103 protein-coding genes and 1 tRNA gene (2 of these 104 only partly in view) are annotated in these 115,343 nt (G+C 55.0%); 36 read left to right on the forward strand and 68 right to left on the reverse strand.

What is annotated here, in order from left to right; all coding sequences use genetic code 11:
• A protein-coding gene (locus tag ACN0YD_RS11790) for a GFA family protein (RefSeq protein ID WP_417319998.1) crosses the window boundary here: on the forward strand, positions 1–250 show its 3' portion. It extends 128 nt beyond the left edge of the window; 250 of the gene's 378 nt are visible here — the last part of the coding sequence; the start codon falls outside the window, past its left edge; the stop codon is at positions 248–250.
• 176 nt (positions 251–426) lie between these two features.
• Here the strand turns inward: ACN0YD_RS11790 and ACN0YD_RS11795 are convergent, their stop codons facing one another.
• On the reverse strand, positions 427–1,584 hold the full coding sequence (locus tag ACN0YD_RS11795) for a DNA recombination protein RmuC (protein WP_417320000.1): 1,158 nt from the start codon (positions 1,582–1,584) through the stop codon (positions 427–429).
• A gap of 99 nt (positions 1,585–1,683) precedes the next feature.
• Here ACN0YD_RS11795 and def point away from each other — a divergent pair, with 99 nt between their 5' ends.
• From def to truA, 3 genes are read left to right on the forward strand one after another with little or no spacing between them, the layout of a single operon-like run.
• A complete protein-coding gene (gene def / locus ACN0YD_RS11800; RefSeq protein ID WP_417320002.1) occupies positions 1,684–2,199 on the forward strand; it encodes a peptide deformylase in 516 nt (171 codons plus the stop codon).
• Positions 2,200–2,222: 23 nt separating this feature from the next.
• A complete protein-coding gene (gene fmt, locus ACN0YD_RS11805; protein ID WP_417320004.1) occupies positions 2,223–3,149 on the forward strand; it encodes a methionyl-tRNA formyltransferase in 927 nt (308 codons plus the stop codon).
• Positions 3,146–3,910: a tRNA pseudouridine(38-40) synthase TruA gene (truA, locus tag ACN0YD_RS11810; RefSeq protein WP_417320006.1), complete on the forward strand. Its 765-nt coding sequence runs from the start codon at positions 3,146–3,148 to the stop codon at positions 3,908–3,910. The genes fmt and truA overlap by 4 nt, the downstream gene beginning before the upstream one ends.
• 1 nt (position 3,911) lies before the next feature.
• On the opposite strand, the gene ACN0YD_RS11815 is transcribed toward truA, so the two are convergent.
• From ACN0YD_RS11815 to ACN0YD_RS11830, 4 genes are all read right to left on the reverse strand, one after another.
• Entirely contained in the window at positions 3,912–4,535 is a 624-nt protein-coding gene (locus tag ACN0YD_RS11815) for a hypothetical protein (protein ID WP_417320008.1), read from the reverse strand.
• On the reverse strand, positions 4,535–5,680 hold the full coding sequence (gene dapE / locus ACN0YD_RS11820) for a succinyl-diaminopimelate desuccinylase (RefSeq protein WP_417320213.1): 1,146 nt from the start codon (positions 5,678–5,680) through the stop codon (positions 4,535–4,537). The genes ACN0YD_RS11815 and dapE overlap by 1 nt, the downstream gene beginning before the upstream one ends.
• A 10-nt stretch (positions 5,681–5,690) precedes the next feature.
• On the reverse strand, positions 5,691–6,533 hold the full coding sequence (gene dapD, locus ACN0YD_RS11825; protein WP_417320009.1) for a 2,3,4,5-tetrahydropyridine-2,6-dicarboxylate N-succinyltransferase: 843 nt from the start codon (positions 6,531–6,533) through the stop codon (positions 5,691–5,693).
• Positions 6,534–6,626: 93 nt separating this feature from the next.
• Positions 6,627–7,307, reverse strand: a complete 681-nt coding sequence (locus ACN0YD_RS11830; protein ID WP_417320011.1) for a pyrimidine 5'-nucleotidase — start codon at positions 7,305–7,307, stop codon at positions 6,627–6,629.
• 111 nt (positions 7,308–7,418) lie between these two features.
• Here ACN0YD_RS11830 and ACN0YD_RS11835 point away from each other — a divergent pair, with 111 nt between their 5' ends.
• Positions 7,419–9,212 (forward strand): diguanylate cyclase, encoded by a 1,794-nt coding sequence (locus ACN0YD_RS11835; protein ID WP_417320013.1) that lies wholly within the window; start codon positions 7,419–7,421, stop codon positions 9,210–9,212.
• Positions 9,196–10,446 carry a DUF2336 domain-containing protein gene (locus ACN0YD_RS11840; protein ID WP_417320015.1) on the forward strand — a complete coding sequence of 417 codons (1,251 nt, stop codon included), beginning with the start codon at positions 9,196–9,198 and terminating at the stop codon, positions 10,444–10,446. Before ACN0YD_RS11835 ends, ACN0YD_RS11840 begins: the two co-directional genes overlap by 17 nt.
• Before the next feature lie 18 nt (positions 10,447–10,464).
• Here the strand turns inward: ACN0YD_RS11840 and argB are convergent, their stop codons facing one another.
• From argB to rpmH, 6 genes are all read right to left on the reverse strand, one after another.
• Positions 10,465–11,385 (reverse strand): acetylglutamate kinase, encoded by a 921-nt coding sequence (gene argB / locus ACN0YD_RS11845; RefSeq protein WP_417320017.1) that lies wholly within the window; start codon positions 11,383–11,385, stop codon positions 10,465–10,467.
• Between the two features lie 25 nt (positions 11,386–11,410).
• On the reverse strand, positions 11,411–12,073 hold the full coding sequence (yihA, locus tag ACN0YD_RS11850) for a ribosome biogenesis GTP-binding protein YihA/YsxC (protein ID WP_417320019.1): 663 nt from the start codon (positions 12,071–12,073) through the stop codon (positions 11,411–11,413).
• 8 nt (positions 12,074–12,081) lie between these two features.
• On the reverse strand, positions 12,082–13,818 hold the full coding sequence (gene yidC, locus ACN0YD_RS11855) for a membrane protein insertase YidC (protein ID WP_417320021.1): 1,737 nt from the start codon (positions 13,816–13,818) through the stop codon (positions 12,082–12,084).
• Positions 13,819–13,836: 18 nt separating this feature from the next.
• Positions 13,837–14,145: a membrane protein insertion efficiency factor YidD gene (yidD, locus tag ACN0YD_RS11860; RefSeq protein WP_417320023.1), complete on the reverse strand. Its 309-nt coding sequence runs from the start codon at positions 14,143–14,145 to the stop codon at positions 13,837–13,839.
• Complete coding sequence (gene rnpA / locus ACN0YD_RS11865) at positions 14,142–14,588, reverse strand: ribonuclease P protein component (RefSeq protein ID WP_417320025.1); 447 nt, start codon at positions 14,586–14,588, stop codon at positions 14,142–14,144. The genes yidD and rnpA overlap by 4 nt, the downstream gene beginning before the upstream one ends.
• A 90-nt stretch (positions 14,589–14,678) precedes the next feature.
• Positions 14,679–14,813: a 50S ribosomal protein L34 gene (gene rpmH / locus ACN0YD_RS11870; RefSeq protein WP_139942160.1), complete on the reverse strand. Its 135-nt coding sequence runs from the start codon at positions 14,811–14,813 to the stop codon at positions 14,679–14,681.
• Between the two features lie 343 nt (positions 14,814–15,156).
• Here rpmH and ACN0YD_RS11875 point away from each other — a divergent pair, with 343 nt between their 5' ends.
• Complete coding sequence (locus ACN0YD_RS11875) at positions 15,157–16,569, forward strand: ATP-binding protein (RefSeq protein ID WP_417320028.1); 1,413 nt, start codon at positions 15,157–15,159, stop codon at positions 16,567–16,569.
• On the opposite strand, the gene ACN0YD_RS11880 is transcribed toward ACN0YD_RS11875, so the two are convergent.
• Entirely contained in the window at positions 16,566–17,177 is a 612-nt protein-coding gene (locus ACN0YD_RS11880; protein WP_417320030.1) for a hypothetical protein, read from the reverse strand. The genes ACN0YD_RS11875 and ACN0YD_RS11880 overlap by 4 nt on opposite strands.
• Before the next feature lie 196 nt (positions 17,178–17,373).
• Between ACN0YD_RS11880 and ACN0YD_RS11885 the strand changes: the two genes are divergently transcribed.
• The 3 genes from ACN0YD_RS11885 to ACN0YD_RS11895 all read left to right on the forward strand — a co-directional run bounded on the left by ACN0YD_RS11885 (position 17,374) and on the right by ACN0YD_RS11895 (position 19,491).
• A tRNA-Arg gene (locus tag ACN0YD_RS11885) sits at positions 17,374–17,450 on the forward strand.
• 167 nt (positions 17,451–17,617) lie between these two features.
• A complete protein-coding gene (locus tag ACN0YD_RS11890) occupies positions 17,618–18,139 on the forward strand; it encodes a MarR family winged helix-turn-helix transcriptional regulator (RefSeq protein ID WP_417320031.1) in 522 nt (173 codons plus the stop codon).
• 92 nt (positions 18,140–18,231) lie between these two features.
• Positions 18,232–19,491, forward strand: a complete 1,260-nt coding sequence (locus tag ACN0YD_RS11895) for a valine--pyruvate transaminase (protein ID WP_417320032.1) — start codon at positions 18,232–18,234, stop codon at positions 19,489–19,491.
• Positions 19,492–19,556: 65 nt separating this feature from the next.
• On the opposite strand, the gene ACN0YD_RS11900 is transcribed toward ACN0YD_RS11895, so the two are convergent.
• Positions 19,557–20,378: a methylenetetrahydrofolate reductase gene (locus tag ACN0YD_RS11900; RefSeq protein ID WP_417320034.1), complete on the reverse strand. Its 822-nt coding sequence runs from the start codon at positions 20,376–20,378 to the stop codon at positions 19,557–19,559.
• A 141-nt stretch (positions 20,379–20,519) separates the two neighbouring features.
• The gene (gene ligM, locus ACN0YD_RS11905; protein WP_417320036.1) at positions 20,520–21,914 is read right to left on the reverse strand and encodes a vanillate/3-O-methylgallate O-demethylase; all 1,395 of its coding nucleotides are present in this window, start codon (positions 21,912–21,914) and stop codon (positions 20,520–20,522) included.
• Between the two features lie 260 nt (positions 21,915–22,174).
• On the opposite strand from ligM, the gene purU reads away from it, so the two are divergent.
• Both purU and folD read left to right on the forward strand, forming a co-directional pair.
• The gene (gene purU / locus ACN0YD_RS11910) at positions 22,175–23,035 is read left to right on the forward strand and encodes a formyltetrahydrofolate deformylase (RefSeq protein ID WP_417320038.1); all 861 of its coding nucleotides are present in this window, start codon (positions 22,175–22,177) and stop codon (positions 23,033–23,035) included.
• Positions 23,036–23,085: 50 nt separating this feature from the next.
• A complete protein-coding gene (gene folD, locus ACN0YD_RS11915) occupies positions 23,086–23,937 on the forward strand; it encodes a bifunctional methylenetetrahydrofolate dehydrogenase/methenyltetrahydrofolate cyclohydrolase FolD (RefSeq protein WP_417320040.1) in 852 nt (283 codons plus the stop codon).
• On the opposite strand, the gene ACN0YD_RS11920 is transcribed toward folD, so the two are convergent.
• Positions 23,938–24,702: a GntR family transcriptional regulator gene (locus tag ACN0YD_RS11920; RefSeq protein WP_417320042.1), complete on the reverse strand. Its 765-nt coding sequence runs from the start codon at positions 24,700–24,702 to the stop codon at positions 23,938–23,940.
• Between the two features lie 265 nt (positions 24,703–24,967).
• Here ACN0YD_RS11920 and ACN0YD_RS11925 point away from each other — a divergent pair, with 265 nt between their 5' ends.
• The 4 genes from ACN0YD_RS11925 to ACN0YD_RS11940 all read left to right on the forward strand — a co-directional run bounded on the left by ACN0YD_RS11925 (position 24,968) and on the right by ACN0YD_RS11940 (position 29,114).
• A complete protein-coding gene (locus tag ACN0YD_RS11925) occupies positions 24,968–25,423 on the forward strand; it encodes a hypothetical protein (protein WP_417320044.1) in 456 nt (151 codons plus the stop codon).
• Positions 25,424–25,572: 149 nt separating this feature from the next.
• Positions 25,573–26,373: an enoyl-CoA hydratase/isomerase family protein gene (locus ACN0YD_RS11930; protein ID WP_417320045.1), complete on the forward strand. Its 801-nt coding sequence runs from the start codon at positions 25,573–25,575 to the stop codon at positions 26,371–26,373.
• Positions 26,374–26,425: 52 nt separating this feature from the next.
• The gene (locus ACN0YD_RS11935; protein ID WP_417320215.1) at positions 26,426–27,649 is read left to right on the forward strand and encodes a CaiB/BaiF CoA transferase family protein; all 1,224 of its coding nucleotides are present in this window, start codon (positions 26,426–26,428) and stop codon (positions 27,647–27,649) included.
• A 91-nt stretch (positions 27,650–27,740) separates the two neighbouring features.
• Complete coding sequence (locus tag ACN0YD_RS11940) at positions 27,741–29,114, forward strand: erythromycin esterase family protein (protein WP_417320047.1); 1,374 nt, start codon at positions 27,741–27,743, stop codon at positions 29,112–29,114.
• Positions 29,115–29,203: 89 nt separating this feature from the next.
• Here ACN0YD_RS11940 and ACN0YD_RS11945 read toward each other — a convergent pair whose 3' ends face one another.
• From ACN0YD_RS11945 to ACN0YD_RS11965, 5 genes are all read right to left on the reverse strand, one after another.
• The gene (locus tag ACN0YD_RS11945; protein WP_417320049.1) at positions 29,204–29,383 is read right to left on the reverse strand and encodes a DUF1328 domain-containing protein; all 180 of its coding nucleotides are present in this window, start codon (positions 29,381–29,383) and stop codon (positions 29,204–29,206) included.
• An 82-nt stretch (positions 29,384–29,465) separates the two neighbouring features.
• Positions 29,466–29,597 (reverse strand): entericidin A/B family lipoprotein, encoded by a 132-nt coding sequence (locus ACN0YD_RS11950; RefSeq protein ID WP_417320051.1) that lies wholly within the window; start codon positions 29,595–29,597, stop codon positions 29,466–29,468.
• Between the two features lie 116 nt (positions 29,598–29,713).
• Positions 29,714–30,736 (reverse strand): AI-2E family transporter, encoded by a 1,023-nt coding sequence (locus tag ACN0YD_RS11955; RefSeq protein ID WP_417320053.1) that lies wholly within the window; start codon positions 30,734–30,736, stop codon positions 29,714–29,716.
• A 48-nt stretch (positions 30,737–30,784) separates the two neighbouring features.
• Positions 30,785–31,339, reverse strand: coding sequence for a hypothetical protein (locus ACN0YD_RS11960; protein WP_417320055.1), 555 nt, complete (start codon positions 31,337–31,339; stop codon positions 30,785–30,787).
• On the reverse strand, positions 31,339–31,647 hold the full coding sequence (locus tag ACN0YD_RS11965; protein ID WP_417320057.1) for a DUF883 family protein: 309 nt from the start codon (positions 31,645–31,647) through the stop codon (positions 31,339–31,341). The genes ACN0YD_RS11960 and ACN0YD_RS11965 overlap by 1 nt, the downstream gene beginning before the upstream one ends.
• Positions 31,648–32,009: 362 nt before the next feature.
• On the opposite strand from ACN0YD_RS11965, the gene ACN0YD_RS11970 reads away from it, so the two are divergent.
• From ACN0YD_RS11970 to ACN0YD_RS11985, 4 genes are all read left to right on the forward strand, one after another.
• A complete protein-coding gene (locus tag ACN0YD_RS11970; RefSeq protein WP_417320059.1) occupies positions 32,010–32,513 on the forward strand; it encodes a Dps family protein in 504 nt (167 codons plus the stop codon).
• 62 nt (positions 32,514–32,575) lie between these two features.
• Positions 32,576–32,770 (forward strand): hypothetical protein, encoded by a 195-nt coding sequence (locus ACN0YD_RS11975; RefSeq protein WP_417320061.1) that lies wholly within the window; start codon positions 32,576–32,578, stop codon positions 32,768–32,770.
• 17 nt (positions 32,771–32,787) lie between these two features.
• Positions 32,788–34,986, forward strand: coding sequence for an ATP-binding protein (locus tag ACN0YD_RS11980; RefSeq protein WP_417320063.1), 2,199 nt, complete (start codon positions 32,788–32,790; stop codon positions 34,984–34,986).
• On the forward strand, positions 34,983–35,366 hold the full coding sequence (locus ACN0YD_RS11985) for a response regulator transcription factor (protein ID WP_417320065.1): 384 nt from the start codon (positions 34,983–34,985) through the stop codon (positions 35,364–35,366). The genes ACN0YD_RS11980 and ACN0YD_RS11985 overlap by 4 nt, the downstream gene beginning before the upstream one ends.
• A gap of 93 nt (positions 35,367–35,459) precedes the next feature.
• Here the strand turns inward: ACN0YD_RS11985 and ACN0YD_RS11990 are convergent, their stop codons facing one another.
• The 5 genes from ACN0YD_RS11990 to ACN0YD_RS12010 form a co-directional block, all read right to left on the reverse strand.
• Complete coding sequence (locus ACN0YD_RS11990) at positions 35,460–36,158, reverse strand: response regulator (RefSeq protein ID WP_417320067.1); 699 nt, start codon at positions 36,156–36,158, stop codon at positions 35,460–35,462.
• A gap of 76 nt (positions 36,159–36,234) precedes the next feature.
• Positions 36,235–36,645, reverse strand: coding sequence for a hypothetical protein (locus ACN0YD_RS11995; protein ID WP_417320069.1), 411 nt, complete (start codon positions 36,643–36,645; stop codon positions 36,235–36,237).
• Entirely contained in the window at positions 36,642–37,073 is a 432-nt protein-coding gene (locus tag ACN0YD_RS12000) for a c-type cytochrome (protein WP_417320071.1), read from the reverse strand. Before ACN0YD_RS12000 ends, ACN0YD_RS11995 begins: the two co-directional genes overlap by 4 nt.
• Entirely contained in the window at positions 37,070–38,650 is a 1,581-nt protein-coding gene (locus ACN0YD_RS12005; RefSeq protein ID WP_417320073.1) for an FAD-binding protein, read from the reverse strand. Before ACN0YD_RS12005 ends, ACN0YD_RS12000 begins: the two co-directional genes overlap by 4 nt.
• Before the next feature lie 144 nt (positions 38,651–38,794).
• Positions 38,795–41,068 (reverse strand): TonB-dependent receptor, encoded by a 2,274-nt coding sequence (locus ACN0YD_RS12010; RefSeq protein ID WP_417320075.1) that lies wholly within the window; start codon positions 41,066–41,068, stop codon positions 38,795–38,797.
• A 474-nt stretch (positions 41,069–41,542) separates the two neighbouring features.
• On the opposite strand from ACN0YD_RS12010, the gene ACN0YD_RS12015 reads away from it, so the two are divergent.
• On the forward strand, positions 41,543–43,009 hold the full coding sequence (locus tag ACN0YD_RS12015) for a carotenoid oxygenase family protein (protein WP_417320079.1): 1,467 nt from the start codon (positions 41,543–41,545) through the stop codon (positions 43,007–43,009).
• Positions 43,006–43,482, forward strand: a complete 477-nt coding sequence (locus ACN0YD_RS12020; protein WP_417320081.1) for a DUF3237 domain-containing protein — start codon at positions 43,006–43,008, stop codon at positions 43,480–43,482. The genes ACN0YD_RS12015 and ACN0YD_RS12020 overlap by 4 nt, the downstream gene beginning before the upstream one ends.
• 130 nt (positions 43,483–43,612) lie before the next feature.
• Here ACN0YD_RS12020 and ACN0YD_RS12025 read toward each other — a convergent pair whose 3' ends face one another.
• The 5 genes from ACN0YD_RS12025 to ACN0YD_RS12045 all read right to left on the reverse strand — a co-directional run bounded on the left by ACN0YD_RS12025 (position 43,613) and on the right by ACN0YD_RS12045 (position 50,091).
• Positions 43,613–45,118, reverse strand: coding sequence for a tannase/feruloyl esterase family alpha/beta hydrolase (locus ACN0YD_RS12025; RefSeq protein WP_417320083.1), 1,506 nt, complete (start codon positions 45,116–45,118; stop codon positions 43,613–43,615).
• A 42-nt stretch (positions 45,119–45,160) separates the two neighbouring features.
• A complete protein-coding gene (locus ACN0YD_RS12030; protein ID WP_417320084.1) occupies positions 45,161–46,783 on the reverse strand; it encodes an MFS transporter in 1,623 nt (540 codons plus the stop codon).
• 88 nt (positions 46,784–46,871) lie between these two features.
• Positions 46,872–47,927 (reverse strand): amidohydrolase family protein, encoded by a 1,056-nt coding sequence (locus ACN0YD_RS12035; RefSeq protein ID WP_417320086.1) that lies wholly within the window; start codon positions 47,925–47,927, stop codon positions 46,872–46,874.
• 5 nt (positions 47,928–47,932) lie between these two features.
• Positions 47,933–49,366: an NAD-dependent succinate-semialdehyde dehydrogenase gene (locus ACN0YD_RS12040; protein ID WP_417320088.1), complete on the reverse strand. Its 1,434-nt coding sequence runs from the start codon at positions 49,364–49,366 to the stop codon at positions 47,933–47,935.
• The gene (locus tag ACN0YD_RS12045; protein WP_417320090.1) at positions 49,363–50,091 is read right to left on the reverse strand and encodes a nuclear transport factor 2 family protein; all 729 of its coding nucleotides are present in this window, start codon (positions 50,089–50,091) and stop codon (positions 49,363–49,365) included. Before ACN0YD_RS12045 ends, ACN0YD_RS12040 begins: the two co-directional genes overlap by 4 nt.
• Before the next feature lie 213 nt (positions 50,092–50,304).
• Here ACN0YD_RS12045 and ACN0YD_RS12050 point away from each other — a divergent pair, with 213 nt between their 5' ends.
• Genes ACN0YD_RS12050 through ACN0YD_RS12060 form a run of 3 tightly spaced genes read left to right on the forward strand, consistent with a single transcriptional unit; the run spans position 50,305 to position 53,514 of the window.
• Entirely contained in the window at positions 50,305–51,660 is a 1,356-nt protein-coding gene (locus ACN0YD_RS12050; protein ID WP_417320092.1) for a spinster family MFS transporter, read from the forward strand.
• A 28-nt stretch (positions 51,661–51,688) separates the two neighbouring features.
• Positions 51,689–52,597: an SDR family oxidoreductase gene (locus tag ACN0YD_RS12055; protein ID WP_417320094.1), complete on the forward strand. Its 909-nt coding sequence runs from the start codon at positions 51,689–51,691 to the stop codon at positions 52,595–52,597.
• 23 nt (positions 52,598–52,620) lie between these two features.
• Entirely contained in the window at positions 52,621–53,514 is an 894-nt protein-coding gene (locus tag ACN0YD_RS12060) for an SDR family NAD(P)-dependent oxidoreductase (RefSeq protein ID WP_417320095.1), read from the forward strand.
• Between the two features lie 78 nt (positions 53,515–53,592).
• Here the strand turns inward: ACN0YD_RS12060 and ACN0YD_RS12065 are convergent, their stop codons facing one another.
• The 8 genes from ACN0YD_RS12065 to ACN0YD_RS12100 form a co-directional block, all read right to left on the reverse strand.
• The gene (locus ACN0YD_RS12065; RefSeq protein ID WP_417320097.1) at positions 53,593–54,354 is read right to left on the reverse strand and encodes a glutathione S-transferase family protein; all 762 of its coding nucleotides are present in this window, start codon (positions 54,352–54,354) and stop codon (positions 53,593–53,595) included.
• 3 nt (positions 54,355–54,357) lie between these two features.
• Positions 54,358–55,152 (reverse strand): SDR family NAD(P)-dependent oxidoreductase, encoded by a 795-nt coding sequence (locus tag ACN0YD_RS12070; protein WP_417320099.1) that lies wholly within the window; start codon positions 55,150–55,152, stop codon positions 54,358–54,360.
• Positions 55,153–55,168: 16 nt separating this feature from the next.
• Positions 55,169–56,038, reverse strand: coding sequence for an amidohydrolase family protein (locus tag ACN0YD_RS12075; RefSeq protein ID WP_417320100.1), 870 nt, complete (start codon positions 56,036–56,038; stop codon positions 55,169–55,171).
• Positions 56,039–56,101: 63 nt separating this feature from the next.
• Positions 56,102–57,610: an aldehyde dehydrogenase family protein gene (locus ACN0YD_RS12080; RefSeq protein WP_417320103.1), complete on the reverse strand. Its 1,509-nt coding sequence runs from the start codon at positions 57,608–57,610 to the stop codon at positions 56,102–56,104.
• 32 nt (positions 57,611–57,642) lie between these two features.
• Complete coding sequence (locus tag ACN0YD_RS12085) at positions 57,643–58,302, reverse strand: glutathione S-transferase family protein (RefSeq protein WP_417320105.1); 660 nt, start codon at positions 58,300–58,302, stop codon at positions 57,643–57,645.
• Positions 58,299–60,401: a PQQ-dependent dehydrogenase, methanol/ethanol family gene (locus ACN0YD_RS12090; RefSeq protein ID WP_417320107.1), complete on the reverse strand. Its 2,103-nt coding sequence runs from the start codon at positions 60,399–60,401 to the stop codon at positions 58,299–58,301. Before ACN0YD_RS12090 ends, ACN0YD_RS12085 begins: the two co-directional genes overlap by 4 nt.
• 158 nt (positions 60,402–60,559) lie before the next feature.
• Complete coding sequence (locus ACN0YD_RS12095) at positions 60,560–61,339, reverse strand: glutathione S-transferase family protein (protein ID WP_417320109.1); 780 nt, start codon at positions 61,337–61,339, stop codon at positions 60,560–60,562.
• Positions 61,339–62,106: a glutathione S-transferase family protein gene (locus ACN0YD_RS12100; RefSeq protein ID WP_417320111.1), complete on the reverse strand. Its 768-nt coding sequence runs from the start codon at positions 62,104–62,106 to the stop codon at positions 61,339–61,341. The genes ACN0YD_RS12095 and ACN0YD_RS12100 overlap by 1 nt, the downstream gene beginning before the upstream one ends.
• Before the next feature lie 398 nt (positions 62,107–62,504).
• On the opposite strand from ACN0YD_RS12100, the gene ACN0YD_RS12105 reads away from it, so the two are divergent.
• Positions 62,505–63,692 (forward strand): cytochrome P450, encoded by a 1,188-nt coding sequence (locus tag ACN0YD_RS12105; protein WP_417320113.1) that lies wholly within the window; start codon positions 62,505–62,507, stop codon positions 63,690–63,692.
• A gap of 81 nt (positions 63,693–63,773) precedes the next feature.
• On the opposite strand, the gene ACN0YD_RS12110 is transcribed toward ACN0YD_RS12105, so the two are convergent.
• The 3 genes from ACN0YD_RS12110 to ACN0YD_RS12120 are packed head-to-tail and all read right to left on the reverse strand — an operon-like array spanning position 63,774 to position 66,078.
• The gene (locus tag ACN0YD_RS12110; RefSeq protein ID WP_417320114.1) at positions 63,774–64,901 is read right to left on the reverse strand and encodes an amidohydrolase family protein; all 1,128 of its coding nucleotides are present in this window, start codon (positions 64,899–64,901) and stop codon (positions 63,774–63,776) included.
• Positions 64,902–64,927: 26 nt separating this feature from the next.
• The gene (locus tag ACN0YD_RS12115; RefSeq protein ID WP_417320116.1) at positions 64,928–65,386 is read right to left on the reverse strand and encodes a nuclear transport factor 2 family protein; all 459 of its coding nucleotides are present in this window, start codon (positions 65,384–65,386) and stop codon (positions 64,928–64,930) included.
• Positions 65,383–66,078, reverse strand: a complete 696-nt coding sequence (locus tag ACN0YD_RS12120) for a nuclear transport factor 2 family protein (protein WP_417320118.1) — start codon at positions 66,076–66,078, stop codon at positions 65,383–65,385. Before ACN0YD_RS12120 ends, ACN0YD_RS12115 begins: the two co-directional genes overlap by 4 nt.
• A 102-nt stretch (positions 66,079–66,180) precedes the next feature.
• On the opposite strand from ACN0YD_RS12120, the gene ACN0YD_RS12125 reads away from it, so the two are divergent.
• Complete coding sequence (locus ACN0YD_RS12125; RefSeq protein WP_417320120.1) at positions 66,181–67,095, forward strand: SDR family NAD(P)-dependent oxidoreductase; 915 nt, start codon at positions 66,181–66,183, stop codon at positions 67,093–67,095.
• A gap of 4 nt (positions 67,096–67,099) precedes the next feature.
• Here the strand turns inward: ACN0YD_RS12125 and ACN0YD_RS12130 are convergent, their stop codons facing one another.
• The 6 genes from ACN0YD_RS12130 to ACN0YD_RS12155 all read right to left on the reverse strand — a co-directional run bounded on the left by ACN0YD_RS12130 (position 67,100) and on the right by ACN0YD_RS12155 (position 73,176).
• The gene (locus tag ACN0YD_RS12130) at positions 67,100–68,023 is read right to left on the reverse strand and encodes an SDR family oxidoreductase (RefSeq protein WP_417320122.1); all 924 of its coding nucleotides are present in this window, start codon (positions 68,021–68,023) and stop codon (positions 67,100–67,102) included.
• Between the two features lies 1 nt (position 68,024).
• Positions 68,025–69,500, reverse strand: coding sequence for a carotenoid oxygenase family protein (locus tag ACN0YD_RS12135; protein WP_417320124.1), 1,476 nt, complete (start codon positions 69,498–69,500; stop codon positions 68,025–68,027).
• A 39-nt stretch (positions 69,501–69,539) separates the two neighbouring features.
• Positions 69,540–70,358 (reverse strand): CmcJ/NvfI family oxidoreductase, encoded by an 819-nt coding sequence (locus tag ACN0YD_RS12140; RefSeq protein ID WP_417320126.1) that lies wholly within the window; start codon positions 70,356–70,358, stop codon positions 69,540–69,542.
• A 23-nt stretch (positions 70,359–70,381) separates the two neighbouring features.
• Positions 70,382–71,191 (reverse strand): CmcJ/NvfI family oxidoreductase, encoded by an 810-nt coding sequence (locus ACN0YD_RS12145; protein WP_417320128.1) that lies wholly within the window; start codon positions 71,189–71,191, stop codon positions 70,382–70,384.
• Between the two features lie 320 nt (positions 71,192–71,511).
• Positions 71,512–71,988 (reverse strand): MarR family winged helix-turn-helix transcriptional regulator, encoded by a 477-nt coding sequence (locus ACN0YD_RS12150; RefSeq protein ID WP_417320130.1) that lies wholly within the window; start codon positions 71,986–71,988, stop codon positions 71,512–71,514.
• A gap of 204 nt (positions 71,989–72,192) precedes the next feature.
• Positions 72,193–73,176: a helix-turn-helix domain-containing protein gene (locus tag ACN0YD_RS12155; protein WP_417320132.1), complete on the reverse strand. Its 984-nt coding sequence runs from the start codon at positions 73,174–73,176 to the stop codon at positions 72,193–72,195.
• Between the two features lie 323 nt (positions 73,177–73,499).
• Here ACN0YD_RS12155 and ACN0YD_RS12160 point away from each other — a divergent pair, with 323 nt between their 5' ends.
• The gene (locus ACN0YD_RS12160) at positions 73,500–75,068 is read left to right on the forward strand and encodes an AMP-binding protein (protein ID WP_417320134.1); all 1,569 of its coding nucleotides are present in this window, start codon (positions 73,500–73,502) and stop codon (positions 75,066–75,068) included.
• Between the two features lie 66 nt (positions 75,069–75,134).
• Here the strand turns inward: ACN0YD_RS12160 and ACN0YD_RS12165 are convergent, their stop codons facing one another.
• Positions 75,135–76,151 carry a zinc-dependent alcohol dehydrogenase family protein gene (locus tag ACN0YD_RS12165; RefSeq protein ID WP_417320136.1) on the reverse strand — a complete coding sequence of 339 codons (1,017 nt, stop codon included), beginning with the start codon at positions 76,149–76,151 and terminating at the stop codon, positions 75,135–75,137.
• 145 nt (positions 76,152–76,296) lie between these two features.
• On the opposite strand from ACN0YD_RS12165, the gene bluB reads away from it, so the two are divergent.
• Complete coding sequence (gene bluB / locus ACN0YD_RS12170; protein WP_417320137.1) at positions 76,297–76,935, forward strand: 5,6-dimethylbenzimidazole synthase; 639 nt, start codon at positions 76,297–76,299, stop codon at positions 76,933–76,935.
• 3 nt (positions 76,936–76,938) lie between these two features.
• Here bluB and ACN0YD_RS12175 read toward each other — a convergent pair whose 3' ends face one another.
• Positions 76,939–77,724: an ABC transporter ATP-binding protein gene (locus tag ACN0YD_RS12175; RefSeq protein WP_417320139.1), complete on the reverse strand. Its 786-nt coding sequence runs from the start codon at positions 77,722–77,724 to the stop codon at positions 76,939–76,941.
• The gene (locus ACN0YD_RS12180; RefSeq protein ID WP_417320141.1) at positions 77,721–78,719 is read right to left on the reverse strand and encodes a FecCD family ABC transporter permease; all 999 of its coding nucleotides are present in this window, start codon (positions 78,717–78,719) and stop codon (positions 77,721–77,723) included. The genes ACN0YD_RS12175 and ACN0YD_RS12180 overlap by 4 nt, the downstream gene beginning before the upstream one ends.
• A 290-nt stretch (positions 78,720–79,009) precedes the next feature.
• Here ACN0YD_RS12180 and ACN0YD_RS12185 point away from each other — a divergent pair, with 290 nt between their 5' ends.
• Genes ACN0YD_RS12185 through ACN0YD_RS12195 form a run of 3 tightly spaced genes read left to right on the forward strand, consistent with a single transcriptional unit; the run spans position 79,010 to position 83,331 of the window.
• Positions 79,010–81,148, forward strand: coding sequence for a TonB-dependent siderophore receptor (locus tag ACN0YD_RS12185; RefSeq protein ID WP_417320143.1), 2,139 nt, complete (start codon positions 79,010–79,012; stop codon positions 81,146–81,148).
• A gap of 25 nt (positions 81,149–81,173) precedes the next feature.
• Positions 81,174–81,773, forward strand: coding sequence for a hypothetical protein (locus ACN0YD_RS12190; protein ID WP_417320144.1), 600 nt, complete (start codon positions 81,174–81,176; stop codon positions 81,771–81,773).
• A 40-nt stretch (positions 81,774–81,813) separates the two neighbouring features.
• The gene (locus tag ACN0YD_RS12195) at positions 81,814–83,331 is read left to right on the forward strand and encodes a PepSY-associated TM helix domain-containing protein (RefSeq protein ID WP_417320146.1); all 1,518 of its coding nucleotides are present in this window, start codon (positions 81,814–81,816) and stop codon (positions 83,329–83,331) included.
• On the opposite strand, the gene ACN0YD_RS12200 is transcribed toward ACN0YD_RS12195, so the two are convergent.
• From ACN0YD_RS12200 to ACN0YD_RS12250, 11 genes are all read right to left on the reverse strand, one after another.
• Complete coding sequence (locus ACN0YD_RS12200; protein ID WP_417320148.1) at positions 83,328–83,462, reverse strand: hypothetical protein; 135 nt, start codon at positions 83,460–83,462, stop codon at positions 83,328–83,330. The genes ACN0YD_RS12195 and ACN0YD_RS12200 overlap by 4 nt on opposite strands.
• A gap of 157 nt (positions 83,463–83,619) precedes the next feature.
• Positions 83,620–84,765 carry an L-lactate dehydrogenase gene (locus ACN0YD_RS12205; protein WP_417320150.1) on the reverse strand — a complete coding sequence of 382 codons (1,146 nt, stop codon included), beginning with the start codon at positions 84,763–84,765 and terminating at the stop codon, positions 83,620–83,622.
• Between the two features lie 22 nt (positions 84,766–84,787).
• Positions 84,788–86,368, reverse strand: coding sequence for a benzoylformate decarboxylase (gene mdlC / locus ACN0YD_RS12210; RefSeq protein WP_417320152.1), 1,581 nt, complete (start codon positions 86,366–86,368; stop codon positions 84,788–84,790).
• 118 nt (positions 86,369–86,486) lie between these two features.
• On the reverse strand, positions 86,487–87,185 hold the full coding sequence (locus tag ACN0YD_RS12215) for a fumarylacetoacetate hydrolase family protein (RefSeq protein WP_417320154.1): 699 nt from the start codon (positions 87,183–87,185) through the stop codon (positions 86,487–86,489).
• 185 nt (positions 87,186–87,370) lie between these two features.
• Positions 87,371–88,291 (reverse strand): SDR family NAD(P)-dependent oxidoreductase, encoded by a 921-nt coding sequence (locus tag ACN0YD_RS12220; protein WP_417320156.1) that lies wholly within the window; start codon positions 88,289–88,291, stop codon positions 87,371–87,373.
• Between the two features lie 67 nt (positions 88,292–88,358).
• Complete coding sequence (locus tag ACN0YD_RS12225) at positions 88,359–88,829, reverse strand: MaoC family dehydratase (RefSeq protein WP_417320158.1); 471 nt, start codon at positions 88,827–88,829, stop codon at positions 88,359–88,361.
• A gap of 74 nt (positions 88,830–88,903) precedes the next feature.
• Complete coding sequence (locus tag ACN0YD_RS12230; protein WP_417320216.1) at positions 88,904–89,542, reverse strand: TetR/AcrR family transcriptional regulator; 639 nt, start codon at positions 89,540–89,542, stop codon at positions 88,904–88,906.
• 117 nt (positions 89,543–89,659) lie between these two features.
• Positions 89,660–91,252, reverse strand: coding sequence for a long-chain-fatty-acid--CoA ligase (locus ACN0YD_RS12235; protein ID WP_417320160.1), 1,593 nt, complete (start codon positions 91,250–91,252; stop codon positions 89,660–89,662).
• Positions 91,249–92,913 (reverse strand): carboxylesterase/lipase family protein, encoded by a 1,665-nt coding sequence (locus tag ACN0YD_RS12240; protein WP_417320162.1) that lies wholly within the window; start codon positions 92,911–92,913, stop codon positions 91,249–91,251. Before ACN0YD_RS12240 ends, ACN0YD_RS12235 begins: the two co-directional genes overlap by 4 nt.
• Positions 92,914–93,103: 190 nt before the next feature.
• Positions 93,104–95,377 carry a TonB-dependent receptor gene (locus ACN0YD_RS12245; protein WP_417320163.1) on the reverse strand — a complete coding sequence of 758 codons (2,274 nt, stop codon included), beginning with the start codon at positions 95,375–95,377 and terminating at the stop codon, positions 93,104–93,106.
• 224 nt (positions 95,378–95,601) lie between these two features.
• Positions 95,602–97,260: a carboxylesterase/lipase family protein gene (locus ACN0YD_RS12250; protein ID WP_417320165.1), complete on the reverse strand. Its 1,659-nt coding sequence runs from the start codon at positions 97,258–97,260 to the stop codon at positions 95,602–95,604.
• Between the two features lie 152 nt (positions 97,261–97,412).
• Between ACN0YD_RS12250 and ACN0YD_RS12255 the strand changes: the two genes are divergently transcribed.
• Positions 97,413–98,729 (forward strand): hypothetical protein, encoded by a 1,317-nt coding sequence (locus ACN0YD_RS12255; RefSeq protein ID WP_417320167.1) that lies wholly within the window; start codon positions 97,413–97,415, stop codon positions 98,727–98,729.
• A gap of 54 nt (positions 98,730–98,783) precedes the next feature.
• Here the strand turns inward: ACN0YD_RS12255 and ACN0YD_RS12260 are convergent, their stop codons facing one another.
• The 6 genes from ACN0YD_RS12260 to ACN0YD_RS12285 form a co-directional block, all read right to left on the reverse strand.
• Positions 98,784–100,481 (reverse strand): MFS transporter, encoded by a 1,698-nt coding sequence (locus tag ACN0YD_RS12260; protein WP_417320168.1) that lies wholly within the window; start codon positions 100,479–100,481, stop codon positions 98,784–98,786.
• A 294-nt stretch (positions 100,482–100,775) separates the two neighbouring features.
• Positions 100,776–101,765, reverse strand: coding sequence for a cyclase family protein (locus ACN0YD_RS12265; protein WP_417320170.1), 990 nt, complete (start codon positions 101,763–101,765; stop codon positions 100,776–100,778).
• Positions 101,766–102,045: 280 nt separating this feature from the next.
• Positions 102,046–102,951 (reverse strand): SDR family NAD(P)-dependent oxidoreductase, encoded by a 906-nt coding sequence (locus tag ACN0YD_RS12270; RefSeq protein WP_417320172.1) that lies wholly within the window; start codon positions 102,949–102,951, stop codon positions 102,046–102,048.
• Positions 102,948–104,495, reverse strand: coding sequence for a serine hydrolase domain-containing protein (locus ACN0YD_RS12275; protein WP_417320173.1), 1,548 nt, complete (start codon positions 104,493–104,495; stop codon positions 102,948–102,950). Before ACN0YD_RS12275 ends, ACN0YD_RS12270 begins: the two co-directional genes overlap by 4 nt.
• A gap of 23 nt (positions 104,496–104,518) precedes the next feature.
• Positions 104,519–105,859, reverse strand: coding sequence for an MFS transporter (locus ACN0YD_RS12280; RefSeq protein ID WP_417320175.1), 1,341 nt, complete (start codon positions 105,857–105,859; stop codon positions 104,519–104,521).
• A 204-nt stretch (positions 105,860–106,063) separates the two neighbouring features.
• Positions 106,064–108,406 (reverse strand): TonB-dependent receptor, encoded by a 2,343-nt coding sequence (locus ACN0YD_RS12285; RefSeq protein ID WP_417320177.1) that lies wholly within the window; start codon positions 108,404–108,406, stop codon positions 106,064–106,066.
• 276 nt (positions 108,407–108,682) lie between these two features.
• On the opposite strand from ACN0YD_RS12285, the gene ACN0YD_RS12290 reads away from it, so the two are divergent.
• The 3 genes from ACN0YD_RS12290 to ACN0YD_RS12300 all read left to right on the forward strand — a co-directional run bounded on the left by ACN0YD_RS12290 (position 108,683) and on the right by ACN0YD_RS12300 (position 114,954).
• On the forward strand, positions 108,683–109,888 hold the full coding sequence (locus ACN0YD_RS12290) for a TetR family transcriptional regulator (protein WP_417320179.1): 1,206 nt from the start codon (positions 108,683–108,685) through the stop codon (positions 109,886–109,888).
• Between the two features lie 286 nt (positions 109,889–110,174).
• The gene (locus tag ACN0YD_RS12295; protein ID WP_417320181.1) at positions 110,175–114,527 is read left to right on the forward strand and encodes an autotransporter domain-containing protein; all 4,353 of its coding nucleotides are present in this window, start codon (positions 110,175–110,177) and stop codon (positions 114,525–114,527) included.
• Between the two features lie 133 nt (positions 114,528–114,660).
• Positions 114,661–114,954, forward strand: coding sequence for a hypothetical protein (locus tag ACN0YD_RS12300; protein WP_417320182.1), 294 nt, complete (start codon positions 114,661–114,663; stop codon positions 114,952–114,954).
• Positions 114,955–115,180: 226 nt separating this feature from the next.
• On the opposite strand, the gene ACN0YD_RS12305 is transcribed toward ACN0YD_RS12300, so the two are convergent.
• Positions 115,181–115,343 carry the end of a hypothetical protein gene (locus tag ACN0YD_RS12305; RefSeq protein WP_417320184.1) on the reverse strand. The gene runs 194 nt beyond the window's last position, so 163 of the gene's 357 nt are visible here — the last part of the coding sequence; its start codon lies off the right edge, out of view — the gene reads right to left on this strand; the stop codon is at positions 115,181–115,183.

Here is a 115,343-nt window from a genome sequence, read left to right on the forward strand (position 1 = left end):
CGGGAAAAATTTCACCCTCCAAAGCGGCGCTGATAGAATCACCACCTACAGCTTCAATACCCATACCGCAAAACATACCTTCTGCAGCGTCTGCGGGGTGAAAAGCTTTTATACCCCGCGTTCCCACCCGGACGGCTACAGTGTCAATGTGAACTGCCTGGACATGAGCACCGTCGAGGGCATCAATTACAGTGACTTTGACGGCGCCAACTGGGAAGCCAATATCGACAGCCTGAAAGCCAAAGATTAACGTCCCGGCTAAAAAAAGAGGCCTCTCCCAGGGGACGGGGAGAAGCCTCAGACAGGGTGATTGTCACGTAACACGGGGGGCTGGTTCACCAGTGACAATCAGGTTGCGGATAAACGGGAACCAGACGCAAAACCCGTTATATAATCCAAAGGTTAATAAAGTGTATTCGAATATACTTATTCTTTATCCAGTTGAGAATTTGCCGTTTCCAGCACTGCCTCGGCGCTCTCACCTTCTTCCAATTGCAGGGATTCGATCTTTTCAGCGCGGGAGGTGATCTTGCGGGTCGAGGTGGAAATATCGGCGATATCCTTTTCCGCCTGCTGAAAATGACGCTGCAGATTGTCGACGCGTTTATCGAGACGATCCACATCGGTCAGCAGGGTGGTGACCTCTTTCTGGATCACCCCGGCCTGTTCCCGCATGCGGGCGTCTTTTAGTACCGCGCGCACCGTATTCAGCGTCGCCATCAAGGTGGTCGGGCTGACAATCCAGACCTTGGCCCGGTAGCTTTCTTCGACAAGTTCCGGGAAAGTGGCGTGCAGTTCCGCATAGATGGCTTCGCTGGGCAGGAACATGAGCGCTGATTCCGCCGTCTCGCCGTTGAGGATATATTTTTCCGAGATGTCCTTCACATGCTTGCGGATCGCGGTGCGGAAGGCGGCCACCGCCTGTTTGACCTGGGCTTCCCCGTCCGCATTGCGCAGCAGGTGATAGCTTTCCAGGGGAAATTTGGCATCGACCACGATGGACCCCGGCGGGTTGGGCAGTTTAATCAGGCAGTCAGCCCGCTTGCCGTTACTCAGCGTTTCCTGGAAACCATAGGCATTGGGCGGCAGAATGCCGGTCACCAGGTCATTAAGCTGCACCTCGCCGAAGGCGCCCCGGGCCTGCTTGTTGGAAAGAATATCCTGCAGACCGACCATCTGGCCGGAAAGCTCGGTGATATTCTTCTGGGCCTCGTCGATGACGGCGAGCCGGGTTTTAAGATCACTCAGGCTGTCGGTAGTATTCTTGCTGGTTTTCTCCAGGCTTTCGCCCATGCGCTGGCTGACCTTGTCGAGCCGTTCCTCCAGCGTCCGGGTCAGTTCCGCCTGTCCCTTGGCGCCGGCTTCGGAGATCTGTGCAAGCCGTCCTTCCAGCGCCGACTGGGACTGCATCATGCGCATAAGAGATTCCTGGGCGCGAGCCTCGGCCTCCTGCTGCCTCTGTCGTTCCTGCGCAAGCTGCGCCTGCAGGGCCGCCGTGCGACGACCGGCAAGCCAGAAGCCAATCAGCACCGCTAACAGGCAGAAAAGCCCTGCGCCTCCTGCAATAAGATGTGTTTCGGTCAAGACCACCCCTGAACTTCCTTCGCTTTTGCTTATCACTTGACGTTGCGTCTTTCACATATTACCTACCAGATAGAACATTTAAAGATAAGAATAGTGAAGATGGCCATATTACCAATTGTAACAGTTCCCGATCCCATGCTGAAATTCACCTCTGAGCCGGTGGAGAAAGTGGATGACGAACTGCGCTCTTTCATGGATGACATGCTGGACACCATGTATGACGCGCCCGGCATCGGTCTTGCCGCCATTCAGGTGGGCCGCCCGATCCGGGTTCTGGTGATTGATCTGGCCCGGGACGACGAAGATCCCAACCCGCAGTATTTCATCAACCCGGACATCTATTGGACCTCGGAAGAAATGGGCGTCTATAACGAGGGCTGCCTGTCCGTGCCCGAACAATATGCGGAAGTGGAACGCCCCGCCGAATGCAAGGTCCGGTTCCTGGATTATAATGGCACCGAACAGGATATTCATTGCACCGGCCTTCTGGCCACCTGTATCCAGCACGAAATGGATCACCTGAACGGCATTCTCTTTGTCGACCACCTGTCCAGGCTGAAACGGGATATGATCGTCAAAAGGGTCAAAAAAATGGTGCGCGATCACGCACTTTGATTTTTCAGAAAGGGGAAATCCCCATGGCGACGCCGCTCCGACTTGCCTTTATGGGCACCCCCGATTTTTCCGTTCCCACCCTGCGCGCCCTGATCGAGGCCGGACATGAGGTGGTGGCCTCCTACAGCCAGCCGCCAAGCCGTTCGGGCCGCGGCAAGAAGGAACGCCCCTCCCCGGTTCACAAATTTGCCGAGGAACTGGGCATTCCCGTCTTTACCCCCACAAGCCTGAAATCGGAAGAAGAACAGCAGAAATTTGCAGCCCTTGACCTGGATGTCGCCGTGGTGGTGGCTTACGGTCTGTTGCTGCCCAAGGCCATCCTTGAGGTCCCGCGGCTTGGATGCGTAAATGTGCATGCCAGTCTGCTGCCCCGCTGGCGCGGTGCCGCCCCCATACACCGGGCCGTCATGGCCGGGGATACAGAAACCGGTGTCGATATCATGATGATGGAGGAAGGGCTGGACACAGGTCCGGTGCTGCTGGAGAAACGCCTTCCCATCCAGCCGGAGGATACCACCGGCAGCCTGCACGACCAGCTTGCCGCCCTTGGTGCCGAGGCAATTGTTCCCGCTCTTGAGGGGCTCGCGGATGGAAGCCTCAGTCCCCGCCCGCAGGGCGAGGACGGCGTCACCTACGCCAAAAAGATTGACAAGGCCGAGGCCCGCATCGACTGGACCCGCCCGGCAGAAGAACTCCGTAATCATATCCACGGGCTCAGCCCTTTTCCCGGCGCCTGGTGCGAGGTAGATGGCGAAAGACTTAAGCTTCTGGAAGCGGAAGTCACCGACGGCAGCGGCACCCCCGGCGAAGTCATTTCCGATCACCTATCCGTCGCTTGCGGCACCGGCGCCTTGAAAATCCTGAAGGCCCAGCGGGCCGGAAAGGGGCCGATGACAACGAATGACCTACTGCGCGGTTTCCCGATCCCCAAAGGAACGGTTCTCACATGACCGTCCTCACCCGCTATAAACTGGTCATTGAATTTGACGGCACCGGCCTTGTCGGCTGGCAATATCAGGACAATGGTCCCTCGGTGCAGGGCCTTCTGGAAGAAGCGACACAGAAATTCTGCCGCGACTATGATCCGGAAGAAAACCGCTTTTATGCCGCCGGGCGCACCGATGCGGGTGTGCATGCCCTGGGCATGGTGGTCCATGTGGACCTGCCCCGCGATGATGATCCCTACAAGGTGATGAGCGGCATAAACTTTCACCTGAACAGGGGCCCGGTCGCCGTCCTGTCGGCAGAGAAAGCCCCGGAAGATTTCCATGCCCGCTTTTCGGCACTCAAGCGCTACTATCGTTATCATATCATTTGCCGGGAAGCGCCGCTGACCCTGCAGAAACACCGGGCCTGGCGGGTGCGGGAGAAGCTGGATATTGATACCATGCGGGAAGCGGCCAGCCACCTGATCGGCAAACATGACTTCACCACCTTTCGCAGCGTCCAGTGTCAGTCGGAAAGCCCGGTCAAGACGCTGGATACGCTGGAAGTTATCGAAGCCGGGGAACATGTCTATATCGACTGTTCCGCTCGTTCCTTCCTGCATCATCAGGTGAGGAGCATGGTCGGATGCCTCTATTATGTGGGCAAGGGCAAATGGACGCCCGATGACATGAAAGATGCGCTTGAAGCGGCAGACCGCAGCGCCCTGGGCTTTAACGCCCCGCCGGACGGACTTTACTTCGTGAAAGTGGATTATCCGGACTGATTTACCCGGATAGCGCCGCTGTCTGAGTCAGTTTTTCAAAATATTCCGGAGTGATCAGCCGCAGCAGGAGCATATCCACCAGCAGCATCGCCAGTTGCTGGAACAACAGAACGCCGACTGCCAACCAACCGCTGATCCTCAAGGACTCCCTGAAGACGAACCAGCGATAGAGATAGATATAACCGGCGATCAGCAGGGAAACCAGCACCCCGACATCCTGTCCAATGGTGCCCCCGACAATGATCAGGGAAAGCGGCAGGGAAATCGCGTAAATAATAACTGTGGACCAGTTATAGGCGATAATCATCGGCGCATAATTGGCGTCCAGCTTCATATAGCGAAGGAAATAGATCATGATAAAGGCGGTAAGAGGCAGATGGATCAGGTAACTGATCACCGACGGCCAGAACGTACTGGGAATACCCGCCTGTTCAGCCATGCCTTGCCCAATAAGGACCGGCAGAAAGGCCAGCGGCGCCGCCACCGCCATGGCCCAGAAGCTTTTCCAGAATCCCTCCGCCGAAAGATCAAGCATCTGCATGCCGCGACCGTCAAACCGGGCAAGTGTCCAGACCGCTTTCAGGGAGGACAAAATAGCGTTTTCTGATTGATTTTCCTCAGACATCAGTCCCCCATCCGGAAAAACCGTGTCAGGATTTCCGTATAAATATCCGCCAGTTGCTCGATATCCTCGACCCGGACCCGTTCATCAACCTTGTGCATGGTCTGGCTCACCAGACCGAATTCGGACACCGGGCAATAATCCTTGATAAAGCGGGCATCGGACGTGCCGCCAGTGGTGCTGAGTTCCGGTCTGATGCCGGTCACTTTCTCCACCGCCCCGGTTATCAAATCACTGAGCACGCCGGGCGGTGTCAGAAAGGCATCGCCGGACGCCACCATGTCCAGGTCAACTTCGCCGCCCACATCGTCACAGACAGAACGGATCCAGTCCTTAAGCCCGTCAATACTCTGCTCGTTATTAAAACGGATATTGAAGCGGGCCTCGGCCTCGGCCGGGATCACATTGCTGGCCTCATTGCCCACATCAATGGTCACCACCTCCAGGTTACTGGGCTGGAAATGCGGGTTACCGTCATCCAGTTTCCGGCTGGTCAGCCGGTGCAAAATTTCGATGAGCCGCGGGATCGGGTTGTCGGCCAGATGGGGATAGGCCACATGACCCTGGATGCCTTTAACCACGAGCCTGGTATTCAGGCTGCCGCGCCGGCCGATTTTGGCCATTTCGCCGAGCTTTGTCGGATTGGTCGGCTCACCCACCAGACAGTAATCCAGCTTTTCGCCTTTTTCTTCAAGCCATTGCAGCATCTTGATGGTGCCGTTAATGGCGGGTCCTTCCTCATCACCGGTGATCAGGAAGCTGATGGACCCCTTCAGTGGGCCACTCTCCAGCAGGCGGGAAACTGCTGCCACAAAGGCTGCGATCGCGCCTTTCATATCCGCCGCACCGCGCCCGGTCAGCCAGCCATCCTTTACCTCGCCGGCAAAGGGGTCAACGGACCAGTCCGCTTCGGCGCCCACCGGCACCACATCGGTGTGACCGGCGAAACAGAAATTGGGCGCCTCGGAACCATAACGGGCATAGAGATTGTCCACATCCGGTGTGCCCGGCTCGCTGAACGGCAGCCGGGTGCAGATAAAGCCAAGCGCCGTCAGTTTCTGTTCCAGCACATCCAGCGCCCCCGCATCGGCAGGGGTGATACTGGGACAGCGGATCAGGTCCCGGGTAAATTCTACCGGATTGACAATCTCAACCAAATCAGTCCCTCAGAAGCTCATTGATGGAGGTTTTGGAGCGGGTGCGCTCATCCACACGCTTGACGATGATAGCGGCGGCCAGGTTCGGACCCGGTGTGCCGTCAGCCAGCGGCTTGCCCGGCAGGGTTCCGGGCACTACCACACTGTATGCCGGCACCCGGCCGTACATGACTTCGCCGGTTTCCCGGTCAACGATCTTGGTGCTGGCACCAATGAAAACGCCCATGCTGAGTACTGCGCCTTCCTCAACGATCACGCCTTCAGCCACTTCGGAACGAGCACCGATAAAGCAGTTGTCCTCGATAATCACCGGACCGGCCTGAAGCGGCTCCAGAACACCGCCGATGCCCACACCGCCGGAAATATGCACATTTTTTCCGATCTGCGCACATGAGCCGACCGTAGCCCAGGTATCCACCATGGTGCCTTCGTCCACATAGGCGCCAAGATTGACAAAGGACGGCATCAACACCGTACCCGGTGCAATATAGGCGGAGCGGCGCACAACTGCCGAGGGCACAGCCCGGAAACCGGCGGCTTCGAATTCACCCTGACCCCAGCCGTCAAACTTGCTGGGCACCTTGTCATACCAGGAGGCATTGCCGGGGCCGCCCGAAATCACAGTCATGTCGTTGAGACGGAAAGACAGCAGAACCGCCTTTTTCAGCCACTGGTGCACCACCCACTCGCCATTTTCCTTTGAAGCAACGCGGGCCTTGCCGCTGTCCAGAAGGTTCAGGGCTTCTTCCACCGCATCACGCATCTCGCCGGTGGTGGAGGCGTTCAATTCCGCACGATTTTCCCAGGCCTGCTCAATGACCTGTTCCAGAGACTTGTCCGTCATACTCAAAAATTCCCTAGGTTGTGGCACTTGTGGTTTGTTTACGGGCCAGACAATAACGATCCCGCCCCGGCTGTCAATGGTTCCCGGCCTTTGTCAGGCTTTTTGTTCAAGGCTCGCCGCAAGCTCCGAGAGCCAGCCCGTCAGGTCCCCGACCGTATAGTCAATATGCCCGTCGTCCATCCCCTCACGCGACCACATCTGATGGGTCGGCACCCAGACGGTCGTCATGCCCGCTTCCCGGGCCGGGGCCAGATTGCGGGCGATATCCTCTACCATGACCGACCTTTCGGCATTAACTCCCGTGTGCTCGATCATTTTCCGGAAACTTTCCCGGTCCGGCTTCGGTGTGAATCCGGCCTGACGGATGTCAAAAATATCCTCGAAATGATCCCGGATACCAATCCGGTCCAGCACCTTCTCCGCATAGGGGGTGTCCGCATTGGTGTAAATCACCTTCCGGCCCGGCAAACTCTCCAGCGCACCGGCCAGTTTCCTGTTTTCCTCCAGCCCGCTGAAATCCACATTATGGACAAAATCCAGAAACTCGTCCGGGGCAACGTCATGCTCACTCATCAGCCCCCTCAGCGTGGTACCATGGGTTTTGAAAAAATGCTTCTGCAGGACGCGCGCTTCCTCTGGGCCCAGATTGAATTTCCCGGCAATGAACTCCCCCATGCGCCGGTCCACCTGATCAAAGAGATTGTTGGCCGCCGGATAGAGGGTGTTATCCAGATCAAAGACCCAATGTTCAAGCTCTGAAAGATCGAGAGTCATTTTGTAATTTAGTCCTGTTTTTTCCCAATAAGTAAACCAGTTGTTAACGGCTTGGCCAGTATCATACATCCCTAATTTACAAGCGAATTCAGTAGGGTTTTCAAAGTAGTCATGAGCATGGACGCCAATATCGCACGGATCATACAGAAATCAAATCTCTCCCGGGAGAAAAATCCGCTGCCTGACCTTTCCGCCTACACATTCCAGACCGAAATGATTATCGAATTATTTCCCGGTCCGGCGCTTATGGTCGATGGCGATTTGAAAATCCTGCATCACAACATTCATGCCCTGGGAATTGTCGAAGCCCTGCACAACGGGGATCACATCCTGACCGGCCTGATTTCCCGCAGCCTGACGAACAACTGTCCGGATATGCAGAAAATCATCCTCAATGACAGCAAGGGCATTCGTCATTACAATCTTTACACCACACCGGCTGGCGCGACAGGCGCCGAACAGGGCAAAGCCATCCTGATCACCGGACGGGAAACCACGGTAGAGCATAACCTGACCAATGCGCTGGTGGAATCCCGTCAGATGTTTAAGGACCTGGTCAGCTGCTCAAGTGATTTTTCCTGGGAAACGGACAATCAGGGCCGTTTCAAATATGTCTCCCCCAAAGGCATTCTGGGTTACACCGCCTATGAACTGAACGGCAAACCGGCCGTGGATCTAATTGTCGGCAATGAGGGGAAAAACCCCTTTGATACCCTGGATGCAATCCATGACATGGAGCTCTGGGTCCAACGCAATGACGGCACCAAAGCCTGCATCCTGGTATCCGCCGTCCCGATCATCGATAACAAATCGAGCTGGCAGGGCGCCCGCGGCGTTTGCCGCGATATTACGGTTATCCGGGAACGGGAAGCCGCCCTGCGCCGCATCGGCAAACGGGAACATATCCTGAACCGGATCGTGACCACAATTCGCGACATTTCCAAACCGGAAGAGATTTTTACCAGTCTCATCCATGCCACTCTTGAGGGCATCCGGGCGAAACACGCCTGTATTGTCGAGTTTTCCACATCCCGCAAGGGCGCATCCGAAGCCAAGGTCCGCTCGGTTTCGGGAAATTTTGAGGATACCGCCCTTCAGGACAAGCTGTGCTACAAGGCACTGGAGATTGCCCGGGAAGGGATTGGTGGCGATAACCGCGTGACCACGACAACAACTGTGGACGGCTGGTCTGTCCTCTGCAGCATCACACAGCATCACAGCGAGGCCAACGGCGCCTTTTTCCTGATCCGCGACGAGCAGAGCGAAGAATGGTCCGAAGACGACACCATACTATTTAACGGCATCTCCAGTCATCTGGGCATCGCCATGGAACAAATCCACAGGCAGGAAGAACTGGAATATCTGTCCCGAACCGACGACCTGACCGGCCTTCTCAACAGGCGGGCTTTTTCTGAAGAAGTCAAAAAACGGATCGTGCACCAGAAACGCAGCCGGGAAAGCTGCGCCCTGCTGTTCATTGACCTGGACAATTTCAAGACCGTCAATGACAAACTGGGCCACGCCACCGGCGACGAAGTCCTGCGAAAAATCGCCAGCTTGCTCAGCAAGAATACCCGTGTCGGCGACTATGTCTCTCGCCTTGGCGGGGACGAGTTCGCCCTTTGGCTTGAGAATGTGGAAACGGAAACCGCCCTGGAAAAGGCCAGCGAACTTGTTGCCGGACGCCACTTGCTGCAAAAGATCACTGGCACTCTGTCACCGGCGCCCGGACTATCCATTGGTGTCGCCATCAGCTCACCCCGGGAGAATGCAACCCTGGAGCAGTTACTGGAGCGGGCAGATACCGCACTCTATAATGTGAAAAAAGCAGGCAAGAACGCTGTCGCCCTGGCAGAAGCAGGCAAACTTGTCGACGAGGGGAAAAAGCATGAAAAATCTGCTTAACAGGCTTTTTGACAAGAACGACAAAAAAAGCCTCTCCTATGAGGAAGCCAAGACAGCGCTGGAGCTACAAAAATCCAAAGACAAGAGACTTCTCGCCCAGTTGCCGGAGACCCAGCCCGAGGTTCTCTATTATCTGGCTTCTGACGAGGATGCGGATATTCGCCGGGATGTGGCGCGCAATGAAAGCACACCGATCCAGGCCGACGAGATTCTCGCCAATGACAATGATGACGAGGTGCGCGCGGAACTGGCCCGCAAGATTGCCCGCATTTTTCCCGACTTGTCGCAACACGACCAGGTTCAGATTCGGGAGACCGCCATTGATATCCTCGAAAAACTGGCCAGTGACCAGTTTCCAAAAGTGCGCCAGATCGTTTCCGAAGAACTGAAATCCTCAGATCTGGTCCCGCACCGGATCGTCAAAACCCTGGCCCGGGACGAGGAACTGGCCGTTTGTGCCCCCATTCTGGAATATTCGCCGCTGCTCAGCGATGTGGATCTGAAGGAAATCATTGCCGTCACCACCGTCAGCGGCGCCCTCAGCGCCATCGCCCGCAGGGGTCAGGTGAGCGAGGATATTTCCGAAGCCCTGACCAATTCCCTGGATGTTCCGGCCGTTTCCGCTCTGATTGCCAACCAGAATGCACAAATCCGGGAAGACACCCTGGATGCTATCATCGACCAGGCCAGAAGTATTGAACCCATGCATTCGCCGCTGGCGGAACGCCCCAACCTGTCACTCAGGGCCATCAAGAGAATTGCCGGCTTTGTGGCCTCCTCGCTGGTCAGCCGCATGCTGGAGAAAAACCATCTCGAAAAAGATGTGGCCGAAGAAATTCTGACAAATGTGCGAAAAAGAATTCAGGAACAGCAGGTAGATGAAGACGACGTCCAGACCCTGGCGGAACAGGCCCGCGACCTGGTGGAAAAAGGCGTGGTCGATGATGACTTTATCCAGAATGCCCTGGCCAATAAGCAGCGTGAACTGGCCATTCAGTGCCTTGCCCTTCTCTCCGACATCCCTGTGGACAGTGTTCGCAAGCTGATCAAAAGCAATAAAAGCCGCCGGATTGTCGCGCTTTGCTGGCGTAGCGAGCTGAGCATGCGCACGGCTCTTGAATTGCAGCACAAGCTGGCCCATATCCCGCCCGAGGAATTTATCAACGCCAAAGACGGTGTCGACTTTCCCCTGTCCAATGAAGAAATGGAATATGAGCTGGAGCTCTATGCCTGAGATCGGAGCGGTCTGGTCTTAGTGACCGATGAAACTGCCGGCGCCGTGCTCGGTAAACAGTTCCAGAAGCAGGGCATGCTTGACACGGCCATCGATAATCACAGCCGCTTCCACCCCGTGATCCACGGCATGGATACAGGTATCGATTTTGGGGATCATGCCGCCGGAAATGGTTCCCTCGGCAATCATGGTCCGGGCCTTTTCCTCCGTCATTTCCGAAATCAGTTCACCATCCTTGTCCAGCACCCCTTCCACATCGGTGAGTAACAGGAGACGGGTGGCGCCCAACGCCTCGGCAATGGCGCCGGCCATGGTATCCGCATTGATATTGTAGGTCTCACCGTTTTCCCCAAGGCCGATGGGAGCAATCACCGGAATCACGGATGACGCCTCGAACATGCGCAGAAATTCCGCATTGACCTTTTTCGGATATCCCACAAACCCAAGATCAAGCACCTGCTCGATGTTGCTGTCCGGGTCCTTCCGGGTCCGGCGCAGGGGCTCGGCAATGACCAGATTGCTGTCCTTGCCCGACAGGCCCACGGCCTGGCCGCCCACATTATTGATGGAGGCGACGATACCCTTGTTGATACTGCCGCTGAGCACCATTTCGGCAATGCCGATGGTATCCTTGTCAGTGACCCGGAGACCATCAATGAAAGAGCTTTTGATCTGCAACGCCTCGAGCATGCGGCCGATCTGCGGGCCGCCGCCATGGACCACCACCGGGTTCATGCCGACCTGCTTCATCAGCACGATGTCATGGGCAAAACTGTGGGCAAGGTCGTCGTCTCCCATGGCATGACCGCCATATTTGATGACAATGGTCTGGCCCGCATAGCGGCGCATATAGGGCAGAGCCTCGGAAAGGGTTTTCGCCTTCCTCAGATATCTTTTTTTCTGCTCCTGCTTGTCCTGCTTGTCCTGCTCAGTCATCATGCACCTTTAACCTGATCTTGTATTCCTAGGAGGCCGCCAGGGCCGCAATGCTTGCGCGCAGCTCGTCCAGGCCGTCACCCTTGACCGAACTGGTCAGGATCACTTCCGGATGGGCCGCCACATTTTTTTTGATGGCCTGTTCGGTTTTCTCCCTGACCTTTTCCTGCTCTCCTTTTTTGAGCTTGTCAACTTTTGTCAGAATTATCTGGTAGGAAACCGCGCTTTCATCCATCAGGCTCATGATCTCCCGATCGCCTTCCTTGAGCCCGTGCCGGCTATCCACAAGCACATAGACCCGGCGCAGGTTGGGGCGTCCCCTGAGATAGTTCTTCATCAGCTTGGTCCACTGATTGACCAGGGAACGGGACACCTTGGCATAGCCATATCCCGGCAGGTCCACCAGATAAAGCGCCAGCTCTTCAAGTTTGCCCAGCAGGAAGAAATTGAGCATCTGGGTCCGCCCGGGTGTATTGGACGTGCGCGCCAACGTCTTGCGTCCCGTCAGCGCATTGATCAGGCTGGATTTCCCCACATTGGAACGGCCGGCGAAAGCGATCTCGCTGAGGTCCGTCGGCGGCAGATTCTCGAGCACGGGAGAGCCCATGACGAAATCGCAGTTCTGGGTAAAAAGAAGACGGCCCCGCTCAAGCCAGGCCGCCTTCTCTTCTTTTGTCATCTCGTCGGTCATCTTGCCCTTTAACCGTCCTTTGCGGGGACTTCGGCATCAACCCGCCGCATGATTATCCACTGCTGGATGATGCTGAGAATATTGTTCCATGTCCAGTAGATCACAAGACCCACGGCAAAGTTGGCCAGGATGAACGTGAAGATAATGGGCATGAACATGAATATTTTCTGCTGTACCGGGTCTGTAGCAGCCGGGTTCAGCTTTTGCTGCAGCCACATGGTGAAACCCATCAGCACGGGCAGGATACCGACAGCCAGGAAGGTGGGCGGGTCCCACGGGATCAGGCCGAACAGATTGGTCACCAGAAGCGGGTCCGGCGCGGACAGGTCCTTGATATAACCGAAGAAGGGCTCGTGCCGCATGTCGATGGTCACATAAAGCGTCTTGTAAAGCGCAAAGAAGATCGGGATCTGGATGAAGATCGGCAGGCAGCTTGCCAGCGGATTGACCTTTTCCTTTTTGTAGAGCTCCATGGTTTCCTGCTGCAAACGCATACGGTCATCGCCGTATTTTTCCTTAAGCGCCTGCATTTTCGGGGTGAGCTTTTTCATCTTGCTCATGGAGACGAACTGTTTGTTGGCCACCGGGAACAGGATCAGCCGGATCCCGACGGTCAGCAGCAGGATAGCTACGCCGAAGTTGCCCGCGAAATCAAACAAAAAGTCCAGGACGTAGAAAATAGGTTTGGTGAGAAAATCAAACCAGCCCCAGTCAATGGCATAGCTGAACAGGCGGATATTCTGGTTTTCCTCGTAACGGTCCAGAAGCTGCACTTCCTTGGCCCCGGCAAACAGTTTGTCCGTTACTTCTACTGTCTGGCCCGGCGCCACAGTGCGGCTTGCCAGGATATAATCGGCCTGGAACTTTTCACCGGTACCACCGGTATGCCGCAGGATCCGCCCGTCGAATTCTTCCCTTTCGTCGGGAATCAGGGCCACTAGCCAGTATTTGTCGGTAATACCCAGCCAGCCACCGGGTTTGCCATGGGCTTTGCGGGTTTCATCAGCAATATCGTCGTAATCAAATTCGTCCTTGCCGTCTTCCATCACCCAGAGAGGCCCTTCATGCAGGATGAAAAGCTTCTGTCCCTCGGGCCTGTTTTTACGGGATACGAGACCATAAGGCGCCAGGGTCACAGGTGCTTCCGAAGTATTGCTCACCGACTGGCTGACAGTAAACATATAGTTCTCATCCAGTGCGACGACCCGCTTGAACACAAGGCCCTTTCCGTTGGCCCAGCTGAGCGTCACCTTGTCGCCGGCCCTGAGCTCGCCCTTGTCGGCGGACCAGATGGTTTTACTGTCGGGACCGTCCTGGACACCTGCCCAGCCGAATTCCGCATAATAACCCTTGCTACTCCCTGCGGGACTCAGCAGGACCACTTCTTCCTTGCCGTCCACTTCCACATGATAGTCCCTGAGCGTCAGGTCATCCAGGCGACCGCCGCGAAGCGCGATGGAGCCATGGACACGGGGAGAGACAATGGGGATGCGTGGCGTGGTCGCCAAATGCTCTTTGCGGTTTTGCGGTGTTTCCTTCACCACCGGGGCGTCAATGCCGGGAATGGTTCCGGTTGCTCCCATTTCGGGAACATTGCTGTTCCCGGCTGCCTTCTGAGCGGCAAGCTGTTCCTGTCGTGCTTTGTCGGCGGCTTGCTGTTGCGGTTTGGCGATAAAATACTCATACCCCAGCAGTATTGCCATCGTCAGAACGATGGCCAATATGAAATTCTTGTTATCCTGCATAAACCCTTCTCAGTACCTTCAAACTTCGCCGCCGTGATGCCCGGCTTGGCAATTACATTGTGTCCTGTCTGCCTCTCGTCCCTTTTCCCCTTCTATCGGGGGCACCGGATCGAACCCGTGCCCGCCCCAGGGATTACAGCGCAAAATACGCCGGACGGCTAAATATGCCCCCCTGAACGGACCGAATCTGTCAATGGCGATATAGGCATATTCCGAACATGTCGGCAGATATCGGCATTTGGGTCCCAGCAAGGGCGAAATCAAATACTTATAGAGTGTGATCAGGCCTTTCAAGAAATAAGACAGAATATCGAGGAGAAATCTCATTTTTGCCCTCCCGATCGCGATACGGCCTCATTGCTGCGCCTGTTCCGCCCTCCTGACGGTTTTTTATTGTTCTGATCGGCGAGTCTTTTCAGCGACCATTTCAAATCCCGAATCAGATCGTCAAAGCTGCGATCCTGAATTCCGGCCCGGGCGATCAGCACATAATCCTGCCCGGCCCGGCCTTTTTCCGCCAGCACCTTGCGCACCACTTCGCGCAGGCGGCGGCGGGCCCGGTTGCGCACCACCGCATTGCCGACCTTCTTGCTGGTGGTATAGCCGACCCGGATGCCATCGCCTGCCTTCACCCCTTCGGGTTGCGGACAGGTCTGGACGATCATACCCGGCGCGACCCATTTTTTGTTGGCCCGGGCAATGCGCAGAAAATCGCTGCGCTTTTTCAGCACAGTGACTTTTTTCTCTTTATCTTCAGAATGTTGCGCCATCCGAATGGGGTCCGTCAAAAAACAAAACCGGCCGCTGAACTTCAGGGGCCGGTTTGTCCGTATTGCCTGTTCAGGCGAATTCCGCTGCCTTTACGCTGAAAGGCGCTTCCGTCCCTTTGCCCGGCGAGCTGCAAGAACCCGGCGACCACCAACAGAAGCGGAACGTGCACGAAAACCGTGACGACGTTTACGAACCAAAACACTTGGCTGGAATGTACGTTTCACTGGATGTCTCCATTTGCCGCTGCGGGTCGTTGACCCATCCTACCGGACCACCATGATCCGGCCTGTTTCCCTGCGCCCCTGCGGTCTTTGCAGGAGGCAGACTTGATTGATGGGGGTGTATAATGCCTTTCCGGACCCAAGTCAACGCCCAAGTCCAAAGATTAAGGCAAAAATATTGGACTCTTTTTTTGGCCCCGGCAGGCAGCGAATTTGCCCCTGATTTACCCCCTGGGTATCGGGCTTCACAAATACGTGAAAGAACTTTATTGTATCCCCATGGCCTGTGCTTTTACTCTCTCACCAAACAATCAATTCACATAATGGATACCGGGGGCAGGATCGGTTGGTCGAAACACTGAAATATTTATCCCTGCGCAACAGGTTGTCGAACCGGCTTCTGCTGCTGACCATCGGCTTTGTCATGCTGGCCGAGGTGTTGATTTATGTCCCTTCCATTGCGAACTTCCGCCATACCTGGCTCAAGGAACGGCTTGGTGCGGCCCAGATCGCTATTCTCGCCATTGAAGCCGCCCCTGACTATATGGTCGGCGAAAAGCTGTCCTGGCAGCTTCTTGATTCTGCCGGGGTGCTGGCCATTGTGCGCAAAAAGGACGACAACCGGGAACTGGTGCTCGGCACCGACAAGCCGCTTGATGTGGAAGCCCGCTATGACATCCGCAGCACGGACTGGTGGGATCTGGTGGTGGATGCCTTCGGGACCATGATACACCAGCATCCCAATAGCCGGCTTATCGAGGTGACCGGCTATACCAGCGACGTGAGCATGGATTTCCTGCAGATTATTTTCGAGGAGGAGCATCTCTGCCATGCCATGTTCAACTATTCCCGAAATGTGTTGCTGGTGTCGATCATCATCTCGCTCATGACGGCGGTATTGGTCTATGTGACCCTGTCCCGTCTCTTGGTGCGGCCCGTGCAGAAAATCACCGACAGCATGATCGCCTTCCGCGAGGCGCCCGAAGACACCCGCCGACAGATCGTGCCCGAGGACCGGCAGGATGAAATCGGCGTGGTCATGCAGGAACTGTCGGTTATGCAGGACGAGGTCCGCCGGGCGCTCAATCAGAAAACCCACCTCGCCAACCTTGGTGTGGCGGTCAGCAAGATCAACCACGACCTGCGCAACATCCTTGCCAGCGCCCAATTGGTCTCGGACCATCTGACCACTCTCAAGGACCCGACGGTGCAGAAACTCACCCCCCGTTTTGTGAGCGCCATCGACCGGGCCATCCGGCTTTGTGAAAATACCCTGCAATACGGCCGGGCGGAGGTGGAAAAGCCCCGGCTGGAAACGGTGCCCCTCAAACCGCTTATCGACGATATGGCCATTTCACTGGGCTGTCCGGAGGACGGACCGGTCAGGATCGTCAACAACCTGCCCGCAAACCTTACCGCCGCCGCCGATCCGGATCAGCTGTTCAGGGTGTTCCTCAACCTCGGCCGCAATGCGGTCCAGGCCATGGAGCATGTGCGCCTGAACAAGGGCGAGCTGACCATCACCGGCCGGCCAGAGGATGCCAGCGGCACCATCATTGAATTCTGCGACAACGGCCCCGGCATCCCGGCCCGTATCCAGGAAAGCCTGTTTCATCCCTTCCACGGCAGCAGTAACGGCGGTGCGGGACTGGGATTAGCGATTGCGCGGGAGATCATCGAGGCCCACGGCGGGCATATCACCCTGACGGACAGCGGCCCAGAGGGCACCTGCTTCCGGATTGAGCTTCCGGCCGCTTAAGACCCCGACACCGCCAATTCCTGCTCCGCCGTCCGCATCAGCTCCCGGGTACGGGCGGAAAGGCTCTGGCTTTTGCCAAGCAGGACACCCAAAAGGTCACTGACCTCACTGCCGGCCATAAGGCGCCGGCCGAGGCTCAGGCAATCCTCCAGCAGCATGTCCAGCCGGGCCTGCCGGTCGGCAAGGCGCGAGAGCGCCAGCTGGGCCCCGCGCCAATATTCCTGGCGGCGCATCTCGTCGGTGCTTGCCTCGATCTTTTGCAGGGATTGCCCGAGCTCCCGGGTGAACCCTGAGATTTCCGGTTCAATATCTGTATATCGTTGTTCCAGCTGAGCCAGTTGTACCCCGGCCTGATCAGCGGAAAGAATTTCTTGCTGACTGACCGGAGGAAGAGCCGCCGCCGGGCCTTCTACATCACCGGTCACCTCTTCTGATATGTCCTCTTCAGGCGCAAGCGGTTTGTCCCTGACCTCCTGCATATATTGCCAGGTTTCATCCGCCTTCATTTCCGGCTGGTCGGCATCGCCTGCACAGGCCTGCAGGAAAAGAGCCGTCAGAATCGCGGCGCTACACATGAATTGACTGGTTCTGGACAATTTGACGGACACGGACTTCCCCGGCTTCATTGTGGGTTTTGCTTTATCGGCGCGAGTGTAAGCCAGCCAGCGTCATTGAACAAGCCGGAGTTCCCGAAGCCCGGGAAAAAAAATGACATAAAACTGCAAAGGGGGCTTGCAATTGGGCCCGGTTATGAGTAGTTTCCGCGCCACAGGATAGATTCCTGTATCTTTATAGGAATACTGCGCGCTCGTAGCTCAGCTGGATAGAGCACTAGACTACGAATCTAGGGGTCGGGAGTTCGAATCTTCCCGAGCGCGCCATTTCCCCTCTCCTGATCTTCTTATATTCTCCGACCTTCAGCCGTTCACACGGGTTCTCGCAATGGCATTGCCCTACAGAAAGCATTGCACTCATGCCGGGAATGGGGTAAAAATTACAATAATTATAAAAAAGTCCGTACAGGGGGATTATTAGGGGAGAAAGCTGCATGACAGCGAAAAAATACAGTACGGAACCCAGTACAGAACATAGGGCGGAAAACACCAACATAGAAAATGCCGTTCCTGAAAATGCCGAAATGTTTCTGGAAACATTCGTGCCATATGTGATGTATCGCATCACCAATCGCCTGAACAAGGAACTCCAGAAAGATCTCAGACCGCTCAACATCAACGTCTCGCGCTGGCGGGTTTTGGCGGCCCTCAACCTGCGCGACGGCCGGACCATGGGCGATCTCTGCACCTTTACCATGATTGAACAGTCTTCCCTGAGCCGCGTCGTGGACAATATGGTGGATGAAGGCCTTGTGTCCCGGCGCCTGCAAAAGGATGACAATCGCTTCGTCCATGTCTTCCTCACCGACAAGGGTCTTGCCCGGTACCGGGAAGTCTACCCCCAGGCCTTTTCCCGGCAGGATATCATCCTCGATGATTTTTCCGAGGAAGAACAGGATCAGTTGCTTCAGTTCCTGCATCGCATCGAGACAAATATCAGAAAACACAGAAACTGATTTCCGACAGGTTTCATCAGACGGCTATCATTTTCCGTCGTTCCAAGTTATATATTCGGCAAGATTGTACGGAGTAACCAGGGGGCAGGAACGTGAAGCTTTCTCTTTTCGGTCAGAAATTCGCCGGCGAGTCCGGTATCGTTGAACTGATGGACGATCTGGGCACAGCGCTCAGTGAAAACCCGGATCTGATTTTCATGGGCGGCGGTAATCCTGCGCGCATTCCGGCCCTGGAGGATATCTTCCGCGACCGGCTCAAGGCGGTTCTTGAGGATAAGGAAAAATGTCACGCACTGTTGGGTATCTATCAGGCCCACCAGGGAGAGAAAGCCTTTCTCGAGGAAGTGGCCGCCTTCCTGAACCGCCGGTTCGGCTGGGATCTCACCTGGCGCAATATCACCCTCTCCAACGGCAGCCAGCCCGCTTTCTTTGTCCTTTTCAATATGTTCGCAGGAAAGATGGCAGACGGCGGTCAAAGAACAATCCACCTGCCTCTGATCCCGGAATATCTTGGCTATTCGGATGCCGGCATGACCGAGAAATTTTTCAGCGCTACCCGGCCGGATATCGAGCATCTGGACGACCGGCTGTTCAAATATCGCGTGGACTTTTCCGGTCTCGAACTGAATGACAGTATGGGGGCGCTGTGCGTTTCCCGCCCGACAAACCCCACAGGCAACGTCCTGACCGACGGCGAAGTGGAACATCTGGATGACCTCGCCCGGAAGGCGGATATCCCGCTGATCATTGACGGCGCTTACGGCCTGCCCTTCCCCGGCATCATCTTTACCGACGCCAAACCTGTCTGGAATGACAATATTGTCCTGATGCTGAGCCTGTCCAAACTGGGCCTGCCCGGGGTGCGCACCGGCATCATTGTCGCCCGCGAGGATATTGTCCAGGCCTTCGCCAATGCCACCACCATCGTCAACTTAAGCCTCGGCAACCTGGGTCCGGCACTGGTCCGGGATATGATTGCCAGTGACGAGATTCTTGACCTCAGCCAAAACCATATCACGCCCTTTTACCGGGAACGAGCCACCATCGCCGTGAACTGGTGCCGCGAGGAAATGGCCGGGCTGCCGGTTCATATTCACAAGCCGGAAGGGGCCATTTTCCTGTGGCTCTGGTTTGAAGGCCTGCCCGTCACCAGTCAGGAACTGTATGAACGCCTGAAGCAACGGGGCGTCCTGGTCATACCGGGACACAATTTTTTCGTCGGACTTGAAGGTGACTGGCCGCACAAGCACGAGTGCCTTCGCGTTTCCTACGCCCAGGATGAAAAAACCATCCGCGAGGGCATCCGGATCATCGCCGAAGAAGTACGCCGCCTCTATGAGGAGCGGGCGTAATCATAAAAAAACAGGCCGTACCTCTGGAATGAGGCGGCCTGTATCAAGTCGGTATTGTAAGGTGTTCAGACGGCCAGATGCTTGCCGGCAAAATCGGCAGACTTGGCCAGGGAACCAAAGGTGAAGAAATGCACCCCGCTCAAACCAAGCGAGGGATCTGCCTCATTGGCTTTGGAGAGCTCTTCCAGAAGTTCTTCAGGCGTTTCTCCGGAAAGAATATTCATCGCCATATTTTCCCGCTCCTTGAGCGCCCTGAGGGACGGTCCCACACCGCAGGCCATGGCATATTTGATCAGGGTCAGGGTCTTGGCCGGACCGGCAACTCCGGCGCGGATCGGCGTATTGATACCCAGTTCCCGGAATCGTTTCGCCATATCGATAAAAGGTCGCGCATCAAAACAGAACTGGGTCACCAGTTCCACTTCAAGACCGGCTTTTGCCGCAGCCTCAAGTTTGTCTTTGATGGCCTGCTCCAGGATTCCGCCGGGGATACGGGCATGTCCTTCAGGATAACTGCCGATGTAGATTTTTTTGATGCCGTGTTTTTCAAACAGGCCGGTTTCAATCAGTTCAAGGCTTGAACTATAGTCGCCGACCGGCTCGTCCCGGTCACCGCCCAGCACCAGGGCCCGGTCAACACCGGCTTCCCGGACCAGACGGTCCAGCAGATTGTCCAGCGTGTTGTAATTTTCAATATTGCGGGCAACAATGTGAGGCACCGCATTCAGACCGGCTTCGCTAAGCTTGACAATGGCCGCCACCAGGTCATTCAGGGTATTCTTCGGCAGGGAAGCAACAAAAACCTCCGAACCGGGGGCCATTTTCTCTCCCGCTGCCTTGATGGACTTGCTATCGCCCGAGGTCACTTCCGCGGTATAGCCGCTCAAAAATCTGCCTAGTGCTGTTTGTTGGGTATTCATTATCTTCACCGCCATTTAAAAGTTACTGAGGGCCGGGGATGAGGGTGACAATGCCGCGCCTTTCGGCGCGGTTGCCATTTGGAATGAATTCAGGCACCAGTTACTGGCTTAACCTTTGGTCCGCCAGCTGTCAGCATATGCTTCACGGGCAACTGCTGAGTAAGGTGTCGGACTCACAATCGCGCGGATTTCCATCTGCTTGTGCTTCTCAACAGTTGTTTTGTTGGTACCACCGTTGGGCTCACCCCAGACAACGGTCACTTCGTTACCGATCTCGATATCCGCATCGACAGTCGCCAGGGACAGGGCTGTCCGTTCGTTGGCGCTGTAACCTGTGAACATGGAGAAGCCAACATGATGGCCGTTGGCCATGATGGCGTCATAGTTGGAGGAGGCATAGTTGGCCAGCGGCAGGTCGAAGAACTTGCCGTTTTCCTCGCCAGTGAAGTAAGAGGCAAACAGGTTCGCCATATCCTCGCCGTTCCAGGCCAGGGTCACTTTCTTGCGCTGGGCGCCTTTGTCCATGGCTTCCAGAGCCTCGCGACCGATAAAGTCATGGTCGAACTTGATGAACGGACCGTAACCCAGGGCATAAGGAGTGACATAATAGTCTTCGATATTGTCAGAGACAAAAGACCCACCGATAGAGCCCATGGCTTCATAGCTGTCGGCCGGAAGCCACTCACGATAGGCTTTCTCGCGCTCGTCCGAATAAACGGCCGGCAGCGGAGACGGGATCCAGCCGGATTCCAGAGTGTTGGTGGCATATGTCCGGGACCCCACGGCCACGATGCCGAATTCGGCGCCGGCTTCCAGGATGGTGTTGCGGATCAGTTCGTAATCTTCGTAGGGACCCCAGATTTCCAGACCCGGTGCACCGGCCATACCGTGACGCAGGGCGTGCACTTTCTTGCCGGCAATGGTGATGTAATCAAAGTTGAAGAATTTGATTTCCGGAACCGGGCCGCCATTCAGTTTTTCAATAACATGTTTAGCGTTCGGGCCCTGAATCTGGAAGCGGTAGTGCTTGCGAACCACCGGTTTACCCATCGGCTGGGACGGTGAGCGGTTGTCATAAATGATTTCCACATCATATCCGCCGGTTTCAGCATGGAACTGGATCCAGTTGGCAGTAGGGTTACGGCCCACGAAAACAAATTCATCTTCAGACATGCGGAAAAGAATACCGTCACCGATCACGTGACCGCTGTGAGAACAGGGTACCATCTGCTTGGCGGTGCCGACCTTGAAGTTGGCAAAGCTGTTGATGGTCAGGTTGGACAGAAGCTTGAAGGCGTCCTTGCCGTTTACAAACAGGTCCACCATATGGTGGGACTGATCAAACAAAACAGCCGTTTCACGCCATGCCTTCTGTTCGTCACGCCAGTTGGAAAATTCAGTCGGCACAACCGGATACACATAAGCACCGATCTTAGAGTTACGCAGCATTTCGACCGTGTTACCGGCGGCATTCAGTACGTCTTCAAGGTTCTTTGCAGCCATGACAGCTTGTCTCCTATATTGATTTATAGATGCGAGAGAGGAAACCCTCGCCAGTTCATGATTAAAATAATTCATACACGCAATTCATATTGCATGCAAGATTTATTTTTGCTAGAGGTATTTCAGCTTATTTTACGGTTTATGGGCATTTTTTTTATTTTTTTGTATGCAAAAATACATTTTCTGGCATATAAGACCGGATATAAGTACAAAGAAACCAACACGCCCAACAGGGATCGCTCGTACAGGAGAACAAAGCCATGGATAACGCCTATATTCTGACCGTTTCATGTGATGACCAGCCGGGACTGGTAGCCAAGGTAAGCGGCCTTCTTTTTGAGCACGGCGCAAACGTACTGGATGCCCAGCATTTTCGGGACGGCGATACCAACCGCTTCTTTATGCGAATCGTTTATGACATTGCAGAAAACAGTGGCAAGGCAGACGCCCTGAAAAACGATTTCGGCCCGCTGGCGGAAAAATTCGGCATGACATGGCATATCCACAACAGGGCGGAAAAAAGAAAAGTCCTGCTTCTGGTTTCCAAGTTCGATCATTGTCTGGGCGATCTTCTTTATCGTAACCGGATCGGTGAACTGAATATGGATGTGGTGGGCATTGTCTCCAACCATCCCAAGGAAGTGCTGAACCTTACCCTGCTGGGCAATATCCCCTATTTTCATTTCCCCATTACCAAGGACACCAAACCGCAGCAGGAAGGACAGATCAAGAAAGTGATCGAGGATACAGGCGCCGAACTGGTGGTGCTGGCCCGCTATATGCAGATCCTGTCCGATGACTTCTCAGCCTACCTTTCCGGCCGGTGTATCAATATCCACCATTCCTTCCTGCCCGGCTTCAAGGGCGCCAAACCCTATCACCAGGCTTACGATCGCGGCGTGAAAATGATTGGTGCCACAGCCCACTATGTGACCGCCGACCTGGATGAAGGCCCGATCATCGTCCAGGATGTGGAGCCCATCAGCCACCGCGATACCCCGGACGATCTGGTCCGCAAGGGCCGCGATATCGAACGCCGGGTTCTGGCCCGGGCCGTTCAATATCACCTGGAAGACCGGGTCCTGACAAATGGCAGCAAGACGGTGGTTTTCCGCGACTGATCCAACAGCATAAATCAGGGGCAGCCCTTCGCGCCTCCGGGAGTTAGAAATTGGCTAAAATTATTGACGGTAAAAAAGTCGCCGCGACCATTCGCGACGACTGCACGACACGTGTTGACAAGTTGCAACAAGCCGGGGTCACCCCTGGCCTTGCGGTTATTCTGGTAGGAAATGACCCCGCCTCGGCAGTCTATGTCAGAAACAAGATCAAGGCTTGCGAAGCTGTTGGCATCAAATCGTTCAGCTATCATCATGATGTGGACATCACCACCGACGAGCTTGTCGCCCTGATCGAAAAGCTGAACCAGGATCCGGAAGTACACGGCATTCTGGTGCAGCTTCCGCTGCCCAAACATATTGATATGGAGCGAGTGCTGGAAACCATCTCTGTTGAGAAAGATGTGGATGGTTTCCATCTCTATAATGTGGGCGGCCTTGTGGTTGGCAAGATGATTTTTTCCCCCTGCACCCCATATGGTGTGATGAAAATGCTGGAAAGCGAGAACATCCCGGTAGAAGGCCAGAATGTGGTCATTGTCGGGGCCAGCAACATCGTCGGCAAACCCATGGCCCTGATGCTGATGGCCAATGACGCCACTGTTGCCGTCTGCCATGCCAAGACCCGGGACCTGGCCCAGTTCACCATACTGGCGGATATCCTGATTGTCGCTGCGGGTGTGCCCAATCTCATCCTGCCGCAGATGGTGAAAACCGGCGCCGTGGTTATTGACGTGGGCATCAACCGCCTTCCTGACGGCTCTCTCCGCGGTGATGTGGACTTTGAAGGGGTTTCGAAAAAAGCTTCCTACATCACGCCGGTTCCCGGCGGTGTAGGACCGATGACCGTCACCATGCTTCTGGTCAACACCATTGAATCAGCAGAAAGACGCCTCAGGAAATAATCAGTCGCCCTGACCCTTGCTGCTGGTCTGGTCCCCCAAATCCAGCAGCGACGCGCCGGGAATACGTTCCAGCAGATTTATGCGGCTCAATGCGCGGGAGAATATCTTCAGTGCAAGCTGGGCATGTTCACGCCCCAGCGCCTCGGCCCGCAGTCCCTGGCCCTTCTCAATAGCGTCCAGAATATCGGCATGCTGGAACTGACCAAACCTGAGCAGTTCGATATGTTCCTTTGAATCCCCGCCCGTAAACGCAAAGGCATTGGGGCCGGCAAAGGGGAGCGAGGAGACATGACCGAAAGACCTGCGCAACATGGCGCTGTCTGAAAGGCCCAGGAGCAGCCGGTGAAACTCCGCATTAAGTTCCATATAGCGTTCCACCAGAACAGTCCGGTCTTCCAGTTCAATAATCCCGTCCAGCTTCCTTGTCACCTCCCGCAGGGGCTCCAGCTCTTCATCGGACGGCCGGCGTTCGGCGGCCCGGCGCGCCGCCATACCTTCAAGAAATCCCCTGATTTCTATGGCGTCATGGACATCCTGAATGGTGAACTGACGCACCGTAAAGCCGCCCCGCGGCAGGGTACGCAAAAATCCTTCATGCTCGAGAATGGTCAGGGCCAGGCGCACCGGTGTGCGGGAAATATCCAGCTTGTCCACCACGGCCAGTTCGGAAACGCGCTGACCCACGGCAAATTCGCCTGCAAGAATTAGCTCACGCAGTTTCTGCAAAGCCTGGACCTGTTGGGGAGAACGCGGCGTGACCTTCATTTCGATCCCGAACGGTGCGGATTATAATTGTAACTCGAACTCATGGTGATGTCCTGACCTCTGTGTAATTGATTAAATCTTTTATGTTTTTCCGGCACAGTGCCGACATGAACGGCAATCAGAAACCATGTATGCATTATGCTTTGAGCGAGCCTGATCAGTCAACGGGAAATATCCCCACCCGCAGAAATATCAGGATGTTAGAACATGGTTTCCCGCCACCACCCGTATAATTTTTATTCCGTCATTCAGGAGAACAGAAAACATGATTATTTTTCAGTCTCGCACCGGCCCAAGGACTTTTCCCCATCACCTTTCCCTTCTGCTTTCTGTCCTGATATGGCTTGCTCCTGCCATGTCCCCCGCAAACGCTGAACAGCGTCAATGGACAGAGGAACAGGCGCAGGCATTCATGGAGCGCATGGAAGCCACCAGGGCGCGTCTCGATCTCAGCCCGGCCCAGGAGGAGGAGCTCGGACATATATTGCGGACAAGTTATCAGGAACGCCTTCAGGTCCTGCAAAAATACGGCTTTTCCCGTGGCGTACGGCCAGACCTGAAAATGCGGGAAAAAATCAGTTTGGGCCGGGACATGAAAAAAATTCGCGAGAAAACCGAGGGACTGGTCGGGGAAATCCTGTCCGAAGGACAAATGCGGGAATTCAGAAAAATACAGGATGAAAACCGCGACCGCTTCCGCGAACAAATGAAAAACAGATAGGCTCGCCAGTCCTCCCGCCCACATAATTTAAGACGGATATGACAAATATTTTGTCCTTGGCCTCTTCCAGTGCTATCACCTGCAGGTAGAAAAGATAGAATTCTGCCGCCGGACAGCACGCGATCCGGCCAGTAAACGGAGGCCCGAAAATGACCGACAACAACAGCCCTGAAAATGATGTTGTGCTGACGGAGGAAAAGGACGGCGATATCCTGCTGATCACCCTGAACCGGCCGAAAGCGCGAAATGCCCTGAACCTGGCTGTGTGGGAACAGCTGGATGCAGCGCTTCGTCTGGCCGAACGCCCAACCCCTCCGCGGGCCGTTATCCTGACTGGTGCAGAAAATTTCTTCAGCGCCGGGGGCGACCTGAAAAGCACGCCGGCCATGGGCGAAGGCGCCCTTGCCCCGGCAGCACGGCTTGAAATCGGCCAGAAAATCATCCGTCGCCTGCACGACCTGCCCATTCCGGTAATTGCCGCAGTTGAAGGCGGAGCATATGGCATCGGCTGGAGCCTGGCGCTCGCCTGCGACTTGATTATATCCGCCGAAAATGCCCGATATTGCGCCCCGTTCCTCAGCCTCGGGCTGGTGCCGGACGGCGGCTGCGTCTGGTTCCTTCGCCGCAAGCTGGGGGCCTACCAGGCCTCGGAAATCATCCTGTCCGAACGGGTTGTTGAAGCAGCTGAGGCCATGGAGTTGGGTTTGACAAGCAAACTGGTGCCAGCGGGAGAAACTGTACAGATAGCCCTCGATATGGCGAACGGTTTTGCCAAAGGCAATCGCCATTCGGTGGAGCTGACCAAACGGCTGATGCGGGATGCGGACACCAGCGACCTCGCTGGAAGCCACGCTCTTGAACTGGCCTTATGCAATATCTGCCAGACCGGACCGGAAGTGGCCCGCATGCGGGCGGAACGTGCTGCAAAGAAAAAAGATAAAGGAAAATAATCCCTTTCTCGGAGATCTGATCAAACGCACATAACAACAGAGGTAATCAAGTATCATGCGTGCTCTGGATGACATCATCGTTCTGGATCTGAGCCGGGTTCTGGCCGGTCCGTGGGCAACACAGACCCTGGCCGATCTCGGCGCCCGGGTCATCAAGGTGGAAAAACCCGGCGAAGGGGACGATACCCGCGGCTGGGGTCCACCCTTTGTCACCGATCCGGAAACCGGGGCGCCGGGCGATGCGGCCTATTATCTCTGCGCCAATCGCGGCAAGGATTCCGTGACCGTCAATATTTCCACACCGGAAGGACAGGATATCATCCGCGAACTTGCCAAAAAGGCGGATGTACTGGTGGAGAACTACAAACTCGGCGGCCTGAAGAAATACGGACTGGACTATGAAAGCCTGAAAGAAGTCAATCCGCAGCTGGTCTATTGCTCCATCACCGGCTTCGGCCAGACCGGCCCCTATGCGCCGCGGGCCGGATATGACTTCATGATCCAGGCCATGGGCGGCATGATGAGCGTGACCGGCGAAAGGGATGACCTGCCGGGCGGCGGCCCCCAGAAAGCCGGGGTCGCCATGGCCGATATCGGCACGGGACTTTATGCCGCCATCGCCGTCCTCGGCGCCCTGCATCAGCGCCAGCGCACCGGTCGCGGCCAGCATATCGACATGGCCCTGCTGGACAGCCAGGTCTTCAATATGGCCAACCAGGCCCTGAGCTATCTGGTCAGCGGCACCTCCCCCGTCCGTCTCGGCAATGGTCATTCGGCAATCGTGCCCTATCAGGCCTTCCCCACAAAGACCGGCCATATGGTCATCGCTGTGGGCAACGACAATCAGTTCCGCAAACTGGTCACAGTGCTGGGCAATCCGGCGCTGGCCGATGACCCCCGCTTCAAAACCAATGCCGACCGGGTCGGCAACCGCGAAACACTTGTGTCGCTGATCGAGGAAATGACACGCAAGGTGTCAAGCGGGGAACTCTATGACCTGCTGGAAGGTGTGTCAGTACCCTGCGGCCCGATCAACACACTGGAAGACGTCTTCCAGGATCCCCAGGTTATCGCCCGGGGACTGCGCAAGGATCTGCCGCACGCAACTTACGGCACTGTGCCCGGGGTCGCCAGCCCGCTGCGCCTGTCCGATTCACCGGTCAGTTATGACAAGGCGCCACCCCGGCTGGGGGAAAATACTGACGAGATACTGCAAGATATACTGGGCCTTGACGGGAAGACCCTTCGCACCCTTCGGGACAAAGGCGCGATCTGACCGGCAGGCTCCTGCAGTATTGACACACGTCATATCCTGAAGCCGGAAAAAAGGTTATACTGTCCCCTCATTTCCTGAAATGAGGTGCAATATGTCCATTCCGACGCCCGACCAGGCCCTCATAGGGGCTCTGGAAAAATACGCCCGCCCTCTTGGCGGTGGATTGCAGGATTATGACGAGATCATTGATGCGGCCCGCAACCACCATTACGTCCTGATTGGCGAAGCCTCGCACGGTACCAAGGAATTCTATCGCGCCCGGGCGGAAATCACGGAACGGCTGATTTCCGAGAGGTCTTTTGACGCCGTGGCCGTGGAGGCCGACTGGCCCGACGCTTTCCGCATCAATCGCTATGTGTCCCAGATGGGGAACGACCAATCCGCCGACCAGGCGCTGGCCGATTTCGAACGCTTTCCCACCTGGATGTGGCGTAACCGGGAGTTGGAGCATTTTGTCCACTGGCTGCACGACTATAACCAGAGGTATATTTCCGCCAACCCGGACCAGGCCCGGCGGACAAGACCTGTGGGTTTCTACGGCCTTGATCTCTATAGCATGAATACTTCCATTCATGCGGTCATCGACTATCTGGACCAGGTTGACCCCGAACAGGCCAGGCATGCGCGAGAGCGTTACGGATGCCTTTATCACTTTATGGATAATCCACAGTCCTACGGCTATGCCATACGCAAGGGGATGGCGGACTCCTGCGAAGACGACATCGTCCGGCAACTGCTGGACCTGCGCGATAAATCCATCACCTATCTGGAACGGGACGGCTTTGCCGCCAGGGAAGAATATTACAGCAGTCTGCGCAATGCTGAACTGGTCAAAAGCGCCGAGGAATATTACCGGGCCCTCTATCGCGGGCACCCCAACACCTGGAATTTGCGGGATCAGCATATGTTCGATACTCTCGACAGTCTGTCCCGCCATTTATCCGACCAGTTGGGCCGACAGGCAAAAATCGTGGTCTGGGCCCATAATTCCCATGTGGGCAATGCCGGGGCCACGGAAATGGGCCGGCGGGGCGAATTCAACATTGGTCAGCTTGCCCGGGAACATTATGGCCAGGAAGCACTTCTGGTTGGCCTTTCCACCTGTCGCGGCACCGTCACGGCGGCTTCCGACTGGGATGAACCTGCAGAAACAAAAACCGTTCTGCCCCCCATCGCCGGAAGCTATGAGGAACTGTTCCATCATGTGAACCACAAGAAATTCCTGCTCAACCTGCGGGAAGACGGCCCAGTAGCTGACGGTTTGATGCAACCCCGGCTACAGCGCGCCATTGGTGTGATCTACCGTCCGCAGACCGAGCGCCAGAGCCACTATTTCGAGAGCACATTACCGGAACAGTTCGACTTCATGATTCATTATGACGAAACGGAAGCGGTGGAGCCCCTGCCAACCACCATGCATGCCCACAAGGGGGAACTGGACGAGACTTATCCCACCGGCATATAGCCCTGTTTTCTTCTGCCGAAGGAATATCAAAACCCCCGCTGACAAACTCAGCGGGGGTTTTCCGGATATGGCCTGTTGATTGTCAGTGCTTATAATCGCGGGCCGGCGCGGGCATCAAGGGCGCCAAAGATCAGGGCCAGAACCAGCAGGGCCACAAAGACAAAGAAAATGAACTGAGCGATTTCAGCGGAAGCGGCAGCGATACCCCCAAAACCAAACAGGGCGGCGACAATCGCTACAATAAAAAACATAAGGGCCAAACGTAACATATCTATTCTCCTATTCCAGATTGAGAAAATTCAGGGAGCCGGCGGTCAGTAGAACGCCCAGCCCCGGTCCGGACCATTCCGGTTAGTTGGCGACGTCCTGGGTTCCCTCACCAACAGATTCGATGTCCTTGCCAAGCCCTTCCACGGTGCTGCAGGCGGCAGTGCCGAACAAAAAGGCCGCAATGACGGCAGTAAATTTCAGTTTCGAAAACATCCAGTTCTCCTCTCGTGAGTTTCGAGGCGTTCATCGCCTGTATTCAAAGCCTATTCATTCTGTCCTCAGGGATCGATACCCGCTCACGGGCAAAGATATAAAGGCGGCATAAAGGGCTACGCCAGACTGGTTCCCTCCCCCTCGGACAGCAGGCAGGCAATGGCCCGCGTGGAAGGAAACTGGTAGCAGGTGATCATGAAAATATGGGTCAGCGGGACAGCCAGGAAGGCACCGGGCACACCCCAGAGAAAGCCCCAGAAGGCAATGCTGAGCAGAATGACCACCGGTGACATGGACAGGAATTTTCCCTGAAAATGGGGATCAATAACATTGCCCATGATAAACTGGATTATGGCCATGCCGGAAAACACCAGCAGCACCTGGTCCGGGTCGGTAAACTGCAGAAAAGCCATCAGGGTCGGCGGCAACAGCATGAACATGGATCCCAAGACCGGAATAAAATTCATCACAAAAGCCATCAGTCCCCACAACAGGGCAAAATCCAGGCCCACCGCCCAACAGAAAAGGGTTGTCATCGCCGCCGCAAAAAATCCGATCAGGGTCATGACGATCATATATTTCTGGAAAGATGTGGCTGCTTCTTCTGCGGCATCAAGCCACTTGTTGCCGTTCCTTTCGCCAAGGCAGTTCTTGAGCTTGTCTTCCCAATAGACCATCTCGGGAAGGCCGAGCAGCACGAGGCCCGTGATCAGGACCCAATGACCGAGCGAGGAGTAGAAAACATCCATTACCGGCGCGAAAATGCCCTGCAACTGGTCTGCCTGGACTTCATCCGGTACCGGCAGCCCCGCATCATCCATGAACTCCCTGCCCTGTTTGATAAGGGCGAGTATTTGTTCCTGATATCCGGAAATCTGGCCTGTAAACTGGGAGATGGCCAGATAGACCACACCGCCAAAGGCCGCAAGAATGGCGCCCAGCGCGGCATAGGATAACACATGACTGACATGCTTGGGAAAAACCGACTTCAGAAGATTGTTGATGGGCCAGGCAACTGTAATCATGAACAGCGCAACCACCAGAGGCATGAGCACGGGCTTGAGCCAGTGCACCACCAGAAAAGCGACAACAATGCAGATCAGTCCAAGATAGGTATTTCTTTGTTCGGCGTAATTCATTCTCTGTCTCCCGCCTTTTATCACCATCCTAATTGACGGTTTTCGACATCAGCGCCTGGAATCAGGTTGATGAAAACTTGTAAATGTGGCTCGTTCCGTCACATCGGGCGGCAATTCGCCATTGTTTTCAAGTTCACTTGTTTTTTCACGGTGGCTGTCCTGAAGAAAACCTTCCAGAAAGGCCGCCAGTAGTTCCTGTGGCTCCAGATCCGCACCGGCAAGCAATGAGTTCCCACCCTTGTCCCGGTCAGACTCTTTTGTCCGGTTTGGTTTCGGGAAAAAACCGATCCGGCGACGGGTTTCCTCCACACGCCTAAACGCCCGGTCCGCAATGAGGGTGGCAATAACCGCCATCAGGATCAAAAGACCGAGACTAATGGACAGAGCCACTGCCATGGTCAGCCCCTGTGTGACCAGAAAACGGTAAAAACCGAAACAGGCCAGCAGGAGACCGGCGGAAATGAGAACTCCCGTCACAATGGTGAACAGAAACCCCTTCCGGGTGTGACGGAAAATGTCGTCCAGGGCGGACGCTTCGGGAAGCGCCTGCCCCAGGACGGCAAGTGCCAGCCTTTTGAGTAATTCTGACACTTCAGCGGACATTACTTCCTCCGCAGCAGCGTGGCGATCAGAAGCCCGCCGGTAAAAGCTGCAGCGGTCGTCGCAAAAGGATGCGCCTTGACAGTGGTTTCACATTTGTCACGCACGTCCTCGTACCGCTCTTTCTTGTCGGTGATGAAATCCCGGACATTCTCGCCGGCGCGGCTGGCCATGGCCTGCAGTTCGTCACGGGTCACATGGAACCGGCCGTGACCGTTGGAGGCCTTATCCTTGGCCTGCTCTGCCAGAATTTCCTTCAGTTCGGCGAAATCCTTCTTCAGTGTCTTCAGTTCTTTTTCAACAGCAGTCATTGCTATCTCCTTTACATTTAATGATTGGCTTTCAGCCTGTCCCGGCCAGATCTGGATCCTGAAGCGACCCGTCTTCGTGCCCGGCGACTGGGTTAAATTTGTCAGAAACGTCATCAGATCGCGATTGGCAGCAGGATCCTTTCTCATCAATTTCCCATAAAAATTATTATATTTCAGATAGTTAATTAAATATTCCAGAGCAAATTTATCCTCTCTTTATTTTTGTCCCCCCTTCTCCCTACAGCGATCTGAGATGGAAAAAGGATAGGGTTATTTCATCAGATGCCGCGGGACTTCCCTGCGGAACCGGTCGGATAACCCGGCCCGATTAAAATTGAACCACGTTGGAAAGGAGACAAAGAATGACCAACACAACCCTGAAAATGGTTGACGACAAGGATGTGAATATCGGTGTTCAGAAGAAAAACCGCCTCAAGGTTGCCGAAGCACTTTCCGGCTGTCTTGCTTCAACCTACTCCCTTTATATGAAAACCCTGTTCTATCACTGGAACGTGACAGGTCCCCAGTTCCGCGATCTTCACAAGATGTTCGAGGAGCAGTACCAGGAGCTCCATTCCGCCGGCGACGAGATTGCCGAGAGAATTCGGGCACTGGGTCATTTTGCCCCCGGTACATACAGTGAATACAGCAAACTTTCCGATGTGGAGGAAGACAAGGAACTCCCGTCCTCTTCAGGAGAAATGCTGAGCAATCTTCTCAAAGCCCACGAAACCTGTTCCGCCCGGGCCCGCAAGGTCCTGAAAGTGGCAGAAGATGCAGAAGACGAGGTAACCGCAGACATGATGGTGGAACGCATGTCCATCCATGATGAAGCCGCCTGGATGCTGCGCGCCACACTTGAATAATCCGGCAGCCAATTGCTGCCCTGTACCTGATTAAATAATATTTTGAAACAAGGAGACTAAAAATGACTGCTTTGACCAATGTACTGAAACGTAAAAAAATTCTGATGAGCGCCCTGTTTGCCGGACTGGTTATGCCGCTGGCGGCCTGTGACCGCGACGACGATCTTGGCGACAAGCTTGAAGAAGCCGGCGACGAGGTTACAGATAGCGTCGAAGACGCCGGTGACGAAATCGAAGACGCTGTCGACGACAAATAAGTGCATTCCGGACCATAATGTCCGGTCGATATCGCCTCAGAAAACGGCTGGATGACTTTTCCAGCCGTTTTTTGTTCTTCCTTATGGAAAATTTATACGCCCCTGTTTACCATTGTTCGGAAGAGGACCCGACAGTGCCGCATAGCAAGAAAAAGACCATATTGGTGTGCATAGACGATCACCCCAAGACCTTCACCCTCCTGAAAGAGGCCGCCAACCAGGCCCGGGAAGCGGGATGCAGGTGGTCAGTGCTGCATGTGACAACCCCTGATGACAGCCTTAGCCCCCGGGACAGAAAAGAAACTCTTATGAGCTTCATTACAGCGGCCCAGCATATGGGAGCGGACATTTTTGAAGTGGAGAACGCCAGCGTGCGGCTGGGTATTACCGGGTTTATCCTGGATGCCCTGCGGGAAGGCCGGGAGATTAACAGGGTTATTGTTGGCTATAGCGCGAAGGAGGGGCTGTTCACCGGCTTCAGGACACCGCTTGCGGAACATCTTGCCCGGGATCTCCGGGATCGCTGTGTTGTACAGATTGTCCCTCTTTCCGGGACGAACTATGAAACAACCTGGCGGGAACGCCTCCGGCTGCCCCAGATCAGCCTGAAAAACATCTTGTATGCCGTTATCGCCACCTTTCTAGCCTATCTTGGCGCAGAAGCCATATTGTCTTTCGTACCGACCATCGAGCGGCAGTTGAACACCTATAATGTGGCGCTTCTTTTTCTGATGGCCAGCAGCATTACCGCCCTCAGACAAGGGCTGATTGCCGGACTCCTGTCAGCCATCATCGGCTTTATGATCATCAACTATGAATATATCCGTCCCTTCCACTCCTTTTCCATAAACAGCTCGGCCGATGGTATCGGCATGATCCTCTTCCTGACCTCCGCCATCATTATGTCCATATTGGGTGGCGTCAGCCGGGCCCAGAGTACCGCCGGCCTGCAAAGGGAGAAACGCAGTGAGGCGCTCTTTAGAATTCACCGGTTGAGCAGCGATGCGGAAAACAGGGAACAAGCGCTCAAAATAATCATGAACGAGCTGGACGATTTGCTACATATGGAAGTCGCCTTCTTCTTCCCGCCCCCCCTGTCTGATGAAATATCGGAGGAAAGCTTCCCGGTTCCAATCCATCTTGATGATAAGGACAGGGAGTCTCTGGAAAGCTGTTGGGAACATCTGCAAAGCACCGGGTTCGGCACCTTCTACAAGTTTGACACCGCCTGGCGATTTGAACCCCTGGTTACCCCCAAGGGACCACTGGGTGTGATGGGCGTGAAAATTCCTCTCAAACTGCGTTTCGATACTTCTTTCGGTCGGTTGCTCACGGCCCTGGCAGACCAGGTTGCCGCCATTCTCGAACGCATTGAACTGACGAAAATGATGAGCGACAGCCGCATCCGGGAGGAACGGGAGAAGCTGCGCGCCCTTTTGTTGTCCAGCGTTTCCCACGACCTCAAAACACCGCTTGCCTCTGTCATCGGCGCCCTAAGTGTTTACCAGCGGATCAGGGATGCGGGTCGTCTGAAGCCGGAGCAGGCCGACGAATTGATTGAAACCGCGCTTGACGAGGCGCAGAGGCTGGACAGTTTTATTTCCAATATTCTGGACATGACCCGGATCGAAAGCGGTGAAATCACCTTTGACAGAGACTGGCACAATCCGGCTGACATTCTGAATTCAGTCACAAAAAGGCTGCGCCAAAGGTTGAGAAGACATAAATTGTCCGTCCAGACCCCCGAAAATTCCATGATGGTGCATGTGGATTTATTGATGACCGAGCAGGTCCTGCAGAATATTATCGACAATGCGGTCAAATATTCCCCTGAAGGCGGGGACATTATTGTGGAATACGGCGCCGAGGAGAAAAACTTCTTTTTCCGGATCAGGGACTTTGGCCCCGGTATCCCGGAAGACAAACAGGAAGCCATATTCGACAAATACGAGCGCCTGCGCATGTCGGACAGCCAGGTTGCCGGCACGGGGCTCGGGCTCGCCATTTGCAAGGCCATCATGGAAAAACAGGATGGATGGATCAGTGTCGGAAACCATGAACAGGGTGGCGCGGAATTTACCCTCTGGTTCCCGGATATGAAACCCGACGCAGAAAACAGCATATTTGAATACACCGAATACCCGGACAAAAATGACACAAAAGGTGCCGGAGCTGACGGAAATAGGGGAGTACAGGAAAGGAGTAATGAGTTATGAGTTTAACAGGCCTGAATGTTGTCGCCATTGACGACACCTCCTCTATTCGCACTTTTTTGCGGATTTCGCTGAAAACCCTTGGCGCAGACTTCCATGAGGCCTCGACAGCCGAGGAAGGGCTGGAGCTTTGCAAAAGCGTCTCTCCGGATCTTGTGGTCCTTGATCTGGGGCTTCCTGACCGGGACGGTCTGGATATCCTGCCTGAAATCAAGGCAACGGGGGAGAAGAGCCCCACCGTTGTTGTCCTGACTGTCCGCAAGGAGCATGAGGCCCGCGCGGAGGCCTACCGCAAGGGGGCAGACGCCTATCTGACAAAACCCTTTATGATGGATGACCTTCTGGAGGTCATAGAGGAAAAATTCAATAGGCCGATCAAATAATGATACCGGAAATCAAACGCACGTCCGTCGTATCAGAAGCTTCCTTCCCATAGCCAGGGGATCATCAGGCTTTGTCATGATGGACCAGTAGCGCTAGTCGTCCATCACGATCATACGGTAGCCGATACCGGGCTCGGTCACGATATAGGTGGGATCTTTGGGATCAGGTTCGACTTTTTCACGGATCTGGCTCACATAAACCCTGAGATACTGCATGTCGTCGCCATGAGCGGGCCCCCAGACATCCAGCAATATCTGGCGATGAGTGAGCATCTTGTCCCGGTTGACCATGAAATAGCGCAGCAGGTCATATTCCTTCGGGGTAAAGAAGGTTTCCTCCCCGTCAAGCAGCACCTGATGCCGGACCAGGTCCATGCGAACCCGCCCATTGACCAGATCCGGCTCACCCGCTTCCTGGGTTGCAGATTTGCGCAGGCTGGCCTCGATACGGGCAATCAGCACATCGGGGTTGAATGGCTTGGTGACATAATCGTCGGCGCCGCGCCCCAGGGCATCAATGACTTCCTTGTCCAGGTCGCGCACGGAACAGACCAGGATCGGCACCTGGGACCACTCCCGGATCATATCGATGACTTCCTTGCCGTCCATATCCGGCAAGCCCAGGTCGAGAAGGATCAGCTCGGGCTTGACCGATGCCGCCATGCGGATCGCCTGTTGCCCATTGTCCGTCTCTTCGGTTTTATAGCCTTCGGATTCAAGAGTGATACGCAGAAGCTTCCGGATCTGCGGTTCATCATCAACAATCAGGATGGTGTTTTTCTTTTGCTTCATGGAGTACGGGTTCCGTCAACTATGGTGTCAAACTGCAGTGTGACACAATAATCATCTGGGGAAAATAAATTCTCCATTATGTTTTGGCAGAACCTTCCATGCGCCAGAGAAACCCTGTTGATCCGGCCCGGCGTCTATGAGGCAGAGCCTCTTCAGCACTCATCCGGCGCCCGCCTTCCTCGAGGAAACCGCGCACCAGAACAAGATCAGACCAGCGGGTCAGGCCGATCACATCGCCTGGGGTCCTTGCCATCCTGCGGATAGTTCTCCACAACACCGCATCCTCACCGGCAATATCCAGTATCTTCAGACCCTGGCCGGCCATTTCCCGGGCAAACACCCGGGACTGGGGCAGCCGGCTGTCATAGATCGCAAGGGAAGCCTTCCGGCCTGCCGTTGTGGCCAGGCTGCCTGCAGAAGGGCCAAGGGCCATGGCCGCACCGGCCAGACCGGCACCCGCGATCATCTTTCGCCTGGTTATTCTCATTCCGCTTCTCCTTCCAGAAACGCCGCGATCCTCTCCAGTTCCGCATCGGTCACATCAACCCGGGTCTGCGGCGGCATGGCCACCTTGCCGTGACGCACCACATCCTTGACATAGTCAGCTGTCAGGTCGTCCCGGTTGGCTAGCAATCCGCTTTCCGGAGGATACCCTGCCTCCACACGCTGCTTGGTCAGCAGGTTGGTGCCCATACCACCGGGCAGATGACAGGCCCCGCAACGATTGGAGAACAGGACTTCCCCGTCCACCTCAGAGGCCAGACGGTCGCCTTCGGGAAGCTCCGCGCGCATTTGATAAAGAGGCATCTGCATCGCAGGCCCCGGGGCGCTGGCAGCTGTCTGTTCAGACTTTTCCGCGTCATTGCATCCGTTAAGGGCAAGACCTGCGATCATAACAAAAGCGATCCGTTTCATGATCTTACCCCCTTGTCAGCCTGACCTCTGAAAGCAGAGGGCCAAACCCCCTGTTTACCCGGAGCAATAATCCCGTTGGGGTCCAGGGCGTCCTTAACCTTTTCATTCAACCTGCGCAGGGCATGGTTGTTGAAATCAAAGGTATCGGCCACCGGGTCCATCCAGCCCAGGTGGGTGCGATATTCACCATAACCAGACTTTCGGGCATCCTCGATCAGGGCATTGAACATTTTGCGGATGTTCAGGACCTGGGCCTCATCATCCCGGTCATACATCAGCATGTTGATGTTGTTGGCAAAGCGGCCACCGATGGTAAAGCTGGCGTAAAAATCCACATCATGGGCCGCGATGATGGCCCGGCTGCGTTTCAGCTGATGCATCACATGCTTGGAATTGGCCGGCACCACCGGAGAAAATCCCATATGGGCACCGCGTCCCCCGACCCAGTCGCCCATCTGCAGGGCCACGGCGGACGGCACGCCCATGGTGGTATCCATGGCATTGACCGGATCCCCGGTCTGCCACCATTCCTCAAGGAAGTCCGCCTGAATATGTTTCCTGAAGGCTTTCTTGATCACATCCGCCTTGGCCCGGACCACATCCCGCTCTCCATAAAGGCGGAGACTCACCTGCCAGTAGCCAAGCTTGTGTTCCTTCAGAAGTTCCTGTACGCGCCATTCCGGGATAGCCCCCGGCTTGTCCCAGAAATCCCCCCGCTGCCCAAGAAGCACGATCTTGCCGAGCCAACTGGGCACAAAGATCGACTGATCGATCAGGCCGCTGATCTTCAGCGGCGCCAGAGTGTCAATCACCCAGCCGATATCGTCCTCGTTGGGAATATCCAGGGTCATTTGCAGGGAAGTTTCCGGCGCCGGCATCAGCCACATGCCCATGCTTGTGACAATGCCCATGTTGGACTGGGTGAACATCTGATCCCAGCTAGGCCCGTAGCTGAAGGGGAACAGGTGACTTGCCTGGTTATTGCTCATGGCGCCCATCCCGGTGCGAACCAGGTCCCCATCAGGCAGCACCACTTCCATGCCGCAGATATTCCGCGCATGCTGTCCGTACGGGGTATACCCGATACCGTGGTCCAGGGCATTGCCCATGACGGATCCCCAAGCATTGCCTGGAACCGACATCCACAGCGGATAATTGTTGCGTTGAATATGTTCGTAAAGATCAAAGAAGCTGACACCCGGCTCGATCACACAATAGCCGAGATCCGGGTCGACCTTGTGAATTTTCGTCATCCGGCCCAGATCAAGAACAATTGATCCCGGCATGCGCGGTGCCGCCGCGCCATAACCCAGGTTTTTTCCCCGGGAGACCGGCCACAACGGTGTTTTAAATTCATTGGCAATGCGCACGATCGCCTGGATTTCCTCCACTGATGAAGGGGCCACGGCCGCTGAGGCGGGCCATTCCTCCTCCGATCCCGGAGCGTAAATATCAGAATAAACGTCCCTGTCCTGGTCCGTCGCCAGTACCCACTCCTTGCCGACGACCGCTTCAAACTTTTTAAGCGCCGCATCGAAATCAGCCAGGCTAACTCGTGGTGGAAGTGTAAGTTTCATGATCTCTGTCCTGAATAATCAGCGGCCTTCACCCGGAATAAACCCAGTAAGTTGCAGATATGCCAAAGAAGACCAAATGTTGCTGGAAATAAAGAAAGGGTGCACATGGCACCCTTTCACAATATTTTCTAAATCAACAGAACCTTAGAAGTCCTGTTTGACGGTTAGCATCCACTCACGCGGCTTACCCAAAGTATCATAGGAAGTTCCTGTGAACGCATAAAGCGTAGAGAACTGAGCTGTTTTATAATATTCGTCAAACAGATTGGTCACTGCCAGGGAGATGGCCAGGTCCTCATCCGCATTGCGCCATGTCAGACGGGCATTACCCATGACGTAGCTAGGCAGATAGGAGGCAAAACCCAGGGCACGGCCTGCGAAACGCTCATCAACATAGGAGACATCAACCCGTGGTGTCAGGCTGCCGCTTTCTCCAAGGTCCACAACATACTGAGCCCCAAATGTTGCCTGCCATGCGGGCGATGAACTGACCGGGTCATTAAGATCGATGCTGGTCGCCCGTGGGTCAACAGACTTCCACTCGCTCTTGATATAACTGACGGCAGCATTAATGCTCAGGGCTTCTGTTGGCTGGTACTCAAACTCAGCTTCTACACCCCAGAATTTGGCGTCACCACCATTCAGTCGTACACCACAGGGACCGCCGCCATAGGCCGTACAGTCACTGATCGGAATCTGCACATCCGTATAGTCATTGTAGAAGAAAGACAAATTCAGGCGTGCGTTTTCGAAAGGATCAGCCTTGATACCTATTTCGTAAGCAGTCAGTTTTTCCAGATCGAAATCACCTTCTGTAGCCTGAGTAGCCGTAAACGGTCGGGCAGAGACCCCGCCACCTTTAAAGCCGGTTGAAATTGTCGCATAGGCCATGAGGTTATCAGAAAAACGGTAATCTGCAGACAGGCGGTAATCAATATTGTCGCCACTATACTCGGCCGTAAGACCGTCAAGCCCCCCTACAATGGGGTTAAATGAGCCGTCAAAGTTCTTACGAACGAAGGTATAATCCTTGCTTTCTTCTGTATAGCGCACACCAGCTGTAATGGTCAGCTCGTCTGTGACACTTGCAATAACCGTACCGAAGACGGCAAAGCTGTCGGCATTGATCGGATCATTGCCATAGAACTGAAGCGGTCCAAAATAGCGAATATCCTGCTGGGTGAAATATGTTGTCAGCTGGTCTGAATAGAACGCACCGACCGTGAAATCAATCCCATCTGAAATCTGGCCGTTCAGGCGGATTTCCTGACTGAAGAAATCATGTGACATGTCGTTCCAGCCACCGGCGCCAAAAGCCGGATCGGCTGTTTGATCGTCATCCGTGCCCCATTTGGCATTAAATTCACGATATGCTGTAATGGACTGAATCTGCAACTCGTCTGTCAGAGCATAGTCAATATTTGCGGACACACCCCAGCCTTTAAAGCGGCTGCGGGAATCGAGAACGTTTGCTGGTGATGTACCTGTTGCCGGCAGAAAATAAGAGGCATAGCTACAGGTATCGCCACAAATCATATTCGGATTATTTTCACTTACAGAAAGAACCTCACCGGCGGCCGTCCTGTCAACATTTGTGACATCAGCAGTAATCAAAATATTCAGTTTGTCGTCCGGCGCGTAATTCACCATGCCGCGCAGAGCTGAATAGCCCTCGCCACCCAGGGAGTCAAAAGTACAGTTTCCGGCAGCCGACGGCAAAATTGCGGCAATGCCTTCCGGGTTCCCCGGATTGGCGCAACCATAATCGACCCGGTCAACCCAGCCTTTCTGCTCTTTATGCACACCCGACACACGGGCATAGAGACCGTCCGCCAGGGTAAAATCGCCGCTGGCGCGGATATCAATCAGATCACGGCTACCATAAGAAGCGCTCACATAACCTTCATTTTCACCGCTTGGGCGTTTTGAAACCAGCTTGATGGCACCACCGATAGAGTTACGACCGGTCAGGGTACCTTGTGGACCGCGAAGAATTTCAACACGCTCCAGATCCAGAAGATCCATAACGGAACCGGTCAGGATCGGATAATAGACATCATCCACATAAATACCAACACCAGGCTCGTAAGCGGGGTTAAAGTCAAACTGACCCACACCACGGATTTCACCGCCAAGGGACGGACCATAAGCCGCACCAGCTTGAGTCAAGGTTACGTTCGGCGCCTGAAGGGCAACGTCAACGATGTTTGTCTGGCTGCGCGCTTCCAGCATATCGCCGGAAACGGCTGTAATAGCAATCGGCGTATCCTGGAGATTCTGTTCACGGAACTGAGCCGTAACCACAATTTCCTCCAGCGTCATCAGGCCTTCTTCTTCCTGCGCCACTGCAGGAGAAAATGTTCCCGCTGTCATCAGCGCGGCAAGCGAAACCATGCCGATGCGATTACTTTTACTCATTTTAGGTGATGTTGGTGTCATAGAAATACCTCCCATACATGACTAAGACATCTTGTCATAAGATTGTCTCCCTAAGATTGCTTCCCAAATTTTTTACTACCGATGCCTTTTATGGCACCTAACGTTTGTATAACATACTAACAAATTTCTGCAAGGATGCTATACATAGTTTGTATTCATTTTCTGTTTTTCAGAGATTTTTTCCGAGTGGTGTGGCATCAATGCATCATTAATTGTATACATTTTATACATTCCACCCTTTTTCTGACAATTTCCTTTCCCGTCAGAAACTTACCTCAAAAAAACAGAAATACCTAACGCAAGGTCGGAAATATGCTCCAATATTACCCTTGAATTTTCCGGCCGAATTAAGTATCAATCTGAATATAGTTTGTTACACATACAATTATCAACACAAAAGATTGTAATAAACGATTTCAGGGAGTTTTCATCAGGCAACGGGAGGCGCCAAAAATGACCCATTTTCCAGACACGATGAGCTTCACAGGCTTTAACACCCCTTCACGCATAGAGGCCGATATTGTCGATCTTGATATAGACGGCGAAGTCCCGGCAGAAATGAACGGCGCCTTTTACCGGGTGCAGCCGGACCCGCAATTCCCGCCGAAACTGGGCGACGATATTTCTTTTAACGGCGACGGTATGATCACCCAGTTCCGCATCAAGGACGGCAAGGTAAACTTTCGCCAGCGCTGGGCCAAAACAGACAAATGGAAACTGGAAAAAGAAGCCGGCAAGGCCCTGTTCGGTGCCTATCGTAATCCGCTGACCGACGACGAAAGTGTTGAGGGCAAAATCCGCGGCACGGCCAATACCAACGCCTTTGTCCATGGCGGCAGGCTGTATGGGATGAAGGAGGATTCCCCGGCCCTTGTGATGGATCCGGTGACCCTGGAAACCGTCGGCTATACGGATTTCGACGGCAAAATGACCGGTGAGACCTTCACGGCGCATCCCAAAATCGACCCAAAAACCGGCAACATGTGCGCCTTCGGTTATGCCTCCAAAGGGGTACTTACGCTGGACATGACCTATTACGAGATCTCTCCGGACAACAAACTTCTCTATGAGATCTGGTTCGAAAACCCCTATTACGCCATGATGCATGATTTTGCAGTGACCGAGGATTATGCCATTTTCCACGTGGTCCCCAGCACAAGCAACTGGGAACGGCTTGAAAAGGGACTGCCTCACTTCGGTTTCGATACGACCATGCCGGTATATCTGGGCGTCCTGCCCCGCAGGCCCGATGCCACAGCAGAAGATATCCGCTGGTTCAAGGCACCCAATCTGTTTGCCAGTCATGTGATGAATGCTTTTCAGGAAGGCTCAAAAATTCATTTCGACACCCCTGAAGCAAAGAACAATATGTTCCCCTTCTTCCCGGACATTCACGGCGCCCCCTTCAATCCGCAGGAAGCGGCCAGTTTCCTGACCCGCTGGACGGTGGATCTGGCCTCCAACTCCGAGGAATTTGAAAGCCGTACACGCCTCACAGACATGATGGGCGAATTCCCGCGCATTGATGACCGGATGACGGGGTTGAAATACCGCTACGGCTGGCTGCTGGTCATCGACCCGTCCCAGCCGGTCGAACTGAAAGGCGGCAGCGCCGGCGGTTATGTGATGAATACCCTGGGCCTGGTCGACCATGAAACCGGCAAGGAACAGAAATGGTGGTGCGGCCCCACCTCAAGCCTGCAGGAGCCCTGCTTCGTTCCCCGCTCCAAGGATGCCCCGGAAGGGGACGGCTGGATCGTCCAGATCTGCAACCGGCTTGAAGAGCACCGCAGCGACCTGCTGATCTTCGATGCCCTGGACATTGAAAAAGGCCCCGTCGCCACGGCCAAAATACCGGTGCGCCTGCGTTTCGGCCTGCACGGCAACTGGGCCGATGCAGACGTTATTGGGGACGAATGATGATCCCGGAGGGCGCCAATAAGCCAGGCCTGGAATTCGTTTACGAAGCAGTCGCCAATCTTGGCCAGCCCATCGAGATTGGCAAGACCGACGATGGGACCCGCCGTATTATTCCGATATTTTCCGGCCCTGCTATGGGGCCGAAAATCCGGGGCGAGCTCCTGGGAAATGCCGCTGACTGGCAACTTACCCGCAATGATGGGGTGACAGTGGTGGACGCCCTGTATGCCCTGAAAACCGATGATGGCGTCGTGATCCAGATCCGTAATCGCGGGCTACGTCACGGCCCGGCCGAGGTAATGCAGCGACTTGCCGCAGGCGAGGACGTGGATCCGGCGGAATATTACTTCCGCACCACACCCGAATTTATCGCGCCCAGCGGTAAATATGACTGGCTCAACAAGTCGGTTTTTGTCTGCTCCGGCGCCCGCTATGCCAGTACCATCAAACTGTGGGTCTGGCGAGTCACTTAATGTAATCCGGAGGCGGGATAGTAACGTACAAAGACCGATAAACAATCCCAAACAAACCTCCCCCAAAAAATCAAGCCCGCTTTCCATACGGATAGCGGGCTTTTTCTACGATTGATCCGTGCTACTTCGGTCACCGGCACTCAAAGTTTTTTGCCATGTCTGGATCACCGCCGCCGTTATAATGAGCAACCTCCGGATAGACACACAGCGGACGGGTTCTGATAGCTCTGTCCTTCCCGGCACCTGTTGCAATCATCGTTTCAGGGGCAGCCCCCTTTTCGACCCAGTCGACAATCGCCTTTACCGTATCAAGACGGTTCGGGCCCGGTCCTCCTGCACAATGATCCATTCCCGGCACCATGAAAAGACGATAGAAATTGCCCACATCCCCCATTTTCTTCTGCACATCCTGCAGGTAGGCAATGCTGTTGTAGGGTGACAGCAGGGGATCGGTCCAGCCGTGATAAACAATCAGCTTGCCGCCCCGGGCCCGGAAGGCGGACAAATCGGTTTCCCAGGCCGAAAGGCTTGAGCCCAGCTTCTTCTCCAACTCCGGAATATCCCGGTCAGGATCAAAGGTTTCCGGTGTCCAGTCCCGCTCGTCTGCCGTCACAATTTCCGTCAGGGCAAGCTGGGCCTCGGCCGTGGGAATGACCAGGAACGGCGAGGCGCCATAAGCATTGCCGGGGTAAAGAGGCATGCCCTTCTTCGTGGACTCCGGACCATACAACACCTGTGCATGAACTGCCTGCATTCTGGTGAGACACCCTTCCTTCTGGCCATCCTTGCAGACCAGTTCCATCGGATCGAAGCTACAGCTTCTGGGATGGCTTATAATACCATCGCGCACCCCGTCCAGCGGGTCACATTTGGCGTAAGCGCCGCTGACCAGTAACTTGACGGCCGCTTCATCAAGAAGGCGATCGGGATTTTCCCGTTCCAGCGCATCAACCCAGAAGCCCCGGGTTTGAAGACGAATAAAATTATTCGCCGGCGCCCCGGCGACAATTCCATCATAGTCTTCCGGATATTTCTGGGCCTCGGTCAGTCCCTGCCAGCCGCCGGAAGAACATCCCGTGAAATAGGACTTTTTCGGTCCCCTGCCATAATATGCGGCAATGATTTTCTTGGCCGTCACCGCCAGAAGATGATGTCCGCGATGTCCGAAGTTCTCCACCCGGTCCGGATGGCCGGCAATCCAGCTGGCATCAAAAAAATCCTCAGGAGTCACATGTCCAGTATCTGTGGAAGCGGTGGCAAAACCACCCAGAACGGCGCCATTCATAGCGGGATAATTTATCGCACCAGTCAATCCGCCATTACCAACAGCCTGAAAACGCTCGTTCCAGTTTGCCGGCAGCCAGACCTCAAACCCGATTTCTTTCTCTATGAAGCCGGCGACCCGGCAAAAGGCCGCCTCGGTACCCGGGTTGGGACCCGCCATGACGTTGAAAACAGAAGGCGGGTATGCCCATTCCCCTCCGCCAGACACCTGTTCTGTGGCAGTAATCCGTACGTCCTTCAGCGAAAGAGCGGACAGTGACGAACAGCCTTGTTCAGATGCCAGAACCGGATAGGAAAGCAGGACGTAAAGTCCTGCCAACACTACGATAAGAAACCCGACTTGTTTTCGCATATCACCCTCCCCTTTTAATGCGACGTTGCAGTGCTACGGTCTCTAGACCTTTTCTCCCACGGCACGTGCCCGGTCCAGAAGCGTGCTTTCATCCTTCGGCAGCCGTCTGATCAGAAATGCCGTCAGAGCAATCAGGAAAGGCGAAATCCAGTACAGGTTCAGAATCGCCGCAGCCAGGTCGCCGCCGTTTATGTCACTCATCAGACCGATCACATAAGGACCGAGGCCAAGCCCGAAGATGGTCATGGTCAGGATATAATAGCTCATCACTGTCCCGCGCATGCGCGGGAGCACCAGGTCCATCAGCGTGGCATAAAACGGTGGCAGCCACATGGTCAGGATCAGGCCATAGCAGGCAAAACTCAGATAAAACATCCCGACAGATGTGGTGTTAAAGGTGATAATCGCCAGAGGCAGGGAAACCGCCAGGCTGGCAAAGGTCACATAAAGACGCCCGCTTTTAAACCGGTTATTGGCCCAGTCCGAAACTGGCCCTGCGATCAAGGGTCCGATCATACCGATAGCGGCGATCATGGGACCGAACATAATCCCGACCTCGGCGGGTTTCTGTCCAAACGCCTGGATCAGATGAGTGGCCGTCCAGGCCATCACGCCGTAATTGATGATGGTCTGCAGGGCAACAATGATGATTACCATGATCATGGACGGGGTTTTTACAATCAGCTCGAATGACGGTTTGTCCCGAAGTTTCAGGGACTGCATCCAGCACAGGATGACGTAGGATCCGAACCCGATCACCATCCATTGCAATTCATTGCCGCCGAACTCAAAACCACCAACGGCCAGAGCCACCGGATTTGTCTCCCTCATGCCGTTGGTCCAGTGAACCATGCCCAGGGAGATCAAAACGATAACCGCCAGTCCGCCGATATTGACAAGCCAGTCCCGGCCACGCGCCCTGAGGCGGGCCATGGTGGCCCAGACAAGGCCCGGCAGGATGGAAGCCAGTGTCAGCCAGCTTTCCCGGAACGGATGCGGGTCATCATGGTGATCAATCCCGTCCGCCAGTCCCCGGCGCGGTTCCTGCATGCGCAGCATCAGGTAACCGAGGATAAACCCGGGCAGGGAAGCAACCAGAAAGGCCACCTGCCAGCCCTTGAAGCCGAGCGGCTCACTGCCCGGCGGGAAAGCGCCGTCCCAGGCATCGGCCACCGCCCCGCCGACGGCAAGGGCCGCACCAAGGCCGAAGGCAATTGAAGCAGCAATGATCGCCGTGATTGTGCCCCGTTGTTTTTTCGGGAACATATCCGTAGCAATGGACATGCCGGCAGGCTGCACACTCGCCTCACCAACCCCGACACCAAGCCGGGAAATGGCCAGCAGCCCAAAGCCGTTGGCAAGTCCGCCAAGCGCGGTCATGACCGACCAGCCGATGATGGAAAACCCGAGCAACTTTGTCCTGATCCAGCCATCGGCAAGACGCCCAAGGGGAAGTGAAAAGACCGCATAGAACAGGGCAAAGACCGTGCCGTAAAGCAACCCCATCTCGGCATCGCCGATATTCAGGTCCGCCTTGATTCGCGGCATCAGAATGGCGAGTATCTGCCTGTCCACCATGGACATGGCCTGGCAAAGACCGATCAGTGTCAGGGCATACCATGCCGCCTTGCCGCCAAGCTTGTGTGTAGAGACATCCTCTTTCATAATCTTCCTCTCAGACATACACCGCGAGAGCGAGAACAATGCCCCGCATTTACAGTGGGAGGCAAGTAAACTTAACGCGAAAGGTATTTTATTTCAGACCAAACACATGCTCCGCATTGGTCTGCATCAGCTTCTTTTTGACCTCGTCGGATATATCCAGAAGATCATGGGTCCGCACTTCGTCCGCCACATATTCATAAGGATAATCCATGGCATACATGACCCGGTCTTCACCAAGAACGCCCTGGGCAAACTTGATAGCCGGTTCCCAGGCCATGCCGCTGGTGGTGACATAGACGTTGGACTGCATATATTCGGCGATGCTCTTCTTCAACGGCTTCATGCGTTCATAGCGCTTGGCGCGCACGCCGGCCTGATGCATGTAATCCAGCCGGTAAAGCCAGTAGGGCAACGCCTCTCCCATATGACCGACAATGATGTTGAGTTCAGGATAGCGGTCAAAAATACCGATGGTGATCAGACGCAGAAGATGCATGCCTGTCTCCACTCCGAAACCGAAAATCGCCCCATCAAGGCCCGCTTCCAGCATCGGACCGATCATGCTGTCCGGCGGCGTCTGCGGATGGATATAGAGCGGCTGGCCGGTCTCCGCCAGGGCCCGGAAGATGGGATCATATTTGGGATCGTCCAGATATTCGCCCTGGGTATGGCTGTTGACCATAACTCCCCTGAACCCAAGCTCTGCTCCACGACGAATTTCCGCCGCGCTCCACTCCGGGTCCTGCGGGGCAATGCTGGTCATGCCGACAAAGCGGGTCGGATGGGCCTCGCAACGTTCGGCCAGGTAATCATTGGCCCGGGCGACCATGCCCTTGGCCTCTTGCGCATCCAGCAACGGCTGCACCCCCGGCGAGGTCAGGGACAGGATCGCCACATCAATGCCGGTGGCATCCATATCGGCCAGACGCTGTTTGTCCAGATCCAGCAACCGTTCAATGATCAGCATGGCCCGTTCGGATGGTGACTGGGCGTAAAACCCCCAGAGCGACACCATGCCCTTGTCGGCGGTACCATCCCGCACCATCCTGAGATAGGCGTCAATCTGTTCGCGGGTGGCAAAGGCTTCTTCGGTGGCAATGCGCAGATAGCCGCGATCGCCGCCGGTTTTCAGTTCATGTGTCATGACTGTTATCCTTCGTGAACTGTTTTTGTAACAAGGCAGGCGTCGAGTCCTTCAGGACCGTCTTCATGGCCGTGTCCTGACCATTTGACACCACCGAAGGGCGTATCCGCCCCGGCGATCATCACCGAATTGAGACCCAGCATACCTGTCTCCACTTCTTCCGCGAGTCGTCTCTGACGCGCGCCGTCCCGGGTCCAGGCATAGGCCGCCAGGCCATAGGGCAGACGATTGGCTTCTGCAATCGCGTCCTCTTCGGTCTTGAAGGGATTGATCAGGGCAACAGGTCCGAAAGGCTCCTCGTTCATGATTCTTGTGGTGAGCGGAATATCGGACAGGACGGTCGGGGCATAAAAATAGCCCTGGTTTCCGATTCGCTTGCCGCCGGTCTGGAGTTTCGCGCCTGCGTCCACCGCATCGCCGACCAACTGCTCCATCGCCTCGGGACGGCGGGGATTGGCCATCGGACCCATCTGGATTCCTTCCTCCAGGCCGTTGCCCACCTTGACGGCCTCTGCCCTTTCGGTAAACCCTTTGACAAAACGGTCATAGATATCTTCCTGCACGATAAAGCGGGTGGAGGAAACACAGACCTGCCCGGCATTACGAAACTTGTGCGCCGCCATGACGTCAAGAGCATGATCCACATCCGCATCCTTGAACACCAGGACCGGACCGTGGCCGCCAAGCTCCATGGTCGTCCGCTTCATGTCTTCCGCCGCCAGTTTGGCCAGTTGCTTGCCAACCACTGTCGAGCCGGTGAAGGACAATTTGCGAATGATGGGTGAGGCCAGCAGATGGCGGGAGACCTCGTCAGGCACCCCGAAGACCGCCTGGGCCACCTCTTTCGGCAGCCCCGCATCCAGCAGAGATTGCAGAATACCAAGCGCGGACGCCGGTGTTTCCTCTGCCGCCTTCATAATCACCGAACAGCCGGCGGCAATAGGTGCGCCAAGCTTGCGGGCCGGATTGCCGAGCGGGAAGTTCCAGGGCGCGAAGGCCGCCACCGGGCCCACCGGCACCTTGGTGACCATGGACCGTTGTCCGCCTTCAGGCCGGGTCAGGATACGGCCGTAGATGCGCTGACATTCCCCGGCGTAAAAATCAAACAAGCCGGCCGCAATCATCACCTCAATACGGGCCTCACCAAAGGGTTTCCCCTCTTCCATGGTGGCCGCGCGTCCCAGATCGTCAGCTCGTTCCCTGAGCAACCGCGCCGCGCCCTGCAGTACCGCAGCCCGTTCCTGGGGGGAGGATTTTTTCCACAACCTGAACCCCTTGTCCGCCGCAGTGAGGGCCCGGTCCAGGTCCTTTTCATCCGCCAGCGGCAGTTCGCCCAGAACCTCTTCCGTTGCCGGGTTGACCACCTTGTGCGTGCGCCGTCCGCCGCCGGAGACGCGTTCACCGTCGATGATCATATGCAGTGAGGGGTAGCTGCTCATTTCCCGGCCTTTTCGCGATCAATATCACCCTGCCAGCGTTCCGGCACGATGGGCTCGCCGGTAACCGGATGCAGGTTATGGAACGGTACCACCTTGTGAGTCGGCCAGAGGAAAATTTCATCCCGGGGAATCAGTTCATCCGGTCCGGCCGGATCAGCGGGATAGGTTTCGCTCAGGAATGGCACATAAACCGGTTTGGTATTCGCCCAGCCGGTTTCGAAGTCGGCATGCCACAGCGGATTGTAGTTGAGGACATGGATTCGCCAGACTCCATCCACCTTTTTGTATACATTTTCGTAGATTCCGCCTTCCCACCACTGACGGGGGTCACCGTAATCCTTGTGCTGTCCGGCCTGCATCATGGAGCGGAATCGTCCCAGTGCCGTAACGCCGTCCTCCTGGATATCGACGATATCCTGGATCTGCGGATGATCAAGCAGGAATCCGTCTACCGGACCGTTGTTGCCATGGGTAAACCTGGTCTGGAACCGGTCGACATAGAGACGCCGGGCACCAGCCTTGCCCTTGAAAATACCGCCATGGAATCGCACCTGGCAATCCTCGGTAAATAGGTCTACAGTCTCATTATACAGACATTTATCAATGAGATAGCCATAGAGATGCTGCAACTTGCGAACGGCCTGTTCGTCCTCCCGGATGGTCAGGCGTTGTGCTAATTCGGCTACTTGCTCTTCAAGATCCTTAATTCGATCAGATTCAGACATGATGCGCTCCTTTATATTATTTATATACCTGCTCCCTAGTCCACAGGCCTTCAGTCCTTAAAAGACTTATAGCAAAAAAAATTAGTATGCAATACTAACTGATATGTTATAAGAGATATTGTATGCAATACTAACTGATGTAAAATAATACGCATACATAAAATAGAGATATAGGGACTGAATTTTAGGAACAATGGGAGGTCAAAGAAACCAATGGATACTCGAACCCTGCATCCGGTGAACGTAGAGCCGGACTGGCCAAGTGCGCGTCGTGGCTGGTATGCCGTATTTATTCTCACGCTTTCGCTTCTGGTTAATTTCCTTGACCGGGGCATTATTGCCCTGCTGGTTCCCTATATCAAAGCGGACCTCGACCTTAGCGACACCCAGCTCAGCCTGATCATGGGATTCGCCTTTGTCATGTTCTATATGTTCGCCGGTCTGCCCATTGCCCGCTTTGCGGATCACGGCAACCGGAAGAAACTGATTGCGGTCGGCATGGCCCTGTGGGGCGGGGCGACGGCGCTCTGCGGATTCGCAAAAAGTTTCGGCACCTTGTTCGCCTTCCGTGTTGGAGTAGGTGTGGGTGAGGCCTGCACGGGTCCGGCCAGTTTTTCCCTGCTCGGCGACTATTTCCCGCCACATAAACTGCCCAGGGCTCTGGCTTTCCTGAATTTCGGTTTCATGCTCGGCACCGGCCTCGCCATTCTGATCGGCGGTACCCTGGTCGGGATTCTGGCAGACCTTCCGCCTGTTGTACTGCCCGTTTTCGGTGAACTGGCCGTGTGGCAACTGGCCTTTATCCTGGTCGGCATCCCCGGGCTTATCGTCTCCCTGCTGATGCTCACTGTGAAGGAACCGGTGCGCCGCATCCAGGGCACCCCCCCTGCCATCAGCGAAGTCGTGGCCTTTGTCGTTGAAAAACGCTGGCTTTATGTTCCCCTTGTTGTCGGCATTGCCCTCAACACCATCGTTGCCGTCGGACACGGCATGTGGGGCCCGGCCTTTTTCATGCGTACCTATAACTGGTCAGTGGAAACCGTCGGCCTGGTATCAGGCCTTACCTTTCTGATTATCATGCCCATCGGCGCCACAATCGGCAGCATGCTGGCCGAACGCTGGACAAGACAAGGTCACGCCGATGCCAATATGCGGGTGGTAATGATCGCCCTGGTTACCAGTCTGCCGTTCATGATTGCGGCGCCGCTGATGCCCTATGGCTGGATGTCCGCCACATTGAATGGCATTGGCATGTTTTTTACCGCACTGCTGTTCGGCCCCCAGAATGCGGCCATCCAGCTGACCATTCCGAATCGCATGCGCGGCCAGATCTCGGCTTTGGTGCTGTTCGGGCTTAATGTGATTGGATACGGCCTTGGGCCGACCGTTCTGGCCGTCATTACCAACTATGTATTCCAGGACGAAATGCAGATCGGTTATGCCATGGCCACAAGCTATGCTGTCATCAGCCCGATCGCCCTTTTTGTCCTCTGGCTCAGCATCAAGCAATATAGAGCAACCGTCATGGAACTCCACGGCGACCAGTTAAAACCACAACCAGCTGAATAAATTATCGAATAGACTCAGGAGAATTTGAATGCAGAATCTTTCAGGTAAAACCGCCTTTATTACCGGCGGCGCCAGCGGCATTGGCCTCGGCATTGCCATGGCCCTGCTTAACCGCGGCATGAATCTGGTGATTGCCGACATCCGCGACGATCACCTCAAGGATGCCGCAAATGAACTGGGCCAGCCAGATAAAGTGCTGACCCTCAAGTTGAATGTGATGGACCGCGATGCTTTCGCAGCAGCGGCGGATGCCGCCGAGGAACGCTTCGGCAAGATCCATATGCTGGTCAACAATGCCGGTGTGGCCGTGATAGGTCCCGTGGAAATGGCCAGCTATGATGACTGGGACTGGACCATGGGCGTCAATCTGCAAGGCACCATCAATGGCGTTGTGACGATCCTGCCGCGCATATTGTCCCATGGCGAAGGCGGCCATATCGTCAATACAGCCTCCATGTCCGGCTTCCTGCCCCATCCGGGCACAGTCATTTACACCACGTCCAAGGCCGCCGTCATCGGCATGGCCGAAGCCATGCGTGCAGAACTGGAAGACCGTGGCGTGATCGTTTCCGCCTTCTGTCCGGGACCGGTTCAGTCTAATATCGCCGAAGCCGGCAAGACGCGCCCCGACGAACTGGCCGACACCGGTTATGCGGAAAGCGACAAGCGCCGTCAGCAGGGTGGCAACTTCTTCCATCTCTATAAAACCAAGGAAGAAATCGGCGAGCGTGTGGCACAGGGAATCGAGAATGACGAGCTTTATATCCTGACCCACAGCGAATTCGCCAAGGGTGTCGAAGCACGGACCAGCGCCATGCGCGCTGCCGTACCGGATCACCTGCCGGAAAACGAAGAACTGAAGAAGACTTTTGCGCCGCTGTTTTATAACCAGGCTCATGCAGATGAGCTGGAGCGGCAGAAAAAATTAAAGAAATAAACGGAAATACTGGAGAGAGTAAAATGAAAGACTTCGCAGGACGTGTTGCCTTTATCACCGGCGGCGCCAACGGCATCGGCCTTGGCCTTGCCCGGGCCCTTCTGGCAGAAGGCTGCAAGGTTGCCATTGCCGATATCCGCCAGGACAGCATCGACGAGGCCCTGAAAACCCTCGACAATCACAATGTCATCGGCGTGAAGCTTGATGTGGCCTCCCGTGAGGAATTCGCCAAGGCCGCAGACGAAGTAGAAGAAAAGCTCGGGCCTGTGACCCTGCTGTTCAACAATGCCGGCATCAACCTGTTCCAGACCATTGATGAAAGCAGCTATGACGACTGGGACTGGGTGCTTGGTGTAAATCTTAATGGCGTGATCAACGGCGTTCAGACCTTTGTTCCCCGCATGAAGGAGCGCGGGCTTGGTGGACATGTCGTCAATACGGCCTCCATGGCGGCCTTCCTGTGCGGCCCGGCGCCGGGCATTTACAACACCGCCAAATTTGCCGTACGCGGCCTGTCCGAATCTCTGCGTTACAGTCTGGCCCCCCAGGGTATCGGCGTTTCCCTGCTGTGCCCAGGCCTGGTCAAAAGCTATATTCATGCCAGTGATTCCGTTCGTCCCGCAAGCCTTTCCAAAGATGGCAAGCCGATGGAGGAAGAATTCCGCAAGCAGCTTGTCGAGGTGCATAAACTCGGCATGGAGCCGGACGAAGTGGCCTCCAAGGTACTGGACGGCATCCGGGCCAACCGTTTCTATATTTTCTCCCATCCCGAATTCAAAGACGAGCTTCGGGAGCTGTTTGATGAAATCCTTGAAGAATTCGTCGAAGGCGAGGAAATTCCCCCGCACCGGGCCGAGGTCGAGAAAGGACGCCGGGCAAAATACAAGGAAGCCCGCATGGCGGCCCGGGGCGAATAGCCCCTTCCCTTCCTGACTAAATAAAAAAGCCGGGCGATGGTTATTCCATCGCCCGGCTTTTATGTAACTACAGTCCTGTTATTTCGCGTGACCGGTCCAGGTCCTGAGCGCCGGGTTGGTATGATCAGGCATTTCCAGCGCTTTCTTCACACCAGGGCGGGCCGTCATGCGATCACGCCATTCCACCAGCTTCGGTGTCCGTTTGGCAATTTCCATTTCCGGGAACATGCGCTCCACCATCATGCCGCAATGGCAATAGAAATTGATATCGGCCAGGGTAAACATATCGCCGGCCAGCCATTCAGACTTGCCCAGTTGTTCTTCAACCTTGTCCACAGCCGCCTCGATTTTCGCTGTCGCTTCCGCCAGCTGTTCATCGCTGAAACCGGCCCGGGCGGTTTTCCATTTTTTCCTCTGGTCTGCCAGGGGAATATTCTCCATCATTTTTTCAAACTCACCGGATTCAATCCCGCGGGCAATCACACCCACCATGCGGTGCCAGCCGTGCATGGAAACGTGGTTCATGACATGTTCGTCGACGAACTTGTTCCAGTAGCGCATGCGGGCCTTGCCGACAGGATCCAGCGGGCGCAGGGGAATTTCCGGAAAAACATCTTCCAGATATTCGTTAATTACCGTCGTATGGGTAATGATATGGCCGTTATGATCCAGAACAGGAACCTGTCCTTCCGGATTGATCTTGATGAACCAGTCCTGGTGCTGTTCAAACTTGTGCAGATCCACATAAACGCTTTCAAACGGCAGATCCTTTTCCATAAGTGGAATCATGGATTTCAGCGAGTTTGCCGCCGGTTCCGCATGATAATATTTCAGAGCCATGCTCTATCCTCCAGTTGATATTGTTCCCAGAATGCCGCCATCCACTGCCCAGGCCTGTCCGTTTACATAACGGGCAGCGTCGGACAACAGAAAGGCCGCCACATTCCCTAATTCCTCTGACGTACCTACACGTCCCTGCGGGGACATGCGGCCTATTATTTTTAATGCTTCTTCCCGGTTCCCGGGCGAAATCTGATCCACAAGTGTGTCCAGCATTTCCGATTCAATTACCCCCGGCAGAATACAGTTCACCCGGACATTGTGACGAGCCACCTCGGCAGCAACGGAGCGCACAACCCCGAGCACCGCATGCTTTGAGGCGTTATACCCCACCGTATCCGGGAAACCCCGTTCACTGGCCAGCGAACCGGTGGCCAGGATGGCGCCGTCCTGTCTTTCGATCATGGACGGCATCAGCCTTTTTATGGCCCAGAAAAGGCTTTTCAGATTCAGGGTCATAATCTCGTCGAAGGCCTCGTCGGAATACTCGGTGATGGGTGCCCTGAGGCCGCCCGAACCCGCATTGGCGAACAGGCCGTCTACGGGGCCGAATTTTTCTTCCGCCGCATCAATTGAGGCGATGACCTGATCCCGCACGGACATGTCGGCGGCATAATAGCCGGCTGTACCACCCTGTTTGCCGATTTGTTCCGCAGCTTCCGCCAGCCTGTCTTCCCTGCGGGCCACAAGCATGACTTTCGCCCCCAGTCCGGCCATCACCTTTGCCGAGGCAAGGCCGATGCCGCTTGAGGCGCCAGTGACAATGATATGTTTACCGTTGAGGGAAAAGTCGTTCATTTCAGTCCCGGACCCCCTATTTCAGACCCAGAACCCTGGCTGCATTTTCCTTGAGGATCAGCGGCATGACTTCATCCTTGAAGCCAACCTCCTTCGCCGCTTTGATCCAGGCCTGCGGCGTGATCAGCGGGAAGTCGGAACCGAACATCATTTTATGCTTCAACTGGCTGTTGGCATACTGGATAACCTGTTTGGGGAAATATTTCGGCGACCAGCCGGACAGGTCGATAAAGACATTGCCCTTGTGCAGGGCCATGGACAGGCTTTCATCGGTCCAGGGCCAGCTCGGGTGCGCCAGGATGAATTTCATATCGGGGAAATCGGCCGCGGCGTCATCAACAAGGATTGGCTGGCCATATTTCAGCTTTACGCCGCCGCCGCCCGGCATCCCTGTGCCCATGCCGGAATGTCCCGTATGGAACACAGCAGGCAATTTATATTCCGCGATCACTTCATAAAGCGGATAGGCCATCCGGTCGGAAGGATGGAAATCCTGCATCGGCGGATGGAACTTGAACCCCTTGACGCCATATTCCTCGATCAGCATGCGGGCTTCCCGCGCGCCATATTTACCCTTGTGGGGATCAATGGAGGCAAAGGGGATCATGATATCTGAGTTGTCACGGGCGAATTCGGCAATTTCCTCGTTACGGATGCGTTTCGCGCCAAAGGCGGATTCAATATCCACCGTAAACATGACAAAGGCCACATTCTGTTCCCGGTAGAGCTCGATGGTCTCGGGAATGGTGGGCCTTTTCCGATCAGCCTTGAAATATTTGGTGGTGGCGTCAAGAAACTTGCCCATCACCGGATCTTCGGGATCACAGCAAGACACTTCCGCGTGCACATGAACATCAATGGCAATGTATTTATCAAGGTCGATCATAAGGTATCTCTATTTTGGGTACTGATAAAAAGCCCCTCCCCGAAGGGAGGGGCCAAAAGACTGTTAAAGCTGAATGATAACGCTCTTCAGTTCGGTATAGGCTTCAACGCCCTGACGGGCCTGCTCACGACCCAGACCGGACTCTTTGTAGCCGCCGAACGGCAGAGCCGGATCAATCACGGCGTGACAGTTGCCCCATACGGTACCGGCCTTGATCTTGGCAGCCAGTTTGTGCATGGCGGACAGGTCTTTGGTCCAGATGCCGGCGCCGAGACCATAGCAGGTGTCGTTGGCAGCTTTGGCCACTTCATCCAGATCGTCAAAGCGCTGGGCAACCACGACCGGGCCGAAGATTTCCTCGCGCACCACACTCATGTCCGGTTTTACATCCACCAGCACGGTCGGGTTCACGTAGTAACCGTCAGAAGAGGGAGCATCACCACCCACGGCCACGGAAGCCCCGGCTTTCTTGCCGGCGTCAATGTAACCCATGACGCGCTCAAACTGCTCATCGGAAACCAGTGGCCCCATATGGGCTTCCGGATCCAGTGACGGACGCGGCGCCCAGAAACTGGCGGCACCGGCAACACCCTCGATCACCTTGTCAAAGATGGAGCTGTGAGCGAACAGGCGGGAACCGGCCACACAGACCTGGCCCGAGTTAAAGAAGATGGCGCCGGCAGCACCTGCACCGACGGTTTCCACATCCACATCGGGAAGAACCACAACCGGAGACTTGCCGCCCAGTTCCAGGGTAACCCGCTTCAGGCTGTCGGTGGCGTTCTTGTTGATGATTTTGCCCACTTCGGTAGATCCGGTGAAAGCCACCTTGTCTACGTCCGGATGCTTGACCAGATGATCACCGGAGGTATGACCGTAACCGGTAATGATGTTGATAACTCCCGGCGGGAAACCGGCTTCAGCAACCAGGTCCGCCATACGCAGGGCTGTGACGGAAGTCTGTTCCGCCGGCTTCAGAATAAGCGTACAACCGGCTGCCAGAGCCGGAGCAACCTTCAGAACAGCCATCAGCAGCGGGAAGTTCCAGGGCACGATCTGGGCAGCCACACCAACCGGTTCGCGGCGGACATAGCTGTGGAAAGTACCCGTCGGCGCAGCCATGGGCTCGATCATGTCGCCGCCCAGCTTGGTGGCCCAGCCGGCCATATAATGCATCATGCCTGCAGCGGCAGGAATGTCCACCGCGCCGGCCATGCCTTTCGGCTTGCCGTTGTCGATGGCTTCCAGTTCGGCCAGTTCGTCGGCATTTTCGTTGATCAGGTCGGCCAGCTTGTGCATCATCATTTCGCGGGCGATCGGCGGCAGGCCGGTCCATCGACCATCATCAAAAGCCTGACGGGCGGCAGCAACCGCACGATCCACATCGGCATTGGTTGATTCTGCGATCCGGCTGACTTCCTGACCGCTGGAGGGGTCGACAACGGCGATGGTTTCATCGCCGGTCGGAGACACCCATTCGTTGTTGATAAACAGAGCCGGTTTACGGTCCAGCGCCTTCTGGGCTTTCTCGGAATAGGCGTACTGCTTCAAAATATTGCTCATTTCGTTCATGACATACATCCTGTTTTAAGTTCAGTATTCGTTCAAACCAGCAGCTTCTTGCCACCTTCAAGTGTCTTTTCATCCTGGGCGCCAAGGTCGGTTGGCGGCGGCACCGCCTTGCCAGTCACGACCGCAGGGCGGGCGCCGACAAGATCGATCCAGCGCTGAAGATGGTCCAGACCGTCAATATTCACACCGGACCAGGCATAGGCATGGGCCCAGCACCAGTTGGCAATGTCGGCAATTGAATAATCACCGGCCAGATATTCATTGTCTTCGAGCCTGGTATTCAGCACCTCCAGCAGACGACGGGTTTCCCGCTGATAACGTTCAATGGCAGCGGGTATCTTCTCCGGAAAATAACGATAAAACACATTGGCCTGACCCATCATCGGGCCAAGACCGCCAATCTGAAACATCAACCACTGGGTCACCAGGCTTTTACCTTTCGGATCCGTCGGCATCAGCTTGCCGGTCTTCTCTGCAAGATACAGCATAATGGCGCCGGATTCAAAAACTGTGAACCCGTCATCATCAATCGCCGGAATTCGCCCGTTGGGATTGATTTTCAGATACCAGGGCTCCTTCTGTTCCCCCTTGCTCAGCATGATCTGGTGAACTTCGTAGGGAAGCCCCATTTCCTCGAGGGTAATGGACGCCTTCCAGCCGTTGGGGGTTTCAGAAGTGTAAAGTTTAATCATTCTTTTTGCTCCAGTGCTTTGTCTTCATTGGCTCGCATGATCACATAGTGACGAATGCTCTCGGCCTCTTCTTCAGAGATAACCGGCGCAAAGGACACCATGCCGTTTTCCTTGAGGGCGCCCTCAAGAACGACCATTTTCCAGCTTTCTTCGTCAAACAGCAGTCCGCTACGGCGCAGATCGGGGGTGATCGCACCGCCAATCGCGGAATCACCATGACAGACCCCGCAGAAGCGCCCGAAAAGTTTTCCACCCCCGGCGATCACTTCCGCACTCGCCGTCACTGGCGGCGGGTCAAGCGGCAGTTCAGCGAGAGGGGGAATCGGCGGCAGCGTAGCATCACCGTTCAGTTTAAAGACCAGAAGCCGGCTGATATTACGTACCGGTCCGGAAATGTCGGACAGTATGCCCGGCGCAATTGCCCAGACACCACCCCAGCCAGCCAGTACGGCCACATACTGCTCGTCACCGATCGTGTAGGTGATCGGGGCTGCTACAATCCCTGTTTGTGCCGGGAAGGACCACAGCTCCTCGCCAGTATCAGATGCATAGGCGGCAAAAATGCTGGCCGCATTGCCCTGGAATACCAGACCGCCGCCGGTCGCCAGAAGACCGCCGTTCCACGGCCCCGGGAAATCAATGCGCCATCGCTCGCTCTGGGTTACCGGATCCCAGGCAATGAGTGCTCCCTTGGTCGCCGCCCGGGCCGCAGCCCGCACTTCCTTGATGGCCGGCATGGCCGCAGCCGCCATATCGATACCGACATTGAAGCCTATTTCCTCGGGCTCCCAGTCATCAGACGGGAAATAAGGGAATGCGGCAAGCTTGGCCGGAATAAAGACCAGGTTCTGTTCCGGATCATAGGCCATCGGCTGCCAGTTATGCCCGCCGGTTGCGCCAGGTGAACCAACGAACGGCTTACCAGTTTTGTAATAACGAGCTTCAGGCTTTTCGATGGGACGACCGGTTTCCATATCGATACCTTCGGCCCAGTTCACCGGCACATAGTTATTGGCGGAAATCAGCTCACCGGTCGCCCGGTCGATGACATAGAAGAAACCGTTTTTCGGCGCCTGCATCAGCACCTTGCGCTTTTTCCCGTCAATTTCCATATCCGCCAGCATGATATGCTGGGTGGCTGTAAAGTCCCAGGTTTCCCCCGGGGTAGTCTGATAGTGCCAGACATATTCGCCGGTCTTCGGGCGCAGGGCCACAACGGAGGACAGATACAGATTGTCGCCACCCTCCGGCGAGCGATAGAGCTGGTTCCAGGGTGAGCCGTTGCCGACACCAATATAGAGAAGATCAAGTTCAGGATCATAAGCCATGGAATCCCAGACGGTGCCGCCACCACCCAGCTTCCACCATTCGCCACTCCATGTTTCCAGCGCCTTTTCCAGATATTCCGGCTGAGGGCCGTTGGCCGGATTGTCCGGCACCGTATAGAAGCGCCACAGCTGTTTGCCGCTTTCGGCATCATAGGCCGTGATATAACCGCGCACGCCCATTTCCGCACCGCTGTTGCCAATCATCACCATACCGTCAATGGCAATGGGGGCCTGGGTAATGGTGTAATTTTTGGACTGGTCTACGGTGACCACACTCCAGTTCACCTTGCCGCTTTCCCGATCAAGGGAGATCAGACGACCGTCAAGGGTGCCGAAAAACAGGCTGTCCCCCCAGGCGGTCATGCCGCGGTTCACCACATCACAACAGCCTTTTACTGCCGTTTCACCGGGCACTTGCGGATCAAACTCCCACAGCATGGCGCCGGTTGCCCCGTCATAGGCCTTCACCTTGGACCAGGCTGTTGTGAAATAGAGTTTTCCGTCTATGACAAGAGGTGTTGCTTCCTGACCGCGGGCCGTATCCATATCCGCATACCAGGCCAGGCCGAGTGAAGCGACATTGGAGCGGTTGATCCTGTCGGCCGGGCTGTACCGCTGCTGACTATAGGTCCTGCCATAGGTCATCCAGCTTGATGTGTTGCCGGCGGCAACGAGCAGGGCCTCGCGGTCTACAGCACCGGAAACCTCTTTTTCACCATCCCCACCGCATCCGGCAAGCAGCAATGCTGCCATCATCAACAGTTTCTTCATTGTCATCCCTTTCATCCTCCCAAAGTCCAGCCCCTAAAATACCCTGCCCGGTGTTTTACGCTTTATCCCTTATTTATCCTCTTTGCGAATTCCCGACCTGGCCATAAGGCACTTCGGGCCTGCAACACAATACATGCTGCAAGCCCCTCGAGTGGTAATTATCCCCAGCGATTGATTTCAGGACCGGGCGCCCAGCTTTTTTCCGGCTCCGCCACTGTGGCGCGGGCCAGGGCCTTCTGCACGGAAGGTCTGCCCTTCACACGCTCGAGCCAGGCCAGTGTCCGCTCTGCATTCTCGAAAGCCGCCGGCACAAGACCGACCATTCCCGCAAGCCAGGCATAGGTTTCCAGATCAGCCATGCTGAAATCACCCATCAACCAGTCACGCCCCTCAAGCTGACCTTCCACTTTTTCCACCGCCGCAGAAACCTTGCTTTCGGAATCAGCGATCTGGTCATCGGAAAAGTTACCTTCCCGAACCTCGCGCCAGCGCTGCTTGAGATCGTCACTGACGATTTTGCCAATCCGGGCTTCAAAGTCGCTGTCATCCAGATCGCCAAGACGGCCTGTCAGATAGGCGCGCACCCCGAGAAAAGCCGCCGCCGGGGCCAGCCTTTCGATAATCTGCCGGCACCAGGTCATCACTTCCCAGCAACCGTAGGAGTCCGCGGGCACCAGGGCAGCCCCCGTACCAACGTCATCGAAATAGCGGGCGATAAAGACGGAGTCCGCAAGCGGCTCGCCATCCACGACCAGAACGGGCCCTTCACCCTCGACGCTCATATTTACCTCGACACTTTGCTCGCACTTGTCGCCATGCCTTTCAGCCAGCGTGAGATCAATATACACCAGGTCGGCATCAAGATTCTTCTCCGAGAGCGCAGCAAGAACCGACAGAGAGGGACCATTGGGTTCACCATGATAGAGTTTCATCGTCATTATGCTGCTCCCCGCTCGAGAATTTCCACACGTTTGACCATATCGGTCTTGCCCATTCCCCAGATAAATCTGGTAGCCGGACGCTCATAGATTTTCCTGAGCCATTCCATGATATGCGGTGTACGCTGGTCATTGGCCAGGTCAGGCTGGGACAATGGCAGGGCATATCCCAGGTTAAAGCCGTTGACATCGGCGAGACTATAGCTGTTACTGCCCAGCCACCCGCCTTTGGCGAGCTCGGCTTCAAGCATGTCGATCCCAACGCCAACACGGCGCTGTGATTCGGCAATTTCCGCATCACTGAAGCTACCATAAATGGCCTTGCGCCAGGCGACCCGGCGTTCCGGCATGGGAATACGGTCAATGGCGGCTTCAAGCTCGGCCGGGTCCTTGCTGCGCACAGCCGGACCGACAAAAACGCTCCAGCCAATCATGCTGAAAGACGGGGCAAGCCACTGGTCCATGAATTTCATCCACCAGCGCACCCGAAGCCGCTCGTAAGCATCGGCGGGCATCAGGGCCGGGCCATCAAAGGCTTCATCCACATATTCCATGATGGCCGTGGATTCGGTCAGAACCCGATCCCCGTGCAACATGGCAGGAATGGTTCCCTGGGGATTGATCTCCAGATATTCCGGCTTGTGCTGATCAAAGTTCAGAAGATCGAGGTAATGGCTTTTGAACTCGACTCCCTTTTCCGCCAGAGCAAGCATCGGCTTGCCCGAATTTGCATTCGGTTCCCAGTGGAACAGTGTGACATCGGTCATATTTTTTCCGCCTCCCATTGCGGTTCTGGTTTTGCCGGCCTCCGTGCGGCCAATTGATACATTGATATCAAACGATTTTTCTTGCCGCAGCAAAGAGGGCGATTGAGAGACAGGGAGGCCTGCACCCGGCTTTTCATCTTACCGGAAGCATCTTGTTCCCTGAGTATTTATCGCCCTTCCCCGCTATTGACCGGTCGGTCTGATACATGTATTTTAATTTGTGTTACATACAGTTTTTTATACTAACGTGTCAAGCGAATTAGCTTAAAAAAAGTCAGCATCACAAAGTATTGAAAAGCGGCTTAAACCGGGCCTATTCGAATAAATATAGGGACATTTACGGGGAACAAAAAAAGGCAAAAAAGCCGTCATTCCCCGACAATTACAGGAGGATTTTCATGCGAATCGAGACACCCCCACACGTCAACCCGGAGCAGGTTGTTGATTTTGATTTCTACCACCCCTGCGAAGCGGGCGGAGATCCCTTCCTCGCCTGGAAAACACTGCAAGACGGCCCGGAAATGGTCTGGACACCCCATAACGGCGGCCACTGGATCGCCACCCGGGGCGAGCAGATCAAGGAACTGCTTACGGACTGGAACCAGTTCTCCTCCTCTTGCGCCTTTATCCCCCCATCTCCGGACCGCCCGCGCGGGCTTCCGCTGGAATATGACCCACCGGAACATACACCGCTCAAACGGATGCTGGCGCCTGCTTTTCTGCCAAAGGCGATCAGGCACTGGTCAGAGGAGGCCAGAAACCTGGCTGTCGAACTTATTGAAGGCTTCAGGGACCGGGGAAAATGCGAATTCATTGAGGAGTTTGCCCAGCAACTCCCGATCATCATCTTCCTCAGAATCCTCGACCTTCCCGAAGAGGACCGCAAACCGCTGCTTGATTCGGTCAACACCAATCTTAGGCCAGCCAGCGAGGAAGCGCGCGCCAAAAGCCGCGCCTTCATGAACGACTATATCGACAGGTTGATTAAAGACCGCCGGGAAAACCCGCGAGAGGAGATTCTCAGCGCGGCCCTCATGACTGAAATTGACGGCAAGCTTCTTGACGATGACATGGCCCGTGGCCTGACCAGCGGCCTGCTGGGCGGCGGCCTTGATACAGTGGCCTCCTCCATGGGCTGGATGGCTATGTTCCTTGCCCAAAACCCCGGACATCGCCGGCAGCTTATTGACGACCCCTTACTCATTCCCAATGCCGTGCAGGAGATGCTGCGGCGTTTTTCCATTCCCAATATCGCCCGGGTCGTTCGCGAAGATATGGAGTATCATGGCGCCAGCCTGAAAGCGGGAGAGCAGGTGCTCATGTCCGGTTGCCTGCACGCCATGGACCCGGAGATATTCGCAGACCCGATGACGGTGGACTTTACCCGCAAGAACGCCCCGAGGCACATGAGTTATAGCACCGGCATCCACCGCTGCATAGGCGCCCAGCTGGCCAATCAGGAACTGGGTATTTTCCTTGAAGAATGGCTGGCCCGGATCCCTGATTTCGGCCTGGATCCGGAGGACCCGCCGGAGATGGTGACCGGCATCGCCCACGGCATCAACCGCTTGCCGCTGATCTGGTAATAAAAAACCGCCTGCTCCCGGCACGTAATGGGAAGCAGGCGGGTGAGTTATTGGCTATACAGCCAGAGGAATCATATTTCCTTACAGCCGGAATACCCTTTCGGCATTTTCCTGCATCAGCATTTTTTTATGTTCCGGACTGATATCCAGACAGTCATAGGCGGCTACCTCGTCCCGTGACTGCTGGTATGGATAATCCATGGCATAGAGCACCCGGTCAGGGCCAAGAACATCCATGCAGAATTTGATTGCCGGCTCCCACCCTTCACCGCTGGTGGTGATCCATATATTCTTTTTGAAATAATAACTTATGGGATGCTTTAACGTCACCGCAGGCTGCCCGCCCCGCATGCCCGGCACCCCGTCCGCATTGGACTGCATCCAGTCAAAGCGATAGAGGTGCAGCGGCATACATTCCCCCATATGCCCGATCACCAGCCGCAGGTTCGGATATTTGTCAAAAGCCCCGGACAGGATCAGGCCCATGGTATGAATCCACACATCATGGGGAAAACCACCCAGCGCCCCGATCATGCCCCGGTCTTTGTATGGTTTAGTATACCAGGGCGATGTGGGATGGATGTAGAGAGCCGCATCATTTGCCTCCAGCGCCGCCAGTATAGGATCAAATTCGGGCTCATCCAGATAGCGGCCTTTCCAGTGGGAATTCAGCACTGCACCATTGAAATTCAACTCTTTCATGGCTCGCTCGATTTCCGCCACAGCACCGTCAACATCCTGGGGCTGGAAAGCAGCAAGCGCCGAAAAACGGTCGGGATATCTGGCACAGGCCTCGGCGGCAATATCATTGGCCTTGCGGGCGAGCCTGGTACCTTCTTCCGGCTCCAGAACCTGCACACCGGGAGAGGTCAGTAATAGAAGCTGGCGGTCAATCCCGAATTCATCCATATGGGCGATACGCCTCTCCCCCAGGTCGAAAAGCAGGTCCTGCAGGTCGGGCATATTGGCAAACATACTGGCCATGGCGAGCGCACCGTCGTCCGAAGCCCGTCCGCTTTTAAACAGGCTGACCTGGGCTTCGACAAGTTCCGGGAAACTCCAGGCTTCCTCGGTGGCGATGCGCTTGTAGGGAGCATTCCTGTCGATCTCCCCTTTTGCCGGGGCAAGCCCGATACGGCGCCTTACGCCGCGTTCGGGGAGATATCCACGAAGCCCAAACTCACTGCCATCTGGTAACAGGTCGGACATTTTCCGCTCCTTCTCTGCCTGCGCTCTCAGAACATGCCGTTATCATTGGCAGAGCTCTCCGGCACCGGCTGCAGCACATCCCAGTGTTCGGCAATTTTGCAGTCCTCTACCCGAAAGATATCCACCACCGCAAAGCCACGCTCCTCAGGTTTCGGCTGGGCATGCATATGCACGGCAACCAGGTCTCCCTCTGCAATGATGCGTTTCACATGGTAGCGGAATTCAGGCTGGGTCCCGAGCCAGCCGCTGAGCGCATCAATGGCGGCCTGACGTCCGTCAGGGGCGACCGGGTTATGCTGGATATAGTCTTCCCGCACCCAGGCCTCGAAGGCCTCTTTCACCTTGAGCTGGTCATAAAACAGCTTGCCGAAGGCTTCCACCACCTGGCGCGGCGTCTTGTCGCAAGAGGCCTTGTCTTCGGCGAAAACAGGCGAAGCGACAACCGCAAGAAGTGAAAGGACCATGGCAAGCCGTTTCATCATCATTCCTCGAACGGTTTATAGGCCTTGCCCATCACCGGGTGAGCGAAATGCATGGGCACGTCATGACGGCTTGGCCAGGTCAGGCGCGGTTCGGGCAGCAGCTCATCAGGGCCGAGCGGATTGCCGGGGAAGACTTCTACAGCCGGCTGCAGATGGGCATCTGTCTTTGACCAACCCTTTTCATATTCTGCCTGCCACTGCACCATGTAATCCAGGCGCTTGATTTTCCACACACCGTTTTCACAGACATAGTCGTTCTCATAGATGCCGGCTTCATAAAACTGTTCGGGCAGACCCTCGGGCTTATAGTCGCGGCTCTCATGCACGCCGCCCATCAGGATGGCGCGGAAGCGGCCCTTGGCGGTCTTGCGATCGGGCGCCACGGTAATGATGTCCTGCATCTGGAAATGATCCAGCAGGAAACCGTCTTCCGGACCCGGCTTGCCATGGGTGAAATAATTCTGGAACCATGTTTTGTAGAGGCGGGCGACCCCCTCTTTACCTTTATAGATTCCGGACAGGAAGATCACTTCCCCGTCATCGGCAAACAGCTGCACCACCTCGTCATACTGGCAGAAGTCAATGTAGTAACCGTAAGAATAATGAAGCTTGCGGATGGCCTGCATATCTTCAAGGCTGCCCACCCGGCTGGCAAGCGCGTCCAGTTCGGCGCGCAGATCAGAATTGTCAGTCATATTGTCCCTTTTCCCTATATTTTTTTGAGTATCTGGATAATATTAATTTGTATGCTACACTAACTAAAAGACAAATCAATATCAATATAGAGAGAAATATTTATGTCCTGGGAAAACAAGACAGCCTTCATCACGGCCGGGGTTTCCGGTATCGGTTTCGGCCTGGCACGAGCGCTGAGCAACGCCGGCATGCGGCTGGCGCTGAGCTATAGAAACGAAGAGCACAAAGAGAGCGCCGCCCGCTGGTTCGAAGAACAAGGCCGCGAACAACCACTGTTTCTGAAACTGGATGTGCAGGACCGGGACAGATTCGCAGAGATCGCCGACGAGGTGGAAAGTCATTTCGGCAAAGTCCATGTGTTGATCAACAATGCAGGGGTCAGTGTTTTCGGCCCTACCGACGAAGCCAGCTATGCCGACTATGACTGGATCATGGGCGTGAATTTCGGCGGCGTGGTCAACGGACTGGTCAGCTTCATCCCCAAGATCAAAGCGCACGGTGAAGGAGGGCATATCGTCAATGTGGCCAGCATGGCCGCCTTTCTGCCCGGCCCACAGGCAGGTATTTATACAGCCAGTAAGTTCGCCGTCCGCGGGCTCACGGACTCCCTGCGTTATAACCTGGCGCCCTATAATATCGGCGTGTCGCTGATGTGTCCGGGCCTGACCCGCACCAATGCCTGGGACAGCGCCCTCAAACGCCCCGACAATTTCAGCGACAGCGGTTTCTCCCCGGCAGACCAGTCAGAGCTTGAACAGTTCGGCACTGCTTTCGAGGCCGGTATGGACCCGCTGGAAGTGGGGGAGAAGACTCTGCGCGGTATGACCGGGAACCACGGCCTGATCCTGACCCATCCGGAATTTGCCCAGGACTTTAAAGAGATTTATGAGAAAAGTATGGCCGCCCTGCCCGACGAGGAAGTACCGGAAGGCCGCCAGCATATCGAAAAACTGCGGCGCGAAGCCATGAAGACCGCCGAAGCAGGAATTATCACCGGCCTCAAAGACCTGACCTGAGTTTTCAGGCTTCGGCGGCAATCTGCCGGAGCCAATCCCCCTTTTCCAAAACGAAGGAGCGGAAATCCCTGGCCGGACGACCCAGCAGATCCTGAACATCATTGGACGTCACTTCAAAATGGCCGTCCCGCAACGCCTTCTCATAGGACACCATGTCATCACTGCACCAGGCATAGCCGTTGATATTGAATTCCTTGAACGGCTCCCGCGGGATGCCCATGGAATCGAACTGGGCATAGAGATCCTCATCGCTGACATCGACAAATTCAATGTCTTTACCCGTCACTTCCGTGATCAGGTCGGCGATCATGGGGAAGGACCATAGATCCGGGCCGGTTATATTGTAGACCTTGTTTTCATGTCCCTCACCGGTCAGAACTTCCACAGCGCAGGCAACACAATCATCCCGGTCTACAAAACTTGTCCGGCCGCCACGGGAACTGGACACCCACCGGCCGCTCTTCAGAGCCTGGGGCGCCGCGGCCTCCACCATCGAATCCATATACATGCCATCGCGCAGCGCCGTCCAGTTCACACCGCTTTCTTTCAGCAGTTCCTCGGTCCCGTAATGGTCCCGGGCAATCAGGGCGGTATTTTCCGCCGTCGCCCCGATATAGGAAGTATAGATGATATGCCGGACACCTGCCGCCCGGGCGGCAGTAATGGCATTGCCATGCTGCTTGATCCTGTATCCGACCTTCAGGCCGCTGATCAGAAGCATCTTGTCGGCGCCTGTTGCCGCTTCTTTCAGGGAGTCCGGATCATCAAAATCGCCATACACCGTCTTGGCGCCAAGCTTGGCAAATTCCTCCAGCTTTTCCGGCTTCCTGGACATGAGGATCAGATTTTCGGGCGCCACTCTTTCCAATAACAACCGTGCCGCTGTCCCGCCAAAATGTCCGGATGCGCCTGTAACAAGTATCTTCATGTCATTTCCTCACTGAACGGTCCAGTTCGCCTTGCGGCACCCACCATCCGTGCACCTGGGGGCGCAAACGATGGGGGATTGTGATCTTTGCCACCGGTCCGGCCGCAACATCACCTGCATTGAAAATCCAGCAGCCCTGGTAAAGGTCGCCCTCACCCTGCATGATATCCACCATGGCCACAAGCCAGCCTTCATGGCCATTCTCATTTGAGGGCACATGGACCGGTTCGTGAATACCGCTCAGTGGCGGAAAGGCATAGGCGTCGATACGCCCGGTCCCGGGTTCGATCCGCATCAGCAGGTTAAATTCGGCCCCGACGACACCCCCCATCAGCGGCGGCCCCTGAAGTTCGGGGTTTACCGTCAGATACCAGCCCTTGGAATAGGGCCGTCCCTGGTCCTCGTTGGCCGTGCGCGGCATGTCGCCCGGCGGGCCGAGCGGCACCTGGACGAGGTTGTCGTCACGGCCCTTCATGTCCATGGTCCAGCGCATCAGGCCGCCGCCCAGTTTCTCGGGCGGAATATTCAGGCCGGACGCCCGCTGGATAAAGGGAAAAGCCACGCTTTCGGTCATATTGTGATCCATATGCACCCGGCCTTCCTCATCCTCGAAGGCATTCATGATATGGAAGGTGGAAACCCCTTTGGGCCCCTTGAACCAACGCATTTCCGATACATCGCCGTCGCGGGGCATGATGCCGACCCAGCTTTCCAGATCCTGGTGATGAACCCAGTGATCGCCCCCCGCCTTGAGCCGGTCAAGATCGGCCGTGGTCGGCAACACCGGGAAGAGGGCATAGTTTTCCGTGATAATGAAATCATGCATCAGGGAACAATAGGGCACATCGAACCATTGTTCTTTCACCAGCGTGCCGTCCCTGTCGGCAATACAATAGGATACCTTGGTGGAAGCAAGGCCATCGGCTTCATAACCGAAGAAGAACATTTCTTTTGTTTCCGGATCGATCCGCACATGCGCGGTCATGGTTTCCGACTTCAGCGCCCCGCCGAAATCATAGGAGCCAACGGTTTCCAGCGTATGCGGATTGATCTCGTAGGGGTGGCCGTCCTCCTTGGTCATCAACAGGCGACCCGCATGCCACACCGGAGTGGTGTTGGCCACGGTCCGGTCCACACCCTTGACGGAGGGATCATCGGTATAGGGATTACGATATTTACCGAACAGGGTTTTGCCCGCAGCCACTTCCGCCTTGTGGCGCGCCGTCTGCACATAGCGGATTTCAAAATCAACCTTGCCGCCGTCCCGGAAATAAAGTCCTGAAACCATGCCGTCACCGGAAATGGCAGATTCGTCCTCGTAAATCGGCGGGAAAGCCGGATCCGGCACCGCCCGGAAAAAAGCGCCCTTCACCTCTGCCGGAATTTCCCCTTCAACGTCCAGGTTTTCAAGACGGTATTCATCGCATACCGGTTCGTTCATTCCGGTAAAATCAGGTGTATCCGGATATTTTCTCATAATTTACTCCGCTATATTCTTTAAATATTTTTCAAAATGTCAGTCCAGCCAGAAGGCGATCGAACGAATTTCAATACTGTCCCGCGCATGGGGAACATCGACTTGAGTATCCCGGAAAGAGGTATGGGGAACCCGCCAGTTTCGCCCCTGTGCGCTGTCATAGAAGCCGAACAGAAGTGCCTCGTCCCGGGTCATGTCCGGGTAGTAGAACCATTCATGGCCGGCGCTATAGGGAAATATGCTGGCTGCAGGCATGTTTTCCTCACCGGGAACCGGCGCAAAAACCTCATCACCTTCAGGAAGCTCCTCCACCCTGATCATGACATTGTTCTCCCCTTCGTCATCCGCCACAGAATAACCGGCGCAGACGGCCAGGGGCCAGTCCTGGGGCGGCGGAGAGACCGCACGCCACAGGCTGCTGATATAAAAACGCGACCAGGACGGCACCGACCGACCGGCCATCTCCAGCACTCTCTCGATGGCAGGTTCCGCCCGGTTCGGAGCAATATCCACATGAACGTCAGCTCCCGGCGGCTGAATACTCCCGCCCGGGGAAACATGGCTCATACGCCTGACCCAGCCGAAGGTAACCACCATATCCGCCCCGGTGGCCCGGGCAACAAGCGCCTCGGTCTCGGCCGGATAAAGACGGTTGACCTCTTCCTCATCAGAAAAATCCGAAATGGCACTACGGTGATTCAGTAGCTGAAAACCGTGACTTTCCAGGGTTGGCGAAGATGGCAACGCGCGGGCATTGGTCACTGTCACCTCGTGAGGTTCATAAGTGCCTGTATTCATCTCTGCCCCTGGCGCGACAAAACGCCGGTTCACCGGTCCGCCGGGACGCAGGTAGTTCATATGGGCTTTAACCTGTTCCGTCATCATTCATACCAATAGGCGATGGCCCGCATTTCAATACTTGCCCTCGGCGGGGTATCGGGCGGACAGGACGGGTCGTTAAAGGCGGAATGGGGCACCTGCGACGGCCAGCCCTGCTCACTGTCACAGGTACTGAACACCAGAACCTCATCCACATTCATATCCCGGAAATAACACCAGCGATGGGCCGGATTATGCGCCACCACAATACCCTCAAAAGACCACTCCGGTTTCCCCGGTTCGTCAAAGATGGCATCGGCAAACACCAGGTCCGCCCGGGCGACTGTCCGCGCATCACACAGGGCCAGCGGGACATCCTGCGGAGCCGGGGTCAGCGCCCGCCAGACATTGATATGAACAAAGCGCCTGATCTTTTTGCCTTCCGGCGCCGACGCCTGCATCATGTTCCGTGCCGTTTCCGGGCTGATATCCACATGGATAAACCGGGCCGGCCGTGAATTATTAAGCGCACCGGACAGATCGCTTTTCTCGCCAAACCGCAGAACACCGGGGGCATTCACCAGCACCTCGTCTGCACCGGTAATTTCCCCGACCAGATCAGCAATCTCGCGACTGTATTCAGCCTGAATCGCCTGCGGATCAAAAAAATCCCCGACTTTGCTTTTGTGCCCGGCCAGGACAAAGCCTTCCCGGTCAAACCGGGGCGCATCTTCCAGACTGCGGGCATTGATGATTTCTACAGTACGGACGTCCAGCTCCAGAATATCCTGCGACGTATCATTGGCATGATATCTGGGCCGCACCTCCATAGGGGCAATATAATTGATTTCACCATGGACTGTTTCAGCCATTTTCACCGTCCCTTATGTTCTCCACTATATTTTCCTGCGACAGCATCGGCCCTCACCAGCCGTTGTTTGCCACCCCTGTTGCCGGGGCTTCGCCACCATCGCGTTGTTCTACATGATGCCACATTTTGTTTGTGTAACAAATTATTTTTGTTGGTGTAGCATATTATTTTTCAGGAAACCTGTCATAAGGCAGCGTGCCGGCACGATGAAGACATCGCCCGCAATACCAGGGACAAATTGGCAAGGAATCAAGGCAACACCGTGGACAGATAACTGTCCACAGGCCATTAATCATTCAGGATAGTGAAAAATATCGCGAATCAGGACTGATTCGCGATCTTGGCAAGAAAACGGAAAAAAGAGTCCATTTCTTCCTTGGTGAAGAGTTTCTTGAACCTCTGCTCGTGCCCCCTGATCAGTTCCTTGGCCTGGGCCAGAAGGGCCTCACCTTCTTCGGTCAGGCACAATTCGTGACGACGCCGGTCTACTTCGGACCTTTTGCGTTTGACCAGACCGCGGGTGCTGAGCTTGTCGATAATCACCAGCATGGTCGCCCTGTCCATCAACAGCACCGAGGCAAGTTCAGACTGGGAAATGGCGGGATTTTCCTTGATTAGCCACAATGTGGCCCCCTGTCTCTGGGTCAGTCCAATGGGAGCCAGTGTTTCAAGAAAGTCTCTCTGAAGAATGATCTGAGCCCGCTTTAACTGGTAACCGAGCAAATCGTTAAGCCCTTTCAAGCTCACCGGTTTTCCCGACGCCAGCAGTGGCCCTTCCTTGCCTGCACTGTTTTTCATGGTATCCATACTTTCAATCTTCCCACCACGTACACGGGGATTTACCGCAGTTTTAGCGGCTTTCAGAAGTCACGTTGTTGATAAATTACAACAGTTAACGTGTCAACCGTCCTGATTACCGCCGGTTTAAGGGTCAATCCGTCTGAACAACCCTGTGCATAGTCCCCGGCCACCTTCATCTGCCTTATCGTCATCCCGCCCCGGTTAACTACCCAGGGCCTCGTGCGTTTTTTCATTACTGTTCACGGCGGTGTTTCGGAAATCCCGCGGACTCATGCCGTAATGATTGCGAAACACCCGTGCAAAATGCGTTGTGCTGTTAAATCCCCATCCGAAGGCAATCTCCGTAATGGTGTGCCGGCGCCAGATCACACCGGACATCTGCCGCGCGCATTCCTCGACCCTCCGGCGCTGAATATAATTTGAAACCGTCTCACCCTCCTTGGAAAACAGGACATGCAGATAGCGGGTGGAAATAGTGAAAGCGGCCGCTACCTTGCTGACCGACAATTCCGGATCCCGCAGATTCGCCTCGATATAGCGCTTGATCTGAATTCGCCTTGAGCCGGCCACGGATGATTCACTGGCAGAAGCCTGATGTTCAGCATTGCAGGTCGTCGCCAGGACATCCAGAAGGTTTTGCCCCAGCCGTTGCTGCACCTCGGGGGAAAGTTCTTCTTCTGCCTGGCTCCAGATGCTGCACAGCATTGACTTCAGGACATTGCCTGCCCCTCTGTTCCCGGCAATCTTTCTCCCGGCGGAAAGCTCCGGTGCGGGCAGATGTGTTTTCAGCACCTTGGCCGGCATACACAGAATAAGGGTGTTACACGGTTTTTCGAAACTCAGGGAATAGGGAGAGGCGCTGTCGCACATGACCATATCCCCTTCAGCCAGTTGCTCCACATGGCCATGCTGCCGGGACTCCACCTTGCCCTCCAGCTGCAGATGCAGGAAAAAATGATGGTCCCGTGCCCGGGAGACATGCCGGGAGGTACGAATGATCTGGGCCGGCGCCGAACGGGGGTTCGCCAGAGGCAGGTCCCCGAGAGGTATCATGTCCATACTGGCCTGAAACTCGTTAGGCGTCAGCGCCACCGTTTCCAGATCGGTAAAGGTGTCGCATACCGTATCGTTCCAGTATAGCAGCTTGTTGTCCGCCGCAACCAGGTCTGTGGAAAAATGGTACATCACACAGTCTCCCTATATTTCAGTTCTCCCTATGCCCTGCGTCACGGTGTTGGCGGATCAGAGTTCCCGCTTCCCGATCTGCATGCGGCAAATTATTGCAGCTCCGTTTATGTAATCTGTTGTCTCGGACCGCTTTTATTTATAATATGCCGCATAACTAACAATAAGTATAGCCAACTATATCTGAATCTCCCCCGGGACTGTCAAGCATTGTTATGAAAACCGAAATGATATCCATCTTTTATTCCGGCCATTGTTGCTGCTTCCTGAGCGATCCCTTCAGATAACAAATACATGAGAAAAGAAGAGAAGAGTAGAGAGCAATGCGATCAATTGACTATTTTGACAAGGGTGTAGAACTGGCGGGCGACCGCCTTGCCTTCATTGAAGGGGACAAGCAGATGACCTTCCGGGAGCTGCAGGCGGAAACCATAAGGTTTGCCGGCGCCCTTGACGCGGACGGCGCTGCCCACCAATCCACTGTCGCCATCTATGCCCCCAACCACTGGTCCGTACTGGTGACACTTCTGGGATTGTGGCGCTTCGGCGCCAAATGGATTCCGGTCAATGCCAAAAACTCTGTCGACACCAATATCCAGTATCTTTCCTACGTGCGTTGCGAGAGGCTCTTCTATCATTCCAGCATGAGCGCCGAAGTCGAACAGCTTCTGGCCAATGTGCCGAGTATCAAAACCGCCGTCTGCCTCGACCAGGCCAATGGTGATCATCCCTCGCTGGAAGACTTCATGACACGGGGAAACTCCTCCGGCTGGACGGAAGACTGCGATGCCTTCGGCCTGCTGGACGAGATCGTCGGTATCTTTCCCACCGGCGGCACTACAGGCCCCTCCAAAGGTGTCAATGTCACCAATCTGGGCTGGGGCACCATGCTGTCCACCGCCGCAGGATTCTGGGATGTGCCGGATACAAAACCTGTCTGTCTGGTCACCGCGCCCCTCACCCATGCGGCAGGTCCGGTTACCGTCGCCACCCTGTCACTGGGCGCCACCCAGATTATCCTGCCCGGCTTTGATGCGGGCAAGGTGCTGGCTGCCATTCAGGAACATAAAGTCACCCATATCTACCTGCCGCCGACGGCTCTTTACGGCCTGATGGATCATCCCGACCTGAAGAAATACGACCTCAGCTCGCTGAAAGTCTTTCTGTTGGTCGGCTCGCCGGTCGCGCCCGATAAACTGCGCCAGGCCGTTGAGATCTTCGGCCCCTGCATGTGCCAGTGTTACGGGCAGGTGGAATCGCCCATGGTCATGACCTGGCTTGACCCGGCCACGGTAGCGAAAGCCGCCGCCGGTGACCATCCTGAACGGCTGGCGAGCTGCGGCCGGGCCACGCCCCACGTGCGGCTCGGCATCATGGATGACGACGGCAACCTGCTGCCGCCCGGCGAACGGGGCGAGATCGTCTCCCGCGGACCGCTGGTCAGCCACAGCTATTTCGAAAAGCCGGAAGCCACAGAGGAAGTGCGCACCCATGGCTGGCATCACACGGGCGATGTGGGCTACCGGGACGAGGACGGTTTCTTTTTCATCGTCGACCGCAAGAAAGATATGATCATCACTGGCGGCTTCAACGTTTTTTCCGCCGAAGTGGAAGCTACCGTACTGGAACTGCCGCAAATTCTGGAATGCGCCGTGATCGGCACCCCCCATGAAAAATGGGGTGAAGCCGTCACCGCGATCTGCGTGCTCGCCGAGGGAGCCAGCATCACCGGGGAAGAAGTGATTGCCCACTGCAAGGCCCGCATTGGCAGTGTGAAAGCCCCAAAGAAAGTGGAATTCTGGCCGGAGCTTCCGAAAACCCCCGCCAACAAGCTGGACAAAAAAACCATCCGGCAAAAGTTCTGGGGCGATTCCAGTCGCAACGTGGGTTAGTTCCGCCCCCCAAAACAACAAAAAGCCGCCTTTTCAAAGGCGGCTTTTTAATACCTTAAGCCGGGTTCATATCTTGATCACAATCTTGCCGAAATGGCTGGCGGTCATCTGATGCTGGAAGGCCTCCACCGCCTGGTTGAAATCAAAGCTGGCCCCGATCACAGGCTTGATGCCGTTTGTAGCAATGGCCCGGTTCATGCTTTCGAACATATCCCGGTTACCGACAAAAATACCCCTGAGGCTTGCGCCCTTGAACATCAGGCCATGGGGGCTCAGGTCCCCGTCCGGCGCGGCAAGCACACCGATCAGGGCAATCTCGCCGCCGTAACCTACTGACTGATAGGACAGCGGCAGGGTGCCTGCACCGCCGACTTCAACGACCTTGTCTACACCTTTGCCATCCGTCAGCTTCATGACTTCCTGCGCCCAGTCCGGAGTATTCTTGTAATTGATTAGGCCATCCGCGCCCATGGCCTTTGCCCGTTCCAGTTTTTCATCGCTGGAAGAGGTAACGATCACCCGCGCCCCGGCCATACGGGCAAATTCCAGCGCAATCATGGAAACCCCGCCCGTGCCCAGGCAAAGCACCGTATCGCCGGGCCTGATGCCCCGCCCTTCCATCAATGCGTTCCAGGCCGTTACGCCGGCACAGGGCAATGTTGCGGCCTCTTCAAAAGACAGACTGTCCGGAATAGTCACCAGCCCGTCCTCCGGCAGAACCACATATTCCGCCAGCATGCCGTCCAGCGGTGATCCAAGCGCCACCATATCCGCCGGCGAGGACGGCCATCCATTGACCCAGCCCTGGAAAAAGGTCCCGGCAACCCGGTCCCCGGCCTTGAAGCGGGACACACCTTCGCCCACCGCCTCGACTTCACCGGCCCCGTCGGACAAAGGAATCGTATCCCGGTCCAGTGGCCCGGTAAAATATTTGCCAATGATAATCGCCTGGTCCCGGAAGTTCAGGGACGTCGCCCTGATACGCACCAGAACCTCGCCCGGTCCGGCCACCGGTTTTTCAAGTTCAACCTGTTTCAGGCCGTCCAGACTGGTGCTGCCCGCCTCGATTTGATATGCTTTCATATGTCGCTCCCGTTATTTCAAATAGTTTGTTACAAAAACAATTTATCCGTCAAGTCAAACTTAGGCGGATTGTTGTTATGCTCCGATATTGATCTTTGTCGCTTACAGGGTATTCTGAGATACAGGACCATAACAGGGAGCACCCATGAAGACCCCGGTATTCAACAAGGAATTCAGAGACAGGCTGCATGACCTTCTGGTCTGGCGGCGGGATGTGCGCCGGTTCCGGACCGATCCTGTCGATGAAGAGCTGTTGTCGGATTGCCTGCAGATGGCCTGCCGGGGCCCCTCCGTCGGCAATTCCCAGCCCTGGCGGTTCGTACGCGTCACAAGCCCGGACACAAAAGACGAACTGATCCGGGCTTTCGAAGCTGAAAATGAAAAGGCACTTGCAGACTATGAGGGGGAAGACGCCGCCCTCTATGCCAGATTGAAGCTGGCCGGTCTCAGGGAAGCCCCGGTGCAGATCAGCGTCTTTGCCAATGTGGAAACCGCTATCGGCAAGGGGCTGGGCTCACGCACCATGCCGGAGGCAAAAATGTATTCGGTGGTCTCTGCGGTGCAGATCCTGTGGCTGATGCTGAGAAGCTATGACGTGGGTCTCGGCTGGGTCAGCATCCTGCCCCCGGACAGGATGGCGTCGCTTCTCGAAGTGGACAGCTCCTGGGTGTTTATCGGTCATCTATGCATCGGCTACCCGGAAGAACAGACCGATACCCCGGAACTGGTAAAGGAAGGCTGGCAGGATCGTCTGCCCATGGAAAAGTTCCTGCTGGAACGCTAGGCCTCAGAGTTTTTCCCGCGGGACAATAAACTCTTCCCCCTCCGCCTGCCAGCGCATTGCCCGGATGCCATAGGCTTTGGCAAGATTTTCGTCGGTGAGTACTTCCTGCGGCTCCCCCTGTGCCAGGACCCGGCCGTCATGCAGAAGAACCAGGTCGTCACAAAAACGCCGGGCCAGATTAAGGTCGTGCAACACGATCAGAACACCGTGTCCCTGCCCGGCCAGATTTTTCAAAATTCCCATCACCTGTAGCTGATGCGCCGGGTCGAGGGATGCCACCGGCTCGTCCACCAGAAGCAACGGCGCGTCTGTGGCAATGGTCCGGGCCAGCATGACGCAGGCCCGCTCGCCACCGGACAGGGTGGTCACGATCCGGTCCTTCAGATGCAAGCTGTCCGTCATCTCGAGCGCACGGGCCACCGCCTCCCTGTCCCGTTCGGTCACCTTTTGCCACGGGCCAAGATGGGGAATGCGTCCCAGCATCACCACCCTTTCAACTGTAAGAGGCCAATGCACCGGCGCACCCTGGGCGGCATAAGCCATCTCACGCGCCCGTTCTGCAAGCGGCACCTCTTCCAGGGGCCGGCCGGCCAGCCTGATTACACCCCCGTCCCGGTCGGCAAGTCCAAGCACGGTTTTCAGCAAGGTGGATTTGCCGGCGCCATTGGGACCGATCAGCCCGGTCATCCTGCCGGGCCGGACCGATAAGGACACATCCTCGACAATTCTGTTGCCGTCATAGCTGACCGCCACACTCTCCATCTCGAGACCAGGATGCTCAACGTTCATCGCATGACCTCCCGGGTTTTATAAATGATATGCAGGAACAGGGGCGCCCCGATCAGGGAGGTCACGACCCCGAGCTGAAGCTGGTGACTGCCGAAAGGCACCCGGGTGATCATATCCGCAAGCAACAGGAGGATTGCCCCGCCAAGAGCACTTGGCAGCAGAAGTCTGCCCGGGGCATAGCCCACAAATGGACGCAGGAAGTGAGGGATAACAAGCCCGACAAAGCCGACCGTACCACAGACAGCTACAACCGCCCCGACGCTGACGGCAGCTCCCAGAATGATCCTCAGCCGCAGGAATTTCATGTTGATGCCCAATGTCGTGGCGGTCTCCTCGCCAAGACTGGTGGCGTCAAGCCCACGGCCGGTGCCGATCAGAAGAAGCCAGCCAGCCAGCACAAAGGGCAGCGTCAGCACCAGGTCTTCCGATGTGCGATTCTGCAGCGACCCCATCAGCCACATGACCATGTCCTGAAGGGCCAGCGGATTGGGAGCGAAATTCATGACCAGAGCCATGAGTGCCGCCGCCAGCGAACTAAGGCCGATACCGGCTAGAATCAGGGTCATGATGCTGGCGTCCCGGGCGGCCAGATAGAGCAGAATACTTGTTGCGACAAGTCCTCCGGCCATGGCCAGGAGCTGCACCGCCATAAGGAAGATTGAAACCAGTCCAAAGGAAATGGCAATCACCGCGCCGAGACCGGCAGAGGCCGACACCCCGATCACCCCGGGATCGGCCAATGGATTGCGTAACAGCCCCTGCAAGGCGGCCCCGGAAATCCCGAGCGTCGCCCCGGCCAGAATTCCGATCGCCACCCGGGGCAATCTCAATTCCCGAATAATAATGGTGATATTTTCATCACCGGTCCCGAAAAGACCTGAAAAAACCCGGGAAAGGGAAAGATCAACCGGACCGATCATCAAACCGGCAACAGCACAAGAAACAAGCCCCAGAATCAGTAATGGAATCAGCAGAACAGGGGCTCGCTCACTCATATCCTGCGTCCCTGAATCTCATATATTGAAAGGGGCATTTTTCCTCCGGATGCGAATCTCATTGATAAAACACCTTGAAAGTCTTAGCCAATTTGCCCGCCCTGGACAATTGAAAACCGCACTTCAGCAGCCCGCAGACCCGGACAGGACAGAGTTAAACATATTCTTTTATTAACAATTATTATTATTTTTATTGATTGTGAGAATTATTTGCAATAAAGGTGAAGGCATCATCAAACGGTACTTTAAAGAGCCAAGTAAACAACCCATACAGGTTTTAAGAGGAAAAAATGAAAAACAGCAGTTTCAGGGCGGCCACCGGAAAAGCAGCATTACTGCTTTCCACCTCCCTTCTTTTTACGGGAACGCCTTCCATAGCCGAAGAATCTTACACGGCCGACAACAGTGATATCGAAGAAATTACCGTCGAAGGCTATCAGAGCCGCCTGGAAGGCAGTACGGCGACCAAAGGAAATACACCGCTGATTGAGACCCCTCAATCCATCAGCATCATCACCTCTGATCTCCTGGAATTGCAGGGCAGCGAATCCCTGAACCACGCCCTGCGCTATACCTCGGGCATCACCCCGGAATCCCGCGGCGGTGTTGTCTCCCGCTATGACATGTTCACCATTCGCGGTTTTACCACCTTCCGCAACTACCAGGACGGCCTGCAGCTGATGTATAACGGCTGGTATGCCTCCCCTCAGATCGATACCCTGACCGTCGAACGGGTGGAAATCCTCAAGGGCCCGGCTTCCGTTCTTTACGGAAATGCCTCACCGGGCGGGCTGATCAACATCATCAGCAAAACCCCGAAAACGGAAGCTGCCTATGAAGTAGGCGCTCGTGTAGGTACCGACAGCCTGATCGAGGGGGCTCTGGATTTCACCGGCGCCCTGACCAATGACGAAAGCCTGTCCGGCCGGATCATTGCCCTTGGCCGCAAACGGGACGGCCAGGCCATTACCACCAAGGAAGAACGCTACGTCATCGCGCCGTCACTGACGTGGAAACCGGGTGAAGATACCACGATCACTTTGCTTGGCCGATGGCAGAACGATCCGACCTCCGGAGCATACGGCGCGGCACCTGCGCTTGGTTCTGTCTTTGACAACCCGCTCGGCAACCTGGAGCCGGATTTCTATGACGGGGATGAACAGTTTGAGGAGTTCGATCGGGAACAGTTCTTCTTAGGTTATCTGGCCGAGCATAACTTAAATGACAGCTGGACCCTGCGCCAGAACCTGCGTTATGGTGAGACCGATGTGAGCTACAAAAGTGTTTATTCCGGTGGTCTGGCGCCCGACAACCGCACGCTCTACCGCGCCTCCATCTATTCCGAGGAGACGCTCGACAGCTTTGTGGTTGATACACAGGTCCTGGGCCAGTTTACCGCCGGCGCTGTCGAACACAATTTCATCACCGGCCTCGACTATCAGAACCTGGATTCAACGGCCGATGTCGGCTATGGCTCAGCCCCGACGCTGGATATCTTTAATCCGGACAACAATCAGGGCATTGGTCCTGTTCCGCAATATTATGACCTGCATATCACCGGCGACCAGATCGGCATCTATATGCAGGACCAGATAAAAATTGATCGTCTGGTGGTCCTTCTTAGTGGACGTTATGACTGGTTCAACCAAACCAACAATGCGATCAATTTTGGCCAGGAAACCAAACAGGACCATGATCACTTCAGTGGCCGGGCCGGTATTCTCTACCACTTTGACAATGGTTTCGCCCCCTATGTCAGCTATTCCGAATCCTTTGAACCGCTCAGCGGACAGAATTTTGCCGGCGAACCCTTCAAACCCACCACCGGACAACAGATTGAAGTGGGTGTGAAATATCAGTCCCCGGATGACAAGATTTTTGCCGCACTGAGCCTGTTCGACCTGAAAAAACAGAATGTTTCCACTTCAGATCCCGATCATCCCGGTTTCAGCATCCAGACTGGCGAAGTCCAGTCACAAGGCATCGAATTTGAAGCTCGCACATTGTTCGCTGACAGCTTCGAGGTCAATGTGAATTATACCTATCTGGATAATGATTATACCAAGGACAATAGCGACCTGGTGGGTAATACACCGGTCCAGATCGCAGATCACACCGCCAATGTCTGGCTGAGCTATACGCTGCCGGAAGGAAGCCTGGAAGGCCTCCGTCTTGCCGGTGGCGTCCGTTATGTGGGAGAAACCTTTATTGACGCCGCCAACAGCGACAAGGTCCCTTCCTACACCCTGGTGGATGCTTCGCTGCAATATGACCTTGGACAATCGATTTCCTCGCTGGACGGTATTCTCGTCACCCTGAGCGGCACAAATATCTTCGACAAGCGCCATGTCTCCGGATGTTACAACGCCGGCTGGTGCTGGTTCGGGGCCGAGCGATCCATCGAACTTGGCATCAAGGCCAGATGGTAACTGCAATCACACATAAGGGAAAATCATGACTTTCTTATCACCGGTCATGGCAGCCATAGCGACCGCCCTCACAGGGGGCGGTCTTCTGCTTATCTATTCATCCTGGAAACGTAAATCCGGCAACAAGGGATACCTGATGCCAGCAGGCTGGGGCGCGATCCTTGTTTCCGTCTGGCCCTGGGCCCTGGCGGGCGGAACTGCCCGTGGACAGGTCCTGGGACTTGCTGTCCTGACCCTGTTTGCCCTCGCCCTTATTGCCCTGACCACAAACTGGAAGACAGTGCGTAAAGAGCGCCGCCAGACGGCACAAAAAGACCAGAGCGGGACTTCCCCGACAGAGGACGAAGGCAGAAGTTCGAAATGGCGCCAGGTCTTCCGCTTTCTTCTTGCCGGCCCCTTCTCCCTGATTGCTGCAACCGCCTTTGGACTGGCGGTGCTGGCCGTGGGAAAAGGCAATCTGCCGGAAGGCGACGAAGCCATATCCAACTATATTGTATTTCTGGCCTTTGCGGTTCCGGTGCTCTGGTCGTTCCTCATGGTCTGGGCTTTGATGGATCAGCGCCTGAACCGGATACTGGCCGGCCTGCTGGTAATCACGGGCCTTGGCGCCATCGTGATCCATTAGGGCAGAAAACCATCACCAAAGGGTATTCAGGGGTATATCAATGAACAAAAAATCACCAAATTTACTGACACCGGATTTCGTCAAAAAATCCCTGTCCGCGCATCTCCTGCTGGGCCTGATTGCCAGCGGGCTTCTATATGTGGTTAGTGTAAGCGGCACACTGGCCGTGCTCTATCCCGATCTGGAAAGATGGGAACAGCCCAATATTCAGGAATTTACCGATTATGAACCCGCCGTCCTTGACCAGGCGGTTCGGACCCTGCTCGGTAAAATAGCCGAGGAGAAAAACTCGACCATCCAGGCCGATCACATGCATGTTGTTCCCCCCACGCAAAGCTTTCCCAGAGTTTCCGTTTCCGCAGACCTTGGGGACGGCGAGGATATTGAATGGTATGCTAACCAGTCCGGCGACCTGCAGGAACCCGTGGCCCATGACTGGACCCACTTTCTTCTCAACCTGCATATTTACCTGAACCTTCCCGGCGTATTCGGCCTCACCCTCGTGGGCCTTCTCGGGGTCATGATGGGCAGCCTGATCATCACGGGTTTTCTGGCGCACCCGCGTATTTTCCGGGATGCGTTTCGCCTGAAATGGTCGGGATCAAGCCAGATCAGGGAGGCTGACCTGCATAACCGGCTCAGTGTCTGGGGGTCGCCTTTCCATATTATCTTTGCGGTTACAGGCGCTTACTTCGGGCTGGCTTCACTTCTGCTTTATGCCACTACGGCACTGCTCTATGACGGTGATCAGAAAGCCCTGACTAACCCGCTTTTTGTTGACTATGAGATTGAGAATAAAACACCGGCGGAGATCGGCTCCCTGGGCGCCGTATGGAACACCCTGACAGCGGCATCACCAGATGCCATCCCCTATTTTGTCAACTTTGACCATCCCGGAACCGAAGGCCAGATGTTCAGCATCTATGCCAAGTTCAACGACCGCCTGATCTATGGTGAACGCTTTGACTTCAATGGCCAGGGCAGTTTGATCGGCACGCAGGGACTTTCCGACGGACCGGTCGGCAAACAGATTTTTGCTTCCGTCTATCCCTTGCATTTCGGTTCGTTCGGCGGCCTGCCGGTTCGCCTTACATATGTTCTTCTGGGTCTGGCGCTTTGCGTAGTCTGTGCCGGCGGCATGAAAATCTGGCTGATCAAAAAACGGCAAAAAGGTCAAGCCGTCCCGTTGGTGGAACGGCTCTGGACCGCAACTGTCTGGGGTACTCCGGCATTGCTTGCCCTGACGGCCCTGCTGTCACTCTGGACCTCCCTGCCCCTGGTCGCCCTGTTCTGGGGCGGGGCCATATTGCTACTGATCGGCTCAATGGTTTGGGGGGATGCCGAAAAATGGAGAACAGGTCTGCTATACGCATGTTTCCTGTTACTTCTGGCCACACTGGCCTCACATCTCGTGCTGTTCGGGGCCGATGCTTTCGGGCCTGCGGCTCTTACCGTGAACAGCCTGATTATTATATCCTTCATCTGCCTGGGCCTTATGCTTGTGAAAAAGACGCGGTTCAGACAGATGGAAAATGTCAGTTCGGTGGGACAAGGTTAAAACATTTCAATGCCGTCATCGTCCTCATCGTCGGTGCCGGCGCTTTCCTGTGCCACAACTTCCACAACAGGTTTCAGGCCCAGCAATTCCTGGAACCTGTCCTTGACTTCCTGAAGCGGGAAATTATCCACCAGCCGGCGGGTCCGGCTTGCCTACCCGGCTGTTGGAGGCTTTCCCCGGATTCCGTTGTCAGAATGATGATCCGCGTAGACCGGTAAGAAGGATTCTCCCGGACATTTTTGATCAGCTCGATACTGTTTATGCCCGGCATGTTGATATCGGTGATAATTACGACGATACAAGAAGGTCGGAGGAAATCTGCTCCACTCCGGTTACACCGGTCAGCGCCATGGCTGTTCGCATTTCCGCCTTGATCAGTTCCAGCATTCCGGAAATACCCGTCTCCCCCTCTGCCGCCAGGGCCCAGGCCCAGGCCCGCCCAAGGAGAACGCCTCTCGCCCCCAGCGCCAGCATTTTCAACACATCCGATCCGGACCGGAGGCCCCCATCCACCAGAACAGGCAACCGGTCCCCCACCGCATCGACAACAGCGGGCAGAGCCGACACGGCGGAGGCTGCCCCGTCCAGCTGACGCCCGCCGTGATTGGACACAATGATGCCGTCCACCCCGATGCCGGCGGCAATGGCAGCATCTTCGGGATCAAGAATGCCCTTCAGAACAAGAGGCCCGGACCATCTCTGACGGATATATTCTATGTCTTTCCAGACAATGGTCGGATCAAAGTTCCCCCCGACCCAGCCAAAGAAGTCTTCCATGCCGGCTTTACCGTCCATAAAGGGCGCAATATTGCCAAAGGCATGCGGCCGTCCCAGCAGGCCCACATCCAGGCTCCAGGCCGGTTTGCCGAGCGCCTGCAGGATGCGCCGTCCGTGCCCCTGAAGGCCCGGAACACCGGAGAGGCCGGATCTGTAGTCCCGGTAGCGTATGCCGGACACAGGCATATCCACAGTCACCATCAGTGCAGGACATTTCTCCTCCATGGCCCGGTCCAGAAGCGCCTCCATCACGGCCCTGTCCCGCGTGATATAGAGCTGAAACCACGGTGGTGTCTCCACCCCCTTCGCCACTTCCTCCAGCGAACAGGTGGAAACGGTGGACAGACAGAAAGGCACCCCCGCTGCGGCGGCAGCACGTGCTGCCTGTACTTCACCGCGGCAGGCTGTCATGCCGGCCATACCCACGGGACCCAAAATAATCGGTGCCGCCAGCTGCTGCCCGAACAGAGTTGTCGACAGGTCAATCCCGGAGACGTCTTTCAGCACCCTTTGCCGCAAAACAAGAGACCTGAGGTCTTCCCTGTTGCGCTCCAGCGTTATTTCCTCTGACGCGCCGCCGTCAATATAGTTGAACAGGAACGCAGGAAGGCGCTTTTTGGCGCGTGCGCGGCAGTCCGTTACCGAATAAATTTTCATCCCTTTTGCTCCTGAAACACCCTTATTCCTCTATGTGAACATCAACCAGGGTCGGTCCGGTCGCCCTGAAAGATCCCGTCAGAGCCTCACCCAGGTCTTCCGGCCTGTCCACCCGCACGGCGTTTATTCCCTGCCCTTCGGCAAGGGCGCAGAAGTCAATACCGGGCAACCGGGTTCCGACAACTTCCTGCAAACCGAATTGCGGCCCGAAGTTTTCCAGCGCCTGATAGCTGCCGTTATTGACAATGATAAAACTGATCGGCAGGCCAAGCTGCGCGGCCGACCACAGCCCCTGAATGGCATAAAGGCTTGAGCCGTCACCAAGAATACAAATTACCTTTTCACCCGGACGGCCCAGCGCCACACCCACCGCGGCAGGCAGTCCGTGACCAAGCCCGCCACTGGCGCAGGTATAGAACCCATCGCGATCCAGGATCGGCAATCGGGCCTGCATTACCGGACGGCTGGACGGCGCCTCTTCCACAATGATACTGCCTTCGGGCCTGAGGTCCGCCAGTGACTGAAACAGAAACCCATCCGTCAGGCGGTCACCTGTTTCCCAGGAAGGCAACTGACGCAGGGACGGTGCAGGGCGGGTAACGTCCGGTTCCACCCCCTCCAAAAGGGCCCTGAGACCGGCCTTGAGACCGGTTCGGATGGCTGTACCCACTGGAGAAAGTGCCGCCTGGGCCGGATCGCAGGTCAACTGACAGAGCGTGGCTCCTTCCGGAATATGAGGACCGCGTCCCTCCACATGATAGGGAAAGACCGGTGCCCCCAATACCAGAATCAGGTCATGCCCGGACAGGCGCTTTACGATCTCGTCCCGCATGGCCGGCAGGAAGCCGGCAAACAGGTCATGGCCCTCGGGAAAGCTGTTGCGTGACGACATGGGGCTTGCCCAGACCTGCGCATTATGCCGTTCCGCCAGACTGATCACCTCGTCCCAGGCGTCATCCCGGGCCAGTTCGGCCCCGACCACGAAAACCGGGTTTTTGCTTCCGGCAAGCGCCCTGGCGGTTTCCGCCAGCATTCCCCTGTCGCCTTCGATAGACTGGCTCACCTGGCGCAGCTCCATGGGGTCGCACGGCCTGTCCCAGTCGTCCACAGGCACCGAGACAAAGACTGGGCCGCAGGGCGGCTGCAGAGCCGTATAAAAGGCGCGGGCGACGGCGGCCGGCACATCCTCGGCCCGGGCCGGCTCGCAACTCCATTTCACATAGGGTTTGGGGAACTCCGTGGCCTCGGCGGCAAACAGAAAGGGCTCGTAGGGCAGGATCGAGCGGGCCTGCTGTCCGGCGATCACCACCAGCGGCGTCTGGTTTTTCCAGGCGGTAAACAGATTACCCAGTGCATGGCCGACCCCTGCCGCTGAATGAAGATTGATCACGGCCGGACGGCGTCTGGCCTGGGCATAACCGTCGGCCATACCCGTGACGACAGATTCCTGAAGCCCCAGAACATAGTCGAAATCATCAGGGAAATTGCGGAACATGGGAAGTTCCGTCGAACCGGGGTTACCGAATATCCGGTCCACACCCATATGACGGAACAGGCGATAAACCTCTTCCCGTACCGTTGATTTTGATGAAGCACCCGGCATTATGCTCTCCCTTTATCCCTGTCTTCTCTCCCTTGTCCCAGCAAGGTAACAGGGTTACAAAATAACGGCTATACAAAATAACTGTCTGTACGAAAGAAGGAGAAGGATACGCCCGGCGTCAGGCTTTGTCCCCGATGGCAAGCGAGATCGTGCCGAGGCCTTCGATTTTTCCTTCCAGCCGGTCGCCGGGGAGGACCGGCCCCACGCCCTCCGGCGTCCCTGCAAAGATCGCATCCCCCGGTCCCAGATGATAATAACGGGACAGGAAAGATATCAATTCCGCGGGACCGTTCAGCATGTCGGAAAGATCACCGGACTGTTTTATCTCGCCATTCAGGCGCAGCTCAATCTGTCCCTCGGAAAGATGGCCGCAGTCACTGACAGGGATCACCTCGGAAATGACGGCCGCATTTTCAAAATCCTTGCCCAGACTCCAGGGCCGTCCCTTGTCGCGGCATTGCTTCTGCAGGTCCCGCCGGGTCATGTCCAGCCCGCAGGCATAGCCGTAAACCGCCTCCAGCGCCTGTTCGGAAGTCACCTGGAAGGCCTCCGACCCCAGCATGATCACCATCTCCATTTCATAATGCAGGTTTTCCGTCCCCGGGGCATAGGCCACCTCGCTGCCTGATGCTGCGAAGGCCTGAGCGGATTTGGTGAAAAAGAACGGGTTCTCTTTATCAGCCGTAAAACCCATTTCCCGGGCATGGGCGGAATAATTCTGCCCGACGCAGAAAATCCGCCTCAGGGGATAGCGCTTGTCACTGCCCCTGACGGGAAGGCTTGCGACAGGGGGAGGTGTAAAAAGATAGTCTGACATATGCTGCAAGGCCCAACGTGGTTTATATGTGAATTTCCAGGGGCCAGTATGAAACGGGGAACCGCTACAGGCAAGGCAGACATGAACAAAAAATGATCGAAAAATGTCCCAGGAGTATCTTGGAAAGAACCTCGACGGGATATGCCTGTCGAGGTCCTCACCATTCCCCCAAAGCACTTTTCTTCTTACTTCAGGTCTACCCCCAAGGCATCGGCCGCAAGAGCCACGAATTTATCGGTCTGCTTAAAGGCAGCATCCACTTCGGCCTGGCCCTCTGGATTACTGATCGCGGCCCAGTTGGCGGCCACATCATCAACTGTGGCTTGCTCTCCGCCAAGGAAAGCCCCTTCGGTTTCCAGAACACGGATCACAGAGAAGCTGCCGGCACCGGCGCCGAGAATTGTTTTAGAGGGAGCATCCTTGCTCACCAGATAAAGCACGCCCGGCGACACCAGCTTGGGCGCCATCAGTTCGGCAACTTTTTCCGGAATCAGGCCTTCGAGCATACGTGTGGCGGCAGTCGGAGAAAGACAGTTGATCCGGATGTCATATTTCTGACCTTCATGGTGCAGAACATTCATGAACCCGACCATGGCCGACTTGGCGGCACCATAGTTCGACTGCCCAAAGTTGCCGAAAAGACCACTGGAAGACGACGTCATGACAATACGGCCATACCCCTGTTCTTTCATGATGTCCCACACCGCCTTGGTACAGTTAAAGGTTCCGAACAGATGTACATCTATGACTTTCTTGAAGTCGTCAATTTCCATTTTGGTAAAACTTCTGTCCCGAAGGATACCGGCATTGTTGATCAGGATATCCACCCGGCCCCACTTGGACATGGTTTCATCAACCATTTGTTTGACCTGGTCGAAGTTGGTGATGTCGGCACCATTGGCGATGGCTTCCCCGCCCATAGCCCGGATTTCCTCGGCCACCGCTTCTGCCGCAGATACAGAACCGCCGGAACCATCAACACTTCCGCCCAGATCGTTAACAACAACCTTTGCACCCCGCTCCGCGAGCTGAAGGCAATGTTCACGACCCAGACCATTACCCCCGCCTGTAACGATCGCCACCTGTCCGTCAAATCTGATACTCATTAGTCAGTCTCTCTCATTGATAATTGAATTAATCATGTCAAAAAATATTCTTGGGCAAACTGTCCGTTCAGGATTGCCCGGAATCGAAAATAAACAGCATCAGCCAGTCCGCCATCAGGGCCGGTTTCTCTTCGCCTTCCACTTCCACGGTTACCGTATAGCTAAAGAGTATCTGGCCAGGTGCCCGTTCCTGCATATCCTTGAGAACAAATTTCCCCCTGATGCGCGCGCCCGAAGGGACGGGGGAAAGGAACCGCAGCTTGTCAAAACCGTAATTGACCAACATCCTGGCCCCCTCGATGGACAAGGCCGCCGTCTCGGCAAAGTGCGAAAGAAAGCTCAATGTAAGGAACCCGTGGGCTATGGTCCTGCCAAACGGAGATGCCTTTGCCTTTTCAGGATCCACATGAATAAACTGCCAGTCCCGGGTGATATCCGCAAAGCCGTTGATCATGCCCTGATCTATATTTACCCAGTCAGATACTCCTGTTTCGTTGCCAATAAAGGAGCGGGCAGTTTCCAGATTAATCTTTTTCATAATATTCACTATCTTGTAAGTTAATTTGAAATTAAGTACAGAACCTGCCCCTGTATTCAAGGACAGGCTGCTAATTATTTATCTGTTTGAACTTTGCGATCCTTGCAAATGGCCAGGAAGCCGGCAGCCATGAATGAGGCCATGCGCTCCTTGACTGCGGCAAAATCCTCTGACTTGCAGAGTCCGCCGGAAAGCTTGTCGATCCTGCCGGTTCGGGCAAGAGTCAGCATGAGCGACCCTGTGACAAAATGGTAACCCCAGAAAATATCCTCTTCCGGGCAGTCCGGGAGAGCTTTCTTGAGCAGGCCGATCAATCGCAAAACAACGGGATCGAAGTGCCTGTCCATGGTATCTGCACCCCATTCCGGCGTGTTCGCCACCTGGGCGCTGAGGGCAGCATAATTCCGCCAGCCATCGCCCCCTTCGATATAGAGATCCAGATCGGTATCCAGAAAGGCGCGCAGGGCGCCCTCTACCGTGGGCTTGCCCCCGGTTGCCTCTTCATATTCCTCCAGCATTTTCATGCGGCGTTCACTTGTCACCACCGCACGACGGGAAAACACGGCCTCAAACAGCTTTTCCTTGTCGCCGAAATAATAATTCAACAATGTATGATGAACCCCGACACGCTGCGCGACATTTTTCAGGGTAACCCCGTGAAAGCCATGCTTGGAAAACAGGTACTCGGCCGCATCAAGGATCTGCTCGATCATTTCGAGACGTTGTTGCTCCTTGACCTGGCGCTTGCGTGGAGATTTTGTATTTGCGGACACACTCTCGCCTTTCTCGTAATTCAGATATTGCCCCCACGATAATCATGAATCGCGGACTCAGCTACCTCCATATTCCGATTTTAAGCGTATTTTGTCTACCTTTCCAGTTGACGCAAGTGGCATCTGCGGCAAGTTGACCACTGCATCCGGTATCCACCAGGACGCCACACGGCCACGAAGCGACTGGAGAAGCTCGTCATCGCCGAGTGTCATGCCTTCGCGCATTTCCACCAGCAACACCGGACGCTCCCCCCATTTGGGATCGCTGCGGCCGATCACTGCGGCAAAGGAAACCTCTGGCAGGGCACAAATCACCGCTTCGATTTCCGCCGGATTGATCCACTCCCCACCGGATTTGATCAGTTCCTTGGAACGGCCGGTAATGGTCAGATTGCCCAGCTCATCAATTCGGGCCAGATCACCGGTATCAAACCAGCCGTTCTCATCAGTCGACTTTTGCTCATGGCCGAAATATCTCTCAATCACGGCAGCCCCGCGCACCCGCAGATGCCCCTCGGTATTGCGCTGTTCCGGCAGGGCGTTGCCTTCCGTATCGGTCAACAGCAGATCAACACCCAGGGCCGGCCGGCCAGACACCATTGGTCTGCGGTCCGGGTCACCAAGGGGCGCAAAGGTGCCGCCCGGTGACAGTTCGGTCATACCCCAACTGGTCTGGACCGTGACGCCAAGCCGCTTTTCGATCCGTTCCATAAGGGCTGGCGGCATTGGCGCACCGCCCACCGCAATCCGCTTGAGAGACGGCAATTCGCCACCGGTGGCGTCAAGATGATCCACAAGTCCGACCCATACCGTCGGCACACCCACAGCAATGGTCACCCCTTCGGATTCAATGAGGCGGGCAAGGCTGGCCCCATCGGCATGGCGACCCGGCAATACAAGCTTTGATCCTGTAGCAGGCGCCCCGAAAGGCAATCCCCAGGCATTGGCGTGAAACATCGGCACCACAGGAAGGATCACGTCCCAGGCCGTCAGACCCATCACATCCGCCTGCAACATCCTGAGCGTATGCAGATAGCTGGACCGGTGGGTATAGGTTACCCCCTTGGGAGCACCGGTTGTACCAGAGGTAAAACACAGGCCGGAAGAAGCCGTTTCATCAAACTCGCCCCAGATGGCTTTGGCTTCCGTCCTGGCGAGCAGGGCCTCATAATCATGAACGGCCGGTTTGTCCCCGCCGTCCTGTCCTGTCCCGCCTTCATCATCAATGACCAGCATATGGGAAACCAGTGGCGAAAGCTCACAGACCTGCTTCGCCAGATCAACCAGGTCAGCACTGACAATCAGGACAGTTGCTTTCGACTGTGCCAGCATCGAGGCAAGTTGCTCTGCTGTGAGGCGCGGGTTGAGCGTATGACACACGGCCCCCATGCCCATAATCCCGTACCATGCTTCAACATGAGCCTGACTATTCCAGGCCAGTGTCGCCACATGATCGCCGAAAGCCACTCCCAAATCGGCAAATACCGTGGAGGCACATAAGGCACGCTGCCTGAGCTCCGCATATCCAATACGCGTAATTGAACCGTTTTCACGGGCGGTCACTACTTCTGTATTCGGGTGCCATTTAGCTGCATGATCAAGAAACTTATTAAGGGTCAGCCCAAAGGGCTGCATGGCGCCGTCAGTCATGGACACTCCAACTTGTTAGGGGGTAACGGTGGTGAAATAATACCGACATTCCAGTTCCACGGAACTTCCCCGGCTGCACGGCGACGGCATACGACCTGTTCATGTAATTCATAGGTCCCGGGAAGAAGATGTTTCGCGGCACGCGGCACATCGGCAAAATACATATACGCTTTGTCTGTAGCATAGGGCAGCCAGTCCGGCTGATCCTCTGCTGTCGGGACGCCGGTACGCGCAAACGACGACCAATAGTCCATCATGGCTTTAGACATCTTCCGGTCCAGCGTGGTTCCGGGGACTTTTGGCCAAAACTCGGGCGTTTTCTTTGTGGTCCCGAAAACATAGGGAATCTCGCTGGCATGAAAGGCGTGCAGGTTCCATTTCTGGGCCTCCGGATACCCGTGATCAAAGATATAGAGATAACCGGGAACACCGAGAGCTGTTTGCTTGTCCACCAGCCGTTCAGAGGTCCAGCCATACATCGCATCACGGGTCGTCGCCAGCATGCTTTCTTCAATGTTATCTGCCGGATAGCGCTTTAAGAATTCATCCGCCAGTTCACCGTAACCATTGCGAATGGCCTCTTCATAGGCGGCTTCACCTTCGGGCTTCTTGGGCAGCAGGAAGCGCAGTGACCGTATTTCACCGCTGTTAAATCCGGCAATGATCGGCACCTGGGCCTGCTCTCCACGATCAAAGATATCAACAAGCTGTCCGGTCAGAATTTTTCCATCAATGGCGCCAAAGGGCCAGAAACCCGCTACAGAGGATTCATTGGTAATCTCTTTTGCGTCTCTTGCCCGAAGGTCAGCCACAGACCTGGCCCCCAGTTCACCCGTCAGCCAGACGCCGACATCTTCAGCAGATGGCTGTCCGAAACTTTTAGCCTTCAGTACCGGAGTAGTGATCATGTAGGCACTTTGCGCAATCGCCTTGTGAAACAAACCCCGGGCCGGAGGCGACGCCATCAGATACATGACACTGAGCGCCCCGGCAGATTCACCGGCAATGGTCACATTTTCAGGATCACCGCCAAAGGCACTGATATTGTCCCTGACCCATTGAAGCGCAGCTATCTGGTCAAGCAGACCATAATTGCCGGAAATATTTTCTGAAGATTCCGCACTCAGTTCAGGGTGAGCCAGATACCCCAGAATACCAAGCCGGTAGTTGATCGTGACAACAATAATACCTTCTTTTGCCAGTCTGGCACCGTCATACATGGGGGAACTGCTGGCGCCACCACTGAGCGAACCACCATGAATCCAGATAAATACGGCTGCTTTTTTCGCTTTCTTCGGCGCCCAGATATTAAGGGTCAGGCAATCCTCGCTCATATCGCGGTAATCTTCCGCATAAATGCTTTTTACCCGCCGGTCGGGCTGCATACAGGCCGCACCGAAATCTTTTGCCTCACGCACATCATCCCAGGCTTGCATAGGCGCAGGGGGTTTCCAACGCAGATCACCCACGGGCGGTTTGGCGTAGGGAACGCCTTTGAAGACATTCAGCCCATCGCGGTCGTAACCTTCAAGGGCGCCAACGGCCGTTTTCACAATCGGTCCCTTTCCAGCCTGGGCAGGAACGATGGCGGATATCATTATTGTGAGTGCCAGAACAGCAACTGCATACACAGGCAGCACTTTTTCAGATAGCAGAGACATGAGGTTTGATCTCCCTATTGATCGGTTTTAAATCAGAATCAGGTCGTATGTGGCAATGTAACCTGTTCTGCCGGAAATTCCATGAGAACAACCTGTCATACCGGCCCGGCCCCGCAGTTTGCACTGCGGAGCCGGAGCCTTGGGGGTCGACACATTTTGACCCTTTATGTGGTACGACGAGTGGCATAACTTAGTATTCGAAGCTTGCTCTCACACCAAATGTCCGCGGACGAAGCGTACCGTAACGACTTCCAAGGAAAGCTTCAGGATGAACATAGGTGTGTGAATCATCATCCAGCACATTCTGAACATAGGCGATCAGAGTCCATCTGTCGTTTTCCATACCTGCGGAAAGGTTCATGTTGTTAAAGGCTTCGGTATAATCATATGTGGGGCTTTCCACACCAGGCTGACCAGGTACATATTGGAACAGGCCCGGATATGAACCCACATGGGAGATCGTACCGGAGACATACCCCTGCCATTCCGGATTGACATCAAAGGCGTATGTCACGGTCGCAGAACCCTGGAAATGAGGGGAAGACAGTCGCGCACCTTCGACGGCACCGGAAATCGCTGCCTCTTCGGCAGTAAGGTCGGTAACCTTGGAGTCATTCAATGAGCCAACAAGATTGATGGTGAGCCCCTCAACGGGGACCGCGGCAATCTCGAACTCAAAACCCTTACTCTGTGCGGCACCGATATTGGTCACAAACTGCACGGAGTCAGAGACACGGTTGGCCTGAACCTGGATATTGTTCCAGTCGATCAGATAGGCCGCCAGGTTTGCTGTCAACTTACCGTCAAGCCAGGTTCCTTTGAGGCCGATCTCATAGTTGACCAGCTTGTCAGATGATGACCCGTCAGGAATAATAATATCGTTAGGATCAACAAGGCTGGTCCGTCCGCCATAGGCATTCACAACAGGTGTACGGAAACCGGTGGAAACCGTCGCATAGCCCGTAATATCTTCAGTCGGTGAATAAGAAACACTGGCCTTATAGGAGAAACGGCTTGCTTTGGCTTTTTCACCAACAGCCGGCTCGATCGGCGTGATTGTCAGCGGTCCGGAATATCCCGGTGTCAATGCAGCAGCCAGATAGTTACTTGCATAACCACCTTCTTCCGTAATGGTCTGCACATCGTTGCTGCCGTAGCGCAGACCGCCAGTCACCCACAATTTGTCGGAAACATGATAGGTCAATTCACCAAAACCGGCCAGTTCATTCTGGTTGGAATGATTGAACAGTGACTGATACGTATCACTGTCAAGACCAGTCAAACCCCGCGCTTCAAGAAAAGCATCTGATGCACGATAGGAAAAGTCAACATCACGCCGTTTGTAGAAATAGAAACCACCAACAACCCATTCAATCTTGCCGCCGCTATCAGATACCAGGCGCGCCTCTTCAACGAAGATCTCGTCATAGGCATTGGCATCAAGGCGGAAGGGTATGGCGTACCCAAATGTGTTGGCCAGATCGACAAAGAACGTCTGGTCGAAACGTGAATAGGTGGATGAACTGGTGAAATGCGCGCCGCTAAACTGATAGTCCACAGTGGCGTTATAATTTGTCAACTTTGCCCGGAAATTGTCAGGCTCCTCGGAAAAGCGCTTGTAATCCCCGAGATCAGGATTGATGAGAGCAGAATCATTGGGATCGCTATCCTCATAGGACACCAAAAGCTTCACAGACAAATCATCATTGGGCTGCCAAAGCATGGTAGCCCGGCCACCCCAGTCCACGAGAGAGTTTGAATTCTCGACGCCGGTACCCAGGTTATCAACATAACCGTCTTCGTTGCGATAAAACCCAACGACGCGCAAGCCGAGCTTGTCTTCGATCAGCGGCACATTGACCATGGCGTTATAACGCTGACGGAATGAATCAGAGCCTGTCAGACCATAATCCACCATTGCGGAGTAACCCATTTCATCCAGATCAGGCTTTTTGGTCAGGATCCGCATGGCACCAGCCAAAGAACCGGACCCGAACAGCGTACCCTGCGGGCCGCGCAGAAATTCCACACGCTCCACATCATAAAGGTTCGGGTCAAGGATGGTTGAGTTACCGTTGGCGGAAATCGGCAGTTCATCGATGTAGATCGCCACCGTGCTCTGCAGGTTCGCGCCATACCCATTCGTGGCAATGCCGCGAGCGGTAAAGTTGTTGAAGTTCTGCGTCGGCTTGTTCATGACAACACCAGGAGTGACATGAGCCAGCCCCTCGTAACCGACAATACCTTCTGCTGTAAGCTTATCCTGCGTAAATGCAGTAACACTAAGCGGGACATCCTGCAGTTTCTGGCTGCGCCGCGTCGCGGTCACAACAATTTCCTGCAGCTCAATGGATGCTCCCCTGCTTTCAGACTGTTCGTCGCTGCCTTCACTGGACTGACCGTATGCCTGCATTGAGATAGTGGTTGCTGCTGCACATGTTGCAGCAAGTAGAATACCTTTCATGATACCTCCCATTATTTACTAAACCTCCCAGAGTGCCCGTCATTATTCTGGACACATTCAGATCATGCCATGGAATATGGCCATAGTCAATATTCACTATCATGTGTGTGAATATTATATGCAGTGTTAATGTTTTTCTCCTGCAAAACTGCGCTTCTACAACTGATTCAAATATGCGAATTCAGGGCATAGTATACATTTCACACCCTGAAAATTTTTCCTGACTACTGCCCAGCGGGCGGGGTTAAAACCGGCGATTTCAGGCCGACATTCAGGAACCATTGCTGATTCGACAGCTTGCGCCGCAGGAATGATTCCACATGCAGTTCAAACATGCCGGACAGCAAATCACTTTGCAGCCGGGGCTTATCGGAAAAGAGCATATAGGCCTGCCCGTCCGGGTCATAAGCCTTCCAGTCCGGGTGACCGGAAGCGACAGGAATACCGGTTCGTGCGAAACTTGCCCAATAGCCCATCATCGCCTCGGACAGGGCCACATCATTGCCACCGTCAGGCCGCGGCCAGTTTACCGGAATCGTGGCATCAGGACCGGCCAGGCCAAAGACATAGGGCAGTTCACCGGCATGGAACGCACAGATTCCCCGCGCGCGGGCAGAGGGATAACAATGATCGAAATAATAAAGATAGGCCGGAAGTCCCGCCTTTGAATATCTGTCCACAAGATATTCGCTGGCCCAGCCGAATACCGCATCACGCAACGTGGCTTTCATGCTCTCATCAATATCCGACGCGGGATAAAGCCGCAGGAATTCTGCTGCCAGGTCGCCATAGCGTTTTGTGATTTCCGCTTCATAGGTCGCCGCATCCATCGGGGCCCGCGGAGTGCGAACAAGCCCGGCCCGCATTTCCCCACCGGTAAATCCGGTCAGCAGCGGCACCCTCGCCTGCCGTCCCGCATCAAATGTTTCCACGAGTTGTTCTGTAAGCGACCAGCCGTCGATAGTGCCTTCCGGACGGTAGCCGGCATACATGGCCCTGATGGTCACATCCCTGGCATCCAGGGCGCGCAAGGCCTCCAGGCTTTCGGCCTTCAACGCGCTGGCGATGGCTTCCCCCGTTTGCTCTGCCGATTGCATACCATAGACTTCGCGCTTCAGCTCCGGTGTGGCCCGTGTATTGGTGCTCTGGATAATTGCCTTGTGAAACAACCCACGCGCCGGCGGACTGGCAAGCAGATAGGTCACACTGAGGGCGCCTGCAGATTCCCCCATGATGGTGACATTTTCAGGATCGCCGCCAAATGCAGCAATATTGTCCTTTACCCAGCGCAAGGCCTGGATCTGGTCAAGAAGCCCGTAATTGCCGGAAGCCCCATTTGGCGATTCAGCACTTAAATCCGGATGGGCAAGCCAGCCAAGCGCGCCAAGGCGGTAATTAATCGAGACCAGGACAACGCCCTGACGTGCAAGGGCAGCCCCCTTATATAGCGGCTGGGAAGAACCACCGATCCGGAGCGAGCCGCCATGAATCCAGACCATCACCGGCGCATCCTTAATTCCCTCTGGCGCCCAGATGTTCAACGTCAGGCAATCCTCGCTCTCTTTTTCAAACGGGTCATAATAAAGGCTGGTCGGCGGCAGGGGCGGCTGCACACAAGGGGCGCCGAATTCAGTTGCTTCCCGAAGGCCTTTCCAGGCAACCGGGGCTTCCGGCGCTTTCCAGCGCCGTTCCCCCACAGGCGGCAGGGCATAGGGAATACCCTTGAAGATATCAAGACCGTCTTCCTTGTAGCCGGCCACTTTGCCCTGTCCAGTCATCACAACCGGACGGTCGGATCCTGCATCGTCCCCCCGGACCGGGGAGACGAAGAGGACAAATAAAATCAGAAGCGATCGTAGAATATTATTAAGATAGTTTTTCATTGTATTTCCCTTTCTGCCCGACTGCTTCCCTTCCGATGCTTGCCACATCGGTTCTTAAAATTATACACTATCTTGTTAGTTAATATCAAGCGGCGACAACAGGCTGCCTGAAATGAAACAGAAAACCACAAAAAATCGGGAGGAAATCTATCATGCAACAAACAACACGGCGCAATTTTATCGCGGGAACGGCGCTGCTGCCCCTCACAGCCGCATCGGTAGCCCGGGCTACTGCCAATACCGATTCCGTCCCGAACCGGACTGACCGGATTAAAGAAGACCTCGATAAATATATCGGCTTCGGCATGAAGCAGGCCGGCGGCGCAGGGGACAATGCCTGTGGCGACTGGATGGCTTCAGAACTGGAACAGGCCGGCTTCATCATTGAACGGCAGACCATGTCTGTGCCTTTTTTCACCCCCCAAAGATGTGAACTGACAAGTGGCGCATCACGGGCCACCGTCTGGCCGCAACCCATAGTCATCCCCACCGGCCCTGATGGCATTACCGGTAAAATCGTCCGCGTCGACGCCGCCGGACAGGCACAGGGTTCTCTGGAAGGCGCCATCGCCCTTGTTGATTTGCCACACCGGCGCTGGTCAACGGCCCTGTCAAAGGCCATCAGAGCCCCGATTGAGACCGCCTTCACTACCGGAGCAAAAGCCGTCGTTGCCGTCACCAACGGCCCCTCCGGCAAGGTGATTGCCCTGAATACCGATGGCCGCAAACCGATGTTCAGGGGACCGGTCGCCCTTCTCGCCCCCAAGGAGGCGAACCCTTTCTTTGCCGCCGCCACAGGCGGGCAAAATGCCACCCTTTATCTGACCGGCGAAGGCGGGCAGCGGGATGCCTTTAACTTTGTCGGCCGCATCGATCGGGGAAAGAAACGCTGGCTTGCGGTCTCGACCCCACGATCAGGCTGGTTCGGTTGCGCCGGGGAACGCGGCCCCGGTATCGCCGCCTGGCTCACCCTCGCCCGCTGGGCAAGTTTAAAAGTAAAGGATCATAACCTCGCTTTCATTTGCAACAGCGGCCATGAGTACCAGTATCTCGGCGCGGAGGAGGCGCTTCATAAAATCGCCCCCGCACCGGAAGAAACTTCTTTCTGGCTGCATCTGGGCGCCAATATCGCAGCCCAGGACTGGCATGAGGTTGTCGGCAAAATGATGCCGCTGCCCGGTGCTGATTCCCAGCGTTATCTGGTGACAAGCCCGCCCCTTCTGCCGATCGCACGCAAGCTGTTTGCCGGACAGGTCGGACTTGAAGCCCCCTATTCGAGCGAACAACTTTCCGCCGGGGAACTGACCAATGTTATCGACGCCGGCTATCCCTCCGTCGCCGGCGTATTTGGCATTCACCGGTTTCACCATGTAATTGATGACGACAGCCGTTGCGTCTCCGCCGATAATGTCGCCGCAGCGACTACGGCTTTCCGGCAATTGCTTGAACATGTACTGACCCGTACATAACCAAAAGAAAGGCGGCCACAGGGGCCGCCTTTTTCATCATGGCTGCTGCAAATATTAATCGTCAATATTGCGGCGGAACGTTTCCGGCAGAAACAGCAGGCCGACCACAAATGTCATCCCGGCAATCACAACCGGATACCACAGGCCGTAATAAATATCGCCCGTCGCTGCCACCATGGCGAAGGCCGCACTTGGCAGGAAACCACCGAACCAGCCGTTACCGATATGATATGGCAGTGACATGGCAGTATAACGGATACGCGCCTGGAACATCTCCACCAACATTGCCGCAAGCGGTGCATATGGCGCCGTCACCAGGATCATCAGTCCGACCAGGATAAGCAACACCAGCGGCTTGTTGATCTGTTCCGGATCTGCCATCTGAGGATATCCGGCCGCATCAAGGCCTGCCTGTATTTCAGCATGGAACGATGCAATCGCAGCCGTTTTTTCCTCTTCGGAAAGACCAGCCGGATCAGGAGCGGTAATCACCCTGTCACCGATATTCACCTGGGCAACCATGCCCGCTTCGGCGCCCTCATTGCTGTAATTGATCCCGTGGGAGGCAAGATAGGCCTTCACTATATCACAGCTGGTACTGTCAAATTTATTCTCTCCGATCGGATCGAACTGGACAGAACATTCGTCGTCGTCAGCTACCACCGTCACCGGCGAATTTTCAACAGCCGCAGCCAGGGCGGGGTTGGCGGCATAGGTCAGCGCCTTGAAGGCCGGGAAATAGGCCAGCGCAGCGATCAGACAGGCGGTGACAATGATGGGCTTACGGCCAATCCTGTCGCTCAACCAGGCAAAAATGATGAAGAAAGGTGTGCCGATCACCAGCGTGATCGCAATCAGGATATTGGCCGTGCCGGCATCCACCTTCAGGATTTTCACAAGGTAGAACAAGGTGTAAAACTGACCGGTATACCCAATCACGGCCTGTCCGGCCACGGCACCAAACAGGGCGATGAGCGCAAACTTGACATTTTTCCATTTTCCGAAAGCTTCCCGGATCGGCGTTTTCGACGTCGTCCCTTCATCTTTCATTTTCTGGAAAACCGGGCTCTCGCTCAACTGCATACGGATCCAAAGTGAAATCGCCAGCAAAAGAACCGAGACCAGGAACGGAATGCGCCAGCCCCAGTCGGCAAAGGCCTCCTCACCCATGACGGAGCGCAGTCCGATAACCAGCATCAGCGAAACAATAAGGCCGAGCGTCGCAGTGGTCTGGATAAAACTGGTATAAAGTCCACGCTTGTTGTTGGGGGCATGCTCCGCCACGTATGTGGCCGCACCGCCGTATTCACCGCCGACTGCCAGCCCCTGCAGCAAACGCAGCCCAACCAGGATAATCGGCGCTGCGATACCTATGGTCTCGTAACTTGGCAGCAATCCAACGGCAAAAGTGGACATCCCCATGAGCCCCATGGTGACAAGAAAGGTATATTTCCTGCCGACAATATCACCAAGCCGGCCGAACACCAGCGATCCGAACGGACGGATGGCAAAACCCGCAGCAAAGGCCGCCAAAGCCAGGATGAAAGCCGTCGTATCGTTTACACCGGAAAAAAACTGGCTTGAAATATAGGTCGCCAGCAGGCCGTAAAGATAAAAGTCATACCATTCAAACATCGTCCCCAGTGAAGAGGCGACAATGACCAGCTTCTCTTTCTTCGTCGCCTTATGATGTTTGGGCAGGTCTTCAAGTTGGTTGTTCATATTCTGGATACGCTCTCCCTCAAGCGACATAATATACTGCTCCCTTTTTTATTTATCACACTAGATCTAACAGATAATATGTTCACTCTCAAGTGTGTTAATGTTTATTTATATCTTAAAGGCGCTCGTTCCCGACCGCCTCTATACGTGATCATCGCCGCAGGCAAGACGAGTACCGTAGAAAACAACAACAATGGGGGCAACATAAATAACAGCGCAAAGAGACACTCACTTCAGCCATTAAATCCGGTTGAAAGCAGCATCACTGCAATATTTTTCATATGGGGCAAGTTCACCCCAATCGTTGCAGGACAAGCCTGCTACCTAGAAAACCGCCATGGCATTGACCGGGCTGCCGGTGCCGCCGGTGATCGCCAGCGGCGCAATGGTCATCATGAATTCCCAACGTCCTTTTTCTGCTGCAACCTGTGACAGGCGGGACAGGTCAAGGTTATCCATGATCGGCAGGCCCAGTGAATGCAGGGCCAGCACATGAACCGGATGGTCGAAGCCTTCCATGCCGGACGGAATCACATCACTGTTGGCGTCACAGCCGAGCACGGCCACACCCCGTTCCTTCAGCCATTTGACGGTGGAGACATGAAGGCCCGAGCGGCGGGGGTTGGTGACATCCCCCGTGGCCTTGTGATAGGCCAGTAGCCCTACCCTGAGCAGCAAGATGTCACCCGGCCTGACTTTAACCCCGGCCTTTTTTTCCCAGGTTTCAAGGTCCTCGATAGTGACCGCGGTGCCGGGCTCAAGATAATCGACCCCTTTCAGGCGCGGAATATCCACCAGCACGGCCCGGCTCATAATGCCGTCCCGCATGACCTGGATGCCAAGCTTGCGGGCACCGGCCACCTGTTCAGGGTTTTCCGGATCGGTGGTGATGACCTCGTCACGGCTATAACCGTTATACATTTTGTTCTTCCAGAACATATGCGCCAGGGAATCGATATGGGAATGGGCCCAGCCGTGATAGGAAATCTCGTAATTGTCGAGGGCGAAATCTCCGCCGCCATGCAGCAGTTTGGTCAGCGTATGATGGAATGACACCTGGCCACTGAGCGGGTCCGGTTCTTTGGACACAACGCGCGAAGCCGAAACAGTGGTACCGTCCTTGACCAGGGCCGCCGCCGCGAGGCGTTTTTCCGGGGTGATCAGGTTCAATGTACCCAGTTCATCATTCTTGCCCCAACGGCCCCAGTTGGAAAGCTCCCCGATCCATTTCTCGAGGGTCTGCATGGTGACGGCGGGCGGCTCTTTATAGGCGTGGGACTCATCTGCCCTCGCGTGCATGGCAAATGACAACATAAGGGCCATCGATAACATATATAAAAACGTGGATTGCCTCATCGGACTCTACCTCCCAAAGCTGAGCTAAACAGCAGTTTTTAAGTTATTGTTTTGACGCCAAAATATCAGAATTCACACCTTAGGTCAATTTTCACTTTCGTGTGAGTGAATATTATAACCCCTTACCTAAGGCTTAACATAAAAGAGGCAGCGGACCCTATTGATCCCCCGCCTCATATCATATCCAGGCCCCCCGGCGGCAGCTACAGCCCCGCCCGGGCACCTCAAGCCGACCGCCTTAGATTTTAACGCCGAGGGCCTCAGCAGCTTTATTAACAAACTTGATGGTCTGCTCACTGCCCATCTGGAACAGGGCCTGATTGTCGGCATCGACAATCCTGTCAATCTCCTCGGCAATGTGCTCCGGGGTCTGCTGATCGACCGGCAGGTAAATACCCTCGGTCTCGTAAATGCGGGTCGAGGCATAACCCCCTGCCCCGGCACAGAGGATGAGCCGGGACGGCGCCTCGTCACATACCAGATACAAGAGCGCCGCCGAAACGCTTTCAACGGTCATCAGTTCCAGGACTTCTTTGGCGATGATATTTTCCGTCATTTCCGTGCGCGCCGTAGGCGAAAGTGTATTGACGTGAATGCCGTATTTCTGGCCCTCCAGATGCAGCGTATTCATCAGGCCGACAACAGCCATTTTTGCCGCCCCGTAATTGGACTGGCCAAAATTGCCATAAAGGCCCGAAGAAGAAGACGTCATGGCGATCCGGCCATATTGCTGCTCCCGCATGATGTCCCAGACGGCCTTTGTGCAATTCACCGTACCCATCACATGGACATCCATGACAAGCCTGAAATCATCGAGGGACATTTTGACAAATGACTTGTCCCGCAGGATCCCTGCATTATTGACAAGGATATCTACATGTCCCCACCGCTGCATGGTCTCGTCGACCATGGCCTTGACCTGGTCCCAGTCTGCCACATTGGCCCCATTGGCAAAGGCCTCCCCCCCAAGGTTCTTGATCTCTTCTACGACAGCCAGGGCGCTTTCTGACGGCTTCCCATCCTGGCCCAGGTCATTCACCACAAGCTTTACCCCGCGGGCCGCCAGCCCCAGGGCATGTGACCGGCCGAGCCCTCCACCTGCGCCCGTCACAATTGCTACTCTGTTATTAAAACTGATACTCATTGTTTTTCTCCATGAACTTTTTTGTCAGAGGCCGGAAAAGCGGCCTCCACCAATGTGGAAAATTCCTTGAAATCCCACACATCGCTACCCGGCTTTGTCATGCCCATACGGACAATGACCAGATCTTTTTCCGGAACCATATAAACCGTCTGACCGGCCCACCCCGACATCATGAAACGGGCGGCAGGCACACCTTCCTGGAAAGGTGTATCCAGCCAGATCTGCGCCCCATAGCCGAAAGGTTTATCCTTGCTCACGCCCTCAAGAAGGGTTGTGCTTGGCGTGGTTGAATAGGCCACCCAGTCCTCTGGCCAGAGCTGTTCGCCATTCCAGTTGCCGTTACGCAGATACAGAAGGCCAAGCCGGGCGAAATCCCGGGCTGATCCCCAGACATAGCTGGAGCCGACAAAGGTGCCTGATGAATCCGTCTGGAAAAGCGTATGGCGCATGCCGAGCTTTTTGAACAACCGCTCTGTGGGATAAGTCCAGTAAGACTGGTCATCGCCGTCGAATGTATTGCGCAGGACCTTGGAAATGATATTGGTGGTGCCGCAGTTATATTTGAATTTTGTATCTATCGGAAATTCAAGAGGCTTGGAGGCGGCAAATCCACCCATGTCGGCGCTCATGAACAGCAGAAGGTTGCCATCCGCATCCAACGGATAATGATTGCCCTTGAATTCCAGCCCGCTTGACATCCGCAGCAGATGATCAAGATTAAGCTTCGACCGGGGATCATTATCCTCCTGCCATTCCGGCAGCAGATGATCTTTCTTCAGGGCAAGCCTGCCGTCCTTGATGCGCATGCCGACCACAGCATTGAGCAGGCTCTTGCTCATGGACGCGCCATAGTGCAGGCTGTCGCTGGAATAACCGGGGGCATATCTTTCCGCGACGATTTCCCCCTTGTAAACCACAATCACAGCCCGGGTCCTTGGGTCCAGCTCACCGGCTTCTGCAGGCCTGAAGGCAAATTCCAGCGCCCCCATCAGTGCAGCCCGGTCTATATCCGGATTTGCTTTATCCAGCTCCACACGCTCACCAGCCGGCCATACCTGATTTTTCTCTGCCGAACTATAGGGAGCAAGCGGGCGAATTTTGTCCTGCCTGAGTTTGTCGGCCGGATAGTCCTCAAACGCGATGGCACAGCCCAGCCCTTCCCGGTACACACTGGTGGAGATATCCACGCCATCCCGGCTCACATGAACGGCCTTGTTAGCCCGGTCAATATTGATCTGGAAGCTGTCCCGCTCGGCTTTGCTCACAGCGCCGGACGTCCAGACATCCAGGTCAACAGCAAGGAAGTCCTCTTCCTCCCGCCCGGCCACAAACATGCCGGTGCAGGTATAGACCGACATCAGGTTGCCGATAATGGCCAGCCTGGTTTGATCCGGGATTTTGCTGGTGGGGTCCTGGACCTTGGCGACGTCCGAAACCTGGATTTGTTTCCCCTCGCCAGACTGCTCAGCTTGTTCCGGCGCTTCCGGTGAACAGCTGTTCAAAAGTGCAATACATGAAACAACTATAGAAAGCTTTTTCAACATGGCCGGGCTCCTTCCAGAATTAATCAGGTTTGATTCAATATCCTCAGGCGATTTCGGAATGGCTCAATCGCCCTGTACACAAGCATCGAAAAGATCACCGCACAAACAACGGTAACGATCACGATAGAATGGCCAACCGCCATTTCGTCACGGAAGACAAAATCCGTCACCAGGGCAACTGAGGTCGCCCCGAAACCAAGGCCGGCCATATTGATGCAAAACAGGAACAAGGCCGAGACCTGTGCCCTGATATGGGGAGGTGTCGCCTGCTGTAGGATTGACGGGAACAGAACATTCGTCATCATTGAACAAAAATAGAAAATCACAAGGGCACAGATTTTTGCCGTGATATTATCCATCATCACTACAAAGGGCATGGTCAGGCCCATGCCGATCATGGCCAAAATCATGATCACCAGTGGCGCGGCCATGAAACCTTTTTCCCGCAGCTTATCGGAAAGCCATCCGGCAAAAAGCCCGCCAAGCACGGACGGCGGAATGAAAATCAGCCCCAGGGTAACGCCTGCAGTAGAGGCTTCCCACCCCACGACACGGATGAAATAACTGGGAACCCAGGACAACATGCCATATCCCGCGATCAGCATGAAACAGACCCCGGCTGTAAAGGTGAAATAGAAGGCTCGGTTGTCATAAATATAGGTCAGCACGGCCTTGAAAGAGAGATCGCCGGACTTGAGCTCAGGATTTTCGTGGCGTTTAGGTTCCTTCATCAGGGCAAGCGGGATGACCATACAGAGACTGGCCAAACCCACAACCACCAGCACAGCCTGCCAGAGCTGAATTTCACCGATGACAGGAAAGACAATATTTTCGAATTGATCCAGCATGCCGATCACGAGCCCGCCAATCAACAAAGACGCGCCGCCGCCCCCGACAACGCCCACAACGACAAAAACACTCATGGCGCGGGCCATGCGTTCCGGCGGGAAAAGATCAGGGATCATGGCATAGGCCGTGGGCGTCAACGCCGCCTCGCCAAAGCCGACACCCATGCGGGCCAGAAACAGCTGTGTGAAATTCTGGGCGAACCCGCAGGCCATGGTCAGCAGGCTCCAGATGGTCACACCGGTCATAATAACATATTTGCGCACCCAAAGATCCGCCGCCCGGCCCATGAAGACACCTGTCAGTGTATAGACAAGGGCAAAGGCAAAGCCGCTGAGGAGGCTCACTTCAGTATCCGAAATTTGCAGATCGTTTTTGATGGGATCGATCAACAGTGTCAGTATCTGCCGATCCAGAAAAGAAAATAAATAGGTAAAAGCCAGGATAGATAATGCCGTCCAGGCTGACAGACGTGAGGGGTACTGATCCTGGACTTCAGATTGAGCTGTTCCACTCATACTCGGGCTCCTGCAGGCACTTCCAGACTACCAACCTTACCGACGTCATAACGACCAGATCCGGCGGCGAAGTCTATTGTGCGGGGGAATTGGAAACTAACATATTGATTTGCCGAAAAATCCAATCGCAAAATCAGGTTAGGGATGCGAGGCAGTACAGATTACCAAACTGCCTCGCATTGGGGTCTTCAGGTGCTACCTAAATTAGAAACTATGTGTCAGGCGGAACCCGTACATACGCGGCTTGGTGTAGACAACATAGTTGACACCCGCGTTATGATAAGTCGGTGTCTGGTTGATCAGATCCGCTTCATTGGTCACATTCAGCGCATAGAGCTCTGCCCTCCAGTTCCAGTCCTTGCTGTTCCAGGTGATACGCGCATTCACATTATCATGTCCCGGTACATTGTCGGCATAGGGCGGTGAAGTCTCGAGCGACCTGTTGAAGTAGCTCGTAAAATATTCACTGACCCAGTTATAGTCCACCCGGAAGGTCAGGGTGCCCCAATCTTCATTCTTCAATGGCAGACTATATTGGACACCGATATTGAACTTCCAGTCGGCAGCCAACGGCAGCTTGTTGCCACTCAGGTCAAAGATCCCCAACTGCGGCCGGTCACCGTCTGCAGCAAACAGCTCACCGTATGTGGCATCCAGATATCCGGCCGAGGCGTCAACGGTAAGATTGTCGGTAACCAGAGCAAGAAATTCCATCTCCACACCAGTTACAGTAGCTGTCGCAGAGTTTTGGATACTGGTGACGAAGTCCAGTGCATTACCTTCTTCATCCCTGATGATCTTGGAAACAGTTTCCTGTTTATCACTATAGGAATTGCGGAAGGCGGAAACATTCAGCTGAATTTGATTATCCATCCAGCGGCTTTTAAAACCAATTTCAGCAGCTTTGATGCTCTCTGGCTCGTAAGACAGTTCCTGGAAAGCAAAGGCGTTAAAGCCACCGGCACGGTACCCCACGGAATAGGAACCGAACAACATGACATCTTCATTGAGGTGATAGTTCACACCGGCGCGGTAGGTCACTTTATTCCAGTCTTTTTCCAGATCAGTCTGTCCGGATGTATCCCCCAGAACAAAGTCGCCGAAGCTACGGATCAACCCGCGGATCATACCCTTTTTGTCATAACTGTAGCGGGCGCCGGCGATAAGTTCGATTTTGTCAGTCACCTGGTAGTTGGCATGTCCAAAAACACCAAATGCCGTACTGTCGAGGGTCGGAATCGGGTCATTGGTTTCCGTAAAGTGAGCCCCGAAAATTGCTGGATCAGCATCGAAATCGGCGACAGTCGAGGATGTTTCTGTGTAATAAAACAGTCCCGCCACCCATTGCAGATCTGACTCACCATCGGACAGAATCTGGAATTCGGAGCTGTAGGTCTGATAGTCAACAAAATTCCCCCACAGGACATCCGGCGCCGTATCCGTCATATCCAGATCAAGCACGATTTCTGAACGGGATTCATTAAATGCGTTCAGGGATTTCAGAATGACCCCGGAAAGATCCCAGGTCATATCCAGGGAAACACCCTGACCGAAATCATAGTTTTCATGCGGGCTGTTGGCGCGGACCTTATATGGATCAGTATTGGTCGGGTTCACATAATCCAGAGGCAGCGTCGCGAAATAAGCAGAGGTCCGATCATATTCGCCGGTTACCATAAAGACGGTCGAATTGCCCGTATCCTTGTAATTATAACCGCTCAGGAAAACCTCAAAATTGTCGGCAAGATCATATTCGGCAGACACGCGGATGCTTGTGCTGTCATCATACATCAGGTCCTTGCGCGGCGCGAGCGGAGAGACATTTTCCACATAACCATCACTGGCTTCATCAGAGAAGGCCACCCGGACACGAAGCCTGTCACTTATGGGGCCACTCAGCACACCACGGACTTCCCGACGATTGTAATTGCCTACATCAACTGAGAAGCTGCCTTCCAGCTCTTCGGTAGGACGGTTCGTGATCAGTTCGATACTACCGCCACTGGCGTTACGGCCTTTCAGAACCCCTTGCGGACCACGGAGGACCTCGACGCGCTGGACATCCAGCATGTCGCGCATGGCAAAACTACTGGCCTGAATATAGTGTCCATCAATATAGACCGGAATCCCCGGATCACCGCCCGGCGTGCTGTTCGGCGTGGAAACACCACGAATAGCCACGTTGGACGAGATGCCGTTACCTGCGGTATTACCTGAATCCGTCACCACCAGGCCCGGCACGACACGCTGCAGGTCATTGGCGTTCTCGATGCCGCGAACCTTCATTGATTCGGCAGTAAGCGCCGTGATCGACAGTGGAATATCCTGGACAGATTTTTCAACCTTGGTTGCCGTAACGACAACCTCTTCCAGCATCATATGTTCGGACTGAGTGTCCTTTTCCTGGGCGACTGCCGGGAAATAAACCCCCGCGCCACTCATCATTGCGACACTGCTCAGCAACAAGGCGCTTCTATATTTTGCACCCTTCCCACCATGCGCAGCCGCTGTTTTTACCTGTGGTTTTTCTCCACGAGTTCTCATCATCAAGTTACTCCCTATTTTTGGTTATTCACTCTGTTCATTCATGTTCTTTAACGATGAATTTGAATATTATGTAAAGCAATTTAGAGGCAAAGGCAACACATAACTGAATACAATGTACAGTTTTACATCAGATTAAAGCCATGAGTTAGACCATATATTACAATATATCGCCAGATTCTGTAACAAACTTGAATATAATGTATATATTTGTGAAGCCTCCGGCGCGCATTCTCAATACCGATTGATTTATATATTAATAGTTTGTACCTTTTCGCCATGAGAGTTACCGACAGACAACAAAGCAATCAGTCAAATAAAATCATTGAAGTCGCCACACGACTGTATGCCCGCTACAGCTATGCCAAAGTGACTCTGGAAGAAGTCGCTTCCAAACTCGATCTCGTACCCGGGGCGATCTATCATTATTTCGAAGATAAAGAGGACCTGATCTTTCATTGCTACATGAACGGACTCAATATCTATGCCCAGGAGATCGATGATTGCATCGAGGATGGACTGGATGCGCTGGAGATCGTTCGCCGGTTTATTCGACAAAGATTTGACCCGAAAAAACCCCGCATGGTTCTGTTCACGGATATTGATGCCCTCGATCAGGAGAAATCGAAAGCTGTTCACCTGAAACGCTATGAGAATGCAAAACAACTGGCGAGCATTATCGAACGCGGTGTCAAAGAGGGCTCGATCAGCTCGGACAACCCTTTTCTAACCGCCATCGCCATTTTCTCCATCCTGGACTGGACGCCATTCTGGCTCTCAGAAAAAAGTTATTACACCTATCAGGAAGCCGTCGAAGGAATTGATGATATTATCACCCACGGCGTCTATCGAAGAGATATCCCCCGTCTGCAGTTTCCCGAATCTCCGGATCTTACGCCGTTACTTGAAAAACGCGCCAGGATGGGAAAACGGCTTGCAAGGGTGGACCATATACTCAAAGTCGCTGCAGACAACTTTAACCGGAAGGGCGCATTGGGCGTTTCAATCAAGGAAATTGCCGCGGATGCCGGCGTTACGCGCGCCGGCATTTATTATCATTTCGAGGACAAGGAAACCCTTCTCTATCGCTGCCTGGAGCGAGGGCTGCAAATGGAGATCGATGTCGGAGATACCATTAAGCAGGATCAATGGTTCGAGGCACAAAATACCCGCGCTCTTTTCCTGATACATTCAACAGATTATGGTCCCTGCCTCACTTACCATAATGTGAGTTTCCTGAAGGAAGAGCATCGCAAAAAATTCATGCAGGATATTTACGATGGCCAACTGCAATGCCAGGAGCGTTATCAAAAAAATATCGACAAAGGCATTTACCGCAATATCGACACCTATTTTGCCTACCGCATTACTTCAGGATTGCATCATTGGTATGCCATTTGGTTCAGGGATCAAAAAAACCTTACTCCAGAGACCATTGCGGACCACTTTATGAGCCTCTTCCTGTTTGGCCTGAAACCGCGCTAGAAAATCAATAAAGCGGTTTGAAAAGCACCCGTTTTCCGGATCACTTGATACAGGATTTCCGCTTCTGTTACCAATACTGGCAAATAACCCCTGACCTTTTTTATGGTTGTGGGGAAAGGTCTTCTTGTGAAGGAACTTTTAGAGCACGTATAGCTATATCTCTTCGTACTCCTTTGTATTTTATATAACCAATTGTTTTAACTTATATTTTACCATATTCATGTATCTTAATAATAATTAACAGGCAAATCATCAGCACATGTTCACTTGATTGAGGGGATATCGAATGAGAATTCTTGGTTTCATTTCATTTATTTTCTATCTTTTCACCCTCTCAACTGCTCTGGCTGGCTCAACTGCCCTGGCTGGCAATTATACGGCAGACAATATCACCAGTCTTGCGGTCCTGGACCGGGCAACGCCACTGGCGGATATGCTGGCGGAGGGAGCTGACCGGGATGTTACCGTTCAACTGGCGAAACCCGGGTCAACTGATCCGGTGATCGAGGCGCTGGCAGAGGCCGGACAAAAGATCCACACCCTGCACCTGGTCAGCCACGGCGGCCCCGGTCATCTGATGATTGCCGGTAAGAGCCTGGATGCAGAGGCCCTTTCGGAAATGGGACGCAATTGGGTCCCATATCTCGCCTCCGACGCGGTGATCGTGCTTTACGGTTGTTCGGCCGGTGAAGGCACCGCCGGCCGTGAACTGGTGGATCGCCTCGCACGCGCCACCGGCGCCCGGGTTTTTGCCTCTTCGACCCGGACGGGCGCAAGGGCGCTCGGCGGCGACTGGACCTTTGATGTCAGTTCCGATGCCGACACACCGGCCCCCCGGACCATCAGCGCCTTCAGCGCCGCCCACGACAGCTGGCCGGGCCTGCTGGCCGGAAGCACAAATGTCACCACTACTGCCGGCGATACAAGTGCCGGGTCCATACGGGCGGCGGCGGCCAATGCCAGTGATTTTCAATTTTTTTATTTTCAGCACCTGGGATCAGCCGCGACGATCAATTTGGCCGGACCGTTGACATTCACCCACGCTGCAGCAGTTTCCTGGCAGTTTGACGGCACCACAACGAACCTGACCATCGGCGGAGATACCATAAGTTCGGCGAACCACATCTACCTTCAATTGAATAATTCCTCCCATTTCATGACCATAAATTCAGATATCAACTTCACCGGCCCAGCGGATACCTTCCTTCTGCAGGGAGGTAATGCTACACTGAATGGCAGCATCGCCGATGTCGGCACCCTGCAGATCACCAGTAATGGTATTGCCACACTCGGCACAACCACATCCGCCACCAAGATCGACATCAATACCGGCGGGCTCCTGACATTCAATACTGACGCAGTCTACACCTCCGCTATTGAAATTGAAAATACCGCCACCATTAACACTAACGGCCATGATGTCTCTTTCTCGGGCGCCTTCACCGACGACGGGAGCAACGTCCTGGTAAAGACCGGGATCGGCACCCTGACCCTTAGCGGGACCAACACCGCCTCCGGCACCATGAGTGTCAATGTCGGAACTCTCTCGGTTGCATCCGACAACAATCTTAGTGCCGGCGCCCTGACCCTTAATGGCGGCACTCTCGCCGTCACCGGCGCCACCACCATCGACAATGCCATTTCTCTCGGAGCCTCCAGCGGCACTGTGACCAACAGCGCCGACGTCACTCTCTCCGGAATCATCTCTGGCGCCGGCAATCTGACCAAGGACGGGGCAAATATCCTGACCCTTAGCGGGACCAATACATATAGCGGCACGACGACTGTCAATGGCGGAACGCTTTCCATTGCCGCAGACAATAATCTCGGCACAAGCGCGCTGACCCTCAACGGCGGTAACCTCGCCGTCACCGGCGCCACCACCATCGACAATGCCATTTCTCTCGGAGCCTCCAGCGGCACCGTGACCAACAGCGCCGACTTTACCCTCTCCGGGGTCATTTCCGGCGCCGGCAATCTGACCAAGGACGGGGCAAATATCCTGACCCTAAGCGGGACCAATACATATAGCGGCACGACGACTGTCAATGGCGGAACGCTTTCCATTGCCGCAGACAATAATCTCGGCACAGGCGCGCTGACCCTCAATGGCGGGGACCTGGCCGTCACCGGCGCTACAACCATCGACAATGCCGTCGCCCTCAACGCCGACGCCACCGTGACCACTTCCGCGAACGCCACACTCTCCGGAGCCATTGCCGGCACAGGTAGCCTGACCAAGGACGGTGCAAGCACCCTGACCCTGTCCGGCACCAACAGCTATTCCGGCAGCACGATCGTCAATGGAGGGACACTCTCCGTTGCCTCCGGCAGCAACCTCGGTACAGGCGCCGTTGCTCTCAATGGCGGCAACCTCGCCGTCACCGGCCCCACCACCATCGGCAATACTATCGAGCTCAATACCGTCGCCACGGTCATCACCTCCGCGAACGCAACGCTCTCGGGGATCATCTCCGGCACCGGCAACCTGGCCAAGGCGGGCGCCGGCACCCTGATCCTCTCCGGCACCAACAACTACACCGGAACCACCATGGTCAATGGCGGGACGCTGTCGATCGCTGCCGACAGCAATCTCGGCGCAGGCGCCCTCACCCTTAATGGCGGCAATCTCGCCGTTACCGGCGTCACGACCATTGACAATGCCATCACCCTCAGCGCCGACGCTACAGTCACCAATATTGCGGACATGACGCTTTCGGGGACCGTCTCCGGTAGCGGCAACCTGATCAAGGCCGGGACAGGCACATTGACCTTGTCGGGCGCCAACAGCTATAGCGGCGGTACGGTAATTACCGATGGCACCCTGCAGATTGGCAACGGCGGCACCACGGGGTCTGTAAGCGGCGATATTACCAATGATGGTTCGCTGATATTAGATCGGTCCGATGCCGTGACATTTGACAATGTGATCAGTGGTACGGGAAGCTTTACACAAGGGGGGGCAGGCAATACAAACCTTACCGGCATCAACAGCTACACAGGCACAACGACCATTGACAATGGCCTCCTGTCCGTGAATGGCTCCATTGCCAGCTCCACCACGACTGTCAATGCAGCCGGCATCCTTGGCGGTTCCGGCACAGTAGGGACGGTAACCCTTAACGGCGGCGCCCTCGCCCCCGGTAATTCCATCGGCACTCTGACCGTCAACGGCAATGTCGATTTTACCAATGGCGGCGCATATAAAGTCGAAGTTGATGCCGCCGGCAACAGCGACTTAATCACCGCCACCGGCACGGCAACCCTCACCAACGGTTCTGTGCAGGTGATACCCGAAGCAGGTGACTATGCACTTTCAACCGACTATACCATACTGACCACCGCCGGCGGTCTTGGGGGCACCACCTTCGACAGCGTCACGTCAACGCTGGCTTTTCTGACACCGACGCTGAGTTACGATGCCAATTCGGTATTTCTGAACCTGTCCCGAAATAATGTCAGTTTTGAGAGTGTGGCCGTCACAGGCAACCAACGCGTTGTTGCTACTGTTTTAAGTGACTTGTCAGACACAGCTGCCTTTGGCGATATTATAAGCAACCTGAGTTTACTGACCGAAACCGGCGCCCGGCAGGCCCTCGATAGCCTAAGCGGCGTGCAAAACACCTATGGCCAGGCCGCGGTTCCTCAAACCATGCAGCAGTTCCAGCAGGTGTTGTTCAACCGCAGCCAGCACCCCTCAGGCTCACGCAACCGGGCCGATGGCTCGAATATACTTCTTGCCTATAACGGCGACCTTTCTTTATTGGGACTTTCGTCGCTGGCAAACTCCGGACAAAATGAAAACACTACATCAGAACGCGGCTGGTGGCTCCAGGGTTTCGCTGGAACCCTCGAGATTGAGGACACGGCCGAGGCCGGCGGCTCGGACCTGGACAGCGCAGGTTTTGCAATGGGGCTGGACGTGCAATGGTATGATCTGGTCATCGGCCTTGCCGGAAGTTACGCCTCCACCGAAGGGGATACCCTGAACGGCGATCTTGATATCGACAGTTATCAGGCCGCGATCTATGGCTTGTGGCAGCAAAATAGTTTATACGCCAACGGGACGCTAAGCTTCGGCTGGCACAACACGAATGCCCGCCGCACTGTGACCGTGGGCAGCCTGGTTGACACTGCCCGGGCAGACTACGGCAGCACCAGTCTTGGCCTGGCTGTTGAGGTTGGTAAAACATACAAGCTGGACAAGGGCACTATGATAACGCCTTATGCAGGCCTTGCCTGGCAGTCCCTGAAACAGGACAGCTTTCATGAAACTGGCGCGGGCAGTATGAATCTGGCTATCGCCAAAGAAAAAACAGACGGTTTCAGAGCAATGCTCGGCACCCGTTTGCAGCGCACCCTGACCACTGGCAAGGGCATGACTTTAACGCCTTTCGTTGATCTCGCCTATGTCAGGGACGAGAGCAATATTTTTGAGTTGGACGCAGGTTTTGCCGCGGCCCCCAACAATAGATTCATAATAAAAGGCGCCGAGCTCGATAAAGACCGCGCCCGGCTGGGTGTTGGCGTGACGGGCTCATTGACTGAAAATACGACCCTTAATCTGGGGTATCAGGGCGAATTTGCCGGGTCCGACAAACAGCACAATGTGTCAGCCTCAATAAGATTACTTTGGTAAGTAGCCTTAACTATCTTGCAAAAAAGGCCATCACAAACACAACATTATCTGAACGTGGATAGGTTATTCAGTCTGCAGCCATATTATTCTTGTCACTATGGAAAAAGTGATGCCTGAAAGGACGAGACAACAAATGAAAAAGAACTTGAAATATTTTACTCTGGTTTTTGCACTCTGCCTGAGCGCTTGTGGAGGTAAGTTTTCCGGTGAATATCGGGCCCTCCAGGGTGCGGTCGTCATGGATTTTAAACCCGATGGCAAAGTGAGCCAGTCAATGATTGGCAACCGAGTTGCAGACTTTGATTTTGAAAAAGACGGTGATGAGATAAAAGTATATATCGCACCGGGTCTGACACAAATTTACAAAATCCAAAGCGATGATGTACTTATCGGTCCAGGCGGCATAACGCTGGTCAGAAAACGTTAAGCCGTTTTCCTCCCCTGATGCTTCCCTGTGATTTTTATTGATATAGCATTGATAATAAAAACCACCCCGTTTAGGGCCCCTTTGGGCTCCGGGGCTTTTTAATGGTTGCGGGGGCAGGATTTGAACTAAACCCATACTCCGACTTTTTAAGCCTGGCCGCATGATGATGTAAGTCCCTTGCCCACTCAACCTTAAACGACTTGATGCCTCAATCAGGAATGAGGATTTATTCACCTGGCTGACATTCCCCGTTTTCCTCAAAATACTGCACCATCAACAGCATGGCATTACGGTTCTCATATCCTTCCCCATGGGTTTGGATGAAGCGGATAATCGCAGGCACATCGAATAATCGCTCCGGCGCCTTGCAAAAAAAAGCCTCAAGTTTG

It is taken from the genome of Emcibacter sp. (assembly GCF_048269205.1).
Lineage (GTDB): Bacteria > Pseudomonadota > Alphaproteobacteria > Sphingomonadales > Emcibacteraceae > Emcibacter.

Bases quoted from the DNA above. Each gene is read 5' to 3' on its own strand.
- def (WP_417320002.1), top strand. From the start codon at position 1,684: ATGGCCATATTACCAATTGTAACAGTTCCCGATCCCATGCTGAAATTC.
- fmt (WP_417320004.1), top strand. From the start codon at position 2,223: ATGGCGACGCCGCTCCGACTTGCCTTTATGGGCACCCCCGATTTTTCC.
- truA (WP_417320006.1), top strand. From the start codon at position 3,146: ATGACCGTCCTCACCCGCTATAAACTGGTCATTGAATTTGACGGCACC.
- ACN0YD_RS11815 (WP_417320008.1), bottom strand. From the start codon at position 4,535: ATGTCTGAGGAAAATCAATCAGAAAACGCTATTTTGTCCTCCCTGAAA.
- dapD (WP_417320009.1), bottom strand. From the start codon at position 6,533: ATGACGGACAAGTCTCTGGAACAGGTCATTGAGCAGGCCTGGGAAAAT.
- ACN0YD_RS11830 (WP_417320011.1), bottom strand. From the start codon at position 7,307: ATGACTCTCGATCTTTCAGAGCTTGAACATTGGGTCTTTGATCTGGAT.
- ACN0YD_RS11835 (WP_417320013.1), top strand. From the start codon at position 7,419: ATGAGCATGGACGCCAATATCGCACGGATCATACAGAAATCAAATCTC.
- ACN0YD_RS11840 (WP_417320015.1), top strand. From the start codon at position 9,196: ATGAAAAATCTGCTTAACAGGCTTTTTGACAAGAACGACAAAAAAAGC.
- argB (WP_417320017.1), bottom strand. From the start codon at position 11,385: ATGATGACTGAGCAGGACAAGCAGGACAAGCAGGAGCAGAAAAAAAGA.
- yihA (WP_417320019.1), bottom strand. From the start codon at position 12,073: ATGACCGACGAGATGACAAAAGAAGAGAAGGCGGCCTGGCTTGAGCGG.
- yidC (WP_417320021.1), bottom strand. From the start codon at position 13,818: ATGCAGGATAACAAGAATTTCATATTGGCCATCGTTCTGACGATGGCA.
- yidD (WP_417320023.1), bottom strand. From the start codon at position 14,145: ATGAGATTTCTCCTCGATATTCTGTCTTATTTCTTGAAAGGCCTGATC.
- rnpA (WP_417320025.1), bottom strand. From the start codon at position 14,588: ATGGCGCAACATTCTGAAGATAAAGAGAAAAAAGTCACTGTGCTGAAA.
- ACN0YD_RS11890 (WP_417320031.1), top strand. From the start codon at position 17,618: ATGACAGCGAAAAAATACAGTACGGAACCCAGTACAGAACATAGGGCG.
- ligM (WP_417320036.1), bottom strand. From the start codon at position 21,914: ATGGCTGCAAAGAACCTTGAAGACGTACTGAATGCCGCCGGTAACACG.
- purU (WP_417320038.1), top strand. From the start codon at position 22,175: ATGGATAACGCCTATATTCTGACCGTTTCATGTGATGACCAGCCGGGA.
- ACN0YD_RS11920 (WP_417320042.1), bottom strand. From the start codon at position 24,702: ATGAAGGTCACGCCGCGTTCTCCCCAACAGGTCCAGGCTTTGCAGAAA.
- ACN0YD_RS11925 (WP_417320044.1), top strand. From the start codon at position 24,968: ATGATTATTTTTCAGTCTCGCACCGGCCCAAGGACTTTTCCCCATCAC.
- ACN0YD_RS11930 (WP_417320045.1), top strand. From the start codon at position 25,573: ATGACCGACAACAACAGCCCTGAAAATGATGTTGTGCTGACGGAGGAA.
- ACN0YD_RS11940 (WP_417320047.1), top strand. From the start codon at position 27,741: ATGTCCATTCCGACGCCCGACCAGGCCCTCATAGGGGCTCTGGAAAAA.
- ACN0YD_RS11945 (WP_417320049.1), bottom strand. From the start codon at position 29,383: ATGTTACGTTTGGCCCTTATGTTTTTTATTGTAGCGATTGTCGCCGCC.
- ACN0YD_RS11950 (WP_417320051.1), bottom strand. From the start codon at position 29,597: ATGTTTTCGAAACTGAAATTTACTGCCGTCATTGCGGCCTTTTTGTTC.
- ACN0YD_RS11955 (WP_417320053.1), bottom strand. From the start codon at position 30,736: ATGAATTACGCCGAACAAAGAAATACCTATCTTGGACTGATCTGCATT.
- ACN0YD_RS11960 (WP_417320055.1), bottom strand. From the start codon at position 31,339: ATGTCCGCTGAAGTGTCAGAATTACTCAAAAGGCTGGCACTTGCCGTC.
- ACN0YD_RS11965 (WP_417320057.1), bottom strand. From the start codon at position 31,647: ATGACTGCTGTTGAAAAAGAACTGAAGACACTGAAGAAGGATTTCGCC.
- ACN0YD_RS11970 (WP_417320059.1), top strand. From the start codon at position 32,010: ATGACCAACACAACCCTGAAAATGGTTGACGACAAGGATGTGAATATC.
- ACN0YD_RS11975 (WP_417320061.1), top strand. From the start codon at position 32,576: ATGACTGCTTTGACCAATGTACTGAAACGTAAAAAAATTCTGATGAGC.
- ACN0YD_RS11980 (WP_417320063.1), top strand. From the start codon at position 32,788: ATGTCCGGTCGATATCGCCTCAGAAAACGGCTGGATGACTTTTCCAGC.
- ACN0YD_RS11985 (WP_417320065.1), top strand. From the start codon at position 34,983: ATGAGTTTAACAGGCCTGAATGTTGTCGCCATTGACGACACCTCCTCT.
- ACN0YD_RS11990 (WP_417320067.1), bottom strand. From the start codon at position 36,158: ATGAAGCAAAAGAAAAACACCATCCTGATTGTTGATGATGAACCGCAG.
- ACN0YD_RS11995 (WP_417320069.1), bottom strand. From the start codon at position 36,645: ATGAGAATAACCAGGCGAAAGATGATCGCGGGTGCCGGTCTGGCCGGT.
- ACN0YD_RS12000 (WP_417320071.1), bottom strand. From the start codon at position 37,073: ATGAAACGGATCGCTTTTGTTATGATCGCAGGTCTTGCCCTTAACGGA.
- ACN0YD_RS12005 (WP_417320073.1), bottom strand. From the start codon at position 38,650: ATGAAACTTACACTTCCACCACGAGTTAGCCTGGCTGATTTCGATGCG.
- ACN0YD_RS12010 (WP_417320075.1), bottom strand. From the start codon at position 41,068: ATGAGTAAAAGTAATCGCATCGGCATGGTTTCGCTTGCCGCGCTGATG.
- ACN0YD_RS12015 (WP_417320079.1), top strand. From the start codon at position 41,543: ATGACCCATTTTCCAGACACGATGAGCTTCACAGGCTTTAACACCCCT.
- ACN0YD_RS12020 (WP_417320081.1), top strand. From the start codon at position 43,006: ATGATGATCCCGGAGGGCGCCAATAAGCCAGGCCTGGAATTCGTTTAC.
- ACN0YD_RS12025 (WP_417320083.1), bottom strand. From the start codon at position 45,118: ATGCGAAAACAAGTCGGGTTTCTTATCGTAGTGTTGGCAGGACTTTAC.
- ACN0YD_RS12030 (WP_417320084.1), bottom strand. From the start codon at position 46,783: ATGAAAGAGGATGTCTCTACACACAAGCTTGGCGGCAAGGCGGCATGG.
- ACN0YD_RS12035 (WP_417320086.1), bottom strand. From the start codon at position 47,927: ATGACACATGAACTGAAAACCGGCGGCGATCGCGGCTATCTGCGCATT.
- ACN0YD_RS12040 (WP_417320088.1), bottom strand. From the start codon at position 49,366: ATGAGCAGCTACCCCTCACTGCATATGATCATCGACGGTGAACGCGTC.
- ACN0YD_RS12045 (WP_417320090.1), bottom strand. From the start codon at position 50,091: ATGTCTGAATCTGATCGAATTAAGGATCTTGAAGAGCAAGTAGCCGAA.
- ACN0YD_RS12050 (WP_417320092.1), top strand. From the start codon at position 50,305: ATGGATACTCGAACCCTGCATCCGGTGAACGTAGAGCCGGACTGGCCA.
- ACN0YD_RS12055 (WP_417320094.1), top strand. From the start codon at position 51,689: ATGCAGAATCTTTCAGGTAAAACCGCCTTTATTACCGGCGGCGCCAGC.
- ACN0YD_RS12060 (WP_417320095.1), top strand. From the start codon at position 52,621: ATGAAAGACTTCGCAGGACGTGTTGCCTTTATCACCGGCGGCGCCAAC.
- ACN0YD_RS12065 (WP_417320097.1), bottom strand. From the start codon at position 54,354: ATGGCTCTGAAATATTATCATGCGGAACCGGCGGCAAACTCGCTGAAA.
- ACN0YD_RS12070 (WP_417320099.1), bottom strand. From the start codon at position 55,152: ATGAACGACTTTTCCCTCAACGGTAAACATATCATTGTCACTGGCGCC.
- ACN0YD_RS12075 (WP_417320100.1), bottom strand. From the start codon at position 56,038: ATGATCGACCTTGATAAATACATTGCCATTGATGTTCATGTGCACGCG.
- ACN0YD_RS12080 (WP_417320103.1), bottom strand. From the start codon at position 57,610: ATGAACGAAATGAGCAATATTTTGAAGCAGTACGCCTATTCCGAGAAA.
- ACN0YD_RS12085 (WP_417320105.1), bottom strand. From the start codon at position 58,302: ATGATTAAACTTTACACTTCTGAAACCCCCAACGGCTGGAAGGCGTCC.
- ACN0YD_RS12090 (WP_417320107.1), bottom strand. From the start codon at position 60,401: ATGAAGAAACTGTTGATGATGGCAGCATTGCTGCTTGCCGGATGCGGT.
- ACN0YD_RS12095 (WP_417320109.1), bottom strand. From the start codon at position 61,339: ATGACGATGAAACTCTATCATGGTGAACCCAATGGTCCCTCTCTGTCG.
- ACN0YD_RS12100 (WP_417320111.1), bottom strand. From the start codon at position 62,106: ATGACCGATGTCACACTGTTCCACTGGGAACCGAATGCAAATTCGGGC.
- ACN0YD_RS12105 (WP_417320113.1), top strand. From the start codon at position 62,505: ATGCGAATCGAGACACCCCCACACGTCAACCCGGAGCAGGTTGTTGAT.
- ACN0YD_RS12110 (WP_417320114.1), bottom strand. From the start codon at position 64,901: ATGTCCGACCTGTTACCAGATGGCAGTGAGTTTGGGCTTCGTGGATAT.
- ACN0YD_RS12115 (WP_417320116.1), bottom strand. From the start codon at position 65,386: ATGATGATGAAACGGCTTGCCATGGTCCTTTCACTTCTTGCGGTTGTC.
- ACN0YD_RS12120 (WP_417320118.1), bottom strand. From the start codon at position 66,078: ATGACTGACAATTCTGATCTGCGCGCCGAACTGGACGCGCTTGCCAGC.
- ACN0YD_RS12125 (WP_417320120.1), top strand. From the start codon at position 66,181: ATGTCCTGGGAAAACAAGACAGCCTTCATCACGGCCGGGGTTTCCGGT.
- ACN0YD_RS12130 (WP_417320122.1), bottom strand. From the start codon at position 68,023: ATGAAGATACTTGTTACAGGCGCATCCGGACATTTTGGCGGGACAGCG.
- ACN0YD_RS12135 (WP_417320124.1), bottom strand. From the start codon at position 69,500: ATGAGAAAATATCCGGATACACCTGATTTTACCGGAATGAACGAACCG.
- ACN0YD_RS12140 (WP_417320126.1), bottom strand. From the start codon at position 70,358: ATGAACTACCTGCGTCCCGGCGGACCGGTGAACCGGCGTTTTGTCGCG.
- ACN0YD_RS12145 (WP_417320128.1), bottom strand. From the start codon at position 71,191: ATGGCTGAAACAGTCCATGGTGAAATCAATTATATTGCCCCTATGGAG.
- ACN0YD_RS12150 (WP_417320130.1), bottom strand. From the start codon at position 71,988: ATGAAAAACAGTGCAGGCAAGGAAGGGCCACTGCTGGCGTCGGGAAAA.
- ACN0YD_RS12155 (WP_417320132.1), bottom strand. From the start codon at position 73,176: ATGTACCATTTTTCCACAGACCTGGTTGCGGCGGACAACAAGCTGCTA.
- ACN0YD_RS12160 (WP_417320134.1), top strand. From the start codon at position 73,500: ATGCGATCAATTGACTATTTTGACAAGGGTGTAGAACTGGCGGGCGAC.
- ACN0YD_RS12165 (WP_417320136.1), bottom strand. From the start codon at position 76,151: ATGAAAGCATATCAAATCGAGGCGGGCAGCACCAGTCTGGACGGCCTG.
- bluB (WP_417320137.1), top strand. From the start codon at position 76,297: ATGAAGACCCCGGTATTCAACAAGGAATTCAGAGACAGGCTGCATGAC.
- ACN0YD_RS12175 (WP_417320139.1), bottom strand. From the start codon at position 77,724: ATGAACGTTGAGCATCCTGGTCTCGAGATGGAGAGTGTGGCGGTCAGC.
- ACN0YD_RS12180 (WP_417320141.1), bottom strand. From the start codon at position 78,719: ATGAGTGAGCGAGCCCCTGTTCTGCTGATTCCATTACTGATTCTGGGG.
- ACN0YD_RS12185 (WP_417320143.1), top strand. From the start codon at position 79,010: ATGAAAAACAGCAGTTTCAGGGCGGCCACCGGAAAAGCAGCATTACTG.
- ACN0YD_RS12190 (WP_417320144.1), top strand. From the start codon at position 81,174: ATGACTTTCTTATCACCGGTCATGGCAGCCATAGCGACCGCCCTCACA.
- ACN0YD_RS12195 (WP_417320146.1), top strand. From the start codon at position 81,814: ATGAACAAAAAATCACCAAATTTACTGACACCGGATTTCGTCAAAAAA.
- ACN0YD_RS12205 (WP_417320150.1), bottom strand. From the start codon at position 84,765: ATGAAAATTTATTCGGTAACGGACTGCCGCGCACGCGCCAAAAAGCGC.
- mdlC (WP_417320152.1), bottom strand. From the start codon at position 86,368: ATGCCGGGTGCTTCATCAAAATCAACGGTACGGGAAGAGGTTTATCGC.
- ACN0YD_RS12215 (WP_417320154.1), bottom strand. From the start codon at position 87,185: ATGTCAGACTATCTTTTTACACCTCCCCCTGTCGCAAGCCTTCCCGTC.
- ACN0YD_RS12220 (WP_417320156.1), bottom strand. From the start codon at position 88,291: ATGAGTATCAGATTTGACGGACAGGTGGCGATCGTTACAGGCGGGGGT.
- ACN0YD_RS12225 (WP_417320158.1), bottom strand. From the start codon at position 88,829: ATGAAAAAGATTAATCTGGAAACTGCCCGCTCCTTTATTGGCAACGAA.
- ACN0YD_RS12230 (WP_417320216.1), bottom strand. From the start codon at position 89,542: ATGATCGAGCAGATCCTTGATGCGGCCGAGTACCTGTTTTCCAAGCAT.
- ACN0YD_RS12235 (WP_417320160.1), bottom strand. From the start codon at position 91,252: ATGACTGACGGCGCCATGCAGCCCTTTGGGCTGACCCTTAATAAGTTT.
- ACN0YD_RS12240 (WP_417320162.1), bottom strand. From the start codon at position 92,913: ATGTCTCTGCTATCTGAAAAAGTGCTGCCTGTGTATGCAGTTGCTGTT.
- ACN0YD_RS12245 (WP_417320163.1), bottom strand. From the start codon at position 95,377: ATGAAAGGTATTCTACTTGCTGCAACATGTGCAGCAGCAACCACTATC.
- ACN0YD_RS12250 (WP_417320165.1), bottom strand. From the start codon at position 97,260: ATGAAAAACTATCTTAATAATATTCTACGATCGCTTCTGATTTTATTT.
- ACN0YD_RS12255 (WP_417320167.1), top strand. From the start codon at position 97,413: ATGCAACAAACAACACGGCGCAATTTTATCGCGGGAACGGCGCTGCTG.
- ACN0YD_RS12260 (WP_417320168.1), bottom strand. From the start codon at position 100,481: ATGTCGCTTGAGGGAGAGCGTATCCAGAATATGAACAACCAACTTGAA.
- ACN0YD_RS12265 (WP_417320170.1), bottom strand. From the start codon at position 101,765: ATGTTGTCATTTGCCATGCACGCGAGGGCAGATGAGTCCCACGCCTAT.
- ACN0YD_RS12270 (WP_417320172.1), bottom strand. From the start codon at position 102,951: ATGAGTATCAGTTTTAATAACAGAGTAGCAATTGTGACGGGCGCAGGT.
- ACN0YD_RS12275 (WP_417320173.1), bottom strand. From the start codon at position 104,495: ATGTTGAAAAAGCTTTCTATAGTTGTTTCATGTATTGCACTTTTGAAC.
- ACN0YD_RS12280 (WP_417320175.1), bottom strand. From the start codon at position 105,859: ATGAGTGGAACAGCTCAATCTGAAGTCCAGGATCAGTACCCCTCACGT.
- ACN0YD_RS12285 (WP_417320177.1), bottom strand. From the start codon at position 108,406: ATGATGAGAACTCGTGGAGAAAAACCACAGGTAAAAACAGCGGCTGCG.
- ACN0YD_RS12290 (WP_417320179.1), top strand. From the start codon at position 108,683: ATGAGAGTTACCGACAGACAACAAAGCAATCAGTCAAATAAAATCATT.
- ACN0YD_RS12295 (WP_417320181.1), top strand. From the start codon at position 110,175: ATGAGAATTCTTGGTTTCATTTCATTTATTTTCTATCTTTTCACCCTC.
- ACN0YD_RS12300 (WP_417320182.1), top strand. From the start codon at position 114,661: ATGAAAAAGAACTTGAAATATTTTACTCTGGTTTTTGCACTCTGCCTG.